The sequence below is a fragment of the Burkholderia sp. APQ4-4ca genome (genome assembly GCF_057837105.1).
Genome location: NZ_JBYQCG010000059.1, coordinates 1 through 105425, shown reverse-complemented (window position 1 = coordinate 105425; position 105425 = coordinate 1). Strand labels below are relative to the sequence as shown.

Below are 105425 nucleotides of genomic sequence, written 5' to 3'. Positions count from 1 at the left end.
TTCCTGGCGGCCGAGCTTGCCGTCCGCGCGATGCCATTCAACGCGGAATTGCGTGCCCGGATCGTCCGCCACCAGATACACCGTGCGCAGTTCTTCCTTGTCGGCTTCGTCCACCGGGCCGTCGAACGACACCAGCATCTTCTGCGGCCACAGGCCGTTGACGGGATCGTAAATGCGATCGCCTTGCGGAATGTCGATGCTGGCCTCGACGCCGATCGTTGCGGAAGCCTCGATGATCATCGTGCCGAGTGCGTGCAGCACGGCAGTCGCCCGCGCGGAATTGGCCTGGCGGATCGCGAGATCGCCGCGCGTCAGCGCCTTTTCGAGTCGAGGATGAATCTTCGGTTGGGTCATGCGTTTTCCTGTTTGCTTCTTGTAAAGGGCGCCACACGCGCGAAGCGGCGGCGCCGGATGAATATCAATGCGGTTATCGCACCGGGCCTGCGCATCAGAACCCGAACGCGATCGCGAGCAAGCCGCTCGCGATCCCGAATACGACGACGAGCGTCGCGACGATCGCCAGCATGTAAGGCTTGAACGAACGCGCGAGCATCGCGAGCGACGGCACGCTGATCGGCGGCAGCGTCATCAGCAGCGCGGCGGCCGGACCGACGCCCATGCCGAGCGACAGCATCGCCTGGATGATCGGCACCTCGCCGGCCGTCGGAATCACGAACAGCATGCCCGCGACCGCGAACGCGACGATCCAGCCGAGGTGATTGCCGATGTCCGGGCCGATGTGCGGGAACAGCCACGCGCGCGCGGCGCCGAGCAGCAGCACGAGCACGATGTATTCGGGCACGAGCCGCACGGCCATGCGCGCGAGCAGTTTCATCCAGCGGACGAACGGATTGCCGGCCGCGGCCTGTTCGGCCGCCAGCGCGGCGAGCTGTGCATCGTCGATGCTGCGGTCTTCGGGGCGTGCGATGCGGTTCAGCAGATAGCCGATCCCGAACACCATCGCGACGCCCAGCACGACGCGCAGCGCGCTCCAGTGCCAGCCGAGCACGAAACCCATGAATACCAGCGCGGCCGGATTCAGCACCGTGTTGCCGAGCCAGAACGCGACCGCGCCGCCCGGCGACGCATGGCGCGCACGCAAGCCCGCGACGACCGGCGCCGCGCAGCACGTGCACATCATCCCGGGCAGCGACAGCAACCCGCCCGCGGCGACGCTGCCGAAGCCCGTGCGGCCGAGCACGCGCGCCACCCAGTGCGCGGGCAGCAGCGCCTGCACGGCCGAGCCGAGCAGCAGGCCGAGCACCATCGCCTGCCAGATCGCCTTGCCGTATGCCCATGCGTAGTCGAGCGCCGCCTTCAGCGACGGCTCGGGCGCCGCCGCCGACGTGCCCATCAGGATCGACTGGCCGATCGAATGGTGCTCGGCGGCGACGAATGCCTTGTTGTAGTACGGGAACCATTTCACGTAGAACAATCCCGCGACCGCGATCAGCAGGAAGGTCATCCAGCCGAGGGCCGGGTTGGGTTGGATGCGTGTGGTCGTCATCGTGTGGTGATCGTCGATTGGTTTTTGTGGGTTTCGGATGTCGTGCCGGCGGCAAGCGCGGCCGATGCGGGCAATCCGGCTTGCGCGAGTTCGGCCAGCAGCGTGCGGGCCTGGTCGCGCACGTCGGCCGCGTTGGGCCGGAACGTGAACGTCAGCGCCCGGTTCGGCTTGTCGTATGTCGCGCGATACGTGCGTGCGTAGGCGGGATCGTAATGTCTGTCGATCAGTTCGGTGAACAAATCGGCCCGCGCGCCGGCATCGACCAGCGCCTGCCAGCGCATCACCTCTTCGCGGCTGTGCAGGCCGATCAGCCGATGAAGCTGCGCCTTGAACGCGGCCGGTTCGTCGAACAGGTGCGCGTAATCGTCGAGCAGGAACGCGATCCGTTCGTCGTGCGCCGCCTCGACCTGCACCCACGGCCCCGCGTGAAACGCTTCGATCAGCGCTACCGGCAACTGCACAAGCCCGATCCTGCGGCTTTCCGACTCGACGAATACCGGCCATTGAGGGTCGAAACGTCCGAGCGTCTCGACGAGCCCCGAATCGAAGCCCTTCTGCGCCGGCTGCGGCTTGCCCGGCAGCGCGCCGAGCAGCGAGCCGCGATGGCATGCGAGCGCCTCGAGATCGAGTGTCTGCGCGCCCGCGTCGCGCAGTGCGTTCAGCAGGCGCGTCTTGCCGCAGCCCGTATGGCCGACGAGCGCGATGTAACGAAAGCGCGTCGGCAGCGAATCGAGGGTCGCGCACACCGAGCGGCGGTATGCCTTGTAGCCGCCGTCGAGCTGGCGCGCCTTCCAGCCGATCAGGTTGAACCAGGTCGTCATCGAGCCCGAACGCTTGCCGCCGCGCCAGCAGTAGATCAGCGGCCGCCAGTTGCGCGGCCGGTCGGCGAACGTCGTGTCGAGGTGGCGCGCGATGTTGCGGGCCACCATTGCCGCCCCGACGCGCGTCGCCTCGTATGGCGACACCTGCCGGTACATCGTGCCGACGAGCACGCGCTCCTCGTTGCTGAGCACGGGCGCGTTCAGCGCGCCGGGGAGATGGTCCTCGGCGAACTCGAGCGGCGTGCGCACGTCGATGATCTCGTCGAACTCGCCGGCGCGATCGAGGGTAACAATCAGGTTCTTCAATTTGGCGTCGAACAGGGGCGATGCGGCTCGGAGAGCCGCATGGGCACGGAAGGCGGATTGACGATTATCTCACGGGCCGGCGTCCCGGGCCTCATGCGGCAGTCGGCGACGACGCGGCCTGCATCGCGTCGATCAGATGGTCGCGGAACGCACGCACCGACGCGGGCAGATCGCGGCCCGCCATCGTCTGCACCTGGATGCTGCGTTCGCGCAGTTGCGGGTTCGTCACGGGCACGACGACGAAGCCGTCCGCATCGGCGCGATCGCGCACCGACAACAGCCCCGTGAACATCACCGCGCCCGTGCGGCGCGCGTAGCCGTACATCGCCGCGGTGTTGTTGCTCGTCAGTTCGGGCTCGAGCAGCAGCCCGTCGAGCGCGCACGCGATGTCGATCAGCTGGCGCACCGTCGTGCCGGCCTCGGGCAGCACGTGCGCGTGCCGCGCGACATCGACGAGCGACACCGCGTCGCGCGCGGCGAGCGGATGATCGTGCCGGACCAGCGCAAAGACCGGCGCGCGCTCGGTGTGGTCGACACGCACGCCCTTCTCCGGCGCGAGGCTGAACGTCAATGCGACGTCCGCATCGCCGTCGCGCACGCGTCGGGTCGCGTCCGCCGGCGACACGACCCATACGGTGAAATCGACGCCCGGGTGGCGCGCCTTGAAGCTCGCGAGCACGCCGGGCAGGAAATCGATCGCGAACCCTTCGGAGCACGCGATCTTCAGCAGGCTGCCGTGCAGCGCATCGAGCCCGCCGATGTCCTTCATCACGTGCTCGGCCTCCAGCAGGCTGCGCTGCGCGAACGCCAGCAACCGCTCCCCCGCCTCCGACAACGCCATCCCGCGCGGCCGCCGCTCGAACAACGGCGCGCCGAGCTCGCTTTCCAGCTTGGCGATCTGGCGGCTGATCGCCGATACGGCCACGTGCAGCCGCGCGGACGCGTCGCTGATCGAGCCGGTGCGCGCCACCTCGACGAAATACCGCAACGCCAGGCCATGCAGGAAAGCCGCCATCGTTCTGTCTCCGTGCCGCATCCGGCCGCGCTGCCTTGCCTTTTTGGCAAAGAAAGGTTCGAAATTCGATCATTGTGACAAAAAAACCGGCTTTCTAGAATCGATCGCACTTCCCGCTGCCTGCGCGGCCCGCGCACGGCGAACCCGACCGAGGAGACACGATTTGAGCCGTACCGCCGCCATCCAGCACGCGCTGAACCAATTCGAATCCGGCGCGTTCTTCACGACCCTGAGCCGCCGCGTCGGCCTGCGCACCGAAAGCCAGGAAAGCGGCAGCGAAGCCGCGCTGCGCGCCTACCTGACCGACGAGATCGCGCCCGAGGCCGCCCGCCTCGGTTTCACGTCGCGGATCGTCGACAACCCCGTGGACGGCGGCGGCCCGTTCCTGCTCGCGTCGCGCCACGAAGACGACGCGCTGCCGACCGTGCTGATCTACGGCCACGGCGACGTCGTGCGCGGCTACGACGCGCAATGGCGCGCGCCGCTGTCGCCGTGGACGCTGACGGCCGACGGCGACCGCTGGTATGGCCGCGGCAGCGCCGACAACAAGGGCCAGCACACGATCAACCTGGCCGCGCTGGCGAGCGTGCTCGATGCGCGCGGCGGCCGGCTCGGCTTCAACGCGAAGCTGCTGATCGAGATGGGCGAGGAAACCGGGTCGCCGGGCCTCGGCGCGCTGTGCCGCCAGGAGCGCGACGCGCTCGCGGCCGACGTGCTGATCGCGTCCGACGGCCCGCGCATCGCCGCCGCGCGGCCGACGGTCTTCCTCGGCTCGCGCGGCGCGGTCAACTTCAAGCTGAGCCTGCGCGCCCGCGACGGTGCGCATCACTCCGGCAACTGGGGCGGACTGCTGCGCAATCCGGCGATCGTGCTCGCACATGCGCTCGCAAGCCTCGTCGACGCTCGCGGCGCGATTCTCGTCGCGGGGCTGCGCCCGCCGCCGATCCCGGCCGCGGTGCGCGACGCGCTCGCCGATCTTTCGGTCGGCGGCGGCCCCGGCGACCCGGCGCTCGACGCCGACTGGGGCGAGCCCGGGCTGTCCGCGGCCGAGCGCGTGTTCGGCTGGAACACGCTCGAGATCCTCGCGTTCAAAGCCGGCAATCCGGAGCACCCCGTCAACGCGATCCCGCCGGCCGCGTATGCGCACTGCCAGCTGCGCTTCGTCGTCGGCACCGACTGGGAAGCACTGCAGGCGCACCTGCGTGCACACCTCGATGCGCACGGCTTCGCCGACGTCGAGGTCGACGTCGAGCGCGGCGCACCGGCGACGCGCGTGCCGCCGGACGATCCGTGGGTCCGCTGGGCCGTCGCGTCGCTCGCGCGCACCACCGGCAAGAAGCCGGCGATCCTGCCGAATCTCGGCGGCACGCTGCCGAACGAGGTGTTTGCCGACACGCTCGGGCTGCCGACGCTGTGGGTGCCGCACTCGTACCCGGCGTGCTCGCAGCACGCGCCCGACGAGCATCTGCTCGCAAGCGTCGTCAGCGAGGGGCTGCAGATGATGGCCGGCCTCTTCTGGGATCTCGGCGACGACGCGCCGCCCGTTCGCCGCGCGGCATCCGCCGCGGCCGGCGCCACCCTGTAACGCGCTTCGCCCCTTTCACGGGATCTGCACACACGATGAATACGACCACCCTCACCGCGCAGGACGCCGCGCGCCCGAGCGCCGCGAAAATCCGGCGCATCATCTTCGCGGCGTCGATCGGCAACGCGCTCGAATGGTTCGACCTGATCGTCTACGGCTTCTTCGCGGTCACGATCGCCAAGCTGTTCTTTCCGGCCACGAGCGAAGCGACGTCGCTGATGCTGACGCTCGGCACGTTCGGGCTGTCCTACCTGATCCGGCCGATCGGCGGCTTCGTGCTCGGCGCGTACGCCGACCGCGCGGGCCGCAAGGCGTCGCTGCTATTGTCGATCGCGATGATGATGGTCGGCACGCTGCTGATCGCGCTGATGCCGACCTACGCATCGATCGGCATTCTCGCGCCGCTCGGCATCATGTTGTCGCGGCTGATGCAGGGCTTTTCCGCGGGCGGCGAATTCGCGAGTTCGACCGCATTCCTCGTCGAACACGCGCCGCAGCGGCGCGGCTTCATGTCGAGCTGGCAGTTCGCGAGCCAGGGCCTCGCGACGTTGCTCGCGTCGGGCTTCGGCGCGTTGCTGACGGCCACGCTGACCTCCGCCCAACTCGAAAGCTGGGGCTGGCATGCTGTTGCCGCCGTCCCGAATCTCGCCGCTGGTTCAACCGTTGCTCGAATACGTCGGGTTTCCTGACAAGTTCGATTTCGTCGATATTCAATTGCGCCGATGTCTTGAACCCGGCCAAATGAACCGCGCGCGGCGCGTAACGCTGCATTTGGCGATCGAAGGCGTGCATGCCGATTCGCGCATCGCGCAGGCGCTTGCACCGTTATCGGTGGACAACATCGGCTTGTTCTGTACGCCAATCGTCAACCTGTTTGAACACGCGGGCGTCAAGTCATCGCGCGGCGAAACCGTCGCGGAATATCCGCTCGTGCCGAAGCCGAACCGCCCGGACATGCGCGGCATCTATTCGATTGACGCGGTTCGTGATCCAACAGACGGGACGGTCATTGCACCACTGAACGCATGGGGCGTCGGAAAGGGCGAACGATTTTGGCTCGCGCGTCACGATCCCTATGCGGCAACCCATCATCCCGGACGTGAAACGTCGTTGGTACTGCTGCGCGCCGACGGGACTGCGGCAACGAAGATGCCGCTGCAATTGGCCGTCGACCTCACGTGCACGAATCGCGACTGGCCGTCGCGGATGCGGATCGGCTCGTCCAAGGGCGATTTAAAGAACGAAAACGACCAAGTACCTTGCAAAATCACGCTGCTGAAACAGCCGACGCCGACTTATAGCGCGTCCCGTGAGACGGAAGCCCTGTGGCGCGTGATCGCGCTGACGACGGCCAACCTGACGCAGTTGACGCGTGAGGGGTGGCCCGACTTCGTGAAGCTCATGCGCCAGCTTGCTCCGAATGATCGACGGGCCGAACACGTCGGAGCACTTTCGTTCGTCAAGCGAAACGTCGTCGAGCGACTACTGGCGATCAAGCCGCATTCGGCCCTTGTGAGAGGCTTCGAAATCGTGATGGCGGCAGACGAAAGCGCATTCGTTGAAAACAGCATGGGAACGTTGATCCGTCTGCTCGATGGGTACCTGTCGCGCTACGCGCCCGCCAACGGTTTCACGCAGCTCGTCGTGCTGTCGAAGAACGACGGCTCCGTGATCGTTCGCTGTCCACTGCGACCGGGCCTCGCGCCGCTGTTGTAGCGTTACACGAGGCTCGAAATCAGGTGACAGCCGCACGTAGCGCGATGGCCGTGCCGCGCAATCGGGATGCCGTTGTCCTTCATCGAGTCGTCGCCTTCCTCTATGACATTCGGCGACACGCCGGGATGCTGCGGACATGACACCCGGTCGCCTTTGCGCGCGACGTAGCGGCCATCGAATTTCATAGTCGATGAACCCGTTTCGACTTTGCCGCCATGGTCGGTATCGTCGCCAACTCGAATAATATTGGTCGACATATTTTTGCACTCAATCCAGATAAGATTGGCAACAACCCAAAAATCACACTCTCTATTGCGACGCGACATCAAGGGATGTACACATTAACCACATATCCAGCGGCACTTTTCCCGACGAGTAGTTGACCCGACACCACCCTGCAGAAACATCTTCAACAACAGCGCGATCCCCTTTTATCAAGTATTTGTGAGTTTTATTTTTTATGCTCGAATCGTCAAAAAGATAGCTTTTTTTATTGACGACAACCGGGATTTTCTTTCCATTGCTCATCAATGAAGAAAATTGGGAATCAATCGCGCGCAAAACATCATTCCTTGATTGGTATGGAAATTTATAAATTATATTTCGCCCATCCGACAACCAACTATAGTCCGCCCCAAACCATTCGGATGCCCGCTCGTCGCGGCGAAGTTTTTTGTCAACCAAATCAAAAACAGAAACGGAATAAAATTTTCCAGACGAATTCGGCTCAACAAGCGAGCTTCGAACATTCATGGAGTGGATTACAAAAATATTCTCTGTGTGGCCGCGATCGATGCTTGACGAAAACGCGTCTACAATTTTTCCGGGCGTATCATCGTAAAGAAGACCTCGTCCTTCCGCTTTGACCGGGACACCCCCATTTGCAATATAGTACAAAGAAATTGCGTCAGCGCCAATTGATTCTTTAGTCTTTGAGTCTAGCACAGGCTCCTGAATAAAGCAAATACTCCCGCTTCCTATATTCAGCGGCGGATAATTTTGCTGACCGCGAATATCCGCACATGTACTCTCTGCACATGCCGAGCCACAAATAATAATAGTAGCCAGCGCAATAATACTTTTAATCATCAGTGCACCCGGATGAAAAATCTTTATTAAATTCAAGGGAAATTTCCCTATGATACTGCTGTCGCTCATCGAGCGCCTTATAGCCCGAATTAATTGGCTTGGTAACACTCCTGACTCCTTCGTCACCTCTGGTAGCTGGATCGTCCGCAATCGCACCGATCCCTGTACTATGCCAATACCATAGACTACTTTCTATAATAACGCGATTATTTTCTTCCACAAGTTCAGGCTGACTGTCTACAGGATAGCCAATTGCCTTTGCGCACCGTTGGTAGGTTTCATAGAAAGTCAACTGCAACAGACCCCTACCGCGAAAATCTTTTCCCGGCTGATCATTCGTCCCAAAGCAATGCTCTGCATAGGCTGCATCATTTGCAACCAAGTGATCTTGAATCCATTTTATTTTCTCATCCTGAGAAGAAAACTTCATATTCTTTCTCGCAAACCCCTTATCAATTGCCGTCGGAGCCATTCTATATAAACTCTTCCCAGTATAGCTCTGATAATTAAGAGATTCGCGAAATGAGGTAAAGCGAGTCGTCTCCACCTTAGCTTGAGCCAATAAGTGCTTTATCTGTCTGCAACTATTGACCCCATAATTTTTAAACAAATCGGTTGATGCGAGAATCAATTCATCAACAAAATCACTCTTGGCCGCTGGCGCAATTTTTCTTAAAAAATCCTTGGTTAACGTGATAACTGCGCCACATTTCTTGCATACGAGATTTTTCCCTGCAAAATTCCCGATCAACCCAATCGGATGAAGGTGCCACGGCGAAAGGTCCGCGGGGAAGCCGTCGACGCCCTTGATTTGGTCCCACCACTGAAGCTTCGCGAGCCGATCAAGTTCCGTCTTCCACACCTCGGTCTGCTTCTGCATGAGCGGGGTAAGTTCTTCCCACTTGCTCAGACCGCCGCCCCATTCGGTTTCGTTGCGCACCACAAGATGCGACACCGCTTCGGCCATCCATTGCGTTTCCAGTGCGTGTTTCAGTTCTTGCGCCGTCACCTTCCCGTCGTGGTCCGTATCGATCGCCTGTTCAATCTTCGTGATGAGTTCGCCAGCGTTGACCTTCACCGCTTCCACTGCAAACTCAGTGCCTTCCTCGTCCGGCAAATATTGCTCGGTCGTATGGATATGGCGTTTGAACATGTCGGCCGGGCTGACGCTGCCGTTGTCCACCAATGCGAAACCCGGCCATTCCCAAGAACTACGAAGCTGTACGTGAGGGTGATCGGTATCGCACACCCAGCCAGTCAGGTCGGAGCCGTCCTTCGAGCCAACCGTGACGTTCCACCAATGATGGCCTTTGTCGTCGACCGCGACATTGCCCTCACCGAGCTTGTCGAGTTCAGTACGGCGCAACACGTTCCTGAAGTCCGCGCCCGGTCCGCTTGCCTTGGAAACGTCCAGCGGAAAATTCTGCCATCCCGCTACGTTCGCCGTGTTGATCGAGTGCGCCAGGTTGCTTTCGACCCACAGCGGGTTGCCGACGGGCGCTAACTTTTGTTGGGCCTTCTGTTTGCCTTTCGCGGGCACATTCGTCACGCTATTGGGCTGCACCTTGATCCAGCGCGAACCCTTTGCATCGCCTATTGGCACGAGCTTCAACCCGGATTGGGTCAGTTTCTGGTCCGGTGCGGGAATTTCGCTGACCAGCTTCGCCCCCGGTTCGATTTCCAGAAGCGGTTTGTTTTTCTCGTTCAGTTCTTTCGCACGCGCACGGCTTCGATCGATGAAGTCTTTCAGGTCCGGCCCCGCGAACACTTCGAGATGCAACATCGGGGAGTTCGGCTTCGGCGGTATCGGGCTCGCCTTCCTGGGCCATTGATACTGGCCGACATGCGCGACGACTTCGCCCGCCTTGACGTGCTGCGGCTCCTTCAGGATCACGACCGTATCAAGCGGCTGCGGGTCGACTACGGCGTCCAGTTCCCCCTTGAACACGTAACTCCACTGCGCTTGGGGGGACACCGGCTTACCGACTTCGGCAGACAGAACCGTGCCCGATTTGATCGATTTGATCTTGATCCAGTCCGGGTGAGCAGGGTCGCCTTCGCCCGCAATGATTTCGGCCCCTGTCGGCAACACGCCGATAATCTTGCTCCTGCCGTTCGGCAATTCCCGAATGTTCAATCCCGTCTCGGGCGGCGGCAGAACGACATCCTGATCGGTATCGGCAGGCGGCGGCGCGCTCTCGTTCGTATTGTTGATCGGCAGATCGTCGGCCCCATCGGTGCGCTTCGCGGGCGGAACGGGCGCTTTCGGCTTCGGGATAGCTTGCTTGTCCTTCGCCTTGTTGCCGACCCGATAGTAGCGGTCACCTTCCCAATACGACATCGGCGCGGGAAGCGCCGGATCGGGCTTCGGGTTCGATTTGGCCTGTTCGATGGCCTTCTGGTAGCTGGCCCAATCCATCGTGTGCATGTACAGGCTGAAGAACACGAGAGGCTTGTCGTTCGCCGGTTTGCTGTCGGATGGCGCGGGAGCCGCCGGAGCGGACGCGGGTGCAGGCGCGGCGGTGGTCGATGCGGGCGCGGGTGCCGACGCAGGAGCCGATGCGGGGGCCGCCGCCGGTTTCGCGGGTTCCTTCGGGACCGGTTTCGGCGGCAGTTTCAGTTCATGCCGGACCAGTACAAAGCCGGTCGAAAAGTGCGCCAGACTGTTGTTCGGGTACTTCGTTTCCTCGTATTTCGTGTTCAGCCGGTACGCGACGATCTTGCCGTCTGCAATCGCATGCACGCCGCTGTCCAACTTGAGCATTTGCGCACTGCCGTCGTCGAAGTGCACGCCCCCATGCCACATGCCGCTGACGCCCAACGGATAAAAGCCGGTCGCGGACTTCGCCAGCGCCTTGAAATACGTCATCGGGTCGGCCGCGTCGCTCTTGTCTGCGGGCGTGAACGGGTAGGCCCAACTCAGCGGCGTATCGACCGGCTCGGCAGGTTTGGCGGCCGGGTGCGGCGCGGCCGCCGGATGGTGCTTCTTCTTATGGGTCGTTTTGGTCATGATTCCCGACTCGGATTCGGTTTTCAGGATTTCTTATGGTGAAACGATACCGGCTGCGCGATTCAACCGGGGAACAGCGCGGAACGCCCGCCGTCGACCGATACCGGCGACGAATGCAGCGGGTTTTTCAGCGTACCGCTTGCCGCGCCGGCCTTTTCCCAATTGAGCCTCGCCCATGTCGCGATCCGACCACGTATGCGACCCCGTGTATCCGTACTGCTCGCCCAGCCCCGGCACATCGTCAAGATCGAACGCGGGCATCGTGACGTGCTTCGAAAGGTCCGGACGCTTGTAGTCGAATGTGCCCGTATCGAGTTCGGCCGACTGAATTTCTTGCGAGTCGATCCACTCACTCAGGCCGTCGAATTCCTCGTCTTGTACCGAGCGGCTAAACAAAATGGTCTTTTGCTTTAACTCGGGAACCGAGAAAAGATCGTCCATGATGACGACCTTGTGAGACTTGCCGTCCTGCGCGATATCGAAACGCGGAAAAAGACCGAGTTCTTCAAAGGTGCGGTGGACGTAATTCCAGTCGGATTCCCATTGCATCCGCTGAGAATACGAGCGCAACGATTGACGCAGTTGCCAAGTAAAGTTACCGGTCGCCTGCGGATACTTTCCCAGCACATCGGACACGGTTTGTTGCGCGGGTGTCTCGATCCAGTCGCGTCGGTCACTGCCGAGGCGCAGTAGCGCGAGGAATGAATTGAAGCGGAGTTGATAGTACGTATTGGCTCCGTCCCCGCCCAAGCGGCTGAACGCCGTCACATAACCGTGAATCGGCATTTCGCTGCCATCCGTTTGCCGGATCCACAGCGTCACGGATTGCCGGATCAGCGCCTTCGCCGGAATTGTTTCGAGCCGCGTCGACGTTGCATCGATCGTGAATTCGAAGTCTCGCCCAAGGCATGCGCGCCCCCGGATATAGAGCGGGACCAACGCGTCTTCGCCAAGCGGCGTATCAAGGCGGACGATACGCCCATGTTGCACGTATTGTGTGCGTAGCGCCTTGTTCAGCAATTCCGAAACCATCAGACTACCCCGTACCGTGTAGTAACAAAAACGGCCGCCGGGCAATGCCGGGCGGCACATTGGTATCACATCAACAGGAGAAGGCCCAAAAGTTTCGGCCGCTGCGGGGCCTTCAGGTATCAATGCGGTTTAAACCGTCGAATCGCGCCGAGCCGGGATTCATCATATCAAACCGTGATCCATCCCGGCGTGCGCTGACGATGTTTCACATTCAGTATCGCGCCGAAAGATTTGCCTCGCCGCCATATCGGGCCAGTCAGTATCGGGAAGCCGTCAGGCGCAAGGCCTCGTGTCGCCGCTGCAAGTCTTCTTCTCCTTGCTCGCTCAGTTCGTGCATCGCTTGCAACACATAGCGCCGATCCTCGTCGCGCATTTCGGCGTGTAGCGCGAAGCGGGCGATAGCGGTTAATTTAGTGAAATGTGCCATGAGGCGCTCGAACGATTCCAGCGCTCCTTGCACCGCGCACTTCGGAATGGACGGCATGGCGCGTGCCGTTCCTGTTCGGGCTCGCGATCGGCCCGGTCGGGCTGTACATCCGCCGCTACGTCGACGAAGGCGTCGAGTTCAAGATGCAGGCGCGCTCCGAGGCGCCGGTGCGCGAGCTGTTCGCGGATCAGAAGGTGCGGTTGCTGCTTTCGATCGGCGCGCTCGTGATCTCGACCGCGATCAACTACATGATCCTGTACATGCCGACCTACGCGATCAAGCAGCTCGGGCTGCCTGCATCGACGGGCTTCGCCGCCACGCTCGCGACCGGTTTCGTGCTGACGCTCGTCACGCCGGTCGTCGGCCATCTGTCCGACCGCACCGGGCGAATCCGGATGATGGCGGTCGCGGCCGTGCTGATGCTGCTGACCGTGTGGCCGACGTTCGCGTGGCTCACACGTCACGCGTCGTTCGCGACGATGCTCGCCGCCCTGGTCTGGATCGGCGCGCTGAAGGCGATGTACTGCGGCGCGCTGCCGGCGCTGATGGCCGAACTGTTCCCGTCACAGACGCGCGCCACCGGGCTCGCGGTCAGCTACAACACCGGCGTCACGCTGTTCGGCGGCTTCGCGCCGTTCGTCATTACCTGGCTGATCAGCACGACCGGCAACCGGCTGTCGCCGGCGCTCTACCTGATGGGATGCGCGCTGCTGAGCCTCGCCGCGCTGTTCGCCGCGCGCACGCGGCTGAAGATGCGCTGACGCGAGAAACGACGGCGCGGTGCGGCGCCGCCGAAACCTCCCGACTCGGCCCGTCGCGGCATCGCTGCCGCGCGGGCCGCGTGCCGTTTACGGCGCCGGATTCGGCTGACGTTCGTGCAATGCATCGATCTCGGCGAGGATCTCGTCGGACAGCGTCACGTCGATGCTGCCGATGTTCTCCTTCAACTGCTCGAGCGACGTCGCGCCCACCAGGTTGCTGCGCACGAACGGGCGGCTGTTGACGAACGCGAGCGCCAGTTGCGCGGGCGACACCCCGTGACGCCGCGCGAGCGCGACGTAGCGCGACGTCGCGTCGACGGCCTGCGGCTTGCTGTAGCGCTGGAAGCGCTCGAACAGCGTGATGCGCGCACCGGCCGGCCGCGCGCCGTTCTCGTACTTGCCGGACAGCCAGCCGAACGCGAGCGGCGAATACGCGAGCAGGCCGACTCCGTCGCGATGCGTGAACTCCGACAGCCCGTTTTCGAACGTGCGGTTCAGCAGGCTGTACGGGTTCTGGATGCTCGCGATGCGCGGCAGCCCGAGCTTTTCGGCCGCGCGCAGGAACTGCGCGACACCCCACGGCGTTTCGTTCGATACGCCGATCGCGCGCACCTTGCCGGCTTTCACGAATTCAGCGAGCACGCCGAGCGTTTCCTCGATCGGCACCGTGTACGCGTCGTCGACCCACGGATACGCGGGCCGGCCGAACGTGGTCGTGCTGCGATCGGGCCAATGCAACTGGTAAAGATCGACGTAGTCGGTCTGCAGGCGCTTGAGACTGCCGTCGAGCGCTTCGGTCAGGTTCTTGCGGTCGAACTGGTTGCCCTCGCCGCGAATATGGCGCGGATTGTGCGGCTGCCGCGCCGGCCCGGCGATCTTCGTCGCGAGCACGATACGGTCGCGCTGCGCGCGATGCTGCGCGATCCAGGTGCCGATGTATTGCTCGGTGCGGCCCTGCGTGTCGGGCTTGGGCGGCACCGGATACATCTCCGCGGCGTCGATCAGCGTCACGCCCTGCCCGAGCGCATAGTCGATCTGCTCGTGCGCGTCGCGCTCCGAATTCTGCTCGCCCCACGTCATCGTGCCAAGACCGATCAGGCTGACCTCGATACCCGAATCGCCGAGTGTGCGGTATTCCATGCTGTTCCTGTCGCGTCGGTGGAAAGCAGGAAAGCTACCACATCGAAGCAACTGCTTCAGTCAGGCGCGGCGCACGCTTACAGGCGGCTGGCGGTGCGGCACCGCGCGTTCACGCGCCCGCTCGGACGAGGGTGCTGCCGCCCGTCATTGCGGCCGCTGGATGAAGCAGGTCGCCGACGCATGCGCGACGATCTTGTCGTCCGGCGTCTTCAGCGTGCCCTCCGCGACGCCCAGCGAACGCGACAGGTGAATCACGCGCCCTTCGGCGATCAGGTCGACGTCGCGCGGCACGGGCCGCAGCATCTTCACGTGGAGATCGACGGTGCCGTAACCGACGCCCGCGTCGAGCATCGAATGCACCGCGCACCCGGTGACCGAATCGAGCACCGTCGCGGCGAACCCGCCGTGCACGCCGCCCAGCGGGTTCAGGTGCCGGCCGTCCGCCCGCGCCGAAAACTTCACGTAACCGAGCTCGACGTCGAGCGGGCGCATCGGGATCGTCTCGGAAATCGACGCAAGGGGCGCGTCCCCCGACGCGGCGGCACGCAGCAGATCGAGGCCAGACAGGGAAAGCGGATTCATCGGGTTGTCTCCGGGTTGAAAGCGCGTTGCCGCGCAAGTAAGTTCTAAATTGGAACTAATTATTGTCAACGGTACCGGCCGTTGTCAACGCGGCGGCGTCGGTTGCGACCGAAGGCGGGTTCTATAATCGAACCCGCTATTTCGCTGAACCGCCGCAAGACCGCCGCAACAGGCAAGAGACTCGACGATGAAATGGGATGACATCGGCACGCTGAACTGTTCGGTCGCGCGCACGCTCGCCGTGCTCGGCGACCGCTGGACCATGCTGATCCTGCGCAACGCGTTCCTCGGCTGCCGCCGCTTCGACGCGTTCCAGGCCCAGCTTGGCCTGACGCGCCACGTACTGGCCGAACGGCTCGCGCGGCTCGTCGACGAAGGCGTGCTGGCCAAGCGCGCGTATCAGGAACGGCCGCCGCGCTTCGAATATCGGCTGACGGAAAAGGGCCTCGATCTCTACCCGACCCTGGTCGCGCTGATGGCGTGGGGCGATCGCTGGAAGGACGACGGCCAGGGGCCGCCGGTGCAATTGCGCCACCGGGCCTGCGGCCAGCTGATGCACGCGGTGACCGTCTGCTCGGCGTGCGGGGAACCGCTCGACGCGCGCGACGTGCAGCCCGAGCCGGGGCCCGGATGGATCGCGTCCGACGGGACCGCGGCGCCCGCCTCCACGGATTGACGATACGTCGCGCGCGGATGTCGTTCCGGCACGCCGGCTCGACATACGCTTAGGCCCCGAGCCGCATCGCGTCGCAGCCCCCCGGGCGCACGCATTGCTCGCACCCGGGTTCGCCGCGACGGCAAACGCAATCGCCTCCCATCGCCGGCACTACCGCCGTGCGTTGATCGCCCTGCTCGCCCGCAGAGGCTGCATAACGCAACTTTGCGTCACCCTCTCCACCCCTGCCGATCACTGCGTGCGCCTTCGCTTCGCATCCGCGCGTGACCGGGCCGCCACGCGTGCGTTACACTCACGGCCCGCTGTCTCGAAATTATTCGCTGTCCAAGATGTTGTCGCGCAATCGCCTCGCCGCCGCCTGTCTCGCCGCTTCCCTGCTCGCCACACCCTTCGCCGCCTTCGGCAAGACACAAAGCGAATCGCTGCTCCAGCAAGCGATCGATCTCGTGTCGCGATGGCTGCCGGCCCCCACTCACGAAGCCCCCGCGACCCAGGTCGTCGAATCGGCCTTCTCGCCCGACGGCGGCGCCGAGGCGCTCGTGCTAAAAGCGATCGGAGCGGCGCGCAGCTCGATCCGGGTCGCCGCGTACTCGTTCACGTCGCCGCCCATCGCACGCGCGTTGCTGGCCGCCAAGCGCCGCGGCGTCAATGTCGCGGTGGTCGTCGACGACAAGGGCAACCGCGCGAAGAGCAGCAAGCAGGCACTGAACCTGCTCGTCAACGCGGGCATCCCGACGCGCACGATCGACGCCTATGCGATCCATCACGACAAGTACCTCGTGATCGACGCCGAGCACGTCGAAACGGGTTCGTTCAACTACAGTGCGTCGGCGGCCAGCCGCAATTCCGAGAACGTCGTCGTGGTCTGGAACAATCCGCAACTCGCGTCGCGTTACCTCACGCACTGGCAAAGCCGCTTCGACCAGGGCACGCCGTACCGCTCCAGCTACTGACGCGCGACACGGGCTTTCTCCCGGCGCTCGGCCCCTGCCTTTTTGCCGCCGCGTTGCAGATGATCGGCGAGCATCGCGCGATGTTCAATTCGGCCGAATGGCCAGCACGCCGCGTCGCGAAACGCCCATCACGCGCGATGCGCGGCGTTCAATGGATTTCAGGCACCCGCCCGGTCGCCGCACCCGCATGCGCGCTCGACACACAGCGGCTCGCGTGCCCGTCCGAGCCGCTGGCCGAGTTCGCCGAGAGCCCGTGGTCGCCGCTCGGCAGCACGCTGCGCATGCAATCGGTGCTGAACGTCAGCGTGTTCTGAACCAGCGGGTAAAGGAAATACAGCGCAAACGCGAGATAACCCGCGTACAGAATTCGAACCATGGTGCGATGGGGTGAACGATTGGATTCGTGCTGTTTACGGCAGCGCGATACGCGCCCTTGAGGCATCGCGCGTCCGATCTCGCATCGGGACGGAACGCGGGCCGATGCCTCGCTTCTTGCCGCCCCTTCACCGACACCCGCGAACCCGATCACACTGCATCCGGGGATGCGCGATACTGTCGTACATATGCCCGATGACCGGCCCAACAGTCGGGACAAGAGACAAGGCCTATGCAAATCGCACCGATACCAGCCGACGAGGCGGCCCGGCTCGATACGCTTCATTCGCTCTCGATTCTCGATACGCCGCCCGAAGAGCGCTTCGATCGCCTGACGCGTCTCGCGCGCCGGCTGTTCGACGTACCGATCGCCCTCGTCAGCCTTGTCGACGAGAATCGCCAGTGGTTCAAGAGTCATGCGGGACTCGACGCCACGCAGACGCCGCGCGACGTGTCGTTCTGCGCGCACGCCCTGCTCGCGGGCGATACGATGGTGATCCAGGATGCACGGAACGACGATCGCTTCCACGATAACCCGCTCGTCACCGGCACCCCGGGCATCCGCTTCTATGCCGGCCGGCCGCTCGCCGCGCCGAACGGCGCCCCGATCGGCACGCTGTGCCTGATCGACACGCGGCCCCGCTCGCTCGAACCCGACGAACTCGCGCTGCTCGGCGATCTCGCCCATCTGACCGAGCGCGAGATCGCCGCGCTGCATTTCGCGACCACCGACGAACTCACGCAGCTGACGAACCGGCGCGGCTTCGAGATTCTCGCCCGGCATGTGCTGAACCTGTGCGATCGCGTCGGCCGTCACGCCGTGCTGCTGTTCTTCGACCTGAACGATTTCAAGGGGATCAACGACCGCTTCGGCCATGCCGAAGGCGATCGCGCGCTCAAGACGTTCGCCGAAACGTTGACGGGCGCGCTGCGCGACGGCGACGTCATCGCGCGGCTGGGCGGCGACGAGTTCGTCGTGCTGTTGAGCGCCACCGATCCGGCCGACGTCGCCGAGCCCGTCGAACGCGTGACGCAGGCGCTCGCGCAACGCAATGCGGCCGACGCACGCGGTTATGCGATCCGCTTCAGCGTCGGGCACGTCGCCTATGATCCCGCCCGCCATCGCAGCGTCGCCGACCTGCTTGCCACGGCCGATCGGCGGATGTACGAACACAAGCAGCGCGGCAAGACGGCCGGCGCATGACCGCCGACGAGTCAGGCCGGCACGGCGCGATCGAGCCGCCAAGCCGCCGCTCGGCCGCGCTCGTGCGACGGCGTCGGTTCAACTGCCGCAGGGCGGCGCGCTGGCCATTGCGTCCGCGATCTGCTCGGGTGTCAGATCGCGCTGATGCGTCGCCAGCGACCAACGATGGCCGAACGGATCCTCGACTTGCCCGTAACGATCTCCCCAGAACATGTCGGCGGCCGGAATCGTGACCGTCGCGCCGGCCGCGACCGCCTTCTCGATTGCCGCATCGGTGTCCGGCACGTACAAATGCAGGCAGACGGGCGTGCCTTTCAGCGCCTTCGGCCCCAGCGCACCGTGCTCGGGCATTTCGTCGACCAGCATCAGCGTCGAATCGCCAATCGCGAGGCACGCATGCGCGAGCCGGCCGTCGGGCATCTCGAGGCGAAACTGTTCGGTTGCATTGAATGCGCGCGTGTAGAAGTCGATGGCTGCGATTGCGCCCGCACAGATCAGATGCGGGGTCAGCGTGCGCATCCCTTCCGGGATCGGCTTGACGGGCGTGGGCATGGTGTCGCTCCTTCAGTCGGTTGTCGTATCGAAAATCGGGACGGACGCGCGATGCGCACGCCTCCGATGCTACGACGGACGACTCCACCGGAAATCGACACGGTGCCCGGGATTTTTTTGTTTGCTCGAATGGCGGACTGCGCAGGACGCCGTATCGAGCATCATCGGCCCGTTCGATCGGCCGGTTCGTCCGGCAGGCCGAACTGTCGGCGGCAGGCCTCCAGCAACGCGGCCACCGCGTCGAGCGGAAGATCGGCAAACCGGGCGATCGGCAGCATCACGCCGCCCGGCACCTTCGTACGGGAAGAATGTACGGAGAACTGGTAGCCGATGTAACGATGACCGGCGACGCTGACGATCCGGAATTCAGCGATGTCGCGCCACGGCGTGACGGGTTTTTCGCGGGCGGAACCGATCAGCCGGAAGCCCGTCTCGTCGACCTGCAGCGCCAGCTTGCGCCGCGACGAAACGAAAAACGCGGCACTTGCGAGCCCCAGCAACGCTGCCAGCGCCGCTATCGGCCAGAGCGTCGGGGCAGCCACATAACCGCACAGGCTCGCCGCGGCCAGCCCCGCGCACACGACCGCCCTGCTTTTCAGGCTTCGGCTGTCGACCGCGAGTGTCATCGGCAACGCGCCGATGACCGTTCCCGCAACGGGATCGACGTGCCAGCCGGAATCCGTCGTTTCGCGTTCGTCGTTCATTGCACGCCGGCTCGTGTCGACGGCCGTCGATCCATCGACGCGGCCGGCATGTCGGGATTTCCCTTCCGTTCGCGCGCATCGCGCGCCATCGCGCCGACGTCGGTCAATTGCACACCTTGACGGTACCGTTGATCGTGCATTGACCGACGGCCCAGTGGCTCTGCCCGGCCAGACGAGGCGCGACGCCCATGCCGAGAATCGGCTCGGCCGGCGGCGACGACGCGGGAACGGTCGTCGACGCGGTCTCGGGCGACGGTTGCACGGGCGTCGGCCCGGACGCGGTCTGGCAGGCGGCAAGCGCCAGACAAAGCGCGCATGCCAGCGGGAAGATGGCGAGTCCGGACATGGTCGTGGGCGCGTTCGCGCGATTCGGTTTGGGTAACGGCTCGCGGTCAGATCTGCGGCAGATCGCGCAACGTGCGCGACTCGCTCGTGGCATCGATATCGAGCTCGATGCCTTCCGATGCGTCGCGATACAGCACGCGTTTCAGCCTGGGCCCGATTGCGGTGGTGTCCGATGCCGAGAAGATCGCGCGGACATCGTTACCGGACGCGAGCGCGCGCGCCACGTCCGCCACCGGGGCCTCGCGGGGCGTCGCCGCCCACGAGCGATCGGCCGGGTTCACGGCCGCCCAGCGCACGTGCGTCACGCGCGCGCTGAGCGGATCGATTCGGACACCATTCACCGCGAACGTCGACATCGGCATCTCCTTTGAGTTTTTGCGGCCTGCCGCGTGCATGCGGCGCGCTGCGAACAGCCCGGACCTCATGTGCGCGGCGCGCGCGGCCCGCGATCGGGTGCGCGGCGCCGGCCAACGCGATTTTCGATGATACATTGAGACGCTTTGCAACCGTCAACAGACAATCGTGTACGGGAGAAACACATGAGCGACGCCTGGGGAACCTTCCCTGCCAGAATGGGCGACCATCAGGCTTTCATCAGCTTCAATCACGGCTTTGCGGAAATCGCGGAAGGCGATCCGCGCACGTCGCTGCTCAGCGTGCGCGTCCCCTTTGCGCATCCGTCGCCCGACGGTCTGCCGACCGGTGACGAATTCGCCGATCTCGCGAAGATCGAGGATCTGCTCGACGCCGCGATCGTCGCGAAAGGCGGCGTACAGGTCGGCCGCATCACCGTCGACGGCAACCGGGATTTTCTTTTCTACGTCCCGTTCGACGAAGAGGCGGCAGCGGAGATCGTCGACTCGCTGGCCGACCAGACGACCTATGCGCTTCAGTACGCCCATCAGGACGACCCGGACAAGGCGACATACTGGCAAACGCTCTACCCGACCGACGACGACTGGCAGATCATGCGCGACATGCGCACGCTGGATGCGCTGCGGCAGCAAGGCGACGCGCCCGACGTGAGCCGGCGCGTGATGCACTGGGCGTACTTCCCCGACCCGAGCGACGCGCACCAGTTCGCGGACTGGGCCGAAGCGAAAGGCTATCCGGTCGAGTCGGTCGCGCCGACCGAGGACGGCAAGTCGGCGGTACGGTTTTCGCACGAAGGCACGATGACGCTCGCCGACATCACGCGCCATACGATCGCGCTCAATCGCGAGGTGCGCGCACTCGGTGGGAACTACGACGGATGGGAAACCAGCGTCGAACAGGCGGGCTGAGCGGAGCGCCATGCCCGTAACGCGCGAGGTGACGTCACGCAAAAAACATCCCGGCAGCGCTGTAACGCGCCGCCGGGATCAAGGCATCGCCAGCAGGAACCAGCGATGGGCCTGAGGGTTCGCTCAGGCACGAGGAAAACAATTCGCACGGATCGGGCGAACGGATGTCGGGGGCGAACGTGTGCCGTCGCGCAGCCCGCCGAGCGCCTGTCCGGTTCCGCCGACGCGACCTTCCGGCGTCGGGGGGAGCAAAAAGCCCCCGCTCCTGCGCGAGCGAGCGGGGAAACGGTTGACCGGGCCGGGGAAGAACGGTCAACCGGTCAAATTGTGATCGCGGGCCGCGCGACGGTCTGTGCGGCAACTCACCCTCTAGTAACAATGTGACGGCAACCGGCATGCGCGCATGCCGCCGAATACCGTCATGATTGAAGCGTGACGCATCGCTTGCCGGCCTCGCTGACGAGGCGCCGGCCGACAGCGGCCGGCTTTACATTCCAGTGTCTTATCTCGCTTTAATTCAAATTTCTTTCTCAGACCCGCGCGCAGTTTCCGGTAAGCCGCGAATATTGTCAAAGCAGGATTATTCTATTTTTTGCGCAATGCGATTTTCGATCTCATTTTGGCGTACGGAATTTCTCGCACGCAATGATCTACGTCACGAAAATGCGAGTTCATTGCTACAACGCGCCACTGGAAAACCAGTCGGCAACCCTATCGATCCAGTCGAGATTGCCGGCGATTTCAATAGCGGCGTCGCCGACGATTTCGGCTGTCGACAGATGTTCCGCCACCGCGCCGGTTGCCGCCGCACTCGCCTTCGCAGGCTCGGTCGAAACGACGGGCCGCGGATCGGCAAGCCGCGCCAACCAAGCGACGATATGGGCGCGTGCGTCCGCCTCATCGGCGAAATCGTTTCGCTCGAGAAAACGGTCGAACACGACCCACGCGAGTGTCTTGCTACGCACCTCGGACTCGAGTTGCCTGTCGACAACGACGATACGGCCGGACTCCGTGATTTCGAGCGTCGCCGTGAAGCAGTAATCGAGATATTCGATCTCGAGTTTCGACGAGCTGACCTCTCCGTTCAATGTGCCCTCTCGATTTTCATGATGCCGGTTGCGTGACGCGTGCTTCGCGAAACAGCATGAAACTTGCATGAATTTCGCGCAGGGCTTCATTTTCGCTGGCGCGTATCGCGATATTGTCGCGATCGGTCAACGCGGACCGTCAACGCATGACCGCCCCATTCCCTTTGCCAGTTGAGCCGTAACTCGCTCGGTTTTCCTGTTTTTTGTCTCGACCCACTGCGCAGCCGCCCGCGCTGCTAAACTCGGATCACAGACCGCTTGCGCCACCAGAGGAAATAATGACGCTCGCTCATGCACGACAAAGCGGCGTAGATGTCTGGATCGTCCAGCTTCCCGGGCACGTTCCCTATGCCTACACGCACCTCAAGCGGGTATTCTCGTCCGACGACTCTCGCCATCGCGTCGTGACGATCGACCTGGGGAAACTGCTCGCCTGCGCGGACCGCGACACCACCGACTATGTGCTGCCGTCCGTCCAGTACTGGGCGCCTGGAAAAGCCGCGGGCATTCGCGAATTCCTCGATCCGAGCCGGGACCGGATTCCGGACATGCCGTTCATCACGTTTCGCGAGACGAGAACGCGAACGTTGCTCGGCATTCCCGGCCTGTCGAAAATCGGCGTCGCATCTTTCCGTAACGGCCAGCATCGCGCGCGCTATCTCGCCCATGCCGGCGCGACGATCCTGCCCGTCGAAATTCACGAGACCGAAGCCGATTTGCTTGTGCGGTATTGCGGCGAGTGATCGAAATGTCCGTTCGGCTTTGACCCGACGCGATGCCATAGCGGCTGGCTGCGGACGCCCTCGCGCGCGGCCGCACGCCGATGTCGGCCAGCATTCAAGCGTCAATCGCGTAAATCCGGTCGGTGACTTCCGTCTGGCCGATGCGACAGGTTTCGACGCCGGCCAATTGCCAGCCGTTGTGTTCGTAGAATCCGATCGCACGCACGTTGCCCTCCAGCACCTGCAGATGGACCCTGTCCACGCCGATGGACCGAGCCCACGCACGAACGGCTTCGATCATGCGCTTACCCGTGCCGCCGCCGTGATGCGAGGGATGAACGTGCAGGCAGTCGAGCAGCACACCCAGCGCCGGATCGACGGGGCGCTCCGCGCTGACGAAGCCGACGGGTTCGCCGTTCGACTCGGCGATCAGCACGAGACCCCACTCGCTCTCGTTGCGATCGAGATAATTGCGCCACCGGACCGCGTGCTCCGTCGGCACCTCGTCGGACAGATAGCTGGCCGGAAGGATGTGGCTATAGGCGGTTTGCCAGCTCAGCGTGTGCAGGCGAGCAATGTGGTTCGCGTCGTGCGGCGTCGCGGCGCGCAGTATGACCCGGGTGTCCGGCATCGGTAGCCACTCCTGATGTGGGTTCTCTTGATCGACATGTGTCGTCGCAAAATATACCGTGCTTTGCGGGATGCATTTCGCCGGGCTTGTGGGCGGGTCGTGGGCGAGCGGGCAAAAAAATCCCGACACCTTCTCCGGTCGTCGGGATCGAACGGCCCTGCAAAGCATGAGGGCACGAGGAAGATCCTACATTACACGCATGTAAGACTGTCGCGCTTTGTCGGTTTGCGCCAAGCCCCTGTTCGATTCGGCCAATCAGCCGGTTACGAGCGGCCGTAAACGAAAAAAGCCTGCTCGCGTTTTGCGCGAGCAGGCAAGAAAACGGATCAGCATTCGAGGCACGAGGGCTGTCCAGAGAAGATAACGGCACGGCAAGCGGGAACCTTAGGCGGGAAAGGAAGCGTCGCGGGCAAACGGGCATGGACGTTGTCATCGCAACGACACGGAAACGCGATACGGATCGGGCCCGCAGGCCTCGTCGCCATTTCCGTCACCACGTCGGAGATACGGGACAAGCGGTGCGATCGGTCGATACCCCGCACGATCGCGCGCGCGATTTCGATATCGCCTCGCCTCGTCCGAGGTCTCCTATTCGGTATCGAAGTCATATCGCCGGGGCGACCCGATTCCGTCTTTGCGAACCCGAACGTCCGCCATCCACGTGCTGCCGGGTGCCAGTTGCACGGACTCGCCGATAATTTCGTCACTGTCGAATATCGCTATGGCATTCGATTCTTTCGCGCATACGGCGGCCCCTCACATGCGCTCGATGTTGCTGCCGCGCAGTGCGCTTTACGCAAATCGTTCTTTGAAGCGCGAGGCCGAAATGGCATCGTGGTTGATTCGTTGAATACGGGGATGCCACTTCGTTAAAGACGCCGTGGCCAAGATACACATTGGCTGTGTCCGAACGCCAGAAAGCAAAAAGCCCGGCTCAATGAACCGGGCTTTTTGCTTGAATTTGTTGGGGTGGCTGATGGGACTCGAACCCACGACGACAGGAATCACAATCCTTATACATTTCCCATATATTTCAATGACATACGGATAAACACTGGAAGATGCTATTCCGCAAAGACCTTATCTGATGTAGCGCAAATTCTTCATCTTCCAGAGAAATCCCTTCATTTTGAGACCGCCAGCGGCATCATCGCTTCCACTGCCGGGTGCCGTCGCTTCCGGGGCGCGCCACCGCAAGATGGTTCCCATTCGAATCGCGAAACTGCTCATCTTCCCGTATGCACCCAGACAGCAAAAAGCCCCGACATGCGGGGCTTCTTGCTGTCAGCACAGGCGGAATTAGGTGGCGGCCATCTTGCCCACCACTCCACCTAAAGTATTGATACGTTGCTTTCCGTATCGAGCAATAGGCTTACGGCTCCACTGAATTTCGACCTGAACTGTGCATCCACCAAAGCTCGCCGAATTTCTGTAAATCTGCATCAGCTGTTCGCTCTTAATCGTACCTAATGCATCCATTACCTCGACGACACGTACGTACTCTGATCCAGAGCCAGCGCCGAGATTGCTGCGCACTTCGGCTTCTTGCTCAAATGATACAACCTGAGCAAATCGAGATTCGTCCGCTGCGTGCAACGTGTCAAAGACTGCAACCACCGGAGCTTCGGTTTCGGAGGTCGCTGCTGCACCAATTCCATTGTGCATCTGAACTTCATCCGTTCTACGCGTCGCCCGGGACGACAGAACTTGTCGAACTACGTACGCAGAAAAGGATGCAACCCCAATTACTACAGTCAGATAAAACAACCACTGTCGCCATTCGCTATTCGCGGGCAGCCTATCATAGAAAATTGCAATCCCAACTACGCTGATCAAGCAAGCGTTCGAAATCGCAACATACATACGATCCCATGACACTTTCCTGTCCATATCTATCTTCCTTGTTTCGCCACTAGGGAGGTCCATCCGAAGCCAGCTCCGAGCGCCTGAGCAAACGTCACCGGAGCACACAGCCCCAGCGAGAGAAACGTACCTAGCAAGACGAATAGTACTACTTCTACTGTCACTCTAACAAAACCGTCAGCGGGCATGAACGAATCCAGCCAAGCCGACAAGACATAGGCCTTCACCTTGGTGCGCCCTAGCCGTCCCCAAAGAAGGGCCGAGCCAATTGCGGTGATCACCCAAGCATGCCAGTCGCCAAGTGCGGCATTCCAAAGCATGGTTGACTCGCCCATCTTACCCTCTCAGCTTTGCAAGAGTGGCCTCTACCGCTTTGATCTGCTGCAACGCGTCGTCGATCTGCTCCCGCATGCTCGCCAACTGTTCTTTGGTGATCTGGAACCATACGAGTTGCCCCTCTGAATCCGTGTTCAGATGTCCGACCACAACGGGTACAAACGACTTAACATCATTGTTGTGGAAAGAAACGCGCACATCGACGTTTAGATCAAAGCGCATCAGAGTGGGCAAAACGGAGCGAGCATCGTCACTCCGTTCAACTTCGCGACGTGATTCTTCTCGATGAGAGAGAATTTCTCTGAACAGAGCCAGCAGGACTTCATTTGGCTCGTCCGAAAGGAGCTCGACGCCTCGAAGGATCGCCGAGAGTTGCTCGCTTGAAAGGTTGCCCTCGTACCGAGCTGACGCATACATCGTCATGGAGACAGCGGCCATCATCAGGTCAGCAGCGCGCTCGGCAACCCCAATTCTAGCGGCGAGCTTTTCCACCGAAGACGCAGCACCGGCCAAGCTTAACTTTCCGGCCTCGAGCATGGGAGGAAACGCTTCCGTTCGTACCGCTCGAAGTTGTTGAAACCCCTCTCGAATGCTCGCCTTCGCGCCGCTTGGGATGCTTTTTAGAAAATCAGTCAGTTGTTGTTCAGACAGAAGCTCTGCCATTTTTATTCCCCGTATTTTTTCGCGATTCTAGCATTTCTTGAAGTCTCGGCGTCGCCAGCGAAAACGTGGACTTGACGAATGCGGCTAAGGAATGTCTTCTAAATCCTCTCCGGCCCTGCAGCCATGTCCTCTGCCGGGTACAGTTGCAGCATCGCGCGTGCCGCCTCGACATTCGACGTAGTCAGCCATTCCTCCCAGTCGTCCGGCCGCAGGATCACAACCGACCGCTTCTCGTCGCCGGGCCGGTGCATGTGCTTCATGATCGGGTGCTCGTCGCCGTTGACGGTGATCATCGCCATGGCATGCTGCTCGGTGCCATCCGGGCGCTGGAGCGTCCGCCATATACCCGCAACGCACAGCGGCCGCCAGCCCGCCAACCCGATCCGGTACCGGATGTGCTTCCCAGTCTCCCAGTTCGGCTCGTAGATCCACTTCGCCGGGATCAGGCAGCGGCGCCCGGCGCGCCACGTCGGCCCGTACAGCGGAGACTTGCCGAGGTTGTCGTCGCGCACGTTCATCGTGCTGCGGATGATCGGCGGCTTCTTGCCCTGCTCCTTCGCCTTCTCGACGTTGGCCTTCTGCAGCGCGCGGGGCCAGAAGCCGAATCCGGCGACCATCGGCTTGAACTGCCCGTCGACGTAGCCGACGATCGGCGCGTTGTAATCCTGGTAGATCTCGGGCTTCCACGGGGTCCAGCGGTACAGGTCGCGGAAGCTGTCGATCTTGAGCTCGCTCAGGCCCGGATCCTCACCCGGCGCCACGTAGTTCGTGCACATCGCCGTCCCCAATTTTTCGAGTTGACGATCCCATCTTACCGCGCGATAAACTGTATATCCATACAGTACTTCGAGCAGCATCATGCAGCACTATTTCATCCTCAATGATCAGCAGGAGCCGGTCGAGGTCGATCTAGGGACGTTCTGCGCGTTCGACAAGAACGTCGCGGACACGACGGTCGCGGAGAACACGCGCGTCTGGACAGTCTTTCTCGGCACGACGGTGGATCGTGATCCTCCCGCACAACCGTACTTCGTCCACTACGTCTATGAGCCCGGATCGCAGTATCGGACAGTCAATACGTACGGGTATCACGAGGCAGTCGCGCGGCACGGCCGGATCGTTGAGTGGCTGACGAAACGTGCCGAGCGAAGGCGTCAGCGTGCCACCGCCGTCAGGGCATCGTAGTCGCGCTCGCACTGCTGGCCGGCGATGCGGGCACGGTCAGCATACTCTGCCAGGTCGCTCGCGCGCTGGTCAGACCGGCCGAGCACGTCGGCAAGCAGATCGAGGGCGTCGCCGGTTGCCGCGCTTCCGGCGGCAGCGGCGGGATGGCGGGCGGCGGCGACGAGCTGGTCGACGCGCTGCTGCAGGCTGCCAGCGGCAGCACGAGCAGCAAAAGCATCCGCAAGCGCGGCCGTTCGTTGTTGGTTCGCATCTTTCGCAATCTCCGATTGAGCCGCGGTGCGGCGTTGTTCCTCGGCGCGCGCGGCATCCACAGCCTTCGCTTGAGCCATCGCGGCGTCGGCCTTCATGCCGGCGATCTCGCGCGCGCTGACCAGGTGCTCGCCGTAGATGCCGGCGGCAACGCCGAGCAGCATGGCGAGCGCATACGGCCAAACCAGCTTCAGAAGTGTCATTTCCATTCCTTCGCATGCAGCTGCTTCAGCTCGTCCGGCGAGTAGACGAAGCCCGGCAGCAGGAACGCCTGAACGCTCCAGACCGGGTCGCTTTCCTCGTGCCGGCCGTGGTCCTTACCTCGGTGATGGAGTGCACACAGCAGCAGTTGGTTGTAAGTCGAGTCGACGAATGCCTCCGGCCGGGCCGGGTCGAACGCCTCCCAGTCGAAGCCCTGAGTCAGCTTGATCACGTCCCAGATCGGGTGCTGGCGCGGGATCGGCACGACGCGCTGCAGCTTGTGGCTGAACATCGTGTCGACCTGGTTCAGTGCGACGCCGCGGATCCACTTCCAGTCGATCGCGTGCGAGAACGCCCACTCGAAGAACCGGTGGTGCGACTCGACCGCCTGGTCGTCGCCGCACACCGCGCAGACGTAGCCGCCGGCAGCCTTCATCTCGCGCTTGCTCGCGCGGAACGTCGCCGACTCGGTCCGCGGCTCGTGATCGGGATAGAACACGTCCTCGGCGAGCGTGCGCCGCGTTTCGTGGGTTTTCGTGGTCGTCATAGGCCGCGCTCGCACAATGCGCGCTCTTCGGCGCGCCGTTTCACCAGACCCGGCAGCACACGGCCGCCGGCCGTCACCCACTGCGGCCGTCTGTTGTCCGCCTCGTTCATCGCGCGGCAGGCGCCCTTCCAGTCGCCGGCGTTGAACCGCTTTGCCGTCGTGCTGCCGCAGTACGCGCCCGCGCCAACGTTGTAGGCGAAGCTCACCGCGGCGGCGAGCTGGTACGTGTGTCCCTTCAGACCGGGCGTGCACTTCAGCACCGGCTCGGCGTGCTCGATCAGTCGTTGTTCAAGCCGCGCGCGGCATTCCTCCGGCGTGAAGCGCTGGCCGGCGCGCACGTCGTTCGTGTCGCCGTTGCACGCCGTGATGATCCCGATCGGGTCGGGCCGCGCGACGAGCTCGAGCCCCTCGAACTTCGGGACCATGGAAAAAAGAAGGGCTGCCGCAGCAGCCCCCACAACACCAGCGAGTGTCTTCTTCGGTACATTAGCCATCGAGCAATGCCCTCTTTCCCTTGTTTTTGACCAGGTAGTACGCCTGCAGCCCGATGTACGCGATCGTCGCGACGGCTACCCACCAGTTGATGTCGTGGCCGGTCAGCCACGGCCAGAAACTGCCTCCCACTGCTGGCGCGACCTTCACTGCGCTGGCTACGAGATCGTTCTTCATCGAGTCCCCGAAATAAAAAAAGCCGCCCGAATGAGGGCGGCCTAAAAAATCAGATATATGCTGTCTAGAATTCGAAAAGAACACCTTGATATGCACCCGGCGAATTTCTATACACATCCTTGGAAACAAAATACTCCGCCGTCCGAGCCCCCATACCAATCCCCATTCGCCTCATTCCCTCGATACTGAAATTAGTGATGTGAACATCGTTGTCAGCAAACACATTCGCCCTGTGCTTTTCGTTTAGCTCCCCAGCCGTCCAGAGAAATTTCCACTGGTTGCGCTCAACGAACGGCACGCTGAGATAGATCGCGCCATCGCGATTGAGATGGCGGCGCATCGATTCAAACAGGTTCCGTGGGTTTTCCAGATGTTCGAATACTTGAAGTGCGACAATTAAGTCATATTTCGCTTCATGAGTTTCATCAAACATCCCCAGTCTGCTATCGACCTTCATATTTTCCACAGCGAATCTGTGGCAATGTGGATTTACCTCGAAACCAGTGGCATTTATTCCATAATCCGCGCACGCCTTCAGGAAAAATCCTGCACCGTGACCGATTTCGAGAACGGAGCCCACCCCCGGAAGGCGAGTCAATAGCTCCAAGGCGAGCTGGCTCTGTAAAGCGTAATGGTTTTCCCTGTCCGCGAACAAAAACTCGAAATCCAGCAATTGCTGGGAGTCATCCTCAACGTATCCGGTGCGGTGAAAAAAGCTATTGCAATCCATGCAGAATCGCTGAGGATATGTCAACCCCGTGCGCGCACCAACAACATCTTGAACATGCAATGTATAAACTGAATCACAAGCTGGACAGCGGACCTCTGCCTTCACAATATACCCCGAGATCTTGTTTGGACGAGCGATCTTAGCACCTCAGGCCGCTCGCCATGCTACATATTCGCTCGCCTGAATCAGACCATGTTCAAGATGCAGTGTCAGGGTTGCTGAAGTGTACGCCGTCGTACAACGCGCCGATACTCACGTAGTCAGTATCCGCTAGTTCGATCGCACTCGATCCGTAAGGCGGGCTCCATTTGTCGACATTTCCGTCCCAGAGACAGACGTTGGAAACGACGCCGTTTTCCACAATCGCATATCGAGATACCTTGTCCATTATTCCCTCGTTACCATTCGATCTGCACGTGCCCCCCACTGCCGGGAGCACCGGCTCCTCCAGCGGAGGACGACGCGGCGTAGCAAGCACCGCCACCTCCACCACCGGAGCCGTATCCGCCAGCCGAGCGCCCCGCTCCTCCCCCGGCAACGGATGTGCCCCGGACCGCTCCGCCCCCTCCGCCGAAGGGACCGGAACCACCTGCACCGCCACCGCCAAAAGCAATACCGTCCATGCCCAATCCGCCGCCCGGGAAGCCACTCGAGCCGGAGCCGCCGCCCGGTATAAGGCCGCCTCCACCGCCTCCGCCGCCGCTTAGCGTGGCCAACGAACCTATTGTGGTATTGCCACCCGAAGTGCCCGCGGTGCCGTTGTTCGCGCCCGCAGCCCCTCCGGGCCCACCTGCTCCCCCTGCTCCGATCGTGATGGGGATTACCTGCCCCGGTGCCACGGAAAAGGCCGCACGAATCAGGGACTGCCCAGCTCCACCACCAGAACCGCCGCCCGCATTGTTCGCGTTGCCAGAATTGCCTGCGGCACCACCGCCGCCGCCGCCGCCCGCGGTCCCAGAAATATAGATCGTCGTAACACCGGGCGGCACGATGAAGCTGGAATTCGACGTATATGTGGCGAGTCCCTTTTGCTGTTGCTGAAGAGCGTGACTGCCCTGCGTCGCTGGCGCGACCTGCTGAGCTCCACCGATGCACTCGAACAGCACCCAGCAAAGCGTGCCGCCGTTGAGCAGCGGGCCGACATATGACACGAGCGTCGCAATCCCGTTGGCGACCATCTCGCCGCCCTGCAACGCTGCACCACCCAGGCCGAAGATCGGCCGCGATGCGAGACCGTCCGGCGAATAGGTCGACGCACCGGTATTCGTCACTTTGACAGCGATCGTCTGCACAACACCGCTCGCCGTCGGCAGGGCCGCCATCGGTACCGCATTGGCAGCGGCAAGAGCGTTCACCGACCCCGTATCCGTCAAGATGACTCGCTGCTTGGACGCAGCGTTGACGGCTTTCGTGAAATTGGCGAGCAGCGTCGGCGTGGTCCCGTCGTCGACTGCGGCTTGTCCGGTCTGCGCGACGATGAACTGCGCGATCACGGCAGCCATGATGCTCGACTGGCGCCACACCTTGTTCACCTGGACGGATTGCGCCGTGCCGGACAAGAAGCCCGTCGCAAGCGCGGTGAGCGCAGCGTACGTAGCCTGGTCGACAACGTTCGCACCCGGGCCGGTCGCGAACGGCAGGAAGTCGTTCTGAATCGTGGGCATTGATGCTCCAGAAATGAAAAAAGCCGCCCGAAAGGCGGCTTGCTATGCAGGTGGTGTGGTCGGTTACAGCGCAGTACCCCAGACGCCGGTGTCGAATCCGGCGACCAGATCGTTGTTCATGTCGAAACCGAAAAGTGGTGCCCCGTCCACCGACGTGACGACCGTGTATGCGACCCGAACTCCCTCCGGTTTCAGCGGGATGTAGCCACCAGCGAGCAACGCGAGAAACACGGCCGAAGGCACCTTGCCCGCGATCGCGATCGTCATCGACATGTCCTGGTGGTCCTCGATGAACACGTGCGTGTCCGCGTCGAAGATGCTGTTCAGGATCGCGGCGCTGGATTCGAGCGTCCCGTCCCAGTGATTCGCGCCGATCTTCGCGCGGATGACGAGCCGATACGTGTCGTCGTCGAGCACCGTGAGGCCGGTGTCCGGGTCGAACGGCCCCTTCCAGATGCCCTGATCGAATCCGAGACCAGCGACATCGAACGAGAAGTAGATGCCGGACAGCGGCGTGCGGATCTTCCGCGACACGCCGACCCAGACGCCGACGTCGTCGAGCTGCACACCGACCGCGTTATCGAGGTCGAACTTTCCCGGCATGCTCTGCAGCACGTTCATCTGATCGACGAGCGGCTGCACGAGCGCGCCGAGCACCGCCGAAAACCGAGGCAGGTCGCGGTGCTCGGACGTGATCAGCGCGGTGTAGTCGGTCAGCTCGGCCATCACGTCACCACCAAAGTCACATTCGCGGGCGTGCACGACGCCGCTTCGTTGAACAGCAGCGCGACGTCCGGCGCGCCGGCGCCGCGCGGGCCGGAAAGCGCCAGCCCCGACAGCTTGAATGTGACGCCACCGCCGACGCCGTTCGCTGCGGTCAATGCGTCACCCCATTCGACGCTGCCGGACAGGCCACCGCCGATCTGCACGCCGTTGATGTAATCCGACACGGCTTGCTGGATCTGCTGGCCGGTCTGGCTGGTGTAACCGGTCAATGCCTTGATGGTGACTGTTGCCGCAGTCGGCGCGGCCACCGGCCGGAAGAACTTGATCGTGATCGGGCGCCCGTAGATGTCCGAGACGACCACTGCGGTCGTGCCGTACGTCGGCGAGCCAGGCGTCTTCTTCCTCGCGATGGCGTTCGCGATTGCCGTTGCGTCCCCGCCTTCCACAACCAGCGAAATCGAATGCCGCGGCAGCCCGTTCGCATCCGTCGCATCCGTGTCGTTTTCGTAGGCGACATACCGGGTGACGCCTGGAACGTTCGCCACTGCACCGATGATGCCGTCGAGCACCGTGAGCGACGGCAGCGCCGTCGACACCGTCTGCCGCTGCCGCAGCACCGGGTCTTTCTCGACGGGCGCGCCCTCGGCGGCATCCGCCGGGTTCGTCACCGACTGCCAGCCGAGCGCCGGCGTCGCGATCTGGTTGATGGTGCCCGCGCGCGCGGAGACATCGCCGATCGTCGCGCATGTGGCCGTGACGGTGATCGTGCCGCTCGGCGGGATCGTCACCGTAGCCGGCAGCATCCACTGCACGCCGTTGATGTCCTTCGCGACGCCGTTGGTGATCGTCGCGCCCGCCTGCCCGACCAGCACAAGGTCGGCGCTCGAGAACGACGCGACCTTGCGCGCGATGCCGTTGATCTTGACGTTGCTCGATAGCGCATCGCCCTGCGCCGTCGTCGGGCTGAACGACCGGTAGATCGCGATCGCGACCGAGTTGACGTCGCTGATGGCCTTCGCGAACACGCCGATCAACTGACCGTCCTGGCTGTCTGGCTCCAGATACGTGTCGGCGCCGTAAATCGAACGGTACTGATTCTGCAGATACGCGAACACGTCCGCGTACGTCGGGGCAGTGATGCCGTTCGCGTCGATGGTGGGTGCGAGAGTCGTGAGAGTCACAATGTCGCCTGTACCGTGGTGGTGCCGTAGATGGTGTTGATCGTCGCGGTGACGGTCAGCACGCGCGTCTCGGGATCAGCTGTGCTCGAGTAGCTGACGAGTTCGGTCACGCCCTGCGTGCCGAGGATGCACTGGCGGACCGCCGCGTCGTACTTGCCGCTCGTGTACTTTCCGAGCACGTCAGTCGCCCACGGCATGCCGGCCGTCGTGTCGAGGAACCATTCGCCGCGCAGCAGGCGCAAGCGCGTCAGCACGGCCTGCGCGACCGTCTCCGGCGTGTTCACGAGGAAGTCGGCCGCGCCCCCGCCGAAGACGTAATCGCCGTCAGCGTCGAGTTTTCGGTATCGCATGGGAATCTCAGTTGACCGGGCCGGTGTTGCCGCCCTGCGGGTCGGAGTGCGTGTGCGTGTCGTCGACGCGCTTGCCGTTCGCCGTGATCTGTCCGATCACGTTCAGCACGCCGTTGAAGACCGCCGCAGCGCCGCTCACCGCGCTGCCAACCATGCCGCCGACGAACGTCAGCAGGCCGGTGATCGTCACGGCTGCAGAGAACGTGGACAGCGGGGCGACCACGTCGAAACCGCCCGGCGCCACGATCTTCACCTTCTGCAGAGCCGGGTTCAGGTCGATGTACGTCGCGCCGTCGTCGCTGCGCAGCTGCGTCGAGGTGCCGCTAACGCCCACGAGGGCGCGCGGCCGTGATCGAAAGCCGAGCAGCGCGAACCCGTCCGACAGGTCGTGCATGCGCAGCTCGGCCTGCTCCTGCACGCCGCCCGACTGCCACCATGCATCAATGCAGCGCGAGGCGAAGACGACGAGGCACTCGTCGCCCGGCTTGACCGGAAACGTCAACGTACAATTTCCGCCAGCGGGGAACTGGACCGGGCAGTCGACCAGCAGCGGCAGCGCGACGCTCTGGATGGTGCCGTCGATGCTGCGCACCTGCGCCTTGATGGCCGGCTGGACGCTGCACGTCGGCGGCCGGTCGGCGGCGCTTTCGAACGACTGGATAATTCCGGGCATCGCCGTCCAGATGCCCGCGCGCACGCCGTCGAACGCCTCACGCAGGGCGACCTCCGGGTCGCCTACCCTTTCACGTCGATCCATGGGATGAAAATGAAAAAACTGCTGTTGACCGCTGCGCTGCTCGCGCCGCTCGCCGCCGTCGCTGACGACGCCTACGTCTACCCGTTCGCCGGCATGAAGGTCGGCCTGACCGTCGAGAACGGATTCCCGACCATCCTGTACACGGGGAAGAAGTGCGACCTGCCGCTCGCGAACGCGAAGAACATGCGGCGATACGAGTCCTACCGCGGCGTGTGGGACGTAGGTTGCTGGGGCGAAACGATCGACGGCGACGCCGTGATCATCGTGCCGACGATGCCAACGAAGTCGATGCCGCTCAACGTGCTCGCACGCGCCGACGTGAAGCGCAACGGCGAGAACACGTCGATGACGATCAAGGCGCTGCCGACCTACGGCCGTTAGCCATACTTTTTGATCACGCCGGCGGGCGGCACGGCCACCTTATCCTTGAACGAATCGGGCAGCACCGTCACGTCGGCCGCCAGGCACGTCACGCTCGTGTACCACTCTTCGCCGCGCGTATCGCCGCTCACCTCCGCTAGCATCACGTAGTAGAAGCCATCGTCCTGCAGCTTCGCCTGCATCTCGATCCGCTCGTTCTCGGCCTGCTGGCCGACGTTCAGGCTGTACTCGTACTGCTGGATGCTCGCGTTGTCGAGCCAGATCAGCCGGCCGATCTTCACGCTCGGGTTCAGCAGCATCTTCACTTCGATGCCGTTGGCGGTCTGCTGCGGCAGCCCGACCATGCCGGTCGCCGACGTGATCACCGGAATATCGCCGGGCATGTACGCCGTCTCCGGCACCATCACCACCTTGCCGTCCTGGATGCTCCAGACCGTCTGCGTCGTCTTCGCGATCCCGCGCAGGAAATCGCGCGCCATCCCGAACATCACCTTCCCGCGCGGCAGCGGATTCGACGTCACCTGCGGCATGTAGCCGAGCGACACGCCGTACGGGTTCATCGCCGCCGTAGCCACGGACACATGATCAGTGGCGACCGAGCCGGCCGCAAGCGTCGTGTTGACCACGGCGAAGTTGTACGCGGAGTCGCCGTCCGCCGCGGTGATGTCGAGGAACGTGTCGGTCTGGCTCTCGCGTCCGCGTCGCACCTGCTTGATCTGGCCGTCGAAGATGATCCCGAAGTTGCCCTCGTATCCAGCCTGCAGCACGACGCGTGTGAATTCCTTCTGCGCGCGCCGCGCCGTCGTCTCAGACACGTTGTAGACGCGGATCCGCGCCGAGTTAGGCGTCTGCAGGTCGCCCCGCTGCACGCGGAACACGATCCGCAGCTCGGACAGATCGAGCGCCTCGCCGCTGTCGAAGCCGATGATCAGCGATACCTTTCGCCCGAACTGCTCAACGCTCATTGGTCCGTCACCCAGAAAACATGCGATCCGATGCCCAGATCCTCGTACGTCGGAACGTCGTCGGGATCAGCGGCGCCCTGCACCCATAGCCGGCCTTGAAAGCCCAGGTGCTTGTACTGGCCGAGCAGGTCGATGCCGGTTACCACCGGGATGCCGGACACCAGCGGGTTATCCGAGGCGTCCGCGATGTCGAGCACCCAACCCGCGCCGCCGGCCTTGCGGTATTGGACGGTCAGCCGATAGTCGGTCCCGCTCAGCGTCACGGTGAAGCGCTCCGGACGCGGCGAAAACGGAATCTCGAAATAGCTCGGCATCACATATTCCCTGGTGGCACCGCCCCGCCCGGCGCAGGCGTCGCCGGCATGGCGGCCTTCGTACCGCCGTTGCCGGTCTCAGCCGTCGATGCCGGGTCGGCCTGATTCTCGCGCGGCGGCAGCTTCGTCACCTGCGTCGACACGATGCGGATCTGCTTGAGGGTCGCCGTCAGGATCAGCGCGCTCGACGTCTTCGCATCAACCGTGAGCCGCAACCCCTGCAGAAGCATGTTCTGGTAGGTGCGGCGGCTCGTCGTGACGTCGAAAGGCGTGCGTGCCTGCTGCAGCGCCAGCAACTGCGAGTAGATCGCGTTGACGTACTGCGCCGACGGCAGGCCGCCGCCGTCGAACGTCGCTTCCGCCGCGCCGAGCAGCGCTTCGTAGTCGGCGTTGCTCCATCCGCAGCGCATCACGAGATCCGGCTGACGCTTGAACGCGTGATCGGTGATCTGCGCCCCTTGCTCGACCGGATGCTCGGTGATCGTCAGCTCGTCGTTGTAGACCTCTTCGATCGCGACCTGCACCGTGATGCTGCCGATCTTCTTCGGCGAGATCATGATCATGTCGAGGATCACGCGATCACCCCCTGTAGATTGCGCACCATGTCTGCGTTCACCGCGCGCTGCTCGCGCTCGACCGCGCGACCGGCCGCCGAAGCGTCGCCCGCGCCGGTCACGTGGATCTGCGTGGACTGGTGCAGCTCGACCTTCGCGGGGCCACCGCGTGCCGCCGACTGCGCGGCCAGCGCGCCGGCCGGCTGGTAGGTCGCGCGCGTGTTGCGCAACGCGGCCTCCATCTCGGCCGCCGTGATGCTCGCGCGGTTGTTGCCCTTGCCGGCGTAGTAGCTGCGGCCCGTGTCCGGATCGGCGACGCTGGCCCACTCGCGCGACGCCGCGCGTAGCGCGCCGCGTAGATCGTCGCTTCGCCCTTCGACGTAGTCCGCGATCGCGCGGCGCTTGTTGCGCACAAGGTACTGCTCGAAGATCCGGTCCTGCAGCTTGCGGTCGAACATCTCGTCGCCGTTCAGCTTCAACCCGCGCGCCGCCTCCGCCAGGGTGCTACCGATGATCTGGTAGCGGCCGGCGGCATTGAACTGCCCGGCGCGCTGCGCCGCCATGACCTGCGCCAGCGTCATGCCTTCGAGGTTCTCTGTGCCGGAGCGGTATCCACCGCGCGCGCCACGGTTGACGCTGTTGTAGTCGCCCTCGCCGCGCGCGATCAGCTGGCCGAATGCAGTGTCGGCGAGCCGCGACATTGCGCCGGCCAGGCCGCCTGACGCAGCGGCCGCGGCTGGCGCCTGCGCAGCAGCAGAGCCGCGCGGCGACGCCAACTTCGCGCCACCGCCGCCGTCCTTCCGCACACTATCGAGCTCGGCCTGCGTGTAGCCGCCGGTCGCGTCGAGCCCGCGCCGATCCTTCCCGGTCAGCACATCCCAGATCGAGCGGAACCGGCCGCCGGACGCCTTTGAAATCCAACCGTCGACGGAGTCGCGCAACGCATCGCCAATCTTCCAGCCCGCGAATGCGGCACCGACTGCGGCTGCCGCTGTCGCGAGACTTCCGAGCACCGTCAGCAGGCCGCCGCCGGCGGCAGTAGCCGTACTCGTGGCTGCGCCTGCGGCGCGCAGTGCGCCGGCCATCTTCAGAATGCCGCCAGCGATCTTGAATACGCCCAGCGCCTTCAGCGCCACCCCAAGCAGCAGGATCTTGGTCGACCAGCCGTCGGTGTCACGATCGAGCTCGACGAACTTGTCGGCAAGCCAGGCCAGCGGCGGTCCCATCGCTGCGGCCGCCTTCACGACCGCGTTGGCGATGTCCGTTATCCGATTGGCGATCTCGTCGCCGTGCGCGTCCATCCACCGTTGAAACCGATCGAGACTGGGCCCGACCTTCTGCAGCATCGCGCCCTCGACGCGAATGCCGAGGTTCTCGAACGACGTGCCAAGCCCGCGCAGCTGCGTCATGAACCGGTGCGAGTCGTCGGCCGCCTTGTCCAGGCCGGTCGACTTCGACATCTCGCGGTACTGCGCGAGGAGCTTCTCGAAGTCCCCGTTACGCATCGCGAGCATCAGGTTCTCGTCGATGCCGAGGATGTTGCCGTACTGGCTCGCGAGCCACGTCGGCTTGTTCGCCAGCGACTTCCCGAGGTCGGACATGATGTCGACCGTGTCGCGCAGCTCGCCGTTCGCGTTGCGCGTCTGCACGCCGAGCGTCGCGAGGTAACCCTCGCCCGCAGGATTGTTGCGCAGGAACCGCGCGAGGTTCTCGATCGTGCCGGTGGCCGCTTCGGCGGAGACGCCCATGTTCCGCGCCGCGAATTCGAAGCCGCGCAGGCTGGTCGCCGACGCGCCGGTGCGCTGCGACACGAAATAAAGCCGCTCAAGCTTCGACGCGAATGCGGCGACGCCGGCGCTCACCGTGAGCGCGGCGCCCGACACCGTTGCGATCAGCTGCTTGACACCCTTCGTCGTGCCTTCGACGCCTTCCTTGAAGTTCTTCAGGCCCTTCTCGTCGACCTTGAAGCCGAGCGCGACCAGGAACTCGCGGATGACGACCGAATCAGCCATTTTCTCTTTCCATCTTGCGGCGGTACGCCGCTTCGTTATCTGCCTGGACTGCGATCGCGTCGTTCATCAGCGCGACGTCGTCGAGCCCAAGCGTGCCGTCCAGCAGCGACTCGTACTTGCACCAGCCGCGCGATACAGGCGCGAGCAGCCAGTCCTCGCCGCCGGGCAGTGTGCGGATCCAGCCTACGTCGCCGCCGGGCTGCTCGCTTGGCTGGTAAGCAGCCCGCTGATAAAAGGGCCGAGGTTCGCCACCACGACGCGCACGACCAACGGCAGCATCACGTCGATGCCGATGTCGTCGAACATCGACGTCTTGTGCGCGAGGTTCCAGACCTTCGCCCAGCCGGCGCCCTGCCAACGCTCGACAACGGACAGGCATGTGCCGAAAACGTATTCAGCGTCCTCGTCCTTCAGGCCGGCCAGCGCGTCGGCGAACGGTTGCAGCACCGGTGCGATCGCATCGACCATCGACAGCAGCTCGCGCGAGCGGTCGGCCGCGGGTGCCGGCGCCGCGGTGGCCGACGCTTCCGCGCCTTCCGCCCGTTCGGCCAGCGCCGCGAGCGCTGCGTTCGTGCGCTCCTGCTCGCGCGCGACGTCGGCCTGCTCGAGCTCGGCGTAGAACTTCATCAGCACCGGGATCATCGGAGGGATGATCGGCGCGATGCGACGCGACACGTGGAACTGCTGCATCGCGTTCAGCTTGCCGATCGCGTACCGCACGCCGTTCAGTTTGAGTTCGGTCGTCATGCTCAGTACGTCCCGAGGATGTTGTCGATCTTGATCGCGTCGAAGACCCATTCGACGGTGTCGCCGTCCTTCGCGTACTTCAGGTCGGGCGCCTTCTTGAACGCGCAACTGCGCGCGGTCATCACGTCGCCCGCTGCCGTCTGCCGAACCTCGATCAGGTTCTTGCCCCACAGGCGGCTGTCGAGCGACTGAGCGTCGTACAGCGCCATCAATTTCGCGTTGATCGGCGCCGTCTTGAGGTATCGCAGCGTGACCTGCCCGGACTTGTCGGCATGCAGACTGTGCATGCCCTCACCGTCCGAGCCGATCGTCATCGTATTCTTGTCGCCCGCGCGCACGATCGTGATGCCTTCTTCCGCGGTTGCTTCGCCGTAGCCGAGCGAGAACGCACCGCCCGGCCCGACGATCGACGCCGCGACGTCCTGAAAGCTATAAGTCGGCATGTTGAACTTCCCCTATTAGCGGTTGACGTTGACGAGGATGTCGACGCTGTGGATTGCGCCGGCTTCCTTCGCTGCGACCTGGAAAACGACGGACTTGCGCGCCTCTCGGTCCGCCTGCGATTGCGTCGCGATCGGCGGCTGGTAGACGTAGTAGCCCTGTGCCAGCGTGTCGCCCTGGTTCAGCGCGCCGAAGCCAGCCGAGTTCCACACGCCCGGCGCGAGATACCCGTTGTTCACCCCCGCCTCGCAGGCCGCGGAGATCGTCGCAGCGATCTGGGCGTTGCCGCCGTCGGTCTGCGGGATCTTCGTGGGGCTCTGGTACAGCAGGTTGTAGACGTCCGTCTCGATGCGGTTGCGGAACCAGATCGCGTTGTAGACCGAGTCGACGTAGATGCCGCTCGGCGTCACGCCGTACTGGATGATCGAAGTGTCGTTGCTGTAGTTCACGAACACGTTGCAGTTCTTCGCCTGCAGCGTGTTCGCCTGCGTGCTGGTGAGCTGCTCGGCTACGACGCTCGGCTCCTGCTTGAACATCAGCGTGATCGTCGTGTTGTTGCCGTCGAAGTTCACGGTCAGCAGGCGGCCGAGCAGCGACGACACGGCGTACGGCGTCGAGCTCGAATACTGCACGATCGTGTACTTCAGGTTCAGCGCCTTCAACTTGCTCGCGATGTCAGTCGTCACGGTTGAGTCGAGCACCTGCGGGTTCTGCGTCGTGATGCCGTAGATGTGCCGCTGGTCGGCTTCGGTGAGGTTCGCGACCGCGATGTGCTGGTCGTCCGTGATGGAAGCGTCCGCGAAATCGAAACCGAGGAACTTGTTTGCGAAGCGATCGAAGAACAGCGCGGCCGCGTCTACCGGTTGCTCGGGCGCGATACCGTCTGCCGGCACGCCGGCGAGGCTGCTCGTCAGACCGAGCATCGCCGAGATGTCGGTGCCAGCGCCCGGCGCCGTCGCATAGCCGACCTTCGAATTCGTGCCGGTCGTGTTCGACGTCACGACGAACTGCGAACCGGTCCACGCGATAGTCGCGCCCGTCAGCTTGGCGTTGATCACCGTCGCCACGCCGTTCAGGTTGGTCTGTGCCGAAAAGTCGAGCCCCGTGACGGACTTCGCCGCACCGTCGATCGTGATGCTGAATGCGCCGGTCGTGACCGCCTCCCACACCGCAATGTCCTGCTGCGCAGCCGACAGCACGCCGCCGCGCAACGAGCCGGCCGTTGCGGTCTTCGCCCACCGGCCGATCAACAGTTCCTTCGGCTTCGGCACCTGGTTGAAATACAGCGCAGCGGCGTAGTACTCCGGCGTGTTCGTGCCAAAGTCCGGCGTCACCTCATCGATGCCGCCGTACGAGCGCGCGCGCTCGTTGGTGTCGATGATGGCCGACGGGCCGAGAATCAGCCCGGTGTTCATGTTCGCGCCCTGCGCCGCCAGCGCGGCGAGGTTGATCGTCACGTTGATCAGACGCGATACCGGCAATCCGTTGGACATGCTGGTCCCCTACGAGTGGATGTTCGAAACGCCGGCCACGGGCGTCGACGAGTCAGTCGTCGTCGCCACGGTGGCCGATTTGAGGTTGAGGACCGCGTAGGTCCGGGTGATCTTGCGGCGCAGCGTCACGGTCATGTCGTAGCGCCGCACCCACTGCTGGTTGACGAGGTCTGGCACCGGGCGGATCGCGCCGACGCCGACGAACGCCATCTCCTGCAGTTGGAGCTGCTCGCGGTTCTGCGGCATCGCGAGGCCATCGGCGAGCCGCTGCGCGTAACCCTTCGCGCGCGGGCCGTAGAACGTGCACAGGACGTCGACGTCCTGATGTCGGATGTACGTGTCGTGCCCGTCGCCAGCGCCGTCGTGCTCGATAGCTGGGCCGGCGTCCGGCCCCTGCTCCTGGACGCCGAACGCGCACCAGTCGACGGACGGCTCTGGCTGCTTCGGTACGGTCGGCTGCCAGCGCGGCCGCACCAGGTCAGGCGGCAGAGCCGCGATGCCCGCGATGAGGTCGTGGACCAGATCGTCAAGGGCATCGTCCTCGTCCGGCGGCGCATCGACGGCTGGCGCCACGTATCCGCCGGTCGAGCTGTCGTTCATGGGGTCATCCTGAGAGGGGCTTCAGATCGCACGTCGCGCAGACGAAGCCGCGACCGAAGTGCGAGTAGTCGTTCACGTTGACGACGGTGTAGGTGCGGCCAGCCCACACGACTTCGTCGGCGTCGTGGCCGGTGCCGCCGTCAATCAGCCGGAACATCGTGTGCAGCGTGATCGAGCCGATGATTCGGCTGCCGTCGGCGTTCCGATGCAGGATGTCGCCCTTGTCGCTCGTCACGACGGCGGCGAACGGCGTCGATGCCGCGGTGTTCTGTGCGCGGCCATGAACGTCGACCGTCTGCGTGATGCGATTGCAGATCAGGCCCGTGTCCATGAAATCCGGGTCGAGCAGGACGTCGGTAACGTCGAGGAAGGCCATGCGATACCCCAGAAAAGCAAAAACCCGCCGAAGCGGGTTCTTTCGATGCACAGGCTGATTGCCCGTGCCTTGGTTGAACTTCTCAGGTCAGGCTGGCTCGTCTGGAACCTCATCGCCAAATTTCGAAGCGACGTAGGCGCGCATGGCAGCGATCAGTTGCGTCGGCCCGTCTGCATCGAAATCTCCATCCAGACCTACCACGGTACCTCGTGCATTGACGTATGCAGTCCAACCACCGGGGGGACCCCGGAAGAACATCTGCGCGAACCCAATGCGGGCGCGCTCGATGATCGGGCCGCCGAGCGTCCAACTCTCAGACGGATTGAACTTGAAAATGTCGTCTCGGACGCACGCATCCTCAATGGCCTCCGGTGTAAGCCGCACAGAAAGACGTTCGGCTTCGATACCCTCTGCCCTAGCCACCCAGTAATCGAGCAACGCGCCCGTCAGTTTCAAAACCTTCAAGTCCCGCCCTCCGTACGAATGCAACGCGGCCGCTTCTTCCGCAATTCTACTTCTTGCGGACCACGTACGTGATCGCGTTTCGATACTGAGCGGTGTCTACCAGCGTGTTCTCGCGCGTGACGCCGCGGCGCCGGCGCGCGGCCAGCGTCGAGTCGGCGAGTTTGGGAGCGATGTTGCTGTTGATCTTCGCGCGCACGCCGTTTTGCCCCGCAAGACCCGCCAGCTTTAGCCGGCGCTCGACCTGTTCGAGGTCGCCATCGAGCGCCGCTTCAACGCCCTTCTGGAGCTGCGGCTCGAACTTCGGCCGCGCGTCCTGCACGCCGGGCACCAGGTGCGGGCGCGCCGGGATGTTGTTGGCCGGCGAGCCGTTTTCCATGATGTAGCCGATCTCGGCGTTGCTGAGCGGCTCGCCTTCGTCCTTGCGGCCGGCGGTGCTGTCGGGCACGCCGACGAGCACTTCTTTCTGCACGAGCCCGCTGATCGACTTCAGCACCTCGTCGAGGCGGTCGATTTTCATGCCGTCCATGGGATTCTCCCGATGGGCGGCGGCAGCGTTACAGCTGAATGCCGCCCGAGCCCATCATCTGCGCCAGACTGAGATAGCGAACGCCGTACATCGTGGCGTTCCAGAAGCCGCCGTCCTTGATGGCAACGGCCGCGGTGTCGTAGCTCGCGCTCACCTTGTCGACGGCCTTCGACGACTGCGGCCCGGTCACCTGCCCCGGCACGCCGCCGACGGCGGCCGTCTTCTGGTCCTTCAGCGCGAGCGCGAGGTGGTGCGCGGTGACGAGCGCGATACCCAGATCGGTCAGCTCGCCCCACCGGTCAGCGTTGACGAGCGACACCGCGACGGTCATCCAGAACTGGACGAGCGAGTCGGGGTACGTCGTCGTATCGTCGAACTCGGGGAACGACTGTCGGAACTGGGCGATATCCACGTGTCACCTTGCCAAAATTCGGATGCCCGGCGCGCGCCTGCATGGCGCGGCGCCGGGAGGCCATTATGCCTTCTTCCCGCTGCCGGACTTCTGGGGCGCGCCGTCGGCTGCGCCATCCTTCGCGGCCGCCGCGGCATCCTTCTGGGCCGCCTCGAAGGCCGCGACCCGCGCGGCGAGATCCTGCTCGCTCGCCGCAACAGCAGCTTCACGCGCATCGAGCGCCGCCGCGCGTTCGTCCAGACCTTTGCTGAACGTGTCGAGCTCGACACGCAGCTTTTCGAGGCGGTCCGACTCGGACTGCAGGTCGGCCTTCGCTGCTGCCAGCGCAGCAGCCTGATCCGCCTCGCCGTCTTGCGAGCCGCCCGAATCGCCGGACTTCTCCGGTAGCGGGCCCGTGTGCGCCTTCGCGTACCAGTGGTCGGCGATGAAATCCTCGACCTCCTGCACACCGGCCTCGACGCGGCGGACGACTTCCTCGCCCTCGTGGGCCAGCCGGATCGTGAACGCCGTCAGAACGTTGATCTTCGCCATGTCAGATCCCGTCCCGGTAAGCGGCCGTCGTGCCGTAGCGCCACTCGACCTGACCGATCCGCGACCAATAGGTCGTGATCTGGTAGAGCGAGCGGTACTCGAGCGGCGTACGCTGCAGGTCCGTCATCGGGAACTGGACGTACTTCTTGTCGCTGTTGTACGCGACCATCCGGTCCACGGTGCCGAGCTGCCCCTGCGTGCCGCCCGCGCCGGCACCGATCAGCCACTTCAGCTCGAGGATCTCCAGCGGCGTGCCCTGCTGCGTGCAAATGTTGTTCTCGAGCAGATAGGTCAGGATCGACTTGCTGCCGGCATTGCTGATGATGCGCGATGCGATACCACCGAGCGTGGCCGGCGGAAGCATCAGGCGATTGGGCTTCACCTTCCAGCCGGTGGCCTGCCACGCCGACGTCAGGATTTCGTTGACGTCCTTCAGGATTTCGTCCGGCGTCTTCGTGTTCCACTGCGGTGTGCCGGCCGCACCGTTCGCAACGTTCGAAACGCTGCCGACGGCGCCGATCGAGTTCACCAGGCCGGTGAAGTTCAGTTGCGGATCGCCGTAGTAGACGATCTGGTCGAGGTCCATGTTGCGCTTCATGTTCATGGCTTCGACTTTCTGAGAGTCGATCGGCATGCCGAGCGCCTGGGACTTCACGAGCTCGGGCACCGTGTACTTGACCTCGGCACCCCACAGACGCATCGGCTGCGGCGTCTTGCCGATGTCGACCGACGGGCCAGCGATCGCGTTGCCCTCGTTCGAGATCCAGTTCAGGCCGTTCGGGTTGATGCCGCCGCTCATCCCGAACGCCGAGTTCGTGAACGACGCGACTTCGTCAGCCGCCGACACGTCGCTGCGGATGTAGATGTCGCGTGACCAGGTGTACTCGACGAGCGGCTCGTTGAGCGTCTGGTCGAGGCGTTCGAGCTGGCCGACGAGGAACGCGCCGGTCGAGTCGATCGTCGCGCGATCGTAGGTGTACTGCTGGTCCTGCGTACGTGCGCGGACCAGCCGGCGCGTCGCATCTGCGACGGCCGCCGACATCGGGATCGAGGCCCCGGCCCGGCGCAGGTGCTTCAGTTCGGACATGTCCATGTAATGGCTCCAGAAATGCAAAAGCCCCGCGATTGCGGGGCTTCGGGTGAAGCGCTGTTCAGCGCCGGATCAGATGTTGACGGCGATCTCGACGATGCCGTAAGCGTCGGCCGGACCGGTGAAGTACCAGTTCGAGGGCATCGCGACGGTGTTCGTGCCGTCTGCGGCCGCTTCGAAACCGCCGAGCGGCTTGCCGGCGGCGACCGCCGCGACGCGCACGTACACCGTACCGTTCTTCGTGGCCGGTGCGGTGCCGCCGAGCGCGGCGTCGAAGTAGCCGCGCTTCAGGATGTCGGTCGGGCCGCTCGTCGGCGGCGTCGACGTGCCGAGCGGATCCGTGCCGTTGCCCTGAATCGGGTACGCGCGGAGGTTCACGCCGTACACGGACACCGCGGTGTCGGCGGCGTTGTTGATCGGCTGGATCTTGCCGTTCACCATCTTCACGGGAACGCCGAACGCGGTCGGCGGTGCCGCCGGGTCGATCAGCTGCGTCTCGATCGTCGCGACTTCGGCGCGTTGAAGGTCGCCGGGGAAGCCCGCCGGCATGCGGTACTGATAGGCTTGATACGAAGGCATGTCGGCTCCTTTACTTGCGGACCTTCCAGAATTCCGCGTGGATTTCGTTGATGTCTTTCCGCTCGGGCTGAGTGGAATCATTTGTCCGGCGCTGCGTCACACCGGAGTTCTTGCTGCGCATGACCTCCGACGCAGCGTTGAAGAACGCCGCGACGGAATCGCAGGTCATGCTGGCGACGTTCGCGCCGCCGACCACCGACTTGACCAGTTCGGCGTTCTCGTTTTCCAGCGCGGCGCGCAGCGCGCGGCGGCGCAGCACACAGATGGCGTCGACCGTCTTCTTGCGGACCGCCTTCGCATCGAACGTCGGCAGTCGCACGCCCGGCGCGAGGATCTCGGCGCGCGAGAGCGCGTCCTGGAACTGGTCGCGCAGTGCGGTGCTGTCGCCGGTACGTGCGCCGGTCTTGTCGTCGTCGCCTTCGCCGGCACCGTCGTTGTCCATCGTGCCGGTGCCGTCCAGATCGTCGTCATCGCCGTCACCGTCGCCGGTCTGCGTGCCGCCGCCTTCGAGCTTCGTCACACGGTCGGCGAGCGCGTCGATCTTGCCGTTCGTGGCCTGGATCGCGTCGAGGACCTGCTTCAGCGGATCGCCTTCGCCACCGCCCGCGCCATCGTCGCCCGTCGCGGAGACAGCCGCCTTCGGATCGGTGCCGGTACCGGGCATGTGGATGTGAATCTGGGGCTGGCCGTCGCCACCCTCGCCGCCTTCGTCGCCGGTCATCTCGCTCGCGACCTTCTCGAACGCTTCGGAATCGCGCGTCATAAACGCCTTGCGCAACGCGTCGACGAACTTGGAGCCTTTCTTGGTTGCCATGCTTGCATCTCCTGTCGGGAGTAGGTTGGAACTGCTATCCCCGATCGAACACACGGGGCCACAGCGGGCGCTTTTCACGAGGGCGACGTGGTTGCCCACGATCACCACCTGTCGCGCCCGCCCAGGCGCAATCTGTTCGTAGTCGGCGTCGTAGCCGTTGCTGACCTGCGTGAGCGCGTCGGCGCCCTTGCTCTGGACGCGCCGGATCGCCTCGGCGTCCGTGATCAGCAGGTCGGCAAGCATCAGCTCGGCCTGGTCGCCTTCGCCTTGCCGCACGTTGCGGACCGTGCCGCGCGCCACCGACATGTAGTTCGCCGGCGTCACGAAGTCCGGCGGATGGTCGATCGTGATCGGCTTGCCTTCGAAGCTGGCGAGCGTCTCGGGGCTGAACAGCACGTCGGCCGTACGCTCAGCGACGATGACGCCGTCCTTCGCCTCGATCTCCGGCAGCTCGAAATAGGCGTAGTCCTGCGCGCCGACGCGCGCGATCGGCACAGCCTCGCAGAGCAGGAAGCCTTCCGGCGTGATCGACTGCCTCTCGCCGAGCTGCTCGGTCGCGTACACGCCCGATGCAGTGATGCCGTCGCGCGTGTGCGCGCGGGCGCGCGGCGCATGCGCGCCGCACGTGCACGCGTGGTCAGTGGTGAAAATGCGCATATCAGTCTTCGATGCTGGTTCGGACGCCGCGCGCGATGACGCTGCGGACTCGCTCGTAATCTGGCTTGGTGCGCATGAGCCGACACCTGGCGGCCGTGAATTGGACGTACAGCGGCAACCACCATGCGGTGCGCACCCGCACCCGCAACGTCGTTCGATGTGTCGGCATGCTCAGTCCACCCAGTCGGGAATCTCGACCGTCTGCCCGGCCAATTCGTGTGTGCAGTCACCGCAGAACTGGATCCGGCCATCCGTGATGAATGAATGGCAGACGTTCCGGCGGTCGCCGGGGCCGGGCCACGATACGAGGATCGACGGCGACAACGTCGGGGCATCGACGCTGCCGTTCCAACTCCATCGCGCCGGGTTCGGAGAATCGCAACCATGCGGATAGACGACGTGCAGCTCACCGCACGGGCACTCGAACAGCAACGATCCGCGGCTGTCCCGTTTCATCTTCGCCATATCAGTCCGTCGGCAAAACCACTTCCGCCCAGCACCGGCAGTTGTAGATGCAGCCCGGATGCGCCCGCGCGCCGGTCCGCTTGTCTGCGATCGGTGGTTTGTCCCATGTGAAAAACTTGCCTTCCAGCTCGCGATGGTCTTCGCGGACGTCGGAATCACCCGATGTCCGCCAGAAGTAGCCGGGACTGCCAACGTCGATGGCACGCGCCTCGGTGAGCGTCGCGGCCGTGCGACTGACCTCGGTTCTCGCGATCGTGTCGGCCCGGCTCTTCGCGACCTGCCCGGACTCCTGAATCGCCTTCGAGATCTGCGCGGCGCGCGCGCCGTCGACGATTCCTTCGAGCGTCAGCCGGTGCACACGCTGGGCTGCGTCGAGCGGGATGGACTTGATCAGCCGCACCTGCTCAGACAGGAGCGCGCGCATCGTCTCGCCAGTGGCCGCCCCGCGGATCTCTTCGCGCAGCGCGCGCGACATGTCGGCGGCCTGCTTCATCCACATCTGCGCGTCGCGCCGATTGAGGTCGGCGATCATCCGCGCCGCGGTCGCCTCGGCCCACGGCGCGAGCGCCTCGGCGTACCGCCGCAAGAGCTCCTCAATCGTCGGCGCATACGACGCGTCATCGGCCGGAAAGCCGTTCACGAGCACGCCGACCTGATGGGCGATCTTTCGCAGCTGGCTGCCGTACTTCCGTTCGGCGCCGCTCAGCCGGACAGGGTTCTTGCGCCGGTCGCGCTTTCGATCGAGGGTGAGGATCATCGACGTCGGAAAAGCCTGCGAAGCAGAGAATCGTTCGTGCGCGCGGCCGCGCCCGGCGCCGGGCCGAGCGGAAGCGTCGGATCAATGCCCGGCGGGTCCTCGCCCTCTTCGTCGCGCTCGGCCTGCTCGATCGCTTCGTCGGGGATGTCGCCGAACATGCCGGTGTCGGGCGACGACGCCTTCAGCTCGCGCATGCCCTGGCTGCGCGGAATCAGGTCGGCGTCGACGGCCTTCGTCACCGAGTCGACCGTCTTGTTGCCGATCTCCGCCTTCTCGGCGGCCGACATCTCCTGCAGCGGGTTGAACTCGTACGAGAAGTCCTCGGGCAACGGCTGGCCGATTTCCGACCGACACATCACGTCGAGCAGCCCGTGCAACGGGTTGCGCAGCCGGCGCTCCTGCCGCGTGTGCACCTTCTCGTGATACAGCAGGCGCGACCCTTCGCCGGTGTCGCTCAGGCCGGCCGGCTGCTGGCCGAACAGGCGATCGAGCGGAATGCCCGTCGCGCCGCTGAGCTGCATCGCGAACTGGAGCAAGACGTCGGACAGCCCGCTGAACGCGTACTGGTGCGTCTCGAACTTGTCGGTCGAGTCGATGAGGGTGATGCCCTCGTTCGACTGCCCGAGCCGGATCATCTCTACCTGCTTCAGCAGGCCGTTGAGCGCCGGGCCGCCAGCCGCGATGATGTCGCGCAACTTCTCGACGCTCAGCGTGCGCAGGTGCGCCTTGTAGACGAGCTGCCCGGCGCCGACCGTCGCGCTGTCGAACGCGATCAGCCGGTCCCACATCGGCTCGAGAATCGACAGGCCCCAACCGTTCTCGCTGATGCGCTGGTAGAACGGCAGTGCTTCGCCGTCCATTCGCAGCACGCGCGAGTGGTGAATGCGCCCCTGCGGCAAGCCGATCGCGGTCGGCAGCACGTCGTAGAACTTCGGCATGCCGAGATCGGGGCCGAACTCGGTCACGACTTCGCCGACCGGCGGCGCAACCATCCAGCGGTCGAGCACGAGCAGGCCCTTGAACTGGCCTTTCCCGATGGTCTCGCGTCGAAGCGGCTGCGACATGTCCTGGCCATCGATCAGCATCACTGCGATCGCGCCGCCGTACAGCTGCGCCCACTTGCCGGTGTCGCAGAGCTGGTCCCAGATCGCCTTGCGGGTCAGTGCCGTCTCCATCTTCGACACGTCGGTCGGATCGAGCCCGGACATCTCGATGCCCTTGCGGGTCATGTCCTCCGGGATCGCGTCCACCGCGGCGCGCACGATCCACGAACCGCGATACGCCGCCTCCAGCCAGACGCGGTTGCGGCTCTGGTACGTCAGCGTGTACTGCGCCGCCGACGCCTGGTTGTCGGCGCCCCAGCCGAGCCGCGCTTCGAAGTTGGCGAACGAGTCGACCGTGCGATGGGCGTGCGTCGCCGCCGGCGCGCGCGGCGGCCGGGCCTGTTGCTTCCGTTTCGACATTCCGGGAAATCCTGTCGTGCTCAACCGGCAAGCCGCTCCCAGACCGACAGGTCCTTCGCGCCTCCCAGCATGTCGTTGATTGCGTCGACCATCGGATCGATCTGGTCGTCGTACATGTGCGTGTCGTCAGCCGTGAACGAGTCGCACTCGGTCAAGAAGTCGCTGACCCACGGGGCATCCAGCGGAACGCCGACGTTGCCGGCGTCGATGTGGCTGACGACGTCCATGACGCGCGTCAGCTTGTCCTTCACCCGCTCGATGCCCTCGATCGGGATGCCGCCCTCGGCCTGAATGTCCTGAATCAGCCCGGTACCGCTGGACTTGTCCTCGACCTTCATCTGACGCAGCACCGGTGCGGCCGGGTCGTCGGCGCCGATGGCCGCGTGCTTGTTCCAGAAGTCGATCGCGCGGCGCTTCAGCTCGGGCGCCTTCCACTTCCCGCGCACCAGGTCGATCAGGTACAGACGGTTGTCGTACCCGAGACCCCAGCACTCGAACACGCTGTAGTCGTTCCGCTCGGCGGTCTTCTGGGCCGTGTCGGCGAAGATCTTCCGGTACTGCAACTGCGGCAGCGCGCCGTAGCGCAGGAACTTGCCACTCTGGATGATCCCGCCGCCCAGCGGCGACGGACGCTGCATGTACTGGCCGTTGAACACGTACGCGTCCGCCTTCTCGGACGCGAGCAGCTCCTGCAGCGGTTCCTTGTACGGCCAGTAGCTGTACCGGCCGTCCTCGTCTCGCTCATCGCGCTCGACGCGGTCGCGGATGTGCGCCGGTAGCTTCGCGACGTACTCGTCGGTGATCAGCGCCGGGATCTCGATGAACTCCCACTCGCCCGGCAGCTTGCGCGCCTTGATGAAGCCCGTCGGATCTTCCTCGGCGAGCCGCTGCATGATCACGATGATCGGCGTGTCCGGACTCGCCTTTCGGCTCTTCACGGTCGACTGCAGCTTGCGGTTGGCCTTGTCCCGGTTCGTCTTGCTGTACGCGTCTTCGACCTTCAGCGGGTCGTCGATGATGATCGCGCCCTGCCAGCCCTCGGCCATGTGGCCGGCGCGGAAACCCGTGATCTGCCCGCCGAGAGATACCGCGTACACGCCGCCGGCTTTCTTTCCGTCGACGAGCACGTTCCACCGCTTCTTCGACTTCGCGTCGTCGGCCACCTTGAGCGGCCAGAGCGCCTGGTACTCGTCGGATGCGACGATGTCGCGCGCCGTCTCGCTGTTCAGCAGCGCGAGGTCGTCCGAGTAGCTGATGTGCAGGAACCGCGCACGCGGGTTCAGCGCGAGGCCGCGCGCGATCAGGTTGATCGCGACCAGCTCGGTCTTCGACGAGCCCGGCGGCACGTTGATGACGACGTTCTTCAGCGTGCCGTCGATCACGCGCTGCACCGTGTCGGCGATCAGCACGTGGTGCCAGTTGACGCGGAACTTGATCGCTTGCCGGTGCTTGAAGAAGTACCGGCTGAAAAACAGGTGATCCCGCTCGCACTTCGCCTTCAGGACGGCCCGCTCGATGGCGGGATCAATACTCGTCTTCGAGTTTGGCGACGGCGGCTGCGACCTGGCTTTCATCGACGACGACCGTCCTGTTCTCGATCGGGCCGCCGTTCTCCCCAGTGTGTTCGAGGCGGCGCCGGTTCGTGTAGGCGTCGCCGGATTCCTTCGCAGCCTGTTCGAGCAGCTGCGCCATCAGCGGCAGGTTGTTGCGTCGCTCCGCTTCCGCGACGGCTCGGTCGAGCGCACGCAGGCGCACCGCGCGGTGCGACACACCGATGCGGGATGTGTCGTTGAGGAACTCCGCGCGCGTGCGCTCGAAGATCTCGCGGTACTTCTTGCTGAGCGTCTCGCCCGCCCGCTTCGTCGGGTCGTAGCGCTCGCACTGCTGCGGCGACACCTCGACGCCGAACTCGTCGCGCACGGCCTTCGCGGTGCGCGAGATCGTGTCGAAGCACGCCAGCGACTGCACGATGAACACCTTGATCGCGTCGGGAAGTGCTGCCATAGCGGGAAAACGGTCGGGTTATGCGGCCCGCAGGATGCAGGTGCCGCAGGCGCGCGCGACGTCGACGTGGCCGACCTCGGGCGCACGGCGGGCCGCTTCGACGAGCTTCGCGGTGTCGCCCGCGCCGCCGGCCACTCCGTAGCGCCGGACGATGCCGACGAATTCCTCGACGTCGTGCCCGCGGATGCCGAGCTTCGGCATGCCGTCCTTCGTGAAGGCCGGCGCGCCGAACTCGTCGGTACGCTGGCCGATGTGATACAGCTCATGCTCGACGAGCGCGCACCACTGCAGGTCGCTGCATTCGCGCGCGTAGTGCGCGTCGAGTGTGATCAGGAACGTCGGCACGCGGCCGAACCATTCGAGGTACTGCTGTTCCTGCCTGGCGCGCTGCCAGCCGCCGGCGCGAATCGCCACCTCTTCGCACTGGCCGACGACGCGCCGCATCTGGCGCACGTTCTCGACGGCCGCCCAGAGGTAGGCGACGTCAGCGTCAATCAGGTGCTCGTGATCAGGGTTGTGCAGCGGCGCGCCGTCGCGCAAGAGCGTCTCGTTCACCCACTCGGCAACGCCGTCGGCCGGCGCGATGCGCTGAATCCAGTTCGAGTCGTCGAAGAGGATGTCCGGCGGCGCAGGCCGCGGCGCACGCGTCACCGGAGCGACTTCTGTTCGCTTCGAACGAGGCATGTTTATCGCGGACTCAGGTGGGGCAAGCGGTCGGCGTAGAATCGTCGTGCCGGAATCCACCGGCTCACGCTACGGGGTTAATGCTATGTCACGTGCTGACGCAAAGAATCGAGCAGTAGAACTCGTGAAGGCTGTTCTCGAAACGGGGATTTTCAGCCCCGTAGCACCGCCCGCTTGGCTGAATGATCCAGAGAAGCACGGGGATGCGCTCGGCAAGCTGATTGCCGCAGCGGTCAAGACGGCAACGAACGAGCTCGAGAACCTGTAACAAAGAGGCCCGCTGGTTCCGGCTCAGCGGGCACCTATCACGGGAGACCACCGAGATGGATCGCGAATATAGATTCAAGTACCACACGAAGCGCTGGGGACACTCGGAAACGCTTCGCCTTCGCAAAATCGACACCGGCTGGCACGTTCAGCATCTCGCCATCAACGGAGATTCGGACAAGGAAGGCAATCCATTTCTCTACGCCAATTTCGACCAAGACTACGTGAAGTACCCGACCGGGCTCGGCGGCTTCTTCGAGTTCATCTGGGGCGAACTCGACAGTGGGAACATTGACGAAGACCGCGCGCAGCAGCTTTTCGACGAACTCGGTGAGTGGGTAGCAACCTGCGAAATGAGCCAACCCGTGTGGCGTGGGTGGAACGCATAGCAAACAAAAAGCCCGCTGGCTTTCGCTCAGCGGGCTCAACATGTCTGGTGCCAGCAGGGCGGCGGAAACCCGTCTGCACCTTTCGGCGCGCTGGCTGATCGCCTCGCCACGTCTTCCCCGCCGGCGCAGCTAAGGCCGAGTCGAGTATAGCGCGGCACACCACAATGAAAAAGCCCACTGGCTTGTCGGCTCAGCGGGCTTCGGTCGCAACTCTGCAATCTGGCGAAAATTTACACCCCATCCGCCACATTTGCAAGGGGTATTTTCGCTGTACCCCTTACGCCTCAACGGACTCCGCAATCGTCACGTTGTTGCGCTCGAACAGCGGCGTCAGCCGCTTCACAGCCTGGTGCTCCAGCTCGACGAGGCGCTTCCGGATGATCTGCGCGTTCCGCTCGAGAGTGCGCACCGTGACGTGCGTCTCCTCGGAAATTTCCCGATACGACAACCCGTCCTGCCGCAGCCGCGCCTGCGAATGGCCGGCGATCAGCGCCATGATTGCCTTGCCGTTCGTCACGGTGAGCGACGGCCGCAGGTACGTCCGCATCTCAACGAGCGCCCGCTTCCACTCGACCGACGGCGGGATTCCCGGGTCTGCCGCGCGCGTGGCGCTCGCCGGCCGCGCCGGCATCCCGCAGGCGTATCGCAGCCACACCGCGTTGCGTTCCGGCTTCAGCAGGTGATCGCGCACCGCACCGACAACCATCGCGCACTGGGCCCGGATTTCGTCACCGCTCAGGCCGTCGAAGTTGATCGTGCCCGACGAGCTGCCGTACAGATATTCGAGAAACTCAGCCTGCCGGTCAGTGAGACGGCCGACCGATTCGAGGATCTGGATCAGCGCCAGGCGGAACTGCTGCTTCTGCCGCGGCGGCAGCGACGTCACCAGGAAGCTGACGTGCAGCGCCTGCTGCGTGTTCTCGAAGATGGCAATCACCGGCCACCCCGCGTCATCATCGCCAGCGCCTGGCGCGTGTTCAGCTCGGCCATGTAGCCCGTCAGATTGCTGGTGAAGTCCGGCCGGATGCGCGTGTCGACGTGCGTGCCCGGCGAGCGACTCGTGCCGGCGAGCGAGTACATGCGGCCGCGGGCCGCCGAATGGCAGTCGAGCCGCGCGAGCGCGACGTCGAGCGACAGCAGCTGGCGCACCGACGAAACCGGATGCTTCACCCGGCGGGCGAGGTCGTGCGCCGAATACCGGACGCCGGGCTTCATCGCGCCGATCAGCCCGTTGATGGTGAGTTTGCTTTTTGCTTTCAAGGCCCCGCTCCTTATGCTGACTTCAGATTCAACTCGATCGCCTCGATCCGCACGCCCGGCGTGCGCGCGTAGCGCTTCGACACCCAGAGGTCGACGACCTGGCCGTCGTCGACGTACACCACCCCGTTCATGCCGTCCTTCAACGCCTTGACAACGTTGTCGGCGTCCGGCTTCTTCGTCGCGCCGATGGCGCCGGCGGCCGCTTCGCCCTGGCGCTTCATCGACCAGCTAGCCGGAATGGGCAGTCCGATGTGCACGATCAGACGAATGGGGCCGGCGTACGGCGAGGCGCTACGCATTGCCGCGCGCGCGGCCATCTTCACGAGGTTCTCGTAACGCTCCGTCTCCTCGGGCGTGTAGGTGGTGACGTGCGCGCCGCGGCGCGCGAACTTCGGGCGCCCCTTCGCGACCGGCGTGCCGGGAACGACGAACTCGACGCGTTGCGCGACCGGCGATGCCGTGATGAGAGATTGCTGCGTCATGCCCGCCACCCTTGCCAATGCCCGGGACGAACTGAAGCCTGCGAAGCCTGCCGGCGCAGATCGGCGGCGGCACGCGGGCTCATGACGATCGTGCGGCCTTCGACGATGTACGACACGTCGGAAGTGCCGAAGAACTCGCGCATCCACCGGTTCAAGTCGCTCACGAACTCGGCGGGCATCAGCTCGGCGAATCGCGGCGAAACGGTCATGCGCGGCACGTCAGCGCACAGCGGCGACGCGATCACATCCATTCCCAACACCCTCATGCCGTCACCTCATCTTCGATGTCGTCGGTCACCGGCACACCGCTGATCGGCCGCAGGTTGGCATCGCGGACTTGCGCGCGACCGTGCGCAATCAGCCCTTCCCTCGTTTCAACCGCGCCCCGGAAAGAAACGACCCACCACGGAGCGCCGCGCGGGCTCAGGCCCACCACCTGCACGACCATTCCGTTCTGCTCATGCAACGGCGAGCCAACCGTGAAAGCCAAATCACCAGGTTTGCAGTTCATCGCCCTTCCCCCATCAAAGCGCCGACCGCGACCGGGCCGGCAGTGCTGCGAAAACGTCGGTCAAGCGCGTCCCACCACGGGCCATCACCTGCGGCGTTGTAGACGCGCATGCGGAAATCGAAATCGGGCTCGCCGGCCTCTTGAACGACGCCGAGCTCCGCGCCCTTCGCAACGATTCCCGACCACGACTCGTTCCATGGACCGCCCGGTGTAGGTGTCCCCGGCGATGCGCGCGCGGCCCGTGCGGCGAGCGTGTCCCCGATGATCAGGTCAAGGAATCCGACGTTGAGCGGTTGCTCGGAACGCTCGCGCTCACGGCGCTTGCGTCCCGCGGCAATGGCCGCACGCAGGTCGTCGACCGTCACGCCGCGCCCGGGCCAGCTCGCCAACCGCGTGTCATCGGCGGCGAAGCCGACGCCCGACGAACGCAGGATTTCGACGAAAGCGGCGGCGGCGATCGGCGGTTCTTCCCCGTCTCCCTGTGCTGTGCCGCCGCCGCTCGCTGTGTTTACATCTCCCTCTCCCTCTCGCTTGCGATCGGGGGGCGAATCGGGGGGCGATTGCGTTGGTGATCGGGGGGCGATCGGACCGGGATCGCGACGCGAATCGGATACGATCTCGCGGACCTGCTTTTTTCGCAGCCATTCGGATTGCGGGGCGATCGCTTTTAGGAGGTTCGCGGCCTCGACGATCTGCGCGCGCACGGCCACGGTGTCGACCTCGATGCCCCAGCGCTTCGCGTTGCCGGTGGTGCCGGACAAGCTGCTGGTCAGCTTCGATACCCACGCTTCGAGCACCTTCTCGGCGACGACAGGGTGATAAAGGCGGCCGTCGGCACACTTCACCCAGCCGCGCAGCGCGTGTTCCTTCACGCGCTTCCAGTTCTTCGACTGAGACAGATGGCCGAGCATACGGTCGTCGGCCGGCAGGCTCGCAGCTGGGATCTGATGCCAGCTCTCAAGCCACAACGTGATCGCGGCCGCGCGCTCGTCGCCGGTGCCGAGGATCCACGTTTCGGACGTCAGCAGGCGCTTCACCTCGAGCGGCATGAACGGGAAATCGCGGAGGTTGCAGTCCGCTGGGGTGAGAGGATTCGGGAGGTCGTTCATTCGCAAAGTCCATACGCCGAGGCGCATGCGGTCGCCGGCTCGGCGTCCGCGAGGAGGTCGTATTGCCGGCCGCCGCGCGTGGTCATTGACCACTGGACGACATCAGAGATAAGCGTCACACGTCGGTCAGCGCGCCACGAATCGGAGTGGAAGAACGAGACCGGGCTGCCCGGGCGGCACACCGCCGATACGAGGCGCTCCCACTCCGCTATGCGCTCCACGTGCAGGGGGAAGCGGCGCGCGATCTCGCGCAATTCGAGCTTCCCTGCGTTAATGCAGGGCATGCAGCCGACGCGCGTCATGCCTTCGCGGTACAACGGATTTGCGGCGATACCGGCAGCCGCGTGCGCATCGAAGACGTCTGCAACATTCCAGCGCAGAATCGGTCGGAACACGGCGTAATGCCCTCCGCGCCATTCGTACTGCGGAAGCCACCGACGCGCCTCGCTCTCGTCCGCGCGTACGCCCTGCCAGGATTCGACGAAATATCCCTCGTCGATCAAGGAGATCGCATACTCGGTCAGCGGATTCCGCTTCAGGCATTCCGTGCAGAACTGCCGCTTTCGGGACGGGAAGCCACCACGCACCATGCAAAGGTCAAGGAACGGATTCCCGGTCGGGTGCGGCAGGTCTAGCGCGCGAGCGGCCGCCTCGGGCGTCCACGCGTACATAAACTCGCGCTTGCCGTACACGGATGATTCCGGCTCGCCGGCGGCGAGCCGCGCGAGGTTCGCTCGCTTCGTGGCGAATTCGTCGGTGAAGTCGGCACGCACCACATCGACGGCGATTCCCAGCGCGCGCGGTAGGTATTCGAGCGCGTATTCGTACGTCGACTCGTGCTCGTTGCCGGTGTCGGCGAACACGGCGCGAACATTCTCGCGGCCGTGCAGCTCGAGCGCGACGAGCAGCGTCGCGGTGCTGTCCTTCCCGCCCGACAGCGAGACGACGTGGAGGGTCGGCCGGTCCATCACGACACCTCCAGCACGAGGCCGGGCTGGCGCAGGCGATCGCGCTGCAGCGGCGTGTATTCCGGATTCAGCTCGAAGCCGACGAAGTGCCGCCCGAAGCGCTGCGCGACCTGGCCCGTCGTGCCGCTGCCGAAGAACGGATCGAACACGACGTCGCCCGGGCGGCTGCCGGCGAGCACGCAGGGCTCGACGAGCGCTTCGGGGAAGGTCGCGAAGTGCGCTTCGGGATACGCCTGCGTCGGAATCGTCCAGACTGACCGGCGGTTTGCCCCGTCCTTCGGCTGATAGTCAGCCGGAGCCTGCGCGCCTTTCCGTCGCCCGTCACGGTGGAATGCGCCGTGTGCGCCGGCGCCGGTATCCCATCCATCCGGAGCCTTGTAGCGATCGCGCCGCTTGTAATCCATCGTGTCGAACGACTGCGCCTTCGTCTCGCCGCTGTACGGCGTGCGAATGGCATCGGCGTCGAAGTAGTAGCGCTCGCTCTTGCTCAGCAGGAACAGGTACTCGTGCGCCTTCGTGCAACGGTCGCGCACGCTCTCCGGCATGGGGTTGGGCTTGTGCCAGATGATGTCCTGACGCAGATACCAGCCGGCGTCCTGCAGTGCGAACGCCAAGCGCCACGGCTGGCCGACCAGATCCTTCGGCTTCAGGCCGTCGACGCGCATGTCCGAGCGCGGTACCGGCGCGTCATCGCGTCGCCGGCTCGCCGTCATGCTCGTACGAGCCTTCCGCGACTCAGCCTGGTTGCGCCGCGTGCCCTGCAGCGTGGAACCAACATCCGGCCCGCTGCGCGATCCGACATAGCTGTCGCCCATGTTCAACCAGAGCGTGCCATCGTCGGCGAGCAGCTCGCGCGCGAGGTCGAACACGCCGACCAGCGTGTCGATGAATTCGCGCAGCGTCGGCTCCTGGCCGATCTCGCGATGCTTGTCCGGGTGGCCGTCGGGAAGGTACGAGCGCAGGCCCCAGTACGGCGGGCTCGTCACGATCGTCTGCACCTTCGCGCCGTCGGCGATCATCGCGCGCATCAGGTCGCGGCAGTCGCCGCGGTGGGAGCGGTCGAGCCAGTTCACGCGACCTCCCGCGCAATATGGGGCAGCGGTTCGGCAGCCGATTCGATCGCAGCCTGAATGCGCTCGAGCTGCTGACGGAGCCGCTTGACCTCGGAATCGATGCCAACGCGCCGCGCGGCTTGCTTGCAGGCGCTGGCGATCTGCCACGCCCCTGCACTAGCCGGCAGTCCAAGCGCGTGCGCGAGCTCGATGCGCGCGCCATCGATCTGCGCCGCATCGCGCTCCGCATGCTGCTTCGCCCGATCGAGGATCAGCCGCCGTTCGTTTTCCGCCTCTTCCGCAAGGTTTTCGAGCCGCTCGGTGGCGGCGTTCAGTCGGCGCTCCGCATTCAGTCGATCTCGGACAGCATCCGCGACGACGTCGCCGAGGCGCGCGCGAAGCTTTTTTTCGAGCGTCCATTCGTTGCAGAGACCCGCGCGCAGCTGCTCGTAGCTTTGGTCCGCGAGCCGCGCCATGCCGTCGATGATGAGCTTGATCCACGCGTCGCGCGGCAGGTTCTCCATGTTCTTCAGCGTCGGGCCCTTCAGCGATCGCCAGCCGTCCGGCCCACGCACGATCAGCCCGCAGCCCGCCGGGATGTCCTCTTTCTTCAGCAACCCGGCCGGCGCCGCGAAGATCACGCCGGCGGCGAAGCGCAGGTAGGAGGTCCACTTCCCTGCCGTCACATCGCGGCGGAAGTCGGCGACGCTGATCTTGCATTCGTAGGCGACCGGCTGGAATCGCGCGAACGAGCACGGCACGGTATAGACGTCCGGCCGCGGCGAGCCGGCCGGCCCGAGTTGCATGTCGGTCCATACGAGGCGATCGGATGCGCCGCGAAGATGCGCGGCGAGATCCTTGGCGAGGTCATCGTGCGCCCACGTCATGCGACCTCCAGCTGCAGTTCGAGCTGAGCGCCGCCGAAGCGCGCTGCCAACCATGCGTCGTAGGAACCGAGGCGCGTCACGTCGCGGCGGTCGGCACCCGTCTCGGCCACGAATTCCCGAACCCGCGTGCTGTTCCAACAGATGAAGCCCGCCATGCGGCCACCGGGAAACGCGACACGGTCGGCCGCGCACACTTGCTCGGGCGTCATTCCGCGCGATTGCGCGTATGCGAGAAATCGAGGATTCCAAATGGTCGGCGTGCTCATGCGGCGTCCCGATACGGTTCAGCCGACGTCGAGCAGATGCCCTGCTCCCAGTCGTAGACGTTGTACACCCGCGGGCAGTCATTCGCCGCCGCCCAGCCGCGTCCCCACTGCCGCACGAAGCGCGCGAGCGGGCCGCGCAGCGGGTTCTCGTGAAATGGGATTCCGGCGCGCGCGGCGCGCCAGCCTGCGCGGAACGCCGCGCGCTCGAACAGTTCGGTCAGCACGAGCCGCTCTCCTTCGTGTTGTCGATCGGCGCCGCCTCGGGCCGCACGCGCTCAAGCATCCAGAGCTGGTCCGGACGGAACGCGAGATAGTCCTGCGGGGGATCGCGGAAGATGAAAAGGTGCTTTTCCTCGACGAGGCCGAGGTAGGTCATGGGCCGTCCGAGCTTGCGGACGAAGTCCTTGCCGATGTCGCGCCGGCTGATCGTGACCGTCATGCCGCCACCTGCCGCTGGCCGAATGCCTGCTGGACGAACTCGCCGATCGCCTGCTGGCTGAGCCGGCGGTATTCCTCGATCGCCTTGCGCTCCTGGATGGCGAGCCACTGCCGCGGGTAATCGCAGCCGGTGAACATGCAGAACAGGTGCAGTTTCGTCGCGGGAAACGGTCGGCGGCCGGCGATCAGGTCGCCGAGGTGCGGATAGTGGATCTTCGATTTCTTCGCGAGCGTCTTTCGATCGAATCGCGTAACGCCCATCTCGAGCGCCTTCGCCAGGCACTCCTCGAACGTCATAGCTTCGATCTCGCTCTCGGGCAGCGTGGCGGCCGGCGTCCACAGCGCGAACATCCTGATTTCTGGCTGGTTCATACGAAAAATCAATCGTTACCCAGTTGGTTACCCACTTGCTTACCCAGTTGGCACCGGGGCGAAATAAAGGCCAGGACAACACCTGGCCAGCTATCAACGAATGCAAACCATTGCGATCAGTCGACGCCTGCACGAAGCGCGTCGCGCTGCCCTCCATCTGACGTACACGCGCCCATGCGTCCCGGCGCCGCAGCGGCCGACGCGTCAGGCCAGATCAGATGCCAATCGGTGGGGCGAAAGTCCCTGTACGGGATGCCGACGGCGTTCCCGACGAGCACGCAGTTCTCGGGTCTCATTGCATTGGGGGAATGCAGCCACTTGTGGATGTGCGGCTGCTTTTTGCCGATCAAGCGGGCAAGTGCGGACTGCGACCCAGCTTTTTGGATCGCTGCCTGCAGAGCCGGCACGGAGCAATTGGTCGGTTTCATGCGGCAATACTATAACCAAAGTTATTCATCCGCAAGAACTTTGGTTATTTGCCGCCCTACAACCAAGGTTATACGATGCCCGCTATGGAAAATCCTGAATTCGGGCGCCGGGCAAAGGAGCGTCGCGAGGCACTGGGCTTGTCCCAGAAGCACATCGCGGAACTTGTCGGCGTATCGCAGCCGGCAATAGCCAAGGTTGAACGAGGCGGCAGCACCACGACCACAAACGGGTTCGCGCTCGCACGCGCACTGCAAACCACACTTGAGTGGCTCGAATTCGGCGACGCGGCCCAGCCGGTTCCGCCCGGCTACGATCGGCTCGACGAGCTCGGCCGCGCCAAAGTCGAGGCGTACATTAGTGGGCTGCTTGCACAGTCAGCTCCGCACGATTCGCCTGCTCAGGACGAAGACAGGCCGTTCGGCGGCTGACCCGCCAAGCCTCTTGTGGAAGCGGCTCCAGCGACGCATCCCAGAACGAAAACTCCCGTGTCACGACCGGTCGCTTCATCCGTTCCGTGAAACCGAACGCGGGCTCCTCGAGCAGCACATCCCATCGACCATCCGACCGCAGCCGCTGAATCGCCACGATCGTGCCGACCAGCGCAGGGTTCCTGCTCGCCACCACCCTTGCCAAGTCCCCGGGCCTGCAGCGCAGGCGCGTCTTCGATTCTTCTTTCACTGGCCGCCCTCGTGTTCGGTTTGTCACTGTACTGTATGCATGTACAGTAGTTTATCCCCAGTTCCCGAAGACTTTCAACTGCTGTCAGCAGACGCTTAACAAGCGGCCCATCGCCGCGCTGTTACAAATTTCCGGCCCATACGATAACTTTGGTTGTTGACACGTCGATAACCTTAGTTATAATTCCAATCAACGCGACACCGATGCCGCGCCACCGCCCAGGCGGATCGCTCTCTAACAATCGAAGGTAAGCCGGGACCGCACACGCGGAGCAACCGGCCGGCGCGATCAGCGTCGTGAGTCAGGACAGGCGCAGCGCGCTAGGCCGAAGTTTGGCTACCGCTTGCAGGCTTGAACGAACCTGATGCAAGACAGCCAGCAACACGTGACCGATGGCGTCGTAATCGGCACAAACCTCGCGCGGCCCGGAGCCGGCACGGCCGGGAGTAGCCGGGCGCGCGAGTGATGCAGTTCTGACCGGTGGCGGTTCTTCTTCTGAGGCGTCACCAGTGAGAGCTGCGCATGCAGCATCGAAGTTCAAGACCGCAATTTGATTAGCAATCCTGCTTTCATTGGAGGGCGCTATGCACACTCCTCGACCTCATCACCACAACATACGCACCCTGCCCGTGCGGGTCGACCGACACGCCGACCAGCTGCAGGCGGCGGACGACGACGCCGCGCTGGCGCGCGACGAGCGCAACGAAGCGATCGCCGACACCGTCACGTTCGACGTACTGCCGTTTTCGACCGAGCAGATCGCCGTGCTTGATGCCGCGCTGCGTCGCGGCCGAATCGAGGACGTGTACGAGGTCTGGAATATCTGCAAGGCAGCGCTCGACGCGGAAATCGCGCAGCGCATCGCCGACGCTGATCTCGCCGCCGCCGTGCCGCGTTTCGCGAACGTCTACTGCTCGAGCTGCGGCCAGAAGTTCGGGCCGGGCAATGCCGGGTTTTCCAGCTGCAACGAACACTTCGGGCGCCGGGCGCGCGACGACTGACCAACCGCTCCCGCTACAGGAGAAAGACATGCGAATCACTTTCGAGATGGTCACCACCAAACGAACCGTGTGCTGGATCGACCCGGGGACGGGCAAGAAACGCCAGAAGACCCGGCGTTTCGAGCAAACCGTGAACCCGTTCAATCGTGACGCCTTGGGCCGTCCGAAGGACCGGCGCGCCATCTGCGCCGAAGTGAACCGCGAGGCTGATCTCTGGAAGCTCCAGGCCGAGAACGACATCCGCAACGGGGTTTATCCCACGGCCTGACCAACCGCGCCCGCTACGGCGGGCAATCTGCCCCAAGGCCGAAACCGCCCGCCGCAGAGCATCGTGGCGAGGTCGCAGCGTGTGGCGCTGCCTGACGATGGCCGTCAGTACCGCGAAGAGGATCGAAATGGACAACACGAAGCATGGCGGCCCGGCGTTTCCGGAAGTTCCCGGCGACTGCAACGGCTATGAAGGCAAATCTGGTATGACGCTGCGTGACTACTTCGCCGCACATGCACCCGACGTGCCGGACGATTTCGGCTGGGCAACCGGTGAAACCGACTCGTGGCAGCGGCGCACGCGCTGGAACTACCACTACGCCGACGCCATGCTCCGCGCGCGAGGTGACTGACATGAACGAGATCAAGCACACGCTCGGTCAAGCATGGCTTCAGCGCGCGAAGGAACTCGCGCAGGAACGGGCTGATTCGAGCTTCGCCTACGGCGAGCTGCCGTCGGATGCGGACGAAACCGCATCGGCCGACGCTTATGCGCGCTCGCTCGCGGCCGATCGGTCGCTCGACGCGCACCTTCAACCGATGGCACACCTGATCGACGCGCTGCACCTGGTCGCGTCGAAGACCGTGCTGACGTCTGGCATCCGCGCCGTTGTCGACGACGCGCTGGCGAAGGCAGGTTTCCGCGCGCCCGTGCCCGTGTCCGATCCCGTTCGCCACATCACCATCGCCGGAGTCGACCGATGAGCAACCTCAAATCCCCTGCCCAATGCGGCGACCTCGCGGAAAAGCTGATCGCGGACTACGTGCGCAGCTGCGGCGCATACGGGAATCCGGATGCGCTCGCGAACGTGATGGAAATGCTGATCAGCAAGGCGGCGCTCGGCATCGCCATGGTCGGCAGCGAGGCACTCGCGCATCAGATCCTCACCCGGACACACCACAACGTGGCGACCTTTGCCGAGCGGAACCTCCGGAGGAACCGATGATGCGCTCACCCCTCAACAGCTTCCAGCCTGTATTTCGTCAGTACAGGCAATCGCCTGTATCCCGCCTGCGTTACGTGATCGAAGGCTCGGCATGGGCGTTCGCGTACGGCGTCGCGATCGGCGCGCTGTGGTTCGGTGCTGATCTGGCTGGCCCCTACCTGCGGAGCCTCGGATGACGCCCTTCGACCTCCTCGGCGCGCTGCTCGACCGGGTATTCGAATGGAATCCCATAGCCGGCTACCTCGTCGCACTCGCGATAGCCGCCGCGTGCACGTTCGTGCTCGCCCGGCTCAACGCTGACGGCACGACCGTAACCGCACTCGTTACGAGGCCCTCATGAGCCGCTTCACCGATCACGCCGACCTCTTCGAGCGCCGGCACCCGCGTGCTGCCCGGGCGCTGGTTCTCGCGATCTTCCTCGCGGTTGCAGTTATCGCGATCGCGATCGACTACTTCTGCAAGCGCTTCGGAATCCTCTAAGCGCCGCCGTCGCACCCATCGACGCCACGTTGTCCACCACTTGCCGCGCCGTCCGGTGCGCGTCTCTCGTCGTTCTATCTGGAGTTCCAAGACATGAAAACCATCGACACCCAACCCGTCGAGTCGTCGCAGATCCATAGCATCGGCTACGACGCTGAATCCGAAACGCTCGCGGTCCGGTTCAAGGATCGCAAGACCGCCGCGCCGACGTCGCTGTATCACTACACCGGGTTCACGCAGGCGAACTTCGATGCGCTCAAGACCGCCGACTCGCTCGGCTCGCACTTCTACAAGCACATCAAGCCGTTCCCCGATCGCTTCCCGTACGTGTGCGTCGAGAAGATGCCGGCACCGGCCGCGGAGGTCGACGCCGAAACAGCAGGTGCGGCGTGACTCCCTCGGTCTATACCGTGCGAGCGTCGAGCTGGGGCGCACTGTTCGAGTGTGCCTACCGGTGGGAGGCGATCCACCTCCTGAAGATGCGAAACGTGGTGGGCCTGCGCGCCGCGCTCGGTACCGCGATCCACGCAGGCACGGCGGCCTATGACCAGAGCGTGCTTGACGGCTCCGGCTTGACCGTCGACGACGCAGCCGGTGCGTTCGTCGACAAGCTGCACGACCCATCGAACGAGTACAACCCGGCGAGCGACGATCTCAGTCTGAAGGAAGCGGAGCGCATCGGGATCTCGCTCACGACGAAGTACTGCCTCGAGATCACGCCGCGGTACGACTTCGTCGCGGTCGAGATGGAAACGAAGCCGCTCGACATCGACTGCGGCGGTGGGATCGTGGTCCGCCTCACCGGCACGATGGACCGCGCACGTGTCCGTCGCACGGCGCTCGGCCCGGGCATCGCCGACCTGAAGAGCGGATCGAAGGCCGTCGCGCAGGGCGTCGCTGTCACGAAGGGCCACGGCCCGCAGATCGGGACATACGAGCTGTTGTACGAGCACACGACCGGCGAGCAGATCGGCGACACCGCCGAGATCATCGGCCTGAAAACGAAGGGTACGCCCGAGGTCGCGACCGCCCCGGTCAAGAACGCCAAGCGCGTGATGCTCGGCACCGAGGAAACGCCGGGGCTGATCCAGTTCGCCGCCGACATGTTCCGCTCTGGTCGCTTCTTCCCCAACCCGAAATCGCTGTTGTGCGACAAGAAGTACTGCCCGCGCTACGGCACCTGCCAATTCCACGAATAACCGAGGTATCCATGTCCACGCCCACCACTCTCGAATCCGTCCGCTCGCCGCTGCCGCGCGAGGCCAACATGCCCGCCGTGGCCCCCGGTTTCGGCTCGCTGCAGTCATTCGAGCTGATGCAGCGCGCGGCGAACCTTCTCGCGTCGTCGACGCTCGTGCCTGCCGCGTATCGCAAGGTCATCGAGAAGCTCGACAAGTACGGCAACGTGAAGGAATCGCGTGAGAACCCGAACGCGCTCGCGAACGCCGTCGTTGCGCTGAATATGGCGCAGCGCATGGGCGCCGATCCGCTGATGGTGATGCAGAACCTATACATCGTCGAGGGCCGGCCGTCCTGGTCGTCGCAGTGGATCATCGCTGCGGTGAACGGCTGCGGTCGCTTCTCGCCCCTGCGCTTCGACATCAAGGTGCTCGGCGACAAGACAGTCGAACGCGTCGAAACGGTCTGGGAGAACGGCAACCGCAGCACGGTCACGAAGCGCGTGCCCATCGTCGACAAGGTCTGTGTCGCGTGGGCCATCGAGAAAGAAACCGGCGAGCGGATTGAATCGCCCGCCGTGTCGATCGAGATGGCCGTCAAGGAAGGCTGGTACACGAAGAACGGCAGCAAGTGGCAGACGATGGACGAGGTCATGCTGCGCTATCGCACCGCGTCGTTCTTCGGGAAGCTGTACGCGCCCGAGCTGCTGATGGGCCTGACGAGCGTCGAGGAAGTGGCGGACATCGTCGACGTACACGAAGACGGCAGTTACTCGGTCAACCGCTCGACGCTCGACGAGCTGCGCGCCGGCCGCGCGCAGCCGGCCGAGGAAGTCTCGCGCGCCACGCCGGTGCAAACCGGTCCCGCCACCGAATCGCGCGAAAACGCCGCGCCGCCGTCGGACGCGCACGCGGACCCCGTCGACGACCAGGGTGAACCGAGCGATGACGATGACGGCGGCCAAGGCGGCTTCGACTTCGATGTCGCCGGACTCGTGCGCGGCATCCGCGAGGACATCGAAAGCGCGAAATCTCCCGAAGACCTCGACCTCGCCCGGAGCGCGATCAGCGGTGTGCCCGATGAAACCGCCAAGGCCGAACTGAATGCCCTCGCCTCCGCGCGCATGCGCGCCATCACGGCAGCAGCCGAACAGGCGGCCGCCGGCAAGGCAACCGCTCAGACAACCGCGCCGGCCGGCCGCCGCCCGCGCAATCCGATCAACGCCGACTAACGCGCGCCTCCCGCCGCCAAGGATTTCGACATGACCGACAAGAACGTCCTCCAGATGACCGCCGACAGCATCGGCAAAGACCTGCTTTCCGCGCTGGTGACCGAAATGAAGCTGATGCCCGACGTCTGGGTGAAGCTGTCCGAGAAGAAACAAAACGACGTCATCGACCGGCTGAGCGCACGCGTCGAGCACAACGTGAAGATGGCGACGCACCTCATCGCGAGCAACGGCCGCATCGTCGTGCAGGGTGACCTCGACCAGATCACGATCAAGGATGGCGTCAAGGCGGTCGTGAAATTCGGCAGCTCTCAGCCGAACCTGCACGAGCTCTACGAAGCGAGCGGCAAAGCCGTCCTGGTCGTTGTCGCAAACCCCGACGAGCACACCGGCGGCATGGACGAGATCCGCGGCGAATCCGATCAGCGTGGGTTGGACCTCGGCCGCGAGTACACCGATCAGGACGGCGACGGCATGGACGGCCAGCGCCCCGACGGCGACGACGTCGTCGACGCCGAGTTCCGCGAGGTGCCGAAGCTCGGCGACGGCCCGACGCAAGCGCAGATCGACGAACAGCATCAGGCCGGCCGGCAGGCGGCAGCCGAAGGCAAGCCCGAAAGCGAATGCCCCGTGATGGCCGGCGAGCTGTGCATCGCATGGGTGAAGGGCTGGAAGGAGTGGCATGAGGAACAAGCCGCCTCCGGCAACGAGGACCCGCTGTACGCCCAAGTCGAAGCGTTCGTGATCGAGCAGCAGAAAGTGACGATTTCGAGCGTGCAGCGCCAGTTCAAGATCGGCTACAACCGCGCCGCGCGGCTGGTCGAGCTGCTCGAAGCGAAGGGCATCGTCAGCGCGATGGATTCGGACGGCAGCCGCACAGTGCTGCGCCCGCGCGGAACGCAGGGAGAGGAATCGTGAAAATCACCGACATCTACGTGGCGAACGTTCTCGGGATCCGCACTGCGGACCTCCGGCTCGCGAAACCCGTCGCCCTCTTCACTGGCCCGAACGGCGCCGGCAAGAGTAGCCTGCAGGAAGCCGTGCGCATGGCGCTCACTGGCGACACCGTGCGCGTCGCGCTGAAGAAGGAGTACGGCTCGCTCGTTACCGAGGGGGCCGACGGCGGCCAGATCGTGGTCGCATGCGGCGAGCAGGCGAACAGCGTCATGCTGCCGTCCGGCAAGCTCAAGCGCGAACTCGCCGAGGATCCGCGCCTGCCACTGGTGCTCGACGCCCAGCGGTTCGCGCACCTCGGCGCGGCCGAGCGCCGGGCGTTCCTGTACGACCTGATGGGCGTGAAGATCGGCGTAGACGAAATGCGTGCGCGGCTGCTGGGCAAGCTCGGGTTCCGCGCCGATGCGGTGCCTGCACCGGCCGCCGCGCGGCTCGCGGGCATCACGCCGATGTTGCGCGCCGGCTTTGAAGCGGCGCAGAAAGAAGCCGCCGACCGCGCGCGCGGCGCGAAGCAGTCGTGGCGCACTGCGACCGGCGAGACGTACGGCAGCCAGAAGGCAGCCACCTGGCGCCCGACACCGGTCGAGTTCGACGAAGCAGCGTTGCGGAAGCTCACGGGCGATCGCGCGGCGCTCGACGACCGCATCGGCGAGCTGCAGCAGCAGATCGGCGCGGCCGACGCGGCGGACACCGCGGCACGTGCACGCGCGTCGCGAATCGCCGACCTGCGCACGCGCGCCGCCGGTTACGCGAAGGCGGTCGAGCTCGCGCAGCTCGCCGACGAGCAGGTCGCCGAATTTCTGCCCAAGGTCGAAGCGCTTCGCGTGCTCGCCGGCGCGGCGCCGGCCGGCACCGAATGCGCGTGCCCCGAGTGCGGCGCGCTCCTGCGCTACCTCAACGGCGTTCTGTCCGCGGCGGCCGCGGTCGGTGCGCGCGACGCAGACGCAGCCGCGAAGCTGCCCGAGTACGAGCAGGGTTTGAAGACGCTGCAGAACGCAGCCGCGAACCGCAAACGGGACGTCGAAGCGGCTGAATCGGCAGCGACGCAGTTGCGCGCACTCGAAGACGACGCGGAGGAAAGCGGCGCGGCCGACGCACGCGAGAGCGGCGACGCCGCGCGCTCCGAACTGGCCGACCTTCAGCGCCGCCGAAAGCAGCTCGACACCGACATCGCGACGCTTCACGAAATCGAACGGCGCGCCGCCGGAGCCGCCGATCTGGCGAAGCAGGCTGCGGCGCTTCACGAAGACGTTGCCGCCTACGAGGCGATCTCCGACGCGCTCGCACCGAACGGCATCCCGGCCGACCTGCTCAGCGAAGCGCTGACGCCCATGAACGAGCGCCTCGTCGCACTCGCCGAGATGTCCGAATGGGCCGACGTGACGATCACGCCAGAGATGGAGATCTTCGCCGACGGGCGCGCCTACACCCTGCTGTCCGAATCCGAGCGCTGGCGCGTCGACACGCACATCGCCGCGGCGATCAGCCACTTCTCGGGCCTGAAGCTGCTTGTGCTCGATCGCGCCGACGTCCTGGTCGGCCCGGAGCGCGACCGGCTGCTCTACTGGCTCGACGACCTCGCATACGCCAATCAGATCGACACGGCGCTCGTGTTCATGAGCCTGAAAACGCCGCCCGGCGGTCTGCCCGAAGCCATCGAAGCATTCTGGGTCGAGGGCGGTCAGGTCGCGCCGGCCGCGCAGCATGCAATCAGGGAGGCAGCGTGAGAGAGGACATCGAGAAGTATCTCGCCGCGACATCGGAAGCAACGGCGAAGGCCGTGGCGACCGGAACCGGGCTACCGCATCTCGACGTGACGAAGGAGCTGAACCGAATGCTCGGCGAGGCGATCGTCGAGCGTGAGAAGCGCGCGGGCGGTGGCAACGAGTACGTGTACTGGCTCGCGCGCGTAGCGCGGCCAGCCACACCGGCCGGCGACACGCCGCCGTCCGATGCCGCTCTGGCGCTGGCTTCGGTCGGCCTGGTCGACGACTCGGTGGACCCGAATGCTCGCGTCATCGACGCCGCGCAGATCATCGAATGCCTCCGCGCCACCGTTGAGCGCCTCACGGCCGAGCGCGACGCCGCGCAACTGAAGGCCGACACCTGGCGCGCGAACGCCGCAGCACTCGAAGCGCGCATCGACGAGCTGACGCTCGGACCGGTCGGCGCGCGTGCGCCGTTGTTCGTGACGGTTGGGAGGTATTGCAAGCCCGGGCGTCACGCGTCGCTCGAGAAAGCCCAGCGGCGCGGCAGCGCGCTCGTGCGCAGCGAGAAGGAATCCGAGGTGCTCGTGCTCGAGCCGGTCGGCCGGATCGTGCGCGGAACGCAGTGGATGCCCCGATAGCAGCACCGCCGCGCGCCTTCCATGCCTCGGATTGCGCGGCGCATTCGGGCGGCTCGCACAGCGCCCGCTTTTTCTATCTGATCATGCAAACGACGAAAACACCGTGGAATCCGTCACGGCGTGCGACCGCCCGGGTTAAAAACCCTCTGCCGGCTCCGACGAAATGCCCATACGACGGCGGCCCTGTCGAGATCGTGAACAACTCGGCGATCTACGGACGCGAGTATGGCGAGTGGCCGTGGGCGTTCCTGTGTCGTTCCTGCCGGGCGTATGTCGGCCTGCACCCCTTCACCAAGATTCCACTCGGCACGCTGGCCGACGGGCCGACTCGTGACGCACGGAAACGCGCGAAAGCTGCGTTCAATCCGATCTGGGAGTCCGGCCGCATGACGCGCACCGACGCATATATCTGGCTGGCTCGGCAGCTCGGCATCGCGAATCACGAGGAATGTCACATCGGCTGGTTCGACGTCGCGACATGCGATCACGTCGTGGCCGTCATTCAACAGGAGTACTCCCGATGACCGATACGCAAGACCCGCTCTGGCGCGCGCTCGCGCGCCTCGAACTCGCCGAGCTGAGCGACGACCAACGCAACCTTCTGCGGCCGGCGTTCGCCGCAATGCACGGCAGCCATGCGATGCGCATCCCCGAGGACATCGTGAAGCTGATTCGGCGCCTCGACGCGACGCTGCCGAACGCGCTGGAGACCTGACATGTTGCGCACCTTCCTGTTCTTCATCAGCGGCCGCCTGCCGTGCCGAATCATCAGCGACGCCGGACGGCCCTATCTCGAGCGCTACTACCTGGTCACGCTCTTCGGCGTACGCGTCTACCTGCACCGCTTCGTCGACAGCGATCCCGATCGCGGCCTGCACGATCACCCGTGGCCGTGGGCCGTCTCGCTGATCCTCGCCGGCTGGTACTACGAACAGACGCGTGCCGGCACGAAGATCGTGCGCTGGTTCAACGCACTGATCGGCGACTCTTTCCATCGCGTGATCCTGCCGCGCGACCACGGCGTGCACGAGTGCTGGACGATCTTCGCGCACCGCGCGCGCCGTACGAAGGAATGGGGTTTTCTGCGCGACAAGGGCCAGTTGGGCCGCGTGTACACCGCCCACAAGCCCGGCTCGGACGACCAATGGTGGAAGCGTGCCGCTCGCGGCAGCGCCGAGCCGCAGCGAATGCCTCGCTGAAACGACAGAGCATCCCCGCGCGGCTTACCTCGGACTGCGCGGCCTTGAAGGGGCGCCGAATTTCGGCGCCCTTCTTTTTTCCGATTCTCCCTGTGGCACCTATGGACAATCAGCGCGTATACAACAGCTTCGGCTTCTGCTGCGGCCTCGGCGGCGGCGCCAAGGGCTTCACCAAAGCCACTTCCCGCGTCGGCAACATGACCGCGACGTGGCACTGCATCGGCGGCATCGACAACGATCCGGCGGCCGCGCGCGACTTCGAGATGCTGGTCGGCACGTCGTGCACGGTCATGGACCTTTTCACGCGGGAACAGTACACAGCGTTCCACGGCGCCGAGCCGCCCCCCAGTTGGCGCGAGGCCACGCCCGAAGACGTGCGCCGCGCTGCCGGCTACCAGCATCCGCATTGCGTGTTCATCTCGTCGCCGTGCAAGGGTGCGTCCGGCCTGCTGTCGGAGACGCTCAGCCGCACGCCCAAGTATCAGGCGCTCAACGAACTGACGCTGCGCTGCGTGTGGCTGATGTGCGAAGCGTGGAAGGACGACCCGGTCGAGCTGATCGTGTTCGAGAACGTGCCGCGGCTTGCGACGCGGGGGCGGCACCTGCTCGATCAGATCGGCCAGATCCTGCGGCACTACGGTTATGCGGTGAACGAAACGACGCACGATTGCGGCGTGATCGCCGGCCTCGCGCAGAGCCGCAAGCGCTTCCTGCTCGTCGCGCGGCACATGGAAAAGGTGCCGGCGTGCTTGTACGAGCCGCCGGTCAAGCGCCTGCAGGGCGTCGGCACGCTGCTCGGCCGCATGCCGCTGCCGGGTGACATCGAGGCCGCCGGCCCGATGCACCGAGTGCCGTCGCTGCAGTGGAAAACGTGGGTACGGCTCGCATTCGTCGAAGCGGGCAGCGACTGGCGCAGCCTGAACAAGCTCGCGGTCGAGAACGGCCATCTGCGTGACTACCTGATCGTGCCCGAACGCCGCGGCGGCCACCTTGGGGTCGTTGACTGGCACGAGCCGGCCGGTACCGTCGCCGGCGAGTCGCTTCCGACGAATGGTGCGTTCAGCGTGGCCGACCCGCGTGGGCCGGCCGACGCCGCGCAATACCAACAGTACGGCGTACTCGACTGGAACGATCACGCCGGCACGATCACCGGCCAGAAGTCGCCCGGGCAAGGCACCTTCAGCGTCGCAGACCCGCGCCACCAAGGCCCGGCCAAGCACAACAACGAATTCCGGATCGTTCCTTGGCGCGATGCCGCGGGCGCGGTCACCAGCGCGCACGGCACTGGTCAATGCGTGCAGGATCCGCGTCCCACCACCGAGTATCACAAGAACGCGTATCGGATCGTGTCGTGGGACGACCATTCCGGAACTGTGACGGGCGAGTTCAAGGCATCGGGCGGCGGCGGTGTCGCCGATCCGCGCGCGAGCACTGGTTTCGAAGGCGCCGGAAAGTACCGCGTGACCGGCTTCGACGAGCCAGCCGGCACGGTCATCGCACGCAGCGACAGCGGTCAAGGCGCGTTCGCCGTAGCCGACCCACGCCCGGGCATGCGCCGCGAGCGCGGCGACGCGTACCTGACCGGCGGCCACTACGGCGTCGTCGGTTGGGACCAACACAGCGGCGCGGTGTCGGCCGCCGCCGGCCACGACAACGGCCGATGGTCCGTCGCCGATCCGCGCATGCCCGCGGCGAACGAAAAGACCGTCGCTGTGATCCGCGCGCTCGACGGCACCTGGCACCGGCCGTTCACCACGCTCGAGCTCGCGGTGCTCCAGTCACTCGTCGAGCCCGAGGAATACCTCGAACTCGATGGCCTGTCCGATCAGGCGTGGCGCGAGCGCATCGGCAACGCCGTGCCGCCTGATGCCGCGCAGGCGATCGCCGAGGCGATGGGCACCACGCTGCTGCTCGCCGAATCCGGCGAGACGTTCCAGCTGTCGTCGACGCCAGTCTGGGTGCGACCGATCGCGATCGCGCTGACCGTCGCGCCGCAGACCTTCTAAAACGGAGGCACCTGATGCCTTGCACCCCGTTTCGCCTTCCCAGCGGCATGTCCGCAATCATCTGCACGCGAGGTCGTAAGCGCGAGCGTCGCTGCTCGGTCGACGGCTGCGACGCGCCGAGCGACTTCCTCTGCGATTTCCACACGAAGCCGGGGAAGACATGCGATCGGCACCTGTGCGCGGCGCATGCGCATCAGGTCGGTGCCGATACCCACTTCTGCCCTACGCACCTCGCGGAGTCGAGCGGCAAAAAACAGGGCGACCTATTCGCATGACCATCGAGGCTCACACCATGACCACCAACACCTATGGCGGCTATACCGTCGACCAGCTGCGCGAGTTCATCCGCCACCACTACGACGCGGAGCATGGCGGCGACAACATCGACGAACTCACGAACGACAGTTCGGCGAGCGTCAAGATCGTGCGCGACCTGCTCGACGCCATCGAACCGCAGCAGGACGGCGATCCGCTGCGCCCGATCGCGCGTTGGGTCTACAACGCGGTGCGAGTGAACCTGAACCTGTTGCATGGGATATGCAGCGAATTCGGATGCCAGCAGGGCGAAGACATCTCGACGTGGCTGCGCGCGCGGCTCGCCGGTGTGCCGGCGCCGTGCATGTGCAGTGGCGTGGGCCCGTGCGAGCAGCGCACGGACGGCTCCTGTCGGCGGAACCGCGCCGCCGTCCCTGCGCATGCGGCTGAACTGGTGGCGATCCCGGCCGGATGGAGGCTCATGCCAATCGAGCCGACCGAGAGCATGGTTGTGAATGGTTTCGAATCGTGGCCCGATGAGTTCTTCAGCGATCCCGAGGTATGGGATGCATTCGAAAAGATGACTGGCTGCCAGCAAGCCGCGCACAAAGCCCGGCTCTGCTACGCAGCCATGCTCGCCTCTGCGCCGCAGCCTCCCGCGCAGGCACCGTTCCAGCAGCGCGTGCAGCCATGGATGCTGGCGTGCTTCGGCGCCAAGATCTCGGCGGACAAGCTCGAGCGCAATCACCGGTTCTTCGAGGAGGCCGGCGAGCTCGTACAGGCGTGCGGCATGACGCGCGCGGAAGCGCACGCGTTGGTCGATTACACCTGGTCGCGGCCCGCCGGCGAGACGACGCAGGAGGTCGGCGGCGTCATGGTCACGCTCGCCGCGCTGTGCCTGGCGAACGAACTCGACATGCACGCGGCCGGCGAGACTGAACTCGACCGTGTCTGGACGATGGTCGAACAGATCCGCGCGAAGCAGGCGGCGAAACCTAAGAACTCGCCGCTACCCGGCCCTTCGGAGCCGCGCGCACCGTATGCATGGCGCGACACGGGCGCGCTTGAATCTGGAGACGAAAGATGACCATCCACAACGGAAAGGGCCCCGCTCCCGAACAGGCGAGCGGGGCGGCGCAACAGCGGTCGGGAATGGACAGCCCTTTCACGGAGGTTGTCCCGACCGCCGAAGGCATTGTCGACGCGCGCTCCCCCGGCGGCAATGGGACGAGTTCGAAAGTGAGCCGTGACGTCGCTTCGACCGCTATCGAAATCGACTATGCAGCCGACGACAGCTGCCAGATCCAGTGTTGGGCGCGTGGACACCATGATCGCGCGGCGTTCCTGAAGGCATGTGAAGCGGCACTCTCGGATTGGGACGGGCGTGTCGCGTACCTCGACGGAAAACCGGTGAAGCACCTGCATTGGCGCACTGTACGCCCCGACGCCGAAACTGCCGCGCTCGGGGTCGTTGATTGCCTGCACGTCGAATCGAAGCCCGGCCGCGGCGCATACGCGGTGACCCTGCTCGATGAATGGCTTCCCCTCTTCACGCCCGTGGCGGCAACCGCGTAAGGATTCGACCATGACCATCGATAAGAAACGCACTGATGCGCTGACGCGTGAATCGATCGAAGCGACCGCGCGCAAATACGCTGGATCCTACTTCTCCGGCCTGCTGTTTCGGGACGCAGATTCGTTCGCGCGATTCTCCGACGACCTGATCATCACCGCGTGCCCTGCCGAACAGGCCGCACCTTTCATGGCGCAAACCGCACTCGCCGCGATCGAGACGTTCGAGATCGTCGGCGAGAACAACGATTCGCGCGAGCCGAACGCCGACGACCGTTTCATCCTGACCGAGTTCATCGCGCACCCGTTCGGCGGCTTCCGCGTCGCGCAGCCCGCAGCAGCGCCGACCATGCAGCACCACTTGCACGGGATCGCTCACGTCGATCTTGAACTGGTCGAGCGTGAGGCGCGTGCGTTTGCTCCTACCGCGCCGGCGCGCGAGCGGTCGGCGCTCGAAGTCGCTGGTGCAACGGCAGCGCTCCGCGAATACCTCGACGCAGAGGAAACGTGGCGCATCGTGACGAATGTTGAAGACCCCGACGAAATCGATGCTTTCGAGCGAACGATGGCCGCTTCTCGTCGCGTCGCTGCGCGCGAGGCTGCACGCAAGGTTCTTGCGGCCCGCGCCTCCTCTGCCAACGAGACGGTGCCGAAATGGGTTTTCGATGCTCTCGTCAATACGCTCCAGCCTGCATGGGACTACATCCAATCCCATCAGGAGCAGTTCAACGCGCGGGCGGGTGACGACAAAAACGCCATCCTGGTCGAGTTCTTCTTGCGCGCTGCATCAGCCAACGAGACGGGGGCGGAAGGGGCGATCGCGCTGCCGCACTGGTTCGAAACGTTCCTGACGAACGTGTGCGAAATCCCTGACCGCAACAGCCCTGAAGGTGAGCCGGATGCGATTGTCGCGACGCTGGACGAGCTGCGCGACTGCGCGCTCAACGCGATCGAGCAATGCGGATCGTGGGCCGCCCCCGCGCAGGCGGCGGAATCGGTTGGCGAGATCGTCACGTTCGGCCCGGACCTGAAGGAGGTTTCCTGGTGCACTGGGAAGATGCCCGAGATAGGCACGAAGCTCTACGCCGCCCCGCAGCCTCCCGCGCAGGCCCACATTGTGACGCGTGACGAGATCGGCGACGCATGGCGTGAAGCGGGATCGGCTGGTGTCGAAAAGGCGATCCGGAACGCTCCCGCGCAGGCAGACGCTCGGGAGGGGCTGACGACCGAGCGCGCGTTTGCGCTGTACATGCTTGCGCGCACGAGCGATTCGGAACGCTGGATCAATGAGCTGCACAAGTCGATCGCGGCCCATCGGAGTCAGCCGGAGACCAGCGCATCGACAGGCGTCATCGCGGCCGCGCGTGCAGTGATCGAAGCCGACCGTGCGCAGACGCTCACGACCGAGCACGTCAATGCGCTCGACAACGCCATCGAGATCCAGCGCGGCGAACTGAAGCTGCCGGAGCCGCGCGCCGAGGTGATGGAGGACGACAAGGTATGCGGGGGAGAAAGCCACCAGTAAATGGCCGGTAAACGAGACGAGCGGCCTCTCAAAATCGTCCGCGTTGAAGCTTTCTACCGTGTCGGATCAAGCACACCTTCGATCCAACCGATTTCACGAAACAGTCGTTCCCAAAAAGAAATTGCATCCGCAAGCATCTTGCTCGCTTCGATCACGTCACCCTCGAACGAAACGGCCCATCGGAACAAATACCTCTCGTCCCCATCGATCACGTGTTCGTACAAGTTAACGTACGTCTGGATCGTTTCGTCTGGAAATTTGTCTACTTGTACGTGCTTACTCGCAGTGGCCATCACCCTGCAAATCCGATTCGCGTAGCATGCCTTTTGCACGGCAATAGCCAAATCGGATTGCTTGACAATTTCCATCCCGAGTTGGCCTGTGAGGCGCCCCTTGTCATCTTCATTCGCATTTTTGAACGTCCAATCGACAAGATGCCAGATTGACAGACAGGCATTGAAGGCGTGATCCGCACTGCGAACATAGTCGTCACATTCGTTGAAGGCAACGACTTCTCTCGCTGCCTTGTGAAACAAATGAACCGCCGTCGACACGCCAAACGACTGACGTAATCTGTCGGGGAATTCGGGGAGAAGTGAGTCTCGAATGCTCATGATGTCAATCATCCGTACCGGCTCAGCCACTCGACCGAAAAATTCTTCCCGTACGCGATGGCTTCGGCCTCGGTGCCAAATTCACCGAGTGAGCGGAATGCCGCCTCGCGGCTGAATCCCACCTTCGTCACTTCAACCTGCGCGGCAAACTTGCCGTCGTCGGTCGGACGTGGCGTGCAGTTCATCTCGTACCCACGCATCAGGAAAACCGCCTTCATCTGGTGCTCGCTGGAAAAATCCGGAGGAATCGTAGCATGTCGACGTCGACACACAACCTGTGGACGACCGCCGAGGCGCGCCTGCTCGCCCGCCTCTATCCGTCCCCCATCCCGTCAAGGGCTCTGTACGCAGCGTTTCCGCGTCATTCGCGTAAGTCAGTCCAGACGTTTGCTACCAGGGTGCTCAAGCTCAAGCGGGCGCAGCGCGATTACAGGTCGCGTGCGACGCCGGCGTGGGACAGGATGCGCGCGATCCTCGAGCGGGAGCGCCTGACCGTTCGCGAGCTGGTGACGCGCTGCGGCGTGTCGCAGCAGCGCGTCAGCGAGCTGCTGACGATTCACCGCACCGAAGTGCATATCGTCGACTGGATTCCTCCGGTCGGCCGCGCTCAGTGGCGTGCGGTTTGGGCTGTCGGCACCGGGCCCGATGTGCCGTGCCCGGCCGCTATCAAAACCGAAGCTGCTCGCGCGGCACGCAGCGCCATGAAGCGCAATCCGTTCCTCGCCGCAGCGGGTCTGGTAACGATCCCCGCCGGCGAACGCGGCCGCGTCTTTCAGCAACCCATGGACGTCAAAGGCGAGGACCTTGCGGCATGAGCACCCGAACCATCATCGAGATCAACCACGACTTCCTGCTTCGACTGTTGGTCGATCCCGTCTCCCTCGCCGACACACTGCGCTCGGCCTGCTTTGACCACCAAGCCGAGCTGAACGACGACAACGGCCGCGGGCGCCCGCTCGACCTTGGTGGAGGCATCCGCATCATCTACCGCCGTCACCACAGCGAAGACGCGCGCTTCGTCACCAAATACGTGGACATCGACCTATGAGCGAGAACAGCAAGATTGAATGGACGGACCACACGTTCAATCCGTTCATCGGCTGCACGAAGGTATCGCCTGGCTGCGACCACTGCTACGCCGAACACATGATGGACACGCGGCTGCACAAGGTCGTTTGGGGGCCGCACGGCGAACGTGTCCGCACGTCGGCCGCGACGTGGCGCGAGCCGATTCGCTGGAATGCGCGGCACGACCAGTTCTTCGCTGCGTACGGTCGGCGTCAGCGCGTGTTCTGCGCGTCGCTCGCCGACGTGTTCGATAACGCGGTCGATCCGGCGTGGCGCGCGGACCTGTTCACGTTGATCGAACGCACGCCGAATCTCGACTGGCTCCTACTGACGAAGCGTATCGGCAACGTCATGTCGATGGTCGGCGAAGCCGCTCAGTACCAATTCGATCTCGATCGCATCGCGAAACCGCGACTGCACGACAACATCTGGCTCGGCGCGACGGTCGTCAACCAGGAAGAAGCCGACCGCGACATACCGAAGCTGCTCGCGGTGCCGGCGCGCGTGCGCTTTCTATCCATGGAGCCGCTTCTCGGGCCGGTGGATCTGACACGCGTCATGCGGTCTTCACCCGGTAGCGATTGGTCCTACTGCGACGACGTGCTGCGCGGCTTCCGCGCGCACAAATGTGGCGGCCATATATCGCCAGAGAACGCGGTCGACTGGGTGATCGTCGGCGGCGAAAGCGGCCCCGGCGCACGGCCGATGCACCCCGAATGGGCGCGGGATCTGCGTGATCAATGCGCAGCTGCCGGTGTCCCGTTCCTGTTCAAGCAATGGGGCGAATGGGCGCCGGGCGAAAACTGCGGCGGGCCGCCGACGCGCACCGAGCGTGTCGCCGACTGGTTCGGCGACGAATGGTCGTTCAGCACGATGACGCCTGGCGAGCATGACGGCCTGAGCTACGACGACGAGCCGACCGTGTATCGCGTCGGCACGAAGACCGCTGGCCGCCACCTCGACGGCCGCACCCATGACGAATTCCCGGAGGCACGATGAAAGAGCGCCCTATCCTGTTCAGCGGCCCGATGGTGCGCGCAATACTCGAAGGCCGGAAGACGCAAACCCGCCGCATCATCAAACTGCCGCACAACAACCCGCTCGGTGTCTGGGAGCCGACGACGGCCGGCGGCGGATCCGTGACGTATGCCGGCGGAACACCCGCGCCAGAGTTGGCTGCGATCTGGCACACGCGCACCGGTGATTGCTACGTCTGCCCGCATGGCGACGTCGGCAATCGCCTCTGGGTTCGCGAAACGCATGAGGTGCGCCGCATCGGTACCGAAACGTTCGAGGGTGGCCGGCCGGCGCGCCGTTATGCCGGCATCGCGTACCAGGCCGACGACGGCCGCGCCGAAGTCGACATCGATCTCAACACGTTCCAGGCGCTCGACGCCAAGGAATCGCGCGGCTGGACACCGTCCATCCACATGCCGCGCTGGGCGTCGCGCATCACGCTCGAGATCACCGGTGTGCGCGCCGAGCGCCTCCAGAGCATCAGCGAGTCCGAAGCGCGCGCCGAAGGCGTGACCATCGCCGAACACCACATGCGCAACCACAGTGCCGGGGCCTTCCGGCCGCCAAGCATCCGCGCCTTCCATGACCTGTGGGACAGCCTGAACGCCGCCCGCGGCTATGGCTGGGACGTGAACCCTTGGGTCTGGGTCATCGAATTTCGAAGGATCGAACGATGAGCATCTACCTCACCACGCCGGAGCTGGCCGAGCTGGTTGGCTGCAAGCCGCGTAGCCACGCCTGCATGAAGCGCTGGCTCGAGCGCAATCACTGGCCGTTCGCAGTCAACATCGCCGGCGTGCCGCTCGTCGCGCGCGAGTATTACGACGCCCGCATGAACGGCACCGCAGCGCCATCACCCGCGCGCCGGCAGCGCGCCGCCGCCTCAGAAGAACCGAACTTCGCCGCACTCTAATCATGATCGGACGACGCAAGCGGCCGGACGGGTTGCCCTTCCGGCTCTACGCCCACTACGGGAAACACAAGGTCAGTTTCGGCTACAAGCTGCCGAACGGCCGCTGGGCGTTCCGCCTGGCGGCGCCCGCGCACAACAAGGAAGCGCTCGCCGAAATCCGCAAGCAGGCGATCGAGCGTGCGGAGGCACTCAACGGAAACGCGGTCGAACCGGGCACGGTCGAGGCGCTCGTCGCGCGGTATTTCGAATGGCAGGATGGATTGCCGCACACCGACGAGCGCCGCAAGGCCCAGTCCACCCTGGACGAGAACCGCGTCGAGTCGAAGCGGCTCGTCAAAGTCTTCGGCAAGATGGCGCCGGCTGCCATCAAGCCGAAGCACGTCTACGGCTACCTCGACAAACGTGCGCAGCTCGGCGCGCCGGCGAAGGCGAACAAGGAAATCGCCCTCCTGTCCGCGATCCTCGAATACGGCCGGCGCCGCGGCGAGCTCGAAACGAACCCGTGCCGCGGCATCGAGTACAACCCGACCCGCCCGCGCCAGCGGTATGTGCGTCAGGACGAGATCGATCTCGCAGTGGAAGTCGCGCGGTCGCGCCGGAGCGTCAGCGACCAGCATCCGAGTTCGGCGTACCTGATCCTCGCGCTATGCGTGAAGGCTGCCTACCTGACCGTCAGCCGGCCGACCGAGATGCGCGAGCTGCACCGCCAGAGTATTCGGCCGGAAGGCGTCGAGGTCCCGATCGGAAAGCGCAAGGCCGGCGAGCAGCAGCGCGCGAAGCTCGTGCTGTGGTCGCCAGAGCTGAAGGCAGTGATCGACGAGGCGCTCGCGCTGCAGCGCACGTCGAGCGTTCACGTGTTCGGTAACACGGCCGGTCAGGTATATACGCGCAGCGGCTGGAACACGAACTGGTCGCGTCTGATGGGCTACTGCGAGAAGGAAGCGCAGGCGCGCGGCGTGCCGTTCGAACGGTTCGCGCTGCGCGACATGCGGCCGGCTGCAGTGACCGACCGGCAGGAGGAAGGCGACGATCGCATTATCGATGCGACTGGGCATGCGGACGAGCGAATGGTACGCAAAACGTATGACCGGCGCCGCCAGAGAAAAGTACGCGCGACTCGATGAACGTCTAAGTGGGCAACGTTGCTCCAGTGGATTCCAACGCTCGAGCAAGTTCTTCAATGCCAAACGTATTGACAGGATTACTCAGGTAGGCCTCGATACGATCAGTTGGTTCACGGGCGCCGACAGTGGTTCCACCGCGCCGACGCAATTCTTGATAAAGCACGGAAACATCTGCCTGAAATCGTCGAAAGTACGTATCCAACAACTCCTCGCCGGCTTGAAGCGACCGACTTACGCCGCGCCGCCAAGCCAATTTCCTCTCCTCTCCTGAAAGTCCGGCGACGCTATCCATCATCGTTTGACTAATAGCGCTTTGTGCCACCTTGTATGCAGAAACAATATTACGTAGATCACCAGCGACGTTTTTTGCGCATCGCTGCAGCTCTTGCCCTGTCATCGCCGCATACTTGTGCGGCCCGGTTGGCTCAATGCCAAGACGCTTATGCGCGTCGGAGAGGCGCACTTTCAATTCGGCGATCGTGGAATCGGCGCCCTTCAGTTGATCGTCAAACCCATTGATTCGCTCATCTTTCGCTGCGATTGTTGCTTTCGCTAATTTTGACGCAAACGCGAAGCCGCCAACGGCGCCCATCACAAGGGCCGATAACATTGCACCCGGATTTGTTACGAAAAACTGTCCGCAATCTTTGATCCACGACAAAACTTCTGACATACCGGCCCCCGATGGCACGAACGCAAAAAGGCCCGCTCAATGGCGGGCCTTGCTCGAACTATCTTCCAAATTTTGGAATCTCATCTTCCAAAACTTGTAACACTTCAGCTTGATTCTGCTGCAAGTGCTTGAATTTGTTGGGGTGGCTGATGGGACTCGAACCCACGACGACAGGAATCACAATCCTGGACTCTACCAACTGAGCTACAGCCACCACTGATACTGCCTGCTTCGTTTCGCCGTTTTGTTTCAGCAGCGAAGAACAAGATTATACGAACACTTTTGAATCTTGCAAAGCCTTTTTTTCAAAAAATTCTTCGGCTTCGTTCAGATGCGCGCGTGCCTCGTCGAACACGGCCAGATCGCCGCGTGCGAGCTTCTTGTTGTCGGACAGCACGCGACGCCAGCCACGCGCGCCCGGCATGCCGCGATACAGCCCGAGGGCGTGCCGCACGATCGCGCCGAGGTAGGTGCCGCGCTTCAGCTCGGCCGCGCAATACGCGATCAGTTGCGCTTCCGCCTCTTCGCGCGTCGGCACCGCTGCGCTCGATCCGTAGAAGCGCGTATCGACCTCCGCCAGCACGTACGGGTTGTGATACGCCTCGCGGCCGAGCATCACGCCGTCGACGTGCTCCAGATGCTGCGCGACTTCATCGAGCGTCGTGATGCCGCCGTTGATCACGATCTCCAGTGTCGGAAAATCGCGCTTCAGCCGATACGCATAGTCGTACTTGAGCGGCGGAATCTCGCGATTCTCCTTCGGCGACAGCCCCTTCAGGATCGCGTTGCGGGCATGCACGACGAACGTTTCGCAACCGGCCTCGGCCACCGTGCCGACGAAGTCGCGCACGAACGCGTAGTCCTCGACCGCATCGACGCCGATCCGGTGCTTGACCGTCACCGGCACCGACACCGCATCGCGCATCGCCTTCACGCAGTCGGCGACGAGTGGCGGCTCGTTCATCAGGCATGCACCGAACGCGCCGCGTTGCACGCGCTCGGACGGGCACCCGCAATTCAGGTTGATCTCGTCGTAGCCCCACTGCTCGCCGAGCTTCGCCGCGCGCGCGAGGTCGTCCCGCTCGCTGCCGCCCAGTTGCAGCGCGACCGGCGATTCGCTCGGCGTGAACGCAAGATGCCGCTGGGCATCGCCGAACAGCAGCGCGCCCGTCGTGATCATCTCCGTATACAGCCACGTATTGCGCGTCAGCGTGCGGTGGAACGAACGGCAATGGCGATCCGTCCAGTCGAGCATGGGCGCGACCGATACACGGCGGGGAGGAAGCGAGGACGGAACGGACATGGAATTCGGGTACAGGCCAGGCGGCGCGCAAGCAACCCATTATTTTACCGCAATACCAGCCATACCCGCGCTACCGGTCGTCCAGTTCCGCATCGACCGCCCGGCGCGCCTCGTCGAACACGCGCTCGATCACGTGCCGCTCGGTCAACAGCACCCCGTCGATCTTGACCAGCCGCCAGTCGATCCGCACGGCATCGCCCCGCAGCACGCGGTAGTGCGCATGCTCGCCGTCCCAGACCTGCTCGGTCTTCACCTCGATCTCGAAACCGCGGTACGGCTCGCTGAAATCGCCGAGGTCGCTGCCTGTCGGTTCCATCGCACGCTCCGTGGCGACGCCGCGCCCGGCCGTGTACGCGGCCGGCGCCGCGCGCTCAATCGTATTCGTCGGACAAAAAGGACCGGCCGTCGGCCGTCAGGTCGACCCGATCGGCCGTCGCCTGATAGATCAGCCCATCGTTCAGCAACGCATGGACGACGTCGTCGAACGCGGCGGGAACCGGCCGGCTGTCGCCGAACTGGTCGATCCATTTCAGCGCCTCGATGGCTTCCGGGGAAAGGATGGGGGTCATGCGCGTTCGCCTCCGGCATCGGTGTCGTTCCATCCTAGCACTTCGTCCGGCAGTCGAATACCGAGGCAAACGCGCTGCACGAATGCAATGCGGCGGCGCCGGGCACGTTGCCTGCCCGGCGCCGCCGCATCGATGCGCGACCCGCGCGCTCAGAGACGCGCGATCGAGACTTCCGTCGACTTCACGAGCGCGACGACTTCGGCGCCGACCTTCAGTTCGAGTTCGTCCACTGAACGGGTGGTGATCACCGACGTGACGATGCCGAACGGCGTCTCGACGTCGACTTCGGAAACCACGGACCCGCGAATGATCTCCTTGACCTTGCCCTTGAACTGGTTACGTACGTTGATTGCAGTGATGCTCATCGGGATGATCGCTCCGAAGAAAAGTCTCAGAACGGGCGGCCGGAGCCGCCCGGCGTTAAACGGCCCAGCGGATCTGCCCGACCGGTCGAACCTTGTCTGCTACATGCTCCGTGTCTTGATCGGCCGCGCCGGGGCCGCCGGCGAGCACGCGTTTCAGCACGCGATCCTCGAGCGCCGCGAAGGCGGCCGACGCGCGGGCGCGTGGCCGGCCGAGCGGCACCGGCTGGTCGAGCGCCACCCGCCCCTGCTCGATCAGCAGGATGCGGTCGCCGAGCGCCACGGCTTCCTGCACGTCGTGGGTGACGAGCAGCGCGGTGAACCGGTGCTCGCGCCACAGGCGTTCGATCAGCGCATGCATTTCGATGCGGGTCAGCGCATCGAGTGCGCCGAGCGGCTCGTCGAGCAGCAGCAGTTGCGGCCGGTGCACCAGCGCGCGGGCCAGTGCGACGCGCTGCCGCTGGCCGCCCGACAGTTGCGCGGGCCAGTCGTTCGCGCGTTCCAGCAGCCCGACTTCGTCGAGCACCGCGCGGGCCTGGTCGCGCGCGCCGCGGCCGAGGCCCAGCATCACGTTCTGCAGCACGGTCTTCCACGGCAGCAGGCGCGCATCCTGGTACATGATCCGCGTATCGAGCGCGCCGCCGTCCTCGCCGCGCGTTACGAGCCCGCCGCTGCTCGGCTGTTCGAGTCCAGCGACGAGACGCAGCAGCGTCGATTTCCCGCAGCCGCTGCGGCCGACGATCGCGACGAAGCTGCCGCGCGCGATGTCGAGCTCGACGTTGTCGAGCACCGTGCGGGCGCCGAAGCGCTTGCTGACGCCGGACAGCGTGACCGCGTCGTCAGATGCCGGGCTGCCTGCGCGCCGCCGCGCGAGCGGCACGACCGATGCACTGCCGTCACGTTCGAGGATCGCCGCGTCGCGCGCGTCGCCGTCCGCGACGCGGGCCTGCGCCAGCTCGGCCTCGAGGTCTGCGCCGGAGAGCGGGCCGTAGGCGGCCGCCGAAGTCGTCGCATTCATGCCTTGGCTCCTGATTGATAGGCGGGATGCCAGCGCAGCGTCACGCGTTCGATCCATTTCGCCAGCACATCGGCCAGCTTGCCGAGCACCGCGTACAGCAGAATGCCGACCACCACCACGTCGGTTTGCAGGAATTCACGCGCGTTCATCGTCATGTAGCCGATGCCCGACTGCGCGGAGATCGTTTCCGCGACGATCAGCATCACCCACATCAGCCCGAGCGCGAAACGCACGCCGACGAGGATCGACGGCAACGCGCCAGGCAGGATCACGTCGCGGTACAGCGCGAAGCCGCGCACGCCGTAGCTCTTCGCCATCTCGATCAGGTTCGCGTCGACCGAGCGGATTCCGTGATACGTATTGATGTAGACGGGGAAGAACACGCCGAGCGCGACGAGGAACAGCTTCGCCTTCTCGTCGATGCCGAACCACAGGATCACGAGCGGAATCATCGCGAGCGCCGGGATGTTACGGATCATCTGGATCGTCGAGTCGAGCGCGATCTCGGCGGCCTTCGACAGCCCGGTCGCAAGCCCCAGCGCGAGGCCGACGACGCCGCCGATCGCGAAGCCGAACAGCGCGCGCCACGTGCTCACTTTCACGTTCGCCCACATTTCGCCCGAGGTCACGAGCGACCACGCGGCGCGCACGACCGCCACCGGCTCGGGCAGCACGCGGGTCGACAGCCAGCCGCTGCGCGCACCGACTTCCCATACCACCAGCAACGCGAGCGGCACGAGCCACGGCGCGACGCCGCGCCACGCGCGGGCGGCCACGGCGACGCCCGCCGTCGACGTTTTCGTTGTCATCGCAAGCCTCCGTCGCTCAGCTCTGGCTCGTCTTCGGCAGATAGTTGTTGCCGACGATCTCGCCGAACGGCCCCGACAGCGGACCGGCCGCCTTCTCGACGCCCTTCCCCTTGATCAGCGGGAACACGAGTTCGGCGAAGCGATACGACTCCTCGAGGTGCGGGTAGCCGGACAGGATGAACGTCTCGATGCCGAGGTCCGCGTATTCGCGCATGCGTTCGGCGACCTGCTCGGGATTGCCGACGAGCGCCGTGCCGGCGCCGCCGCGCACGAGCCCCACGCCGGCCCACAGGTTCGGATAGACCTCGAGCGCCTCGCGGCCGCCGCGCTTGCCGCCGTGCAGCGCGGCCATCCGGCGCTGGCCTTCCGAATCCATGTTCGCGAACGCTTGCTGCGCACGCGCGATCGTGTCGTCGTCGAGCCGGCTGATCAGCCGCTCGGCGTCGCGCCACGCCTCGTCCTCGGTCTCGCGCACGATCACGTGCAGCCGGATGCCGAACTTGATCTGGCGACCGCGCGCGTCGGCACGGGCTCGGATGTCGGCGATCTTCTTCGCGACGGCCTCGGGCGGCTCGCCCCAAGTCAGATAGGTATCGATGTGATCGGCGGCAATCGCGTGAGCGGCCGGCGACGAGCCGCCGAACCACAGCGGCGGATGCGGATGCTGCACGGGCGGATAAAGCGCCTTGCCGCCTTTCGACTGCAGGTGCTTGCCGATATAGTCGAATCCGCCGTTGTCGTGCGACGCGGCGAGCAGCCCGCGCCAGATGTTCAGGAAATCGTCGGTGATCTCGTAGCGCGTGTCGTGATCGGCGAACAGGCCGTCGCCTTCGAGCTCGGCCGCATCGCCGCCCGTGACGACGTTGATCAGCAGGCGGCCGCCCGACAGGCGGTCGAAGGTCGCGGCCATCCGCGCGGCGAGCCCCGGCGAAGCGATCCCGGGGCGCACCGCGACCAGGAACTTCAGGCGCTGCGTCGCCGGAATCAGGCTCGACGCGACGACCCACGCATCCTCGCAGGAACGGCCGGTCGGCAGCAGCACGCCGTCGTAGCCAAGCGTGTCGGCCGCCACGGCCACCTGCTTGAAGTAATCGTAGTCCGCGGCGCGCGCGCCTTCGGCCGTGCCGAGATAGCGGCTGTCGCCATGCGTGGGGATAAACCAGAACACATTCATCTGCTGCTCCTGCTTGACTGTCACTGCCGAAATTTGAAAAAACATCGCCCTGCTCGCGTCGCGGATGAGCGACGCATGCATGGTGTGCATTCGAATCGGGATGGCTCGCCGGTCAGGCCGTGCCGCGGACGAGGACGCGATTGCACGGCTGTTGCTGGGAAATCAGTCTAGGGATCGGTACAGGGCTTTGGAACGATTTTTTTGAGCTTAGGTTTTCCGCTTTCGTGATTAGCACGACGCTGGAGCGAATATCGCCGCGGCCGGGCCCTATAATGGCGCACCTATCCGAATAACTCCGCGCGCCCGGCCCCGGCCGTGCGCGCCTGCGGTGCACTCATCGATGCAGAAAGTCATCCTGCCCTTCCTGTCCGGCTTCCTGGCCGCGCTGTTCTTCCGCGAGGCCACGCTGGCCCTGCTTCACACGGCCGACCTGATCGCCGCAACCGGCTTCTCGACACAGCCGTTCGCGCCGCTCGGCATTCCTGAATTTGTCGCGAATGCGCTGATCAGCGCGTGCTGGGCGATTCCGATGGCGTGGTTGTTGCGCGTGTCGCCGGAACGCGAAGCATCGTGGATCGGCGCGCTCGTGTTCGGCGGCATCGTGCTGACGGCCGCCCGCGTGTTCGCGATCGATCCGCTGCGCGGCATCTGGCCGTCGGGCAACATGATGCCCGTGCTCGCGTCGGGGTTCGCGGCGAATGCGGTGTGGGGATTCGGTGCGCTCGTGTTCATGCGCGCGTTCATGTCGGACGACGCGGGCGACGACTAACGCCGGCGCGGGCGGCGCGCCCTTCGGCCTCAGGCAGACCGATTTCCATGAAAAAGGCCGCGTGCATGATGCACGCGGCCTTTTCGTTTCCGGGTCGCGCGTCGATCGACCGCGCGGGTCAGCCCGATCGACGTCAGTCCTTCAGCTCGCGCAGCGGATGGATGTCGGGCGTCCACGGGCTGTCGAACATCGCGAGCACGTCGGCGCGCCGGACGTCGGCAGCCGACTTGAAACGCCACACCGGCTGGTGATCCTTGTCGACGATCAGCGCGCGCACGCCCTCGATCACGTCGCCGCGCGCGAAGGTCGAGCGCGTGAGATCGAGATCGCGCCGCAGGCAATCGGCCATCGTCGCGCCGCGCGCGCGTTCGACGACTTCGAGCGACACGGCCATCGACAGCGGCGACAGTTGCTCGCGCATCGCGTGCGTCGCTTTCTCGACCCACCCGTCGACCGCCGCGTAATCCTGCTCGGCGTCGAGCGACGCAAGGATCGCGTCGATGTCCGGCTGCGCGAAATGCCGGTCGATCCCGGCACGCGCGTCCGCAAGCGCCGACGTGTCGGGCGTCGGCACGACCTTGTGCGCGGCAGCCGCGTCGGTCACGCAGGCGACGGCCTGCGCGCCGCTGTCGATGCGCGCGGTGCGCAGCGTGTCGAGCAGCGCCGGCAGCGCGGCATCGGGCAGATAGACGTCGGCGAGTTGCGCGTACAGCGCGCCGGCCGCGTCGAGCGTCGCGCCGGTCACCGCCAGATAGCGGCCGATCGCGCCGGGCGTGCGCGCGAGAAACCAGCTCATCCCGACGTCCGGGAACAGGCCGATGCGCGTTTCGGGCATCGCCATCTTCGTCGAGTCGGTCACGACGCGCAGGCCGCCCGTCTGCCGCGCCGCCTGCGAAATCCCCATGCCGCCGCCCATCACGACGCCGTGCATCAGCGCGATGTACGGCTTCGGATACGTGAAGATCGCATGGTTCAGCGTGTATTCCTCGATGAAGAACGTGTCGACCGCATCGCGGTCGCCGCGCTGCCACGCGTCGTGAAAGAAGCGCACGTCGCCGCCCGCGCAGAACGCGCGCGGATGCGGGCTGTGCACGACGACCGCGACGACGTCGGGATCGCCGCGCCACGCGTCGAGCGCCTGCCGCATCAGCCGGATCATGCCGACCGACAGCGCGTTCAGCGCCTTCGGCCGGTTCAGTTCGAGAAAGCCGATGCGGTTCGCGACATACGCAAGCACGTCGGGCCGGGCGGATTCGGCTGAAACGGCGGCGGAAGAAGAATCGGTCATGAAGATCATCCGGCAAACGGCAGTCGCACGCTCAGTGCGCCTGCATTTTCGAGAACAGATTCAGCACCGCGACGCCGGCGACGATCAGCCCGAGGCCGATCACCGCCGGCACGTCCGGCACCTGGCGATAGAGCAGCATCGCGACGAGCGTGATCAGCACGATGCCGGCGCCCGACCACACTGCATAGATGATGCCGACGGGCATCGTGCGCAACGTGAGCGACAGGCAGTAGAACGCGACGCCGTAACCGGCGACGACGAGCACCGACGGCCACAAACGCGTGAAGCCGTCCGCCGCGCGCAGCGCGGACGTGCCGATCACTTCCGCGACGATCGCGATCGCGAGCCATGCGTAACCGGGCACTTGCATCGCTCAGCTCCTTGCGAGGGCCAGTACCGCGTAGTCGTGACCGAGCTCGGCGCACAGCGCTTCGACGACGAACTCGTGGTCCGCGCGCTGCGGCAGCCCGGACGCGGTGATCGAGCCGATCACGCCGGCGCCGGCGACGGTCAGCGGAAACGAGCCGCCGTGCGACGCATAGTCGGCGGCCGGCAGCCCGTGCTTGTCCGCGAGCGTCGCGCCGGCCTGCTGCATGCGCAGGCCGATCGCATACGAGCTGCGGCGAAAATGCGCGACGACGTTGCGCTTGCGGCGCACCCAGTCGGCGTTGTCCGGCGTCGCGCCGGCGAGCGCCGCATAGAACAGCGGCTGGCCGAACGTGACGATGTCGATCGCGATCGCATGACCGCGCGACGTCGCGAGCGCATGCATCCGGTTGCCGAGCGCCCACGCGCGGGCCGGGTCGAAATGGGGAAACACGAGCGCCTGTTCCTGCGCGCCGATCGATTGCAGATCGTGAGCGATGTCCATGAATCCGTCGATGCAGTAATGAGAGTCGCAGCGGCGCCGATGCGATCGCGCAAGGCCGGTGCCGGGATGGCGACACAAACCGCTCGATTCTAGCGCACGCGCCTCCCCGTACCGGCCCCACCCGCGCTCGCGACGCGATTGTCAGAAAACAGTTGCGCGCATCCTGGTTAGCCCATATAATTCATTTCTTCGACGGACGCGGGGTGGAGCAGTCTGGCAGCTCGTCGGGCTCATAACCCGAAGGTCGTAGGTTCAAATCCTACCCCCGCAACCAACCGTCCAGAATTTCGCAAAAAGCCCGGCTTCGCGCCGGGCTTTTTGTTTTTGCGCGCCAGGGCTTCGCGCCTTCTTCGCGCACTCTCCCGCCGTTTCTCCCGACATGCCGCCGCATGCGCGCGGCGTTCAAGAATGCCGCGGGCCGGTGATACACTCGCATCACCTCGTCCCTTCCACTCGACATGAAATTCTGCTCCGTCTGCGGTCACGAAGTCCTTGCGCGCATTCCGCCTGGCGACAACCGCGAGCGCTTCGTCTGCGATCACTGCGGCACGATCCACTATCAGAATCCGCGCAACGTCGTCGGCACGGTGCCGGTCTGGGGCGACCAGATCCTGCTGTGCCGTCGCGCGATCGAACCGCGCTACGGATTCTGGACGCTGCCGGCGGGTTTCATGGAAATGGGCGAGACGACCGCGGAAGCCGCCGCGCGCGAAACGCTCGAGGAAGCCGGCGCGCGCGTCGAAGTGCAGAACCTGTTCACGCTGCTCAACGTGCCGCACGTGCACCAGGTCCACCTGTTCTACCTTGCGCGGCTCACCGATCCGGGTTTCGAAGCCGGCGAGGAAAGCCTCGAAGTGAAACTGTTCGACGAAGCCGACATCCCGTGGGACGAGATCGCGTTCCCGACCGTCAGCCAGACGCTGCGCTTCTTCTTCGCCGATCGCGCCGCCGGCGACTACGGCGTGCACACCGGCGACATCTTCCGCTCGCTGCGCAACGGCTGAGCCCCCACCCATGGTTCCCTGGCTCGGCCCGGACGATCCGTTTCCGTCCATCGAACGCGCGCTCGGCCCCGCGACCGGCGCGCCGGGGCTGCTCGCCGCGAGCGCCGACCTGCTGCCATCGCGCCTCATCGACGCCTATCAGCGCGGCATCTTCCCGTGGTACTCGGACGGCCAGCCGGTGCTGTGGTGGAGCCCCGACCCGCGCATGATCCTCGTGCCGGCCGAATTCAAGGTATCGCCGTCGCTGCGCAAGACGCTCAAGCGCGTCCTGCGCGAACCGGGTTGGGAAGTACGCGTCGATCACGACTTTCCCGGCGTGATGCGCGCGTGCGCGCAGGCGCCGCGCCGCGGGCAGCGCGGCACCTGGATCACCGCCGAGATCATCGACGCCTACACGTCGCTCTACCGCTCCGGCAACGCGCACAGCATCGAGACGTGGCACGACGGACGCCGCGTCGGCGGCCTCTATGGCGTGTCGTTCGGCCGGATGTTTTTCGGCGAGTCGATGTATGCGGACGTGACCGATGCGTCGAAAATCGCGCTGGCCGCGCTCATCGCGCACCTTCGCGAGCAGGGGCTGGAAATGATAGACTGCCAACAGAATACGTCGCATCTAGCGTCGCTCGGCGGCCGCGAGATCGCACGCAAGGCCTTTGTCGCTCACGTGCGCCGCGCGGCAGCCGAACCGCCGATCCCGTGGCAGTTCGACAAGCGCGTGCTCGCCACGCTGACGAGCCCCGCCGAAACGGCGGCGCCCACCGGGGGCGAGCGCTAGCGCGGCACTCCTTCCCTGCATCGAGAGCTGCCCATGACTCATCCGACTGAGCTGCCGCTTTCACCGCTTTCGGCGCTGCAATTCTATGCAACGGCGCCCTATCCGTGCAGCTATCTGGACGGCCGCATCGCACGCTCGCAAGTCGCGACGCCGAGCCACCTGATCAACTCCGACATCTATACCGAACTCGTGAAGGCCGGCTTCCGCCGCTCGGGCGTCTTCACGTATCGTCCGTACTGCGACGGCTGCCGCGCCTGCGTGCCGGTGCGCGTGCCGGTCGGCGAGTTCGCGCCGACGCGCACGCAGCGCAGGATGTGGAAGCGGCACCGCACGCTGGTCGCGACGGTGTCACCGCTGCACTACGACGAAGAGCACTACGCGCTCTACATGCGCTACCAGTCCGCGCGCCACGCGGGCGGCGGCATGGATCGCGACAGCCGCGACCAGTACGAACAGTTCCTGCTGCAAAGCCGGATCAACTCGCGCCTCGTCGAATTCCGCGACCTCGACGCACCGGGCGGCGAACCCGGCAAACTGCGGATGGTCAGCATGATCGACATCCTCGGCGACGGGCTGTCGTCGGTCTACACGTTCTTCGAGCCCGACGACCGGCACACGAGCTACGGCACCTACAACATCCTGTGGCAGATCGAACAGGCGAAGAGCCTCGGGCTGCCCTACGTCTACCTCGGCTACTGGATCCGCGAGAGCCCGAAGATGGCCTACAAGGCGAACTTCCACCCGCTCGAAGGGCTGATCGACGGCCGCTGGAAGACGCTCGACCCGGAACGGGTCGACCTGCCGCCCGTCGACGCGGCGCTCGCACGCGCGCCGTTGCCGGGCGGGCATTCCGGCTCGGGCTGACCCGCGTCGCGGCGGCTACGAAGCGAAGCACGCCCGTGCCGCGCAACTCCCGGTAAAATAGCGGGTTGTCATTCATTTCGGCCGTCCGCCCCATTCCCGTGTTCAGTTCCCTCTATCCGCTGGCCCGCGCATCCCTGTTCAAAATGGATGCGGAAGACGCTCACCACCTTACGCTGCGCGCGCTCGGCGCGGCCGGCCGCACCGGCCTCGCCTGCGCGCTGTCGGCCCGCGTGCCCGACGCGCCGCGCACCGTGATGGGGCTCACGTTCCGCAACCCGGTCGGCCTCGCGGCCGGCCTCGACAAGGATGGCGCGGCCATCGACGGCCTCGCGGCGCTCGGCTTCGGCTTCATCGAGGTCGGCACGGTCACGCCGCGCCCGCAACCCGGCAACCCGCGCCCGCGGATGTTCCGGCTGCCGCAGGCCGAAGCGCTGATCAACCGGATGGGCTTCAACAACCACGGCGTCGACCAGTTCGTGAAGAACGTGCAGGCCGCCCGCTATCGCGGCATCCTCGGCCTGAACATCGGCAAGAACGCCGACACGCCGATCGAACGCGCGGCAGAGGATTACCTGTACTGCCTGGAGCGCGTATACCCGTTCGCGAGCTACGTGACGATCAACATCTCGTCGCCGAACACGAAGAACCTGCGCCAGTTGCAGGGCGCGGGCGAGCTCGACGCGCTGCTCGCCGCGCTGAAGGACAAGCAACAGCGCCTCGCCGACCTGCACGGCAAGCTCGTGCCGCTCGCGCTGAAGATCGCGCCCGATCTCGACGACGAACAGGTGAAGGAAATCGGCGACACGCTGCTGCGCCACAAGATCGAAGCTGTGATCGCCACCAATACGACGCTGTCGCGCGCGGCCGTCCAGGGCCTGCCGCACGCGGACGAAGCCGGCGGCCTGTCGGGCCGCCCCGTGTTCGACGCGTCGAACGAGGTGATCCGCAAGCTGCGCGCCGAAGTCGGCGACGACGTGCCGATCATCGGCGTCGGCGGCATTTTCTCGGGCGAGGACGCCCGCGCGAAGTTGGCGGCCGGCGCGGCGCTCGTCCAGCTCTATACCGGCTTCATCTATCGCGGCCCGGCGCTCGTGTCCGAATGCGTGAAGGCGATCGCCCGCGAACGCACCGCGTAATATAGCCATAAGCAAACTATATTTAGCCATCGATAGCGTTTTTGCTATCCTCGCTTCACGATCAGAACCATTGACCCGCACAGGGCAAGGACACACACGATGAAATTTTCGCTGTTGAAGAAGCTGCTGGTGGCCGGCGTGATCGGCACGTCGTTCGCTGCGGCAACCGCCCACGCGGCGGACCTCCTCGACCAGGTCAAACAACGCGGCACGCTGCGCGTCGGCCTCGAAGGCACGTTCCCGCCGTTCAACTCGAAGAACCCGCAAGGCGAACTCGTCGGGTTCGACGTCGACATCGCGAAGGCCGTCGCCGCGAAGCTCGGCGTGAAGGCCGAATTCGTGACGACCGAATGGAGCGGCATCATCGCGGGCCTGCAGGCCGGCAAGTTCGACGTGATCGCCAACCAGGTCGGCATCACCGACAAGCGCAAGGAAACGCTCGACTTCTCGCCCGCGTACACGTACTCGTCCGCGCAGTTGATCCAGCGCAAGGACGACACGCGCGAGTTCAAGTCGCTGGAAGATCTGAAGGGCAAGAAGCTCGGCGTCGCGCTCGGCACGAACTACATGGACATGGCGAAATCGGTGCCGGGCATCGACGTGAAGACGTACCCGGGCGCGCCCGAGTACTTGCGCGATCTCTCGGCCGGCCGCCTCGACGCGGCGCTCAACGACCGCCTGATGCTCGCGTACCTGACGAAGAATTCCCAACTGCCGCTGCGCCCGGGCGCGAACGTCGGTTCGGCGAACCCGTCGGGCATCCCGTTCAAGAAGGGCAACCCGAAGTTCCAGAAGGCGATCGACGACGCGATGACGCGACTCGAGGCCGACGGCACGTTCACGAAGATCTCCGACAAATGGTTCGGCATCGACGTGACGAAACCGATCAAGTAAGCACGCCTGCATTTCCCGCCTGACGGCGGGCCGGAAAGGGCGGCATCCGCAACGATGCCGCCCTTTGTTTTATCGGTCCGGTTTATGATTGCGCTTTCGCGCACGCATTCGCTTCGTATTCCATGTCGACAACGTCCCTGCTCGTCCAATCGCTGCCGGTGCTCGCCCAAGGTGCCGTACTGACCGTCAAGTTCGCCGTGCTGTCGATGGTGTTCGGCCTGCTTGGCGCCGTCGTGCTCGCGATGATGGGCATTCGGCAGAGCGAAGCGCTCGACGGCTTCGAGCGCATCTGGGTCAATGCGCTCGCGTGGCTGGCGCGCGCGTACGTGAGCCTGATGCGCGGCACGCCGCTGCTCGTGCAGATCTTCGTCATCTATTACGGGCTGCCGAGCCTCGGCATCTCGCTCGACCCGACGCCGGCCGGCGTCATCGCGCTGTCCGCGAACGTCGCGGCCTACATGTCGGAAAGCATGCGCGGCGCGATCAACGGGATCGCGCGCGGCCAGTGGCTCGCCGCGTACAGTCTCGGGCTGTCGTGGGGGCAGACGCTGCGCTACGTGATCGGCCCGCAGGCGCTGCGCATCGCGGTGCCGAGCCTGTCGAACAGCCTGATCAGCCTGATCAAGGACACGTCGCTCGTGTCGGTGATCACCGTGACCGAACTGCTGCGCAGCGCGCAGGAAGTGATCGCGGCGACCTATCAGCCGCTGCCGCTCTATCTCGCCGCGGCGGCCGTGTACTGGATCCTGTGCCAGATCCTCGAATGGGTGCAGCGCTGGTACGAAAAGCGCCTGTCGCTGCCGTCGCGGCACTGAGCCGCGCCGTTGCGCCGGGCCGCGCTGGCGGGCCGGGCGCGCCCTCCTTCCCGCCTGTTCCGTCTATTCGCCCGAATAGCGCACGCCGAGCACGGCGCGCGCCGCATCGGTCATCGCGATCATCTGCCGCGAATGGTCGTGCGTCATGATCGGGCTTTCGGTCTCGCCCGCGCGCAGCAGGTCGCAGAAATGCGCGGTTTCGTAGTTCAGCCCGCCGCCCGCCGCCGGTGCGTCGAGTTCGACGGTGCGCCCGTCCGCATAGCGGATCGTCGCACGCTCGGGGTTCCACCACTTCTCGTGAATCGTCACGTGGCCGCCGGCCGCGGCGATCAGCGCGTCGCCGCGCCCCATCACGTCGAGCCCGCAAAAGAGCTGCGCGATCCCGCCGTTCGCGTGCACGCTGTTCAGGCTCGCGAACAGGTCGACTCCCGTCGCGCCGACGCGGCCGAGCGTCTGCACGTCGCGCGCCGCGCCGAGCCAGTCGACGGCGAGAAATGCCTCGTAGATGCCGATATCGAGCAGCGCGCCGCCCGCGCGATCGAGCCGATAGACGGAATGGTCGTCCGGCACCGACGACGAGGCGCAGCCCGCCCGCACGAGCCGGATCTCGCCGATCGGATCGTCACGCAGGTGCGCACGCAGTTGACGGTACAGCGGGAAGAATGGCGGCTTCATCGCCTCCATGAAGAGCAGCCCGGCAGCGCGCGCCGCGTGCAGCACCGTGTCGAGTTGCGCGGCGTTCAGCGCCGCGGGTTTCTCGCACAGCACGGCCTTGCCGGCAGCCAGCGCGGCCAGCGTGTACTGCGCGTGACTGTCATGGAGCGTCGCGATGTAGACCGCGTCGATGTCGCTCGCGAGGAGCGCGTCGAGGCGCGCGGCAGGCGTGCCGCCGTATGTCTCGCAGAAGGCGGCCGCTGCGTCGGCGCGGCGGGCCCAGACGCCGGCGAGCGTGGCGCCCGGCACATGCGCGAGGCTTTGCGCGAAGCGGCGCGCAATGCTGCCTGCACCGACGATGCCGAAGCGCACCGGGCGATGGTCGTTGTCGTTCATCCTGATCTTCCGTGTCGGTCGTATGACGGTTGCCGGCACGCTGCCGGCCGGCCGTCATGATAAACGGCCCGGCGGCACACGGATGAACGACACGCGCGGCGTCAGGCGCGCACCGGCACGTCGACCGAGAAATCGCGCGAAATCTCGTCCGCGCTGAAATCGATCAGCGCGAGCGACGCCGCTTCGGCTTCGCGCGGGTCGCGCCGCTCGATCGCATCGACGACGCGCGCATGCGCCTTCACCGCGATGTCGTGCGCACCTTCCTTCTGCACGACGCGCGGATTCACGAGACGCACCGCACCGCGCACGATCGCCGCCATCTGCTGGAAGAACTGGTTGCCGCTCGCCTGGACGATCCGCGTATGCAGCAACTCGTCCGCCGTGTCGTAGCCGGTGTCGCCCGGCTGCAGCACCTTGAACGCATCGAACGCTTCGCGAATGCCCGCGATGTCGGCCGCCGTCGCACGCACCGCCGCCTGCGCGGTCGCACGCGGTTCGATCAGCATCCGGAATTCGATGACGTCGCGCATGAACTGCGGATCGGGCTTTGCCCGGAATCGCCAACTCACGACGTCTTCGTCGATCATCCGCCAGTCGCGCATCGGCCGCACGCGCGTTCCGACTTTCGGACGCACGTCGAGCATGTCGCGCGCAAGCAACATCGACAACGCTTCCCGCATGACCGTGCGGCTCACGTCGAACTCTTTCGACAGCACGTCCTGCGGCGGCAAGATGCCGCCGTACTTGTCCTCGACGATACCCGCGACAAGCCCATCCATCACTTTGGCGACCAGTGACCGGTCTTTGCCCTGCTCCATGACACCTCCCCGTGCGTCGATTTGCGAACACCTGCTCCGCAGTTCCGCCGGCCCTGGTTACTACTCTGTTCTTATGATCTATAAGTTGATGAGTTCGACGATATTTCGCTATCTGGTAAACACCTGACAGGGTTATCCCTCTTCTGAACGAGGTGATTTATACGGCTAAAAAAAAGGCCCGGGAAGCGCGCCGCGCTTGCCGGACCCCGGTTTCCACAAGATTTAACCATCCAATCCATGACGGCCGATACCGTGCCATTACGGACTGCTTCTCATTCAGTTTCAGCCAGCCGGATAAACGATGGTTTCAACGCCGTTTTCCGTGCCGAGCAAGCACAGATTCGCGCCGCGTTCGGCGAACAGGCCAACCGTCACAACGCCCGGCCATGCGTTCACCTGCGCTTCGAAACCGCGTGGATCGGCGATCTGCAGGCCCTTCACGTCGATGATCTCGTTGCCGTTGTCGGTGATGTAGGGCGCGCCGTCCTTCGTCACGCGCAGCACGGGCACGCCGCCGAGCGCGGTCACGCGCCGGCCGATCGCCGTGCGCGCCATCGGCACGACCTCGATCGGCAGCGGGAACGCGCCGAGCACCGGCACGCGCTTGCTGGCGTCGGCGATGCAGACGAACGTGTCGGCCACCGACGCGACGATCTTCTCGCGCGTCAGCGCGCCGCCGCCGCCCTTGATCATCGCGCCGCCGGCGTCGATCTCGTCGGCGCCGTCGACGTACACCTGAAGCGACTCGATCTCGTTCAGGTCGAACACCTTGATGCCGTGCGATTTCAGGCGTTCGGTCGTGGCGACCGAGCTCGACACGGCGCCGCGATAGCGCGCTTTGACGGCGGCGAGCGCGTCGATGAAGCAGTTGGCGGTCGAGCCGGTGCCGACACCGATCACGGCGCCTTCCGGCACGTTCTGGATCACGTAATCGGCGGCGGCCTGGCCGACGAGGCGTTTGAGTTCGTCTTGAGTCATGGCGTGGTAATGCTGCGGGATGGCGAAAAGCCGCCAGTTTACCGGAGTCGGCCGACGCCCCCGCGTTTTTCGGCGTGCGATACGCGCCACGTATTCAGCGCGTGTCGGCCGCCGGTGCGGGGTCCGTCGCCGGCGTGCCGGGGAAGTACTTGTCGAGCAGCGCCTGGGCGATCGCGTCGCTTTCCGCGTCCGGATTGCCCGCGTAATCGGACGGCCGGAAATGCATCTGAAACGCCGCGAACACGCGCCGCGTGCGCGCGTCGAGCACGCCGTCGGTCGGCACGTCGTAGCCGTAGCGCGCGAGCTTGAGCTGCAGCTCGCGCACGTCGACCGGCGCGTGCGGGTCGCGGCCGCCGAGCCGCGCGACGACGGTCGCGTCGTCCGGCCATGCGCCGACGCCGGCTTGCGCGAGCGCATGCCACGGAAACAGCGGGCCGGGATCGATCTTGCGTTGCGGGGCGATGTCGCTGTGCCCGACCACGCGCGTCGGCGGAATCCCGTAGCGCGCGACGATGTCCTTCGACAGGCGGATCAGCGCGTCGACCTGTTCGGGCGGATACGGCTGCCAGGTGCGCTGCTGCGCGTCGAGCGGGCCGCGGTTCACGTTCTCGATGCCGATCGACACCGCGTTCAGCTCGGTCGTGCCCTGCCACTCGCTGACGCCCGCGTGCCACGCGCGCCGAGATTCCGGAACGAGCTGGTAGACGACGGGCATCCCGCGCTCGGTGCGTGGCTGCGGCGGGATGACGTAATGCACGCTGACCGATTCGCCGGTCAGCGTGCGCAGCGATTTCGTCTCGTCGCTTTCGGTGTAATGCATCACGAGAAAGCGGATCCGCGAATCGGCGCCGCGCGCATGCAGGCTCGTGTCGGCATAGTAGGTGCCGCGTTCGACGAGCGACGGCGACGTGCAGGCCGCCAGCAGGCCGAGCACGGCGCAGGAGACGCCAACACGAAACAGGGTCATCGGTCGCGGGTTCCGCAGAGTCGCGTGCCGCATTGCATCGCGGCACGCGTCGTTCGGGTCATTCGACGCCCGCGCATCGCGCGCAGGACGGGCGGTGCCGAGGGCAGCCGCGGGCTCAGCCCTTCACGCGCCGCTGGCGCACGGCTTCGTACAGGCACACGCCGCTGGCGACCGACACGTTCAGGCTTTCCACGCTGCCGGCCATCGGGATGCTCATCACTTCGTCGCAGGTGTCGCGCGTGAGCCGGCGCATGCCTTCGCCTTCCGCGCCCATCACGAGCGCGACGGGGCCGTCGAGCTTCGTCTCGTAGAGCGTAGCCGATGCCTCGTCCGACGTGCCGATGATCCACACGCCGGCTTCCTTCAGCTCGCGCAGCGCGCGGGCGAGGTTCGTCACCGTGATGTACGGCACCGTATCGGCCGCCCCGCTCGCCACCTTGGCCGCGGTCGCGTTCAGGCCGACCGCGCGGTCGCGCGGCGCGATCACCGCATGCGCGCCGGCCGAATCGGCGACCCGCAGGCACGCGCCGAGGTTGTGCGGATCGGTGACGCCATCGAGCACGAGCAGCAGCGCGGGCCCGTTGATGCCATCGAGCAGCTCGGACAGGTTCTGCGCGAGCGGCATGTCCTCGACGCGCGCGACCACGCCCTGGTGGCGCTCGGTATGCGCGAGGCCCCACAGGCGCGTTTCGTCGGCCGCGATCAGCCGCACGCCCGCTTCCTTCGCGGTGTGCAGGAAGTCCTGCATGCGGCGGTCGCGGCGCGTCTGGTCGTACAGCACCTCCGCCACCGTCGATGCATCGTGCCGCAAACGTGCGGTCACCGCATGAAAACCGTAAAGAACCTTCAGACGTGACATGACTGGAACAACCTTCGATCAAACGTGCGGCCGCGCGACATGCGCAGCCGCGATCCATGGAAAAGGAAAGCGCCGCGTGGCCGGCCGATGACCGGTGACGCGGCGTCTCTCGATACTGCAGGGCGTGCGCATAGGCCGCCCCGAACGCTCAATACTTCTTGCGGGCGCGGGCCTTCTTCGCGGGTGCGCCGCCACCGCCGCCGCCCTTCTTCTTCGCGGCGCCACGCGCGGCGCGCGCTTCCTTCACCGCGACGCTCGGCGCGCTCGCGGCCGTCTTGCGACGCGGCGCGGCTTCCTCGACCGGCGGCAGCGCACGCACGCGCGGGCCGCTGCCGTTGCGATCGCCGCCGGCAGCCGGCGCGGGCGACGGACGCGGCGCCTTCACCGGCGTATCGCGCACGAGGCGGAAATCGATCTTGCGCGCATCGAGATCGACGCGGCTCACCTGCACGCGCACGCGATCCGACAGGCGATAGCGGATGCCCGTGCGTTCGCCGCGCAGCTCGTTCTTGATCTCGTCGTACTGGAAGTAGTCCGAGCCGAGCTCCGTCACGTGCACGAGCCCTTCGATGAACAGCGTGTCGAGCTGCACGAAGATGCCGAACGACGTCACGCCGTTCACCATCCCGCCGTACTCCTCGCCGAGCTTGTCGCGCATGAAGTAGCACTTGAGCCACGCTTCGACGTCACGCGACGCCTCGTCCGCGCGACGCTCGTTCGCCGAGCAGTGCAGGCCGAGCTCTTCCCAGATCGCCGTGTTCGAACGCGAACGGCCGCGCGCTTCATCGTCGGCCTGCTGCATCGCGCGGGCGCGCGGCGACAGCGCGGTATTCAGCTCGAAGCCTTCCGGCGCCTTCGGCGTGTATTTCTTGCCCGACAGGATCGCGTAGATCGCGCGGTGCGTGAGCAGGTCGGGATAGCGGCGGATCGGGCTCGTGAAGTGCGCATACGCCTCGTATGCGAGACCGAAGTGGCCGATGTTGTCCGGGCTGTAGACCGCCTGCTGCATCGAGCGCAGCAGCATCGGCTGCAGCATCTGCGCGTCCGGCCGGTCGCGGATCTGCGCCATCAGCGCCGCGTAGTCGCTCGCATGCGGCTTGTCGCCGCCGCCGAGCGACAGGCCCATCCCGCGCAGGAACGCGCGCAGGTTCTCGAGCTTCTCCGGCGTCGGCCCCGCGTGCACGCGGTACAGGCCCGGATGCTTGTTGCGCTTCAGGAAATCGGCCGCGCAGACGTTCGCGGCCAACATGCATTCCTCGATCAGCTTGTGCGCGTCGTTGCGCTGACGCGGCACGATCTGCTCGATCTTGCCCTGCGAGTTGCAGACGATGTAGGTCTCGGTCGTGTCGAAGTCGATCGCGCCGCGCTTTTGGCGGGCGGCGAACAGCGACTTGTAGACGCCGTACAGATCCTGCAGGTGCGGCAGCAGGTCGGCGCGGCGCGCGGCCTCCGGCCCCTTCGTGTTCGACAGCACGGCCGCGACTTCGGTGTACGTCAGGCGCGCCGCCGAATGGATCACCGCCGGATAGAACTGGTATGCCTTGATCTCGCCGCGCGCGGTGATCACCATGTCGCACGCAAGCACGCAGCGGTCGACCTGCGGGTTCAGCGAACAGAGGCCGTTCGACAGCTTCTCCGGCAGCATCGGGATCACGCGGCGCGGGAAGTAGACCGACGTACTGCGCTCGAGCGCGTCGGCGTCGAGCCCGCTGCCCGGCTGCACGTAGTGCGACACGTCGGCGATCGCGACGATCAGCCGGAAGCCGTCGCCGCGGCCGACCTTGACCGGCTCGCAGTAGACGGCATCGTCGAAGTCGCGGGCGTCCTCGCCGTCGATCGTCACGAGCGGCACGTCGCGCAGGTCGACGCGGAAACGCAGGTCGGCCGGCCGCACCTTGTCGGGCAGCGCGGCGGCTTCGTCGAGCGCCGGCTGGCTGAATTCGTGCGGCACGCCGTACTTGCGCACCGCGATTTCGATTTCCATGCCCGGATCGTCGATATCGCCGAGCACTTCGACGACACGGCCGAGCGGCTGCGAATGGCGGCTCGGGAAATCGGTCAGCTCGACGACGACGACCTGCCCGACCTTCGCCTTCTTCACGTTCTGCGTGATCAGGATGTCGTGGCCGATGCGCTTGTCTTCCGGCGCGACGATCAACGCGCCGTTCTCGTTCAGCAGGCGGCCGATCACGCGCTTGTTCGCGCGCTCGGTGACTTCGACGACATGCCCTTCGGGACGGCCGCGGCGATCGTAGCCGACGATCCGCGCGAGGACGCGGTCGTTGTGCATCACCTTCTGCATTTCGCCGTTCGGCAAGAACAGGTCGTCCTGGCCGTCGTCGCGGATCACGAACCCGTAGCCGTCGCGATGCCCCTGCACGCGTCCCGCGACGAAATTCGACGGATGGGTCAACTGATAGTGGCCGCGCTTGTCGAGGCGGATCTGGCCGTCGCGCTCCATCGCGGCGACACGCCGGAAGAACCCCTCGCGCTCCTGCCGCTTGATCGACAGGGCTTCGGCGATGTCGTTGGCGGCCAGCGGCGCGTCGCTCGTACGCAGCACGCCGAGAATCTCTTCACGGCTCGGAATGGGGTACGGATATTTGCTCAAGGGTTTGTCGATGATTGTTCTCGTTGCGTTGACTGATGGTGCACGGCATCAACATAGAGGTGTCCGTCAGACAGTTCTATATTGACGGCGGCGGGTCATTCTATCACCCGCCTTGTGTCGCCAAATGACGGGAATGCCGCCGGCACGCGCGGCGGCAGCCGGTTTGCGATGCATCGCAAAAAAGTGTTGACAGGCATAATTGGGGCGCTATAATTTCGCTTCTTTGCAGCAAGCAGCTACTGCAAAACGTGCCCAGGTGGCGGAATTGGTAGACGCACTAGGTTCAGGTCCTAGCGGTGGCAACATCGTGGAGGTTCGAGTCCTCTCCTGGGCACCATCTGTTTTGAAAAGGTCGGCTTTATGCCGGCCTTTTTTCATTTCGGCGCTGGCATCGCGAGTGTCCGTCTTCGGCCTTTATGTCGGCCGCTTAGATCGATAGCAGAATGAATCGGTTATCAATCGCCCTCCCCGTTGTTACGTTGGCCGCCTCGCTTTCGACGCATCCAACGAGGCGCCCCTCCATGACGTCGATGAACCGCCGCGCATTCGCACACGCGATGCTGGCCGCGGGCCGCGCTGCCGCCGGTGTTCGCGCGCACGCCGAGAACGCACCGGCCACGCCGCGCATCGGGTATCAGAAGTCGTCGACGCCGATCACGCTGCTCAAGACGCGCGGCACGCTCGCGCAGGCGCTGACGCCGCCCGGCCTGCGCGTGTCATGGCATGAATTCGCGAGCGGATTGCCGCTGAGCGAAGCGCTCAACGTCGGCGCCATCGACTTCAGTGCGGACGTGGCCGATACGGTCCCTGTCTTCGCGCAGGCCGCGCATGCGCGTTTCGTGTACGTCGCGCAGGAGGCGCCTTCGCCGGAGGCGCGGCGATCGTCGTCAAGCAGGACAGCGCGCTACGCACGCTCGCCGATCTCAACGGCCGGCGCATCGCGGTCACGAAGGCGGCCGGCAGCCACTACCTGCTGCCTGCGGCGCTCGCCCGCGCGAAGCTCGCGCCCGCCGACGTGGCGCTTCATTACCTGACACCCGACGGCCGCGCCGCATTCGAACGCGGCAGTGCGGACGCATGGATCACGTGGGATCCCTATGTCGCGTCGGTCGACCGGAATCCCGACGTACGGATTCTGGCCGACGGCACCGGACTCGCGTCGTACCGGCACTAGCACCTCGCATCGAGCAGCTTCGCCGCCGCGCGATCCGACGTCGTCCAGATCGTATTCGATCAGTTGTCGCAGGCGGGCACATGGCTGCACGAGCATCAGCAGGAGGCCGCCGCCACCCTCGCGCCAATCTGGGGACTCGACGCGAAGACCATCGAGCGCGCGAACGCGCGAAGCAGCTATCTCGTGCGTGCGGTGGTCGCGCGGAACTTTGGCCAACAGCAGAAGATCACGGACACGTTCCTTGCGGCCGGGCTACTGCCCGCCCGCGTCGATACCAGCCAGGCACAGCGCTGGAATTTCACGACGAGGCGCGCGGAGCCGGTCGGCGCGTGACGGTCGGCTACGGCCCGCTACGCAACGCGCGCCCTATTTTTACCGCGCCGGATGAAATTGTGTTGACAGACTCTGCCGACACGCTAAAATAGCGGTCTTCGCATCGCAGCAAGAAGCGAAACGTGCCCAGGTGGCGGAATTGGTAGACGCACTAGGTTCAGGTCCTAGCGGTGGCAACACCGTGGAGGTTCGAGTCCTCTCCTGGGCACCATCTGTTTTGAAAAGGTCGGCTTTATGCCGGCCTTTTTTCATTTCCAGCCCCGGACTGCACGGTACACGCACCGACATCGATGATTCGCGTCGCCGCAAACCGATCGGCACATCGATCGCCCTGCCCGACCCACTCAACTATTTTCGCTTGCGACACTCAAATAGTGTTGACAGCCCCGAAAGACACGCTATAATTTCGCTTCTTTGCAGCAAGCAGCTACTGCAAAACGTGCCCAGGTGGCGGAATTGGTAGACGCACTAGGTTCAGGTCCTAGCGGTGGCAACATCGTGGAGGTTCGAGTCCTCTCCTGGGCACCATCTG

At 64.9% G+C, this 105425-nt stretch carries 133 protein-coding genes, 5 tRNA genes and 3 pseudogenes (1 of these 141 running past the window's edge); 53 read left to right on the top strand and 88 right to left on the bottom strand.

From position 1 onward, the window contains the following. The 4 genes from AC3IFE_RS02370 to AC3IFE_RS02355 form a co-directional block, all read right to left on the bottom strand. On the bottom strand, positions 1-354 hold the 5' portion of the coding sequence (locus AC3IFE_RS02370; RefSeq protein ID WP_069621435.1) for a hypothetical protein. Its footprint begins 69 nt before the window's first position; 354 of the gene's 423 nt are visible here — the first part of the coding sequence; the start codon lies at positions 352-354; the stop codon falls past the left edge of the window. A 94-nt stretch (positions 355-448) separates the two neighbouring features. Further along, positions 449-1507, bottom strand: a complete 1059-nt coding sequence (locus tag AC3IFE_RS02365; RefSeq protein WP_489189483.1) for a permease — start codon at positions 1505-1507, stop codon at positions 449-451. Continuing rightward, positions 1504-2634 (bottom strand): tRNA 2-selenouridine(34) synthase MnmH, encoded by a 1131-nt coding sequence (gene mnmH / locus AC3IFE_RS02360; protein WP_301739045.1) that lies wholly within the window; start codon positions 2632-2634, stop codon positions 1504-1506. Before mnmH ends, AC3IFE_RS02365 begins: the two co-directional genes overlap by 4 nt. Before the next feature lie 91 nt (positions 2635-2725). Then, positions 2726-3649 carry a LysR family transcriptional regulator gene (locus AC3IFE_RS02355; protein ID WP_489189482.1) on the bottom strand — a complete coding sequence of 308 codons (924 nt, stop codon included), beginning with the start codon at positions 3647-3649 and terminating at the stop codon, positions 2726-2728. Positions 3650-3812: 163 nt separating this feature from the next. On the opposite strand from AC3IFE_RS02355, the gene AC3IFE_RS02350 reads away from it, so the two are divergent. The 3 genes and pseudogenes from AC3IFE_RS02350 (at position 3813) to AC3IFE_RS02340 (ending at position 6950) form a co-directional block, all read left to right on the top strand. Continuing rightward, complete coding sequence (locus AC3IFE_RS02350; RefSeq protein WP_489189481.1) at positions 3813-5234, top strand: M20 family metallopeptidase; 1422 nt, start codon at positions 3813-3815, stop codon at positions 5232-5234. A 35-nt stretch (positions 5235-5269) separates the two neighbouring features. Beyond that, positions 5270-5914, top strand: a pseudogene (locus tag AC3IFE_RS02345) (MFS transporter); the annotation flags it as partial. Next, complete coding sequence (locus AC3IFE_RS02340) at positions 5856-6950, top strand: type VI secretion system baseplate subunit TssF (protein WP_489189480.1); 1095 nt, start codon at positions 5856-5858, stop codon at positions 6948-6950. The pseudogene AC3IFE_RS02345 and the gene AC3IFE_RS02340, both read left to right, overlap by 59 nt. A 2-nt stretch (positions 6951-6952) precedes the next feature. Here AC3IFE_RS02340 and AC3IFE_RS02335 read toward each other — a convergent pair whose 3' ends face one another. From AC3IFE_RS02335 to AC3IFE_RS02315, 5 genes are all read right to left on the bottom strand, one after another. Beyond that, the gene (locus tag AC3IFE_RS02335; protein ID WP_489189479.1) at positions 6953-7207 is read right to left on the bottom strand and encodes a PAAR domain-containing protein; all 255 of its coding nucleotides are present in this window, start codon (positions 7205-7207) and stop codon (positions 6953-6955) included. Positions 7208-7259: 52 nt separating this feature from the next. Continuing rightward, positions 7260-8108 (bottom strand): hypothetical protein, encoded by an 849-nt coding sequence (locus AC3IFE_RS02330; protein ID WP_489189478.1) that lies wholly within the window; start codon positions 8106-8108, stop codon positions 7260-7262. Further along, entirely contained in the window at positions 8032-11049 is a 3018-nt protein-coding gene (locus tag AC3IFE_RS02325) for a glycoside hydrolase family 19 protein (RefSeq protein ID WP_489189477.1), read from the bottom strand. Before AC3IFE_RS02325 ends, AC3IFE_RS02330 begins: the two co-directional genes overlap by 77 nt. A gap of 33 nt (positions 11050-11082) precedes the next feature. After that, positions 11083-12081: a contractile injection system protein, VgrG/Pvc8 family gene (locus tag AC3IFE_RS02320; RefSeq protein WP_489189476.1), complete on the bottom strand. Its 999-nt coding sequence runs from the start codon at positions 12079-12081 to the stop codon at positions 11083-11085. A gap of 256 nt (positions 12082-12337) precedes the next feature. Then, entirely contained in the window at positions 12338-12565 is a 228-nt protein-coding gene (locus AC3IFE_RS02315; RefSeq protein WP_089467362.1) for a hypothetical protein, read from the bottom strand. Here AC3IFE_RS02315 and AC3IFE_RS02310 point away from each other — a divergent pair. Then, a pseudogene (locus tag AC3IFE_RS02310) lies at positions 12562-13269 on the top strand (MFS transporter); the annotation flags it as partial. The gene AC3IFE_RS02315 and the pseudogene AC3IFE_RS02310 overlap by 4 nt on opposite strands. Before the next feature lie 87 nt (positions 13270-13356). Here AC3IFE_RS02310 and AC3IFE_RS02305 read toward each other — a convergent pair. Next, positions 13357-14409, bottom strand: a complete 1053-nt coding sequence (locus tag AC3IFE_RS02305; protein WP_489189475.1) for an NADP(H)-dependent aldo-keto reductase — start codon at positions 14407-14409, stop codon at positions 13357-13359. A 144-nt stretch (positions 14410-14553) separates the two neighbouring features. After that, a complete protein-coding gene (locus AC3IFE_RS02300) occupies positions 14554-14991 on the bottom strand; it encodes a PaaI family thioesterase (RefSeq protein WP_050012568.1) in 438 nt (145 codons plus the stop codon). A gap of 187 nt (positions 14992-15178) precedes the next feature. Here AC3IFE_RS02300 and AC3IFE_RS02295 point away from each other — a divergent pair, with 187 nt between their 5' ends. Next, positions 15179-15667 carry a winged helix-turn-helix transcriptional regulator gene (locus tag AC3IFE_RS02295; RefSeq protein ID WP_089467360.1) on the top strand — a complete coding sequence of 163 codons (489 nt, stop codon included), beginning with the start codon at positions 15179-15181 and terminating at the stop codon, positions 15665-15667. Positions 15668-15996: 329 nt separating this feature from the next. Next, entirely contained in the window at positions 15997-16620 is a 624-nt protein-coding gene (locus tag AC3IFE_RS02290) for a phospholipase D family nuclease (RefSeq protein ID WP_089467359.1), read from the top strand. A gap of 148 nt (positions 16621-16768) precedes the next feature. On the opposite strand, the gene AC3IFE_RS02285 is transcribed toward AC3IFE_RS02290, so the two are convergent. Beyond that, the gene (locus tag AC3IFE_RS02285; RefSeq protein WP_489189474.1) at positions 16769-16996 is read right to left on the bottom strand and encodes a hypothetical protein; all 228 of its coding nucleotides are present in this window, start codon (positions 16994-16996) and stop codon (positions 16769-16771) included. Between the two features lie 231 nt (positions 16997-17227). On the opposite strand from AC3IFE_RS02285, the gene AC3IFE_RS02280 reads away from it, so the two are divergent. After that, positions 17228-18199: a GGDEF domain-containing protein gene (locus AC3IFE_RS02280; RefSeq protein WP_489189473.1), complete on the top strand. Its 972-nt coding sequence runs from the start codon at positions 17228-17230 to the stop codon at positions 18197-18199. Positions 18200-18277: 78 nt separating this feature from the next. Here AC3IFE_RS02280 and AC3IFE_RS02275 read toward each other — a convergent pair whose 3' ends face one another. The 4 genes from AC3IFE_RS02275 to AC3IFE_RS02260 form a co-directional block, all read right to left on the bottom strand. Then, positions 18278-18751 carry a VOC family protein gene (locus AC3IFE_RS02275; protein WP_089467358.1) on the bottom strand — a complete coding sequence of 158 codons (474 nt, stop codon included), beginning with the start codon at positions 18749-18751 and terminating at the stop codon, positions 18278-18280. 161 nt (positions 18752-18912) lie between these two features. Beyond that, a complete protein-coding gene (locus AC3IFE_RS02270; RefSeq protein WP_489189472.1) occupies positions 18913-19455 on the bottom strand; it encodes an aspartyl-tRNA synthetase in 543 nt (180 codons plus the stop codon). A gap of 103 nt (positions 19456-19558) precedes the next feature. Continuing rightward, entirely contained in the window at positions 19559-19801 is a 243-nt protein-coding gene (locus AC3IFE_RS02265) for a hypothetical protein (RefSeq protein WP_489189471.1), read from the bottom strand. A 46-nt stretch (positions 19802-19847) separates the two neighbouring features. Beyond that, a complete protein-coding gene (locus AC3IFE_RS02260) occupies positions 19848-20156 on the bottom strand; it encodes a hypothetical protein (RefSeq protein ID WP_011545327.1) in 309 nt (102 codons plus the stop codon). 183 nt (positions 20157-20339) lie between these two features. Between AC3IFE_RS02260 and AC3IFE_RS02255 the strand changes: the two genes are divergently transcribed. Then, positions 20340-21083 (top strand): DUF695 domain-containing protein, encoded by a 744-nt coding sequence (locus tag AC3IFE_RS02255; RefSeq protein ID WP_089467355.1) that lies wholly within the window; start codon positions 20340-20342, stop codon positions 21081-21083. Between the two features lie 677 nt (positions 21084-21760). On the opposite strand, the gene AC3IFE_RS02250 is transcribed toward AC3IFE_RS02255, so the two are convergent. Next, complete coding sequence (locus AC3IFE_RS02250) at positions 21761-22171, bottom strand: hypothetical protein (protein ID WP_489189470.1); 411 nt, start codon at positions 22169-22171, stop codon at positions 21761-21763. 278 nt (positions 22172-22449) lie between these two features. On the opposite strand from AC3IFE_RS02250, the gene AC3IFE_RS02245 reads away from it, so the two are divergent. Beyond that, positions 22450-22914, top strand: coding sequence for a plasmid fertility inhibition factor family protein (locus AC3IFE_RS02245; protein ID WP_489189469.1), 465 nt, complete (start codon positions 22450-22452; stop codon positions 22912-22914). A 94-nt stretch (positions 22915-23008) separates the two neighbouring features. Here the strand turns inward: AC3IFE_RS02245 and AC3IFE_RS02240 are convergent, their stop codons facing one another. The 4 genes from AC3IFE_RS02240 to AC3IFE_RS02225 form a co-directional block, all read right to left on the bottom strand. After that, positions 23009-23524 (bottom strand): GNAT family N-acetyltransferase, encoded by a 516-nt coding sequence (locus tag AC3IFE_RS02240; RefSeq protein ID WP_489189468.1) that lies wholly within the window; start codon positions 23522-23524, stop codon positions 23009-23011. A gap of 1299 nt (positions 23525-24823) precedes the next feature. After that, positions 24824-25414 (bottom strand): hypothetical protein, encoded by a 591-nt coding sequence (locus AC3IFE_RS02235; RefSeq protein ID WP_489189467.1) that lies wholly within the window; start codon positions 25412-25414, stop codon positions 24824-24826. Between the two features lie 309 nt (positions 25415-25723). Next, positions 25724-26386, bottom strand: a complete 663-nt coding sequence (locus tag AC3IFE_RS02230) for a hypothetical protein (protein WP_489189466.1) — start codon at positions 26384-26386, stop codon at positions 25724-25726. 98 nt (positions 26387-26484) lie between these two features. Further along, positions 26485-27162 (bottom strand): SOS response-associated peptidase family protein, encoded by a 678-nt coding sequence (locus tag AC3IFE_RS02225; protein WP_489189560.1) that lies wholly within the window; start codon positions 27160-27162, stop codon positions 26485-26487. A gap of 82 nt (positions 27163-27244) precedes the next feature. Here AC3IFE_RS02225 and AC3IFE_RS02220 point away from each other — a divergent pair, with 82 nt between their 5' ends. Further along, positions 27245-27571, top strand: a complete 327-nt coding sequence (locus AC3IFE_RS02220; protein ID WP_104012168.1) for a hypothetical protein — start codon at positions 27245-27247, stop codon at positions 27569-27571. Here AC3IFE_RS02220 and AC3IFE_RS02215 read toward each other — a convergent pair. From AC3IFE_RS02215 to AC3IFE_RS02170, 10 genes are all read right to left on the bottom strand, one after another. After that, the gene (locus tag AC3IFE_RS02215) at positions 27541-28023 is read right to left on the bottom strand and encodes a DUF2514 family protein (RefSeq protein ID WP_489189465.1); all 483 of its coding nucleotides are present in this window, start codon (positions 28021-28023) and stop codon (positions 27541-27543) included. The genes AC3IFE_RS02220 and AC3IFE_RS02215 overlap by 31 nt on opposite strands. After that, entirely contained in the window at positions 28020-28568 is a 549-nt protein-coding gene (locus tag AC3IFE_RS02210; protein WP_489189464.1) for a hypothetical protein, read from the bottom strand. Before AC3IFE_RS02210 ends, AC3IFE_RS02215 begins: the two co-directional genes overlap by 4 nt. Next, complete coding sequence (locus tag AC3IFE_RS02205) at positions 28565-29062, bottom strand: lysozyme (protein ID WP_489189463.1); 498 nt, start codon at positions 29060-29062, stop codon at positions 28565-28567. Before AC3IFE_RS02205 ends, AC3IFE_RS02210 begins: the two co-directional genes overlap by 4 nt. Continuing rightward, the gene (locus AC3IFE_RS02200) at positions 29055-29237 is read right to left on the bottom strand and encodes a hypothetical protein (RefSeq protein WP_060010129.1); all 183 of its coding nucleotides are present in this window, start codon (positions 29235-29237) and stop codon (positions 29055-29057) included. Before AC3IFE_RS02200 ends, AC3IFE_RS02205 begins: the two co-directional genes overlap by 8 nt. A gap of 64 nt (positions 29238-29301) precedes the next feature. Continuing rightward, positions 29302-29967 carry a class I SAM-dependent methyltransferase gene (locus AC3IFE_RS02195; RefSeq protein ID WP_489189462.1) on the bottom strand — a complete coding sequence of 222 codons (666 nt, stop codon included), beginning with the start codon at positions 29965-29967 and terminating at the stop codon, positions 29302-29304. Between the two features lie 398 nt (positions 29968-30365). Next, positions 30366-31631 carry a hypothetical protein gene (locus AC3IFE_RS02190; protein WP_489189461.1) on the bottom strand — a complete coding sequence of 422 codons (1266 nt, stop codon included), beginning with the start codon at positions 31629-31631 and terminating at the stop codon, positions 30366-30368. Positions 31632-31694: 63 nt separating this feature from the next. After that, the gene (locus AC3IFE_RS02185; protein WP_489189460.1) at positions 31695-32357 is read right to left on the bottom strand and encodes a DUF2612 domain-containing protein; all 663 of its coding nucleotides are present in this window, start codon (positions 32355-32357) and stop codon (positions 31695-31697) included. Further along, a complete protein-coding gene (locus AC3IFE_RS02180) occupies positions 32357-33538 on the bottom strand; it encodes a baseplate J/gp47 family protein (protein ID WP_489189459.1) in 1182 nt (393 codons plus the stop codon). The genes AC3IFE_RS02185 and AC3IFE_RS02180 overlap by 1 nt, the downstream gene beginning before the upstream one ends. Next, positions 33535-33888, bottom strand: coding sequence for a contractile injection system sheath initiator (locus AC3IFE_RS02175; protein WP_489189458.1), 354 nt, complete (start codon positions 33886-33888; stop codon positions 33535-33537). The genes AC3IFE_RS02180 and AC3IFE_RS02175 overlap by 4 nt, the downstream gene beginning before the upstream one ends. Positions 33889-33895: 7 nt before the next feature. Next, entirely contained in the window at positions 33896-34645 is a 750-nt protein-coding gene (locus AC3IFE_RS02170) for a Gp138 family membrane-puncturing spike protein (protein ID WP_489189457.1), read from the bottom strand. A gap of 3 nt (positions 34646-34648) precedes the next feature. Between AC3IFE_RS02170 and AC3IFE_RS02165 the strand changes: the two genes are divergently transcribed. Further along, positions 34649-35026: a hypothetical protein gene (locus tag AC3IFE_RS02165; RefSeq protein WP_275934300.1), complete on the top strand. Its 378-nt coding sequence runs from the start codon at positions 34649-34651 to the stop codon at positions 35024-35026. On the opposite strand, the gene AC3IFE_RS02160 is transcribed toward AC3IFE_RS02165, so the two are convergent. From AC3IFE_RS02160 to AC3IFE_RS02050, 23 genes are all read right to left on the bottom strand, one after another. After that, the gene (locus AC3IFE_RS02160; RefSeq protein WP_275934299.1) at positions 35023-35991 is read right to left on the bottom strand and encodes a phage protein; all 969 of its coding nucleotides are present in this window, start codon (positions 35989-35991) and stop codon (positions 35023-35025) included. The two genes, AC3IFE_RS02165 and AC3IFE_RS02160, sit on opposite strands and share 4 nt — an antisense overlap. Then, on the bottom strand, positions 35988-36305 hold the full coding sequence (locus tag AC3IFE_RS02155) for a phage baseplate plug family protein (protein WP_275934298.1): 318 nt from the start codon (positions 36303-36305) through the stop codon (positions 35988-35990). Before AC3IFE_RS02155 ends, AC3IFE_RS02160 begins: the two co-directional genes overlap by 4 nt. Next, positions 36305-36880: a phage baseplate protein gene (locus AC3IFE_RS02150; RefSeq protein WP_081075304.1), complete on the bottom strand. Its 576-nt coding sequence runs from the start codon at positions 36878-36880 to the stop codon at positions 36305-36307. Before AC3IFE_RS02150 ends, AC3IFE_RS02155 begins: the two co-directional genes overlap by 1 nt. After that, the gene (locus AC3IFE_RS02145) at positions 36877-38871 is read right to left on the bottom strand and encodes a mannosyl-glycoprotein endo-beta-N-acetylglucosamidase (protein WP_489189456.1); all 1995 of its coding nucleotides are present in this window, start codon (positions 38869-38871) and stop codon (positions 36877-36879) included. Before AC3IFE_RS02145 ends, AC3IFE_RS02150 begins: the two co-directional genes overlap by 4 nt. Further along, positions 38864-39019, bottom strand: a complete 156-nt coding sequence (locus AC3IFE_RS02140) for a DUF6889 family protein (protein ID WP_420888351.1) — start codon at positions 39017-39019, stop codon at positions 38864-38866. The genes AC3IFE_RS02145 and AC3IFE_RS02140 overlap by 8 nt, the downstream gene beginning before the upstream one ends. Before the next feature lie 35 nt (positions 39020-39054). Next, positions 39055-39618, bottom strand: a complete 564-nt coding sequence (locus AC3IFE_RS02135; RefSeq protein WP_275934296.1) for a phage tail assembly chaperone — start codon at positions 39616-39618, stop codon at positions 39055-39057. 2 nt (positions 39619-39620) lie between these two features. Next, positions 39621-40061, bottom strand: coding sequence for a phage structural protein (locus AC3IFE_RS02130; protein ID WP_489189455.1), 441 nt, complete (start codon positions 40059-40061; stop codon positions 39621-39623). Positions 40062-40076: 15 nt separating this feature from the next. Beyond that, complete coding sequence (locus AC3IFE_RS02125; RefSeq protein WP_489189454.1) at positions 40077-41552, bottom strand: DUF3383 domain-containing protein; 1476 nt, start codon at positions 41550-41552, stop codon at positions 40077-40079. A gap of 9 nt (positions 41553-41561) precedes the next feature. Continuing rightward, positions 41562-42152, bottom strand: a complete 591-nt coding sequence (locus AC3IFE_RS02120; RefSeq protein ID WP_489189453.1) for a phage neck terminator protein — start codon at positions 42150-42152, stop codon at positions 41562-41564. A gap of 4 nt (positions 42153-42156) precedes the next feature. Then, a complete protein-coding gene (locus AC3IFE_RS02115; protein ID WP_489189452.1) occupies positions 42157-42528 on the bottom strand; it encodes a hypothetical protein in 372 nt (123 codons plus the stop codon). A gap of 87 nt (positions 42529-42615) precedes the next feature. Next, positions 42616-42993 carry a phage protein NinX family protein gene (locus AC3IFE_RS02110; protein ID WP_489189451.1) on the bottom strand — a complete coding sequence of 126 codons (378 nt, stop codon included), beginning with the start codon at positions 42991-42993 and terminating at the stop codon, positions 42616-42618. 46 nt (positions 42994-43039) lie between these two features. Further along, complete coding sequence (locus tag AC3IFE_RS02105) at positions 43040-43519, bottom strand: hypothetical protein (RefSeq protein WP_241301011.1); 480 nt, start codon at positions 43517-43519, stop codon at positions 43040-43042. A gap of 28 nt (positions 43520-43547) precedes the next feature. Next, the gene (locus tag AC3IFE_RS02100; protein WP_060009937.1) at positions 43548-43931 is read right to left on the bottom strand and encodes a DUF4054 domain-containing protein; all 384 of its coding nucleotides are present in this window, start codon (positions 43929-43931) and stop codon (positions 43548-43550) included. Positions 43932-43994: 63 nt separating this feature from the next. After that, positions 43995-44462, bottom strand: coding sequence for an STY1053 family phage-associated protein (locus AC3IFE_RS02095; protein WP_489189450.1), 468 nt, complete (start codon positions 44460-44462; stop codon positions 43995-43997). A 1-nt stretch (position 44463) separates the two neighbouring features. Further along, positions 44464-45555, bottom strand: coding sequence for a DUF2184 domain-containing protein (locus tag AC3IFE_RS02090; protein WP_489189449.1), 1092 nt, complete (start codon positions 45553-45555; stop codon positions 44464-44466). A gap of 69 nt (positions 45556-45624) precedes the next feature. Next, the gene (locus AC3IFE_RS02085) at positions 45625-46131 is read right to left on the bottom strand and encodes a structural cement protein Gp24 (RefSeq protein ID WP_059638717.1); all 507 of its coding nucleotides are present in this window, start codon (positions 46129-46131) and stop codon (positions 45625-45627) included. A gap of 10 nt (positions 46132-46141) precedes the next feature. After that, positions 46142-47509 (bottom strand): DUF2213 domain-containing protein, encoded by a 1368-nt coding sequence (locus AC3IFE_RS02080; RefSeq protein ID WP_489189448.1) that lies wholly within the window; start codon positions 47507-47509, stop codon positions 46142-46144. Between the two features lie 264 nt (positions 47510-47773). Further along, positions 47774-48058: a ubiquitination-like system serine protease family protein gene (locus AC3IFE_RS02075; protein WP_489189447.1), complete on the bottom strand. Its 285-nt coding sequence runs from the start codon at positions 48056-48058 to the stop codon at positions 47774-47776. A 10-nt stretch (positions 48059-48068) separates the two neighbouring features. Further along, on the bottom strand, positions 48069-48824 hold the full coding sequence (locus AC3IFE_RS02070; RefSeq protein WP_489189446.1) for a phage head morphogenesis protein: 756 nt from the start codon (positions 48822-48824) through the stop codon (positions 48069-48071). Beyond that, positions 48821-50287, bottom strand: coding sequence for a DUF1073 domain-containing protein (locus AC3IFE_RS02065; RefSeq protein ID WP_489189445.1), 1467 nt, complete (start codon positions 50285-50287; stop codon positions 48821-48823). The genes AC3IFE_RS02070 and AC3IFE_RS02065 overlap by 4 nt, the downstream gene beginning before the upstream one ends. A gap of 20 nt (positions 50288-50307) precedes the next feature. Then, positions 50308-51861 carry a phage terminase large subunit gene (gene terL / locus AC3IFE_RS02060; RefSeq protein ID WP_489189444.1) on the bottom strand — a complete coding sequence of 518 codons (1554 nt, stop codon included), beginning with the start codon at positions 51859-51861 and terminating at the stop codon, positions 50308-50310. Further along, positions 51812-52291, bottom strand: coding sequence for a DUF2280 domain-containing protein (locus tag AC3IFE_RS02055; protein ID WP_060009962.1), 480 nt, complete (start codon positions 52289-52291; stop codon positions 51812-51814). Before AC3IFE_RS02055 ends, terL begins: the two co-directional genes overlap by 50 nt. Positions 52292-52309: 18 nt before the next feature. Further along, positions 52310-52975: a putative metallopeptidase gene (locus tag AC3IFE_RS02050; RefSeq protein WP_489189559.1), complete on the bottom strand. Its 666-nt coding sequence runs from the start codon at positions 52973-52975 to the stop codon at positions 52310-52312. A gap of 124 nt (positions 52976-53099) precedes the next feature. On the opposite strand from AC3IFE_RS02050, the gene AC3IFE_RS02045 reads away from it, so the two are divergent. Beyond that, the gene (locus AC3IFE_RS02045; protein ID WP_181035398.1) at positions 53100-53243 is read left to right on the top strand and encodes a hypothetical protein; all 144 of its coding nucleotides are present in this window, start codon (positions 53100-53102) and stop codon (positions 53241-53243) included. Between the two features lie 55 nt (positions 53244-53298). Continuing rightward, positions 53299-53631, top strand: a complete 333-nt coding sequence (locus AC3IFE_RS02040; RefSeq protein ID WP_104012200.1) for a hypothetical protein — start codon at positions 53299-53301, stop codon at positions 53629-53631. A gap of 277 nt (positions 53632-53908) precedes the next feature. On the opposite strand, the gene AC3IFE_RS02035 is transcribed toward AC3IFE_RS02040, so the two are convergent. The 14 genes from AC3IFE_RS02035 to AC3IFE_RS01970 form a co-directional block, all read right to left on the bottom strand. Beyond that, positions 53909-54568, bottom strand: a complete 660-nt coding sequence (locus AC3IFE_RS02035; protein WP_104012201.1) for a MalT transcriptional regulator family protein — start codon at positions 54566-54568, stop codon at positions 53909-53911. Next, positions 54565-54891 carry a hypothetical protein gene (locus tag AC3IFE_RS02030; protein WP_489189443.1) on the bottom strand — a complete coding sequence of 109 codons (327 nt, stop codon included), beginning with the start codon at positions 54889-54891 and terminating at the stop codon, positions 54565-54567. Before AC3IFE_RS02030 ends, AC3IFE_RS02035 begins: the two co-directional genes overlap by 4 nt. A gap of 11 nt (positions 54892-54902) precedes the next feature. Next, on the bottom strand, positions 54903-55373 hold the full coding sequence (locus AC3IFE_RS02025) for a RusA family crossover junction endodeoxyribonuclease (RefSeq protein WP_489189558.1): 471 nt from the start codon (positions 55371-55373) through the stop codon (positions 54903-54905). Next, positions 55370-55624, bottom strand: coding sequence for a hypothetical protein (locus AC3IFE_RS02020; RefSeq protein WP_489189442.1), 255 nt, complete (start codon positions 55622-55624; stop codon positions 55370-55372). The genes AC3IFE_RS02025 and AC3IFE_RS02020 overlap by 4 nt, the downstream gene beginning before the upstream one ends. Before the next feature lie 11 nt (positions 55625-55635). Further along, the gene (locus tag AC3IFE_RS02015; protein WP_226224676.1) at positions 55636-55884 is read right to left on the bottom strand and encodes a hypothetical protein; all 249 of its coding nucleotides are present in this window, start codon (positions 55882-55884) and stop codon (positions 55636-55638) included. Then, positions 55881-56993, bottom strand: coding sequence for a DUF1376 domain-containing protein (locus AC3IFE_RS02010; RefSeq protein WP_489189441.1), 1113 nt, complete (start codon positions 56991-56993; stop codon positions 55881-55883). The genes AC3IFE_RS02015 and AC3IFE_RS02010 overlap by 4 nt, the downstream gene beginning before the upstream one ends. Next, complete coding sequence (locus AC3IFE_RS02005) at positions 56990-57964, bottom strand: phosphoadenosine phosphosulfate reductase domain-containing protein (protein WP_489189440.1); 975 nt, start codon at positions 57962-57964, stop codon at positions 56990-56992. The genes AC3IFE_RS02010 and AC3IFE_RS02005 overlap by 4 nt, the downstream gene beginning before the upstream one ends. After that, positions 57961-59034 carry a DNA-methyltransferase gene (locus AC3IFE_RS02000; protein ID WP_489189439.1) on the bottom strand — a complete coding sequence of 358 codons (1074 nt, stop codon included), beginning with the start codon at positions 59032-59034 and terminating at the stop codon, positions 57961-57963. The genes AC3IFE_RS02005 and AC3IFE_RS02000 overlap by 4 nt, the downstream gene beginning before the upstream one ends. Further along, positions 59031-59954: a hypothetical protein gene (locus AC3IFE_RS01995; protein ID WP_489189438.1), complete on the bottom strand. Its 924-nt coding sequence runs from the start codon at positions 59952-59954 to the stop codon at positions 59031-59033. Before AC3IFE_RS01995 ends, AC3IFE_RS02000 begins: the two co-directional genes overlap by 4 nt. Continuing rightward, positions 59897-60166, bottom strand: a complete 270-nt coding sequence (locus tag AC3IFE_RS01990; protein ID WP_489189437.1) for a hypothetical protein — start codon at positions 60164-60166, stop codon at positions 59897-59899. The genes AC3IFE_RS01995 and AC3IFE_RS01990 overlap by 58 nt, the downstream gene beginning before the upstream one ends. Continuing rightward, complete coding sequence (locus AC3IFE_RS01985) at positions 60163-60390, bottom strand: hypothetical protein (RefSeq protein WP_489189436.1); 228 nt, start codon at positions 60388-60390, stop codon at positions 60163-60165. The genes AC3IFE_RS01990 and AC3IFE_RS01985 overlap by 4 nt, the downstream gene beginning before the upstream one ends. After that, entirely contained in the window at positions 60384-60605 is a 222-nt protein-coding gene (locus AC3IFE_RS01980) for a hypothetical protein (protein ID WP_489189435.1), read from the bottom strand. Before AC3IFE_RS01980 ends, AC3IFE_RS01985 begins: the two co-directional genes overlap by 7 nt. Next, entirely contained in the window at positions 60602-60976 is a 375-nt protein-coding gene (locus AC3IFE_RS01975) for a hypothetical protein (RefSeq protein ID WP_489189434.1), read from the bottom strand. The genes AC3IFE_RS01980 and AC3IFE_RS01975 overlap by 4 nt, the downstream gene beginning before the upstream one ends. Positions 60977-61092: 116 nt before the next feature. After that, on the bottom strand, positions 61093-61404 hold the full coding sequence (locus AC3IFE_RS01970; protein WP_175698509.1) for a transcriptional regulator: 312 nt from the start codon (positions 61402-61404) through the stop codon (positions 61093-61095). A gap of 84 nt (positions 61405-61488) precedes the next feature. On the opposite strand from AC3IFE_RS01970, the gene AC3IFE_RS01965 reads away from it, so the two are divergent. From AC3IFE_RS01965 to AC3IFE_RS01860, 22 genes are all read left to right on the top strand, one after another. Continuing rightward, positions 61489-61833 carry a helix-turn-helix domain-containing protein gene (locus tag AC3IFE_RS01965; protein ID WP_059638737.1) on the top strand — a complete coding sequence of 115 codons (345 nt, stop codon included), beginning with the start codon at positions 61489-61491 and terminating at the stop codon, positions 61831-61833. Positions 61834-62667: 834 nt separating this feature from the next. Beyond that, a complete protein-coding gene (locus AC3IFE_RS01960) occupies positions 62668-63084 on the top strand; it encodes a hypothetical protein (RefSeq protein ID WP_489189433.1) in 417 nt (138 codons plus the stop codon). 28 nt (positions 63085-63112) lie between these two features. Then, complete coding sequence (locus AC3IFE_RS01955) at positions 63113-63352, top strand: hypothetical protein (protein ID WP_060966018.1); 240 nt, start codon at positions 63113-63115, stop codon at positions 63350-63352. A gap of 127 nt (positions 63353-63479) precedes the next feature. Next, positions 63480-63704, top strand: coding sequence for a hypothetical protein (locus AC3IFE_RS01950; RefSeq protein WP_489189432.1), 225 nt, complete (start codon positions 63480-63482; stop codon positions 63702-63704). 1 nt (position 63705) lies between these two features. After that, positions 63706-64056, top strand: a complete 351-nt coding sequence (locus AC3IFE_RS01945; protein ID WP_489189431.1) for a hypothetical protein — start codon at positions 63706-63708, stop codon at positions 64054-64056. Continuing rightward, positions 64053-64298: a hypothetical protein gene (locus AC3IFE_RS01940; protein WP_489189430.1), complete on the top strand. Its 246-nt coding sequence runs from the start codon at positions 64053-64055 to the stop codon at positions 64296-64298. The genes AC3IFE_RS01945 and AC3IFE_RS01940 overlap by 4 nt, the downstream gene beginning before the upstream one ends. Then, the gene (locus tag AC3IFE_RS01935; RefSeq protein ID WP_489189429.1) at positions 64295-64474 is read left to right on the top strand and encodes a hypothetical protein; all 180 of its coding nucleotides are present in this window, start codon (positions 64295-64297) and stop codon (positions 64472-64474) included. The genes AC3IFE_RS01940 and AC3IFE_RS01935 overlap by 4 nt, the downstream gene beginning before the upstream one ends. After that, positions 64471-64638, top strand: coding sequence for a hypothetical protein (locus AC3IFE_RS01930; protein ID WP_489189428.1), 168 nt, complete (start codon positions 64471-64473; stop codon positions 64636-64638). The genes AC3IFE_RS01935 and AC3IFE_RS01930 overlap by 4 nt, the downstream gene beginning before the upstream one ends. Further along, on the top strand, positions 64635-64778 hold the full coding sequence (locus tag AC3IFE_RS01925; RefSeq protein WP_489189427.1) for a hypothetical protein: 144 nt from the start codon (positions 64635-64637) through the stop codon (positions 64776-64778). The genes AC3IFE_RS01930 and AC3IFE_RS01925 overlap by 4 nt, the downstream gene beginning before the upstream one ends. 93 nt (positions 64779-64871) lie before the next feature. After that, positions 64872-65171, top strand: coding sequence for a KTSC domain-containing protein (locus AC3IFE_RS01920; RefSeq protein ID WP_489189426.1), 300 nt, complete (start codon positions 64872-64874; stop codon positions 65169-65171). Beyond that, positions 65168-65977, top strand: a complete 810-nt coding sequence (locus AC3IFE_RS01915; RefSeq protein ID WP_212093623.1) for a RecB family exonuclease — start codon at positions 65168-65170, stop codon at positions 65975-65977. The genes AC3IFE_RS01920 and AC3IFE_RS01915 overlap by 4 nt, the downstream gene beginning before the upstream one ends. Positions 65978-65988: 11 nt before the next feature. Further along, positions 65989-67188, top strand: coding sequence for a hypothetical protein (locus AC3IFE_RS01910; protein WP_489189425.1), 1200 nt, complete (start codon positions 65989-65991; stop codon positions 67186-67188). A gap of 30 nt (positions 67189-67218) precedes the next feature. Further along, positions 67219-68103: a DNA translocase FtsK gene (locus AC3IFE_RS01905; RefSeq protein ID WP_489189424.1), complete on the top strand. Its 885-nt coding sequence runs from the start codon at positions 67219-67221 to the stop codon at positions 68101-68103. Then, entirely contained in the window at positions 68100-69866 is a 1767-nt protein-coding gene (locus AC3IFE_RS01900) for an AAA family ATPase (protein ID WP_489189423.1), read from the top strand. The genes AC3IFE_RS01905 and AC3IFE_RS01900 overlap by 4 nt, the downstream gene beginning before the upstream one ends. A gap of 53 nt (positions 69867-69919) precedes the next feature. Then, positions 69920-70486 (top strand): 1-pyrroline-5-carboxylate dehydrogenase, encoded by a 567-nt coding sequence (locus AC3IFE_RS01895; RefSeq protein ID WP_489189422.1) that lies wholly within the window; start codon positions 69920-69922, stop codon positions 70484-70486. Continuing rightward, on the top strand, positions 70471-71010 hold the full coding sequence (locus AC3IFE_RS01890) for a zinc-finger-containing protein (protein ID WP_489189421.1): 540 nt from the start codon (positions 70471-70473) through the stop codon (positions 71008-71010). The genes AC3IFE_RS01895 and AC3IFE_RS01890 overlap by 16 nt, the downstream gene beginning before the upstream one ends. Continuing rightward, positions 71007-71201, top strand: coding sequence for a hypothetical protein (locus tag AC3IFE_RS01885; protein WP_489189420.1), 195 nt, complete (start codon positions 71007-71009; stop codon positions 71199-71201). The genes AC3IFE_RS01890 and AC3IFE_RS01885 overlap by 4 nt, the downstream gene beginning before the upstream one ends. 1 nt (position 71202) lies before the next feature. Then, positions 71203-71685, top strand: a complete 483-nt coding sequence (locus AC3IFE_RS01880; protein ID WP_489189419.1) for a hypothetical protein — start codon at positions 71203-71205, stop codon at positions 71683-71685. A gap of 101 nt (positions 71686-71786) precedes the next feature. After that, positions 71787-73691, top strand: a complete 1905-nt coding sequence (locus tag AC3IFE_RS01875) for a DNA cytosine methyltransferase (protein ID WP_489189418.1) — start codon at positions 71787-71789, stop codon at positions 73689-73691. A gap of 292 nt (positions 73692-73983) precedes the next feature. Beyond that, positions 73984-75033 (top strand): hypothetical protein, encoded by a 1050-nt coding sequence (locus AC3IFE_RS01870; protein WP_489189417.1) that lies wholly within the window; start codon positions 73984-73986, stop codon positions 75031-75033. Next, complete coding sequence (locus AC3IFE_RS01865) at positions 75030-75521, top strand: hypothetical protein (protein WP_489189416.1); 492 nt, start codon at positions 75030-75032, stop codon at positions 75519-75521. The genes AC3IFE_RS01870 and AC3IFE_RS01865 overlap by 4 nt, the downstream gene beginning before the upstream one ends. Positions 75522-75531: 10 nt before the next feature. Beyond that, positions 75532-77043 carry a hypothetical protein gene (locus tag AC3IFE_RS01860; RefSeq protein ID WP_489189415.1) on the top strand — a complete coding sequence of 504 codons (1512 nt, stop codon included), beginning with the start codon at positions 75532-75534 and terminating at the stop codon, positions 77041-77043. A 53-nt stretch (positions 77044-77096) separates the two neighbouring features. Here the strand turns inward: AC3IFE_RS01860 and AC3IFE_RS01855 are convergent, their stop codons facing one another. Together AC3IFE_RS01855 and AC3IFE_RS01850 are read right to left on the bottom strand one after the other, a co-directional pair. Next, positions 77097-77657: a hypothetical protein gene (locus AC3IFE_RS01855; protein WP_489189414.1), complete on the bottom strand. Its 561-nt coding sequence runs from the start codon at positions 77655-77657 to the stop codon at positions 77097-77099. An 8-nt stretch (positions 77658-77665) separates the two neighbouring features. Further along, complete coding sequence (locus tag AC3IFE_RS01850) at positions 77666-77875, bottom strand: hypothetical protein (RefSeq protein ID WP_489189413.1); 210 nt, start codon at positions 77873-77875, stop codon at positions 77666-77668. Positions 77876-77911: 36 nt separating this feature from the next. Between AC3IFE_RS01850 and AC3IFE_RS01845 the strand changes: the two genes are divergently transcribed. The 6 genes from AC3IFE_RS01845 to AC3IFE_RS01820 are packed head-to-tail and all read left to right on the top strand — an operon-like array spanning position 77912 to position 81779. Next, positions 77912-78472, top strand: a complete 561-nt coding sequence (locus AC3IFE_RS01845) for a hypothetical protein (protein ID WP_489189412.1) — start codon at positions 77912-77914, stop codon at positions 78470-78472. Continuing rightward, entirely contained in the window at positions 78469-78705 is a 237-nt protein-coding gene (locus tag AC3IFE_RS01840) for a hypothetical protein (RefSeq protein WP_489189411.1), read from the top strand. The genes AC3IFE_RS01845 and AC3IFE_RS01840 overlap by 4 nt, the downstream gene beginning before the upstream one ends. Further along, positions 78702-79724 (top strand): phage Gp37/Gp68 family protein, encoded by a 1023-nt coding sequence (locus AC3IFE_RS01835; RefSeq protein ID WP_489189410.1) that lies wholly within the window; start codon positions 78702-78704, stop codon positions 79722-79724. The genes AC3IFE_RS01840 and AC3IFE_RS01835 overlap by 4 nt, the downstream gene beginning before the upstream one ends. Continuing rightward, complete coding sequence (locus tag AC3IFE_RS01830; protein WP_489189409.1) at positions 79721-80419, top strand: hypothetical protein; 699 nt, start codon at positions 79721-79723, stop codon at positions 80417-80419. Before AC3IFE_RS01835 ends, AC3IFE_RS01830 begins: the two co-directional genes overlap by 4 nt. Further along, positions 80416-80655 (top strand): DUF4224 domain-containing protein, encoded by a 240-nt coding sequence (locus AC3IFE_RS01825; RefSeq protein ID WP_089500040.1) that lies wholly within the window; start codon positions 80416-80418, stop codon positions 80653-80655. The genes AC3IFE_RS01830 and AC3IFE_RS01825 overlap by 4 nt, the downstream gene beginning before the upstream one ends. Before the next feature lie 2 nt (positions 80656-80657). Beyond that, positions 80658-81779, top strand: coding sequence for a hypothetical protein (locus AC3IFE_RS01820; RefSeq protein ID WP_489189408.1), 1122 nt, complete (start codon positions 80658-80660; stop codon positions 81777-81779). Positions 81780-81783: 4 nt separating this feature from the next. Here AC3IFE_RS01820 and AC3IFE_RS01815 read toward each other — a convergent pair whose 3' ends face one another. The 9 genes from AC3IFE_RS01815 to ssuD form a co-directional block, all read right to left on the bottom strand. Further along, positions 81784-82452, bottom strand: a complete 669-nt coding sequence (locus tag AC3IFE_RS01815; protein WP_489189407.1) for a hypothetical protein — start codon at positions 82450-82452, stop codon at positions 81784-81786. Positions 82453-82590: 138 nt separating this feature from the next. Further along, positions 82591-82666, bottom strand: a tRNA-His gene (locus AC3IFE_RS01810). 54 nt (positions 82667-82720) lie between these two features. Continuing rightward, positions 82721-83707 (bottom strand): tRNA dihydrouridine(20/20a) synthase DusA, encoded by a 987-nt coding sequence (gene dusA, locus AC3IFE_RS01805; RefSeq protein WP_256979598.1) that lies wholly within the window; start codon positions 83705-83707, stop codon positions 82721-82723. A gap of 118 nt (positions 83708-83825) precedes the next feature. Then, positions 83826-84071, bottom strand: coding sequence for a hypothetical protein (locus tag AC3IFE_RS01800; RefSeq protein WP_089467350.1), 246 nt, complete (start codon positions 84069-84071; stop codon positions 83826-83828). A 55-nt stretch (positions 84072-84126) separates the two neighbouring features. Continuing rightward, positions 84127-84324, bottom strand: a complete 198-nt coding sequence (locus AC3IFE_RS01795; protein WP_089467945.1) for a hypothetical protein — start codon at positions 84322-84324, stop codon at positions 84127-84129. Positions 84325-84473: 149 nt separating this feature from the next. After that, a complete protein-coding gene (locus tag AC3IFE_RS01790) occupies positions 84474-84689 on the bottom strand; it encodes a TOBE domain-containing protein (RefSeq protein ID WP_006476104.1) in 216 nt (71 codons plus the stop codon). Between the two features lie 55 nt (positions 84690-84744). Next, positions 84745-85704, bottom strand: coding sequence for an ATP-binding cassette domain-containing protein (locus AC3IFE_RS01785; protein WP_489189406.1), 960 nt, complete (start codon positions 85702-85704; stop codon positions 84745-84747). Next, positions 85701-86513: an aliphatic sulfonate ABC transporter permease SsuC gene (gene ssuC / locus AC3IFE_RS01780; RefSeq protein ID WP_489189405.1), complete on the bottom strand. Its 813-nt coding sequence runs from the start codon at positions 86511-86513 to the stop codon at positions 85701-85703. Before ssuC ends, AC3IFE_RS01785 begins: the two co-directional genes overlap by 4 nt. A gap of 16 nt (positions 86514-86529) precedes the next feature. Next, complete coding sequence (gene ssuD, locus AC3IFE_RS01775; protein ID WP_489189404.1) at positions 86530-87687, bottom strand: FMNH2-dependent alkanesulfonate monooxygenase; 1158 nt, start codon at positions 87685-87687, stop codon at positions 86530-86532. Positions 87688-88027: 340 nt separating this feature from the next. Here ssuD and AC3IFE_RS01770 point away from each other — a divergent pair, with 340 nt between their 5' ends. Continuing rightward, positions 88028-88456 carry a hypothetical protein gene (locus AC3IFE_RS01770; protein WP_089467347.1) on the top strand — a complete coding sequence of 143 codons (429 nt, stop codon included), beginning with the start codon at positions 88028-88030 and terminating at the stop codon, positions 88454-88456. Positions 88457-88589: 133 nt separating this feature from the next. Here the strand turns inward: AC3IFE_RS01770 and AC3IFE_RS01765 are convergent, their stop codons facing one another. Genes AC3IFE_RS01765 through AC3IFE_RS01755 form a run of 3 tightly spaced genes read right to left on the bottom strand, consistent with a single transcriptional unit; the run spans position 88590 to position 90615 of the window. Continuing rightward, entirely contained in the window at positions 88590-89744 is a 1155-nt protein-coding gene (locus tag AC3IFE_RS01765; protein WP_489189403.1) for an enoyl-CoA hydratase/isomerase family protein, read from the bottom strand. Positions 89745-89775: 31 nt separating this feature from the next. After that, positions 89776-90114 carry a DMT family transporter gene (locus AC3IFE_RS01760; RefSeq protein WP_089467346.1) on the bottom strand — a complete coding sequence of 113 codons (339 nt, stop codon included), beginning with the start codon at positions 90112-90114 and terminating at the stop codon, positions 89776-89778. A 3-nt stretch (positions 90115-90117) separates the two neighbouring features. Further along, on the bottom strand, positions 90118-90615 hold the full coding sequence (locus tag AC3IFE_RS01755; protein WP_069621415.1) for a heme-degrading domain-containing protein: 498 nt from the start codon (positions 90613-90615) through the stop codon (positions 90118-90120). 197 nt (positions 90616-90812) lie between these two features. Between AC3IFE_RS01755 and AC3IFE_RS01750 the strand changes: the two genes are divergently transcribed. From AC3IFE_RS01750 to AC3IFE_RS01720, 7 genes are all read left to right on the top strand, one after another. Then, a tRNA-Met gene (locus tag AC3IFE_RS01750) sits at positions 90813-90889 on the top strand. A gap of 184 nt (positions 90890-91073) precedes the next feature. Continuing rightward, a complete protein-coding gene (locus AC3IFE_RS01745; protein ID WP_006476111.1) occupies positions 91074-91619 on the top strand; it encodes an NUDIX hydrolase in 546 nt (181 codons plus the stop codon). Between the two features lie 10 nt (positions 91620-91629). After that, positions 91630-92394, top strand: coding sequence for a leucyl/phenylalanyl-tRNA--protein transferase (gene aat / locus AC3IFE_RS01740; RefSeq protein WP_089467345.1), 765 nt, complete (start codon positions 91630-91632; stop codon positions 92392-92394). Between the two features lie 33 nt (positions 92395-92427). Next, a complete protein-coding gene (locus AC3IFE_RS01735) occupies positions 92428-93258 on the top strand; it encodes an arginyltransferase (protein WP_069621413.1) in 831 nt (276 codons plus the stop codon). A gap of 98 nt (positions 93259-93356) precedes the next feature. Next, positions 93357-94394 carry a quinone-dependent dihydroorotate dehydrogenase gene (locus AC3IFE_RS01730; protein ID WP_089467344.1) on the top strand — a complete coding sequence of 346 codons (1038 nt, stop codon included), beginning with the start codon at positions 93357-93359 and terminating at the stop codon, positions 94392-94394. A gap of 99 nt (positions 94395-94493) precedes the next feature. After that, the gene (locus tag AC3IFE_RS01725) at positions 94494-95288 is read left to right on the top strand and encodes a cystine ABC transporter substrate-binding protein (protein WP_489189402.1); all 795 of its coding nucleotides are present in this window, start codon (positions 94494-94496) and stop codon (positions 95286-95288) included. A gap of 122 nt (positions 95289-95410) precedes the next feature. Further along, positions 95411-96103: an amino acid ABC transporter permease gene (locus tag AC3IFE_RS01720; protein WP_006484207.1), complete on the top strand. Its 693-nt coding sequence runs from the start codon at positions 95411-95413 to the stop codon at positions 96101-96103. Between the two features lie 63 nt (positions 96104-96166). Here AC3IFE_RS01720 and AC3IFE_RS01715 read toward each other — a convergent pair whose 3' ends face one another. The 6 genes from AC3IFE_RS01715 to rnr all read right to left on the bottom strand — a co-directional run bounded on the left by AC3IFE_RS01715 (position 96167) and on the right by rnr (position 103386). Beyond that, positions 96167-97153, bottom strand: coding sequence for a Gfo/Idh/MocA family protein (locus AC3IFE_RS01715; protein ID WP_089467342.1), 987 nt, complete (start codon positions 97151-97153; stop codon positions 96167-96169). Between the two features lie 101 nt (positions 97154-97254). Beyond that, positions 97255-97971 (bottom strand): FadR/GntR family transcriptional regulator, encoded by a 717-nt coding sequence (locus AC3IFE_RS01710; RefSeq protein WP_089467341.1) that lies wholly within the window; start codon positions 97969-97971, stop codon positions 97255-97257. Positions 97972-98253: 282 nt separating this feature from the next. Then, the gene (rpiA, locus tag AC3IFE_RS01705) at positions 98254-98949 is read right to left on the bottom strand and encodes a ribose-5-phosphate isomerase RpiA (protein WP_089467340.1); all 696 of its coding nucleotides are present in this window, start codon (positions 98947-98949) and stop codon (positions 98254-98256) included. Positions 98950-99043: 94 nt separating this feature from the next. Continuing rightward, on the bottom strand, positions 99044-99916 hold the full coding sequence (locus AC3IFE_RS01700) for an N-acetylmuramoyl-L-alanine amidase (protein WP_301739794.1): 873 nt from the start codon (positions 99914-99916) through the stop codon (positions 99044-99046). Positions 99917-100031: 115 nt separating this feature from the next. Next, a complete protein-coding gene (rlmB, locus tag AC3IFE_RS01695; RefSeq protein WP_089467338.1) occupies positions 100032-100775 on the bottom strand; it encodes a 23S rRNA (guanosine(2251)-2'-O)-methyltransferase RlmB in 744 nt (247 codons plus the stop codon). Positions 100776-100923: 148 nt separating this feature from the next. Beyond that, a complete protein-coding gene (gene rnr, locus AC3IFE_RS01690; protein ID WP_089467337.1) occupies positions 100924-103386 on the bottom strand; it encodes a ribonuclease R in 2463 nt (820 codons plus the stop codon). 250 nt (positions 103387-103636) lie between these two features. On the opposite strand from rnr, the gene AC3IFE_RS01685 reads away from it, so the two are divergent. The 4 genes and pseudogenes from AC3IFE_RS01685 (at position 103637) to AC3IFE_RS01670 (ending at position 105421) form a co-directional block, all read left to right on the top strand. Next, positions 103637-103723: transfer RNA gene (locus tag AC3IFE_RS01685), tRNA-Leu, on the top strand. 184 nt (positions 103724-103907) lie between these two features. Continuing rightward, a pseudogene (locus tag AC3IFE_RS01680) lies at positions 103908-104893 on the top strand (aliphatic sulfonate ABC transporter substrate-binding protein). 124 nt (positions 104894-105017) lie between these two features. Continuing rightward, positions 105018-105104 (top strand) — tRNA-Leu (locus AC3IFE_RS01675). 230 nt (positions 105105-105334) lie between these two features. Beyond that, positions 105335-105421 (top strand) — tRNA-Leu (locus AC3IFE_RS01670). Positions 105422-105425 lie beyond the last annotated feature (4 nt).

What these genes read in the sequence shown, in the direction of transcription:
- AC3IFE_RS02070 (WP_489189446.1), bottom strand. Translation starts at nt 48,824, where the DNA reads ATGATCCTCACCCTCGATCGAAAGCGCGACCGGCGCAAGAACCCTGTC.
- ssuD (WP_489189404.1), bottom strand. Translation starts at nt 87,687, where the DNA reads ATGAATGTGTTCTGGTTTATCCCCACGCATGGCGACAGCCGCTATCTC.
- AC3IFE_RS01715 (WP_089467342.1), bottom strand. Translation starts at nt 97,153, where the DNA reads ATGAACGACAACGACCATCGCCCGGTGCGCTTCGGCATCGTCGGTGCA.
- AC3IFE_RS01960 (WP_489189433.1), top strand. Translation starts at nt 62,668, where the DNA reads ATGCACACTCCTCGACCTCATCACCACAACATACGCACCCTGCCCGTG.
- AC3IFE_RS01940 (WP_489189430.1), top strand. Translation starts at nt 64,053, where the DNA reads ATGAGCAACCTCAAATCCCCTGCCCAATGCGGCGACCTCGCGGAAAAG.
- terL (WP_489189444.1), bottom strand. Translation starts at nt 51,861, where the DNA reads ATGAAAGCCAGGTCGCAGCCGCCGTCGCCAAACTCGAAGACGAGTATT.
- AC3IFE_RS02075 (WP_489189447.1), bottom strand. Translation starts at nt 48,058, where the DNA reads ATGAAACGGGACAGCCGCGGATCGTTGCTGTTCGAGTGCCCGTGCGGT.
- AC3IFE_RS01725 (WP_489189402.1), top strand. Translation starts at nt 94,494, where the DNA reads ATGAAATTTTCGCTGTTGAAGAAGCTGCTGGTGGCCGGCGTGATCGGC.
- AC3IFE_RS02355 (WP_489189482.1), bottom strand. Translation starts at nt 3,649, where the DNA reads ATGGCGGCTTTCCTGCATGGCCTGGCGTTGCGGTATTTCGTCGAGGTG.
- AC3IFE_RS01955 (WP_060966018.1), top strand. Translation starts at nt 63,113, where the DNA reads ATGCGAATCACTTTCGAGATGGTCACCACCAAACGAACCGTGTGCTGG.
- AC3IFE_RS02285 (WP_489189474.1), bottom strand. Translation starts at nt 16,996, where the DNA reads ATGGTTCGAATTCTGTACGCGGGTTATCTCGCGTTTGCGCTGTATTTC.
- AC3IFE_RS01910 (WP_489189425.1), top strand. Translation starts at nt 65,989, where the DNA reads ATGTCCACGCCCACCACTCTCGAATCCGTCCGCTCGCCGCTGCCGCGC.
- AC3IFE_RS01850 (WP_489189413.1), bottom strand. Translation starts at nt 77,875, where the DNA reads ATGAAGGCGGTTTTCCTGATGCGTGGGTACGAGATGAACTGCACGCCA.
- AC3IFE_RS01965 (WP_059638737.1), top strand. Translation starts at nt 61,489, where the DNA reads ATGGAAAATCCTGAATTCGGGCGCCGGGCAAAGGAGCGTCGCGAGGCA.
- AC3IFE_RS01905 (WP_489189424.1), top strand. Translation starts at nt 67,219, where the DNA reads ATGACCGACAAGAACGTCCTCCAGATGACCGCCGACAGCATCGGCAAA.
- AC3IFE_RS02315 (WP_089467362.1), bottom strand. Translation starts at nt 12,565, where the DNA reads ATGCCGTCCATTCCGAAGTGCGCGGTGCAAGGAGCGCTGGAATCGTTC.
- AC3IFE_RS01870 (WP_489189417.1), top strand. Translation starts at nt 73,984, where the DNA reads ATGACCACCAACACCTATGGCGGCTATACCGTCGACCAGCTGCGCGAG.
- AC3IFE_RS01745 (WP_006476111.1), top strand. Translation starts at nt 91,074, where the DNA reads ATGAAATTCTGCTCCGTCTGCGGTCACGAAGTCCTTGCGCGCATTCCG.
- AC3IFE_RS02270 (WP_489189472.1), bottom strand. Translation starts at nt 19,455, where the DNA reads ATGAACGACGAACGCGAAACGACGGATTCCGGCTGGCACGTCGATCCC.
- AC3IFE_RS01975 (WP_489189434.1), bottom strand. Translation starts at nt 60,976, where the DNA reads ATGAACCAGCCAGAAATCAGGATGTTCGCGCTGTGGACGCCGGCCGCC.
- AC3IFE_RS02320 (WP_489189476.1), bottom strand. Translation starts at nt 12,081, where the DNA reads ATGGTTTCGGAATTGCTGAACAAGGCGCTACGCACACAATACGTGCAA.
- AC3IFE_RS01765 (WP_489189403.1), bottom strand. Translation starts at nt 89,744, where the DNA reads ATGACCGATTCTTCTTCCGCCGCCGTTTCAGCCGAATCCGCCCGGCCC.
- AC3IFE_RS01790 (WP_006476104.1), bottom strand. Translation starts at nt 84,689, where the DNA reads ATGAGCATCACTGCAATCAACGTACGTAACCAGTTCAAGGGCAAGGTC.
- AC3IFE_RS02295 (WP_089467360.1), top strand. Translation starts at nt 15,179, where the DNA reads ATGAAATGGGATGACATCGGCACGCTGAACTGTTCGGTCGCGCGCACG.
- AC3IFE_RS02050 (WP_489189559.1), bottom strand. Translation starts at nt 52,975, where the DNA reads ATGCCTCGTTCGAAGCGAACAGAAGTCGCTCCGGTGACGCGTGCGCCG.
- rlmB (WP_089467338.1), bottom strand. Translation starts at nt 100,775, where the DNA reads ATGTCACGTCTGAAGGTTCTTTACGGTTTTCATGCGGTGACCGCACGT.
- AC3IFE_RS02305 (WP_489189475.1), bottom strand. Translation starts at nt 14,409, where the DNA reads ATGGAATACCGCACACTCGGCGATTCGGGTATCGAGGTCAGCCTGATC.
- AC3IFE_RS02240 (WP_489189468.1), bottom strand. Translation starts at nt 23,524, where the DNA reads ATGCCGGACACCCGGGTCATACTGCGCGCCGCGACGCCGCACGACGCG.
- AC3IFE_RS02195 (WP_489189462.1), bottom strand. Translation starts at nt 29,967, where the DNA reads ATGGATTGCAATAGCTTTTTTCACCGCACCGGATACGTTGAGGATGAC.
- rpiA (WP_089467340.1), bottom strand. Translation starts at nt 98,949, where the DNA reads ATGACTCAAGACGAACTCAAACGCCTCGTCGGCCAGGCCGCCGCCGAT.
- AC3IFE_RS02040 (WP_104012200.1), top strand. Translation starts at nt 53,299, where the DNA reads ATGGATCGCGAATATAGATTCAAGTACCACACGAAGCGCTGGGGACAC.
- AC3IFE_RS02165 (WP_275934300.1), top strand. Translation starts at nt 34,649, where the DNA reads ATGAAAATGAAAAAACTGCTGTTGACCGCTGCGCTGCTCGCGCCGCTC.
- AC3IFE_RS01760 (WP_089467346.1), bottom strand. Translation starts at nt 90,114, where the DNA reads ATGCAAGTGCCCGGTTACGCATGGCTCGCGATCGCGATCGTCGCGGAA.
- AC3IFE_RS01755 (WP_069621415.1), bottom strand. Translation starts at nt 90,615, where the DNA reads ATGGACATCGCTCACGATCTGCAATCGATCGGCGCGCAGGAACAGGCG.
- AC3IFE_RS01720 (WP_006484207.1), top strand. Translation starts at nt 95,411, where the DNA reads ATGTCGACAACGTCCCTGCTCGTCCAATCGCTGCCGGTGCTCGCCCAA.
- AC3IFE_RS02090 (WP_489189449.1), bottom strand. Translation starts at nt 45,555, where the DNA reads ATGGACATGTCCGAACTGAAGCACCTGCGCCGGGCCGGGGCCTCGATC.
- AC3IFE_RS02260 (WP_011545327.1), bottom strand. Translation starts at nt 20,156, where the DNA reads ATGTCGACGTTCGCGGTGAATGGTGTCCGAATCGATCCGCTCAGCGCG.
- AC3IFE_RS02190 (WP_489189461.1), bottom strand. Translation starts at nt 31,631, where the DNA reads ATGCCCACGATTCAGAACGACTTCCTGCCGTTCGCGACCGGCCCGGGT.
- AC3IFE_RS01930 (WP_489189428.1), top strand. Translation starts at nt 64,471, where the DNA reads ATGACGCCCTTCGACCTCCTCGGCGCGCTGCTCGACCGGGTATTCGAA.
- AC3IFE_RS02235 (WP_489189467.1), bottom strand. Translation starts at nt 25,414, where the DNA reads ATGGACAGGAAAGTGTCATGGGATCGTATGTATGTTGCGATTTCGAAC.
- AC3IFE_RS02120 (WP_489189453.1), bottom strand. Translation starts at nt 42,152, where the DNA reads ATGAACGACAGCTCGACCGGCGGATACGTGGCGCCAGCCGTCGATGCG.
- AC3IFE_RS02095 (WP_489189450.1), bottom strand. Translation starts at nt 44,462, where the DNA reads ATGGCGAAGATCAACGTTCTGACGGCGTTCACGATCCGGCTGGCCCAC.
- AC3IFE_RS02215 (WP_489189465.1), bottom strand. Translation starts at nt 28,023, where the DNA reads ATGACACTTCTGAAGCTGGTTTGGCCGTATGCGCTCGCCATGCTGCTC.
- AC3IFE_RS02015 (WP_226224676.1), bottom strand. Translation starts at nt 55,884, where the DNA reads ATGAACTGCAAACCTGGTGATTTGGCTTTCACGGTTGGCTCGCCGTTG.
- AC3IFE_RS02130 (WP_489189455.1), bottom strand. Translation starts at nt 40,061, where the DNA reads ATGCCGACTTATAGCTTTCAGGACGTCGCGGCGTCGATCGTCGGGCCG.
- AC3IFE_RS02290 (WP_089467359.1), top strand. Translation starts at nt 15,997, where the DNA reads ATGTTGTCGCGCAATCGCCTCGCCGCCGCCTGTCTCGCCGCTTCCCTG.
- AC3IFE_RS01885 (WP_489189420.1), top strand. Translation starts at nt 71,007, where the DNA reads ATGACCGATACGCAAGACCCGCTCTGGCGCGCGCTCGCGCGCCTCGAA.
- AC3IFE_RS02155 (WP_275934298.1), bottom strand. Translation starts at nt 36,305, where the DNA reads ATGCCGAGCTATTTCGAGATTCCGTTTTCGCCGCGTCCGGAGCGCTTC.
- AC3IFE_RS02255 (WP_089467355.1), top strand. Translation starts at nt 20,340, where the DNA reads ATGAGCGACGCCTGGGGAACCTTCCCTGCCAGAATGGGCGACCATCAG.
- AC3IFE_RS02265 (WP_489189471.1), bottom strand. Translation starts at nt 19,801, where the DNA reads ATGTCCGGACTCGCCATCTTCCCGCTGGCATGCGCGCTTTGTCTGGCG.
- AC3IFE_RS01770 (WP_089467347.1), top strand. Translation starts at nt 88,028, where the DNA reads ATGCAGAAAGTCATCCTGCCCTTCCTGTCCGGCTTCCTGGCCGCGCTG.
- AC3IFE_RS02335 (WP_489189479.1), bottom strand. Translation starts at nt 7,207, where the DNA reads ATGTCGACCAATATTATTCGAGTTGGCGACGATACCGACCATGGCGGC.
- AC3IFE_RS02300 (WP_050012568.1), bottom strand. Translation starts at nt 14,991, where the DNA reads ATGAATCCGCTTTCCCTGTCTGGCCTCGATCTGCTGCGTGCCGCCGCG.
- AC3IFE_RS01855 (WP_489189414.1), bottom strand. Translation starts at nt 77,657, where the DNA reads ATGAGCATTCGAGACTCACTTCTCCCCGAATTCCCCGACAGATTACGT.
- dusA (WP_256979598.1), bottom strand. Translation starts at nt 83,707, where the DNA reads ATGCTCGACTGGACGGATCGCCATTGCCGTTCGTTCCACCGCACGCTG.
- AC3IFE_RS01980 (WP_489189435.1), bottom strand. Translation starts at nt 60,605, where the DNA reads ATGACGGTCACGATCAGCCGGCGCGACATCGGCAAGGACTTCGTCCGC.
- AC3IFE_RS02325 (WP_489189477.1), bottom strand. Translation starts at nt 11,049, where the DNA reads ATGACCAAAACGACCCATAAGAAGAAGCACCATCCGGCGGCCGCGCCG.
- AC3IFE_RS01925 (WP_489189427.1), top strand. Translation starts at nt 64,635, where the DNA reads ATGAGCCGCTTCACCGATCACGCCGACCTCTTCGAGCGCCGGCACCCG.
- AC3IFE_RS02055 (WP_060009962.1), bottom strand. Translation starts at nt 52,291, where the DNA reads ATGGCAGCACTTCCCGACGCGATCAAGGTGTTCATCGTGCAGTCGCTG.
- AC3IFE_RS01830 (WP_489189409.1), top strand. Translation starts at nt 79,721, where the DNA reads ATGAAAGAGCGCCCTATCCTGTTCAGCGGCCCGATGGTGCGCGCAATA.
- AC3IFE_RS02105 (WP_241301011.1), bottom strand. Translation starts at nt 43,519, where the DNA reads ATGGACGGCATGAAAATCGACCGCCTCGACGAGGTGCTGAAGTCGATC.
- AC3IFE_RS02275 (WP_089467358.1), bottom strand. Translation starts at nt 18,751, where the DNA reads ATGCCCACGCCCGTCAAGCCGATCCCGGAAGGGATGCGCACGCTGACC.
- AC3IFE_RS02330 (WP_489189478.1), bottom strand. Translation starts at nt 8,108, where the DNA reads ATGAGCGACAGCAGTATCATAGGGAAATTTCCCTTGAATTTAATAAAG.
- AC3IFE_RS01865 (WP_489189416.1), top strand. Translation starts at nt 75,030, where the DNA reads ATGACCATCCACAACGGAAAGGGCCCCGCTCCCGAACAGGCGAGCGGG.
- AC3IFE_RS02205 (WP_489189463.1), bottom strand. Translation starts at nt 29,062, where the DNA reads ATGGCTAATGTACCGAAGAAGACACTCGCTGGTGTTGTGGGGGCTGCT.
- AC3IFE_RS02200 (WP_060010129.1), bottom strand. Translation starts at nt 29,237, where the DNA reads ATGAAGAACGATCTCGTAGCCAGCGCAGTGAAGGTCGCGCCAGCAGTG.
- AC3IFE_RS01880 (WP_489189419.1), top strand. Translation starts at nt 71,203, where the DNA reads ATGTTGCGCACCTTCCTGTTCTTCATCAGCGGCCGCCTGCCGTGCCGA.
- AC3IFE_RS02340 (WP_489189480.1), top strand. Translation starts at nt 5,856, where the DNA reads ATGCTGTTGCCGCCGTCCCGAATCTCGCCGCTGGTTCAACCGTTGCTC.
- AC3IFE_RS01950 (WP_489189432.1), top strand. Translation starts at nt 63,480, where the DNA reads ATGGACAACACGAAGCATGGCGGCCCGGCGTTTCCGGAAGTTCCCGGC.
- AC3IFE_RS02365 (WP_489189483.1), bottom strand. Translation starts at nt 1,507, where the DNA reads ATGACGACCACACGCATCCAACCCAACCCGGCCCTCGGCTGGATGACC.
- AC3IFE_RS01825 (WP_089500040.1), top strand. Translation starts at nt 80,416, where the DNA reads ATGAGCATCTACCTCACCACGCCGGAGCTGGCCGAGCTGGTTGGCTGC.
- aat (WP_089467345.1), top strand. Translation starts at nt 91,630, where the DNA reads ATGGTTCCCTGGCTCGGCCCGGACGATCCGTTTCCGTCCATCGAACGC.
- AC3IFE_RS02115 (WP_489189452.1), bottom strand. Translation starts at nt 42,528, where the DNA reads ATGGCCTTCCTCGACGTTACCGACGTCCTGCTCGACCCGGATTTCATG.
- AC3IFE_RS02160 (WP_275934299.1), bottom strand. Translation starts at nt 35,991, where the DNA reads ATGAGCGTTGAGCAGTTCGGGCGAAAGGTATCGCTGATCATCGGCTTC.
- AC3IFE_RS01920 (WP_489189426.1), top strand. Translation starts at nt 64,872, where the DNA reads ATGAAAACCATCGACACCCAACCCGTCGAGTCGTCGCAGATCCATAGC.
- AC3IFE_RS02220 (WP_104012168.1), top strand. Translation starts at nt 27,245, where the DNA reads ATGCAGCACTATTTCATCCTCAATGATCAGCAGGAGCCGGTCGAGGTC.
- AC3IFE_RS02175 (WP_489189458.1), bottom strand. Translation starts at nt 33,888, where the DNA reads ATGCGATACCGAAAACTCGACGCTGACGGCGATTACGTCTTCGGCGGG.
- AC3IFE_RS02010 (WP_489189441.1), bottom strand. Translation starts at nt 56,993, where the DNA reads ATGAACGACCTCCCGAATCCTCTCACCCCAGCGGACTGCAACCTCCGC.
- AC3IFE_RS02245 (WP_489189469.1), top strand. Translation starts at nt 22,450, where the DNA reads ATGACGCTCGCTCATGCACGACAAAGCGGCGTAGATGTCTGGATCGTC.
- AC3IFE_RS01860 (WP_489189415.1), top strand. Translation starts at nt 75,532, where the DNA reads ATGACCATCGATAAGAAACGCACTGATGCGCTGACGCGTGAATCGATC.
- AC3IFE_RS01875 (WP_489189418.1), top strand. Translation starts at nt 71,787, where the DNA reads ATGGACAATCAGCGCGTATACAACAGCTTCGGCTTCTGCTGCGGCCTC.
- AC3IFE_RS01935 (WP_489189429.1), top strand. Translation starts at nt 64,295, where the DNA reads ATGATGCGCTCACCCCTCAACAGCTTCCAGCCTGTATTTCGTCAGTAC.
- AC3IFE_RS01820 (WP_489189408.1), top strand. Translation starts at nt 80,658, where the DNA reads ATGATCGGACGACGCAAGCGGCCGGACGGGTTGCCCTTCCGGCTCTAC.
- AC3IFE_RS01735 (WP_069621413.1), top strand. Translation starts at nt 92,428, where the DNA reads ATGACTCATCCGACTGAGCTGCCGCTTTCACCGCTTTCGGCGCTGCAA.
- AC3IFE_RS01800 (WP_089467350.1), bottom strand. Translation starts at nt 84,071, where the DNA reads ATGGAACCGACAGGCAGCGACCTCGGCGATTTCAGCGAGCCGTACCGC.
- AC3IFE_RS01995 (WP_489189438.1), bottom strand. Translation starts at nt 59,954, where the DNA reads ATGGTTGGCAGCGCGCTTCGGCGGCGCTCAGCTCGAACTGCAGCTGGA.
- AC3IFE_RS02225 (WP_489189560.1), bottom strand. Translation starts at nt 27,162, where the DNA reads ATGTGCACGAACTACGTGGCGCCGGGTGAGGATCCGGGCCTGAGCGAG.
- AC3IFE_RS02125 (WP_489189454.1), bottom strand. Translation starts at nt 41,552, where the DNA reads ATGTCCAACGGATTGCCGGTATCGCGTCTGATCAACGTGACGATCAAC.
- AC3IFE_RS02280 (WP_489189473.1), top strand. Translation starts at nt 17,228, where the DNA reads ATGCAAATCGCACCGATACCAGCCGACGAGGCGGCCCGGCTCGATACG.
- AC3IFE_RS01815 (WP_489189407.1), bottom strand. Translation starts at nt 82,452, where the DNA reads ATGTCAGAAGTTTTGTCGTGGATCAAAGATTGCGGACAGTTTTTCGTA.
- AC3IFE_RS01845 (WP_489189412.1), top strand. Translation starts at nt 77,912, where the DNA reads ATGTCGACGTCGACACACAACCTGTGGACGACCGCCGAGGCGCGCCTG.
- AC3IFE_RS02230 (WP_489189466.1), bottom strand. Translation starts at nt 26,386, where the DNA reads ATGGCAGAGCTTCTGTCTGAACAACAACTGACTGATTTTCTAAAAAGC.
- AC3IFE_RS02145 (WP_489189456.1), bottom strand. Translation starts at nt 38,871, where the DNA reads ATGGCTGATTCGGTCGTCATCCGCGAGTTCCTGGTCGCGCTCGGCTTC.
- AC3IFE_RS01700 (WP_301739794.1), bottom strand. Translation starts at nt 99,916, where the DNA reads ATGACCCTGTTTCGTGTTGGCGTCTCCTGCGCCGTGCTCGGCCTGCTG.
- AC3IFE_RS02085 (WP_059638717.1), bottom strand. Translation starts at nt 46,131, where the DNA reads ATGCCTTCGTATCAAGCCTATCAGTACCGCATGCCGGCGGGCTTCCCC.
- AC3IFE_RS02135 (WP_275934296.1), bottom strand. Translation starts at nt 39,618, where the DNA reads ATGACGACCGAACTCAAACTGAACGGCGTGCGGTACGCGATCGGCAAG.
- AC3IFE_RS02185 (WP_489189460.1), bottom strand. Translation starts at nt 32,357, where the DNA reads ATGGCCGAGCTGACCGACTACACCGCGCTGATCACGTCCGAGCACCGC.
- AC3IFE_RS01710 (WP_089467341.1), bottom strand. Translation starts at nt 97,971, where the DNA reads ATGGAGCAGGGCAAAGACCGGTCACTGGTCGCCAAAGTGATGGATGGG.
- AC3IFE_RS02170 (WP_489189457.1), bottom strand. Translation starts at nt 34,645, where the DNA reads ATGGATCGACGTGAAAGGGTAGGCGACCCGGAGGTCGCCCTGCGTGAG.
- AC3IFE_RS01840 (WP_489189411.1), top strand. Translation starts at nt 78,469, where the DNA reads ATGAGCACCCGAACCATCATCGAGATCAACCACGACTTCCTGCTTCGA.
- AC3IFE_RS02020 (WP_489189442.1), bottom strand. Translation starts at nt 55,624, where the DNA reads ATGGATGTGATCGCGTCGCCGCTGTGCGCTGACGTGCCGCGCATGACC.
- AC3IFE_RS01795 (WP_089467945.1), bottom strand. Translation starts at nt 84,324, where the DNA reads ATGACCCCCATCCTTTCCCCGGAAGCCATCGAGGCGCTGAAATGGATC.
- AC3IFE_RS01785 (WP_489189406.1), bottom strand. Translation starts at nt 85,704, where the DNA reads ATGAATGCGACGACTTCGGCGGCCGCCTACGGCCCGCTCTCCGGCGCA.
- AC3IFE_RS02065 (WP_489189445.1), bottom strand. Translation starts at nt 50,287, where the DNA reads ATGTCGAAACGGAAGCAACAGGCCCGGCCGCCGCGCGCGCCGGCGGCG.
- AC3IFE_RS01970 (WP_175698509.1), bottom strand. Translation starts at nt 61,404, where the DNA reads ATGAAACCGACCAATTGCTCCGTGCCGGCTCTGCAGGCAGCGATCCAA.
- AC3IFE_RS01945 (WP_489189431.1), top strand. Translation starts at nt 63,706, where the DNA reads ATGAACGAGATCAAGCACACGCTCGGTCAAGCATGGCTTCAGCGCGCG.
- ssuC (WP_489189405.1), bottom strand. Translation starts at nt 86,513, where the DNA reads ATGACAACGAAAACGTCGACGGCGGGCGTCGCCGTGGCCGCCCGCGCG.
- AC3IFE_RS01990 (WP_489189437.1), bottom strand. Translation starts at nt 60,166, where the DNA reads ATGAGCACGCCGACCATTTGGAATCCTCGATTTCTCGCATACGCGCAA.
- AC3IFE_RS01835 (WP_489189410.1), top strand. Translation starts at nt 78,702, where the DNA reads ATGAGCGAGAACAGCAAGATTGAATGGACGGACCACACGTTCAATCCG.
- AC3IFE_RS02025 (WP_489189558.1), bottom strand. Translation starts at nt 55,373, where the DNA reads ATGACGCAGCAATCTCTCATCACGGCATCGCCGGTCGCGCAACGCGTC.
- AC3IFE_RS02210 (WP_489189464.1), bottom strand. Translation starts at nt 28,568, where the DNA reads ATGACGACCACGAAAACCCACGAAACGCGGCGCACGCTCGCCGAGGAC.